A 105,784-nucleotide genomic window follows, 5' to 3' on the forward strand; every position below is an offset into this window, starting at 1 on the left:
AACACCGGTCATCATCTTATGAATATGAAAGTTTTTCATTTGTCGCTGTCCTGCCTTCACTGCAGTTAGGGGCATCCCAATGCCTCAACTTTTAATATTTATCCGTATAGTCCGCAATCAGTTGTTTTTCTGAAGCATACAAGAAAAGCAACTGGGGAGTTTCCCCAGTTACAGAGTGGACTAGTAGCTTACCTTATAACATAGGGAAGTAAGCCTAGGAAACGAGCACGCTTGATGGCATTAGCCAATTCACGCTGTTTTTTCTGACTGACGGCTGTAATTCGTGAAGGAACGATTTTCCCACGTTCCGAAATATAGCGCTGCAACAGTTTGATATCTTTATAATCAATTCTAGGGGCATTAGCACCTGAAAAGGGACATGTCTTGCGACGACGATGAAAGGGACGGCGTGCTGTAGTTTGATTCATATCAGTCATCATTCTACTCCTTCCATGACATCTTCACGTTGACGGCGCACAGAGCGAGGACGCTCTTCATCATGACCATTACGATCAATGCGTGAGAGCATAGCAGACTTCTCTTTTTCATGTTTTTCTACGCGAATAGTCATGTAACGCAAAATATCTTCATTAATTCGCATTTGACGTTCAACTTCAGCAATTGCTGCAGCGGGTGCATCGATATTAACCAATACATAATAGGCTTTACGATTTTTGCGAATACGATAAGCGAGGGGACGAAGACCCCAATTTTCTAAACGCCCAACTTTTCCACCGTGTGCTTCAATGACACCTTTGTAGACACTCAAAAGTTCATCAATTTGTTGCGGTGCAATGTCCTGCCGGGCAAGGAACATATGTTCATAAAGAGCCATTGCTTTGCCTTTCTTCAATTAAATTTTACCGGTTTTAGCGCAAAGCCTCTGCGACTTGTCTTTTTTGGAAATCCAAAGAAGAAAGGACGCGTTTACAATTCGAGACATTCGAGAGCGGAGACACAGGAGGTCGGAAACATTGCGCTTCCTACTGGTTATTTTCCAGTCCTCCGTTCAACCTCCAGCCAAAGTGCCGGTAACGAAAGTTTGATATCTACAGCTTATCTTTAAAAATAGCAAGTTTATGCGTATAAAAAATTGATTTATTGAATCTTGACCTATTCTTTATAGGTTTCATTCTTTTAAAAGATTATGATGCTGACAAGCTATAAACATGAAGGAAAAAAGAATGGGTTTTTTAAATCGAATTGATGTTGCACTTTTTGAAATGTTTGCTGGCAGTCATCAATCTTGGTCAGTTTTAGTTTTATTGGGTATTTTTTGTGCGAAGTTTTTGATTTATATTATTCCATTACATCTTTGTGCGTTATGGTTTTGCGGTGAAGAGAGAGAGAGACGCGTAACACTAAGTATTTGTGTGAGCATTTGTGCAGCTCTTTTTATAGGTTATCTTATTTCTCTTATTTATTTTCATCCACGTCCGTTTGTTGTGGGATTAACAACACCACTAATTAAGCATCGTGCAACCGCTTCTTTTCCGAGTAATCATGCTTTGACTCTTGCATCCTATATGGCGAATCTTTATTTTTATCGATACAAAGTTGCTTCCAAGTTTGCCGCGGTATTTTTATGTTTGATCTGTTGGGGGCGTATCTTTGTTGGTGTACATTATCCTTTTGATGTTTTAGCTGGCACACTTTTAGGCTGTCTTATTAGTTGGGCCGTTATTCACTTTATGGCCCCCTATTTTCCTAAGTTTTTATACCAAATTCCGCCATTAAAGTATAACTTTAAGAGAGATATCCGTTCAAAATAAAGACCTTTGTCTTGATTTGTGCTGATGAATAAGATCAAAAGCAGATAATTTAATCGCATAATTTAGGAGTTGAGGAATGGTGGCAGCTTTTATTTTTCCAGGACAGGGGAGCCAGCTTGTTGGTATGGGCAAAGCGCTCGCAGAGCAATTTGTTGCAGCTCGGATGGTTTTTGAAGAAGTTGATGATGCTTTAGATGAGAAATTATCAAATGTCATTTTTGAAGGGCCAGCAGATGTTTTGACGTTAACAGCAAATGCTCAACCAGCCTTAATGTGTGTATCTATAGCTATTATTCGTGTGATGGAACAATTGGGGCTTGAGATAGAATCAAAGATAAAATTTGTTGCAGGTCATTCTTTGGGAGAATATTCGGCTCTTTGTGCTGCTGGTACATTTAGTCTTCGTGATACAGCAAGGCTCTTGCGTATTCGTGGAAATGCCATGCAGGCTTCTGTTGCTGTTGGTGATGGCTCTATGGCAGCACTTATTGGATTGGATGAGCAAGATGTAGAAGAAATCTGTGAGACTGTTTCTGGAAAAGGAGTATGCCAGATTGCTAATGATAATGGGGGGGGACAAATTGTTATCTCAGGTGAAGCGAAAGCGGTTGAGACAGCGGTAGAGCTTGCATCAAAAAAAGGTGCTAAACGTGCACTTCTTCTTCCTGTTTCTGCGCCTTTCCATTCGTCCTTAATGCAACCTGCTGCTGAGGCCATGAAGAAAGCACTTTTGACTGTTAATAAAAAGGCTCCTATTGTTCCTCTCATTGCCAATGTTTCTGTTACACCAGAAAGTGATCCAGAGCGTATTGCTATGCTTCTTGTTGAACAAGTAACAGGGAGAGTGAGATGGCGTGAAACGATAGAGTGGATCAGTGCTCATGGGGTTGATACACTTTTTGAAGTTGGTTCTGGAAAAGTATTAACAGGTTTAACGCGTCGTATTAATAAGAATGTAAAGGCATTAACAATTGGAACAGCTGAGGAAATAGAAACAGCACTACAGATGCTTGGCGTTTAATCTATAAGGAGTCAAAAAATGTTTAAATTAACAGGTCGTAAAGCTCTTGTGACGGGAGCATCGGGAGGGATTGGTGAGGCAATAGCGCGTTGTTTTCATGCACAAGGGGCCATTGTTGGGCTTCATGGAACACGTGAAGACAAGCTTAAAGAAGTGGCTGCAGATCTGGAAAAAGATGTTTTTGTGTTTTCCGCTAATCTTTCTGAGCGTAAATCTATTAAGCAATTGGCTGAAGCAGCGGAAAGAGAAATGGGTGGTGTTGATATCCTCGTAAACAATGCAGGAATCACCCGAGATGGTCTTTTTATACGCATGCAGGATCAAGATTGGGATGATGTCTTAGCGGTCAATTTAACAGCTGCTTCTACTTTAACACGTGAATTAACACATTCTATGATGCGACGTCGCTATGGACGAGTTATTAACATAACATCTATTGTTGGTGTTGTTGGAAATCCTGGACAAACGAACTATTGTGCTGCAAAAGCAGGGTTAATAGGTTTTTCAAAAGCATTGGCACAAGAAATTGCTTCACGAAACATTACGGTCAATTGTATTGCTCCAGGATTCATTAAATCTGCAATGACCGATAAGCTTAATGAAAAGCAAAAGGAAACTATTATGGCTGCGATTCCAATGAAGCGTATGGGGAGTGGAGAAGAAATAGCTTCTGCTGCTGTTTATTTAGCAAGTGATGAAGCAGCATATGTGACTGGTCAGACACTACACGTCAATGGCGGGATGGCAATGATTTAAGTATTTTTTTCACATTGATTTATAAATTTTATTATTTTAGTAATATCAAACGAAGTAAGAAAATGTATTCTGTTTCCTTAATATAATCAGTTAATCAATTTATGTCGGAATGTCAGATTGGTTCATTTTGTAGGGGATATCCACAGGATGTTTTAAATTGTTGCTAAAATCTTGAGAGTAAATGCATCTATTGCTTGATTAGATGACGCGATATAGTTAACCCAATTATAGGAAAGTAATATAAATTCGAGGATTTCAACATGAGTGATACAGTAGAGCGCGTTAAGAAAATTATCGTGGAGCATCTTGGAGTTAATGCCGATAAGGTAGTAGAAAATGCGAGCTTTATCGATGATCTAGGAGCAGATAGCCTTGATACGGTTGAGCTCGTTATGGCTTTTGAAGAAGAATTTGGTGTGGAAATCCCAGATGAGGCTGCTGAAACGATTTTCACAGTTGGTGATGCAGTAAAGTTTATCAATAAAGCTTCTGCGTGATTATTGAAAGGCAAAAGCATTTTACGCTTTTGCCTTTATTCTTTAGAGCTATTTTAAGAAGTAAGCTTTGAGAGGTGAATCTCAATTCAAGGTTAGAAGTTATGAGACGTGTTGTTGTTACTGGTTTAGGATTGGTATCTCCATTAGCTGGTGATGTCGAATGGAGTTGGAGACGTCTTCTTGAAGGGAAAAGTGGTGTTCGACGCATTACTGAATTTGATGTGTCGGATTTGCCATGCCAAATTGCTGCTCGTATCCCCCTAGGGGATGGAACAGATGGTACCTATAATGCTGATTTGTATATGGATCCCAAGGAACAGCGTAAGGTCGATGCATTTATTGTTTATGCAATGGCTGCTGCTGACCAAGCACTTTCAGATGCTGAGTGGTTTCCTAAAAGTGATGAAGATCAGGTTTCTACGGGTGTATTAATTGGTTCGGGTATTGGTGGTATCGAAGGTATTGTCGAGGCCGGTTATACACTTCGTGATAAAGGTCCAAGGCGTGTTTCTCCTTTTTTTATTCCAGGGCGTTTGATTAATCTTGCTTCTGGTTATGTCTCTATTAAACACGGTTTGCGTGGTCCTAATCATTCGGTTGTGACAGCTTGTTCGACAGGTGCGCATGCAATTGGTGATGCGGCACGTTTGATTGCGTTGGGTGATGCCGATGTAATGGTGGCAGGGGGCACTGAATCTCCGATAAATCGAATCTCTCTTGCTGGTTTTTCTGCTTGTAGAGCTCTTTCTACTTGTCGTAATGATGATCCTGAACGCGCATCACGTCCTTATGATATTGATCGTGATGGTTTTGTGATGGGGGAGGGAGCTGCGATTGTTGTTCTCGAAGAGCTTGAACATGCAAAAAAACGGGGGGCACGTATTTATGCTGAGATTATTGGCTATGGTTTATCTGGCGATGCTTATCATATTACTGCTCCTTCAGAGAGTGGTGAAGGTGCACAGCGTAGTATGATGGCAGCTCTTAAGCGCGCACAAGTGGATGTAAGCGAGCTTGATTATATTAATGCGCATGGAACTTCAACGATGGCTGATACTATAGAGTTGGCAGCTGTTGAATGCGTTTTGGGGCATTATGCACCAAAAGTATCCATGTCATCAACAAAATCATCAGTGGGGCACTTACTTGGAGCAGCCGGAGCTGCTGAAGCTATTTTTTGTGTTTTAGCTATACGAGATAATATAGCTCCAGCGACACTTAATCTTGATAATCCATCTATTGAAACGAAAATTGACCTTGTCCCACATAAACCACGTGAACGGAAAATTGATACGATTCTTTCTAATTCTTTTGGGTTTGGTGGAACCAATGCGTCTTTAGTAATGCGCCGTTTTGAGAAATAATAAACACTTTATATTTGTTCTTCTGTTTCTGATTTTTCTATTTTATTATAAAATTTATAAAAGTTTTAGTGAGAAATGAGAATTATAGTACATAAAAGTTATTGAGGTTGATAATTATGTCCGATGTGAAAAATGGAAAACCATTCAAGGACGTAAATGATTCCTCTTCGAATCGTTTAATAGATAATCATATGTTCGCACAGAAGAGACGGAAGAAATCATTTATTGTACGCAATCCGTTGGTCATTCTCGGTCATTTTTTTCTCATGATGATTGTGATTGTTATTTTAAGCATCGGTATCCCTCTTTATATTGGGAAAAGTATTTTTGAAGGAAGGGGGACGACGGGGGAAGAGCAAGTTGTTCTTATCTCCCCAGGAACAGGAATTCGTGAGATTGCTTCACTGCTTGAAAAACGTGGTCTTATTCGGTCATCTGATGTTTTTGTTTATGGAGTTGGTTACCATCAAAAAACCACACATCTTAAAGCTGGTGAATATTTGATTCCAGCACATGCTTCGATGCAGGACATTATGGATATCCTTGTGAGAGGAAAATCTATTGAATATACGTTTACAGTGCCAGAAGGTTTGACGGTTCAACAAGTTTTTGATCGATTAGCTGTTCATGAAGTTTTGATTGGGGATCTTCCAAAAGTTTTGCCTCCAGAGGGTAGTTTGATGACGGATACAGTCCGTTTTATTCGAGGGACAACGCGTAAAGAAATTATAAACAGATTGCGTGAAGGACAAACAAAATTAATTCATGCTATATGGGCTACGCGCTCACCTGATTTGCCAATAAAATCCATAGATGAATTTGTTATATTGGCATCAATTGTTGAGAAAGAGACAGGAATTGCAGCAGAAAGACCGCAGGTTGCTGCTGTGTTTTATAACCGCCTTGCAAAACATATGCGTCTTCAATCTGATCCAACGGTAATTTATGGTCTCTTTGGTGGAAAAGGGATGCCATCCGGCCGTGCAATTTATCGTTCAGATCTTGAGAGGGAAACACCGTATAATACTTATAAAATTGACGGTTTGCCACCAACGGCTATTGCAAATCCAGGTCGCGATTCTTTGAAAGCGGTGGCACATCCACCCAGCAGTGATGTGCTCTATTTTGTAGCTGATGGTTCGGGAGGGCATGTTTTTTCTAGAACTTTAGAGGAACATAATATGAATGTTCGCAAGTGGCGTGCATTAAAGAAGGCAAAACATTAGCTTTTGAAGAGTATAGAAAACGTATTATGGACGTTTAAAGAACAGTTGAAAAAGTAGAGCAGTATGACGAAGTTCTTTGAGAATAAATTAAGGGCGAGAAAAAGAGATCACCGCCGTGGTTTTTTATTTATTCTCTCTTCACCTTCAGGAGCGGGCAAATCAACTCTTTCTCGATTGCTTTTGAAAGATGGACAGTTAGAACTCTCCATAAGTATGACAACACGTCAAAGACGTCCTAGTGAGGTAGATGGCCTTCATTATCATTTTATTTCAAAGAAAGAGTTTGAACGCAAGCGTGATAGTGATGAATTTATTGAATGGGCAGAAGTTCATGGGAATTATTACGGAACTTTACGTGAAAGCGTTGAAAACGTATTGAGTGCTGGTCGCGACATGTTATTCGATATTGATTATCAAGGGACCGAACAGCTTCAAAAAAAAATGCCAGAGGATACCGTATCTGTTTTCATTCTTCCACCATCAATGAAGGAGCTCACTTCGCGTTTGCATCGTCGAGCAGAAGATAACCAAGATGTTATCAATTTACGATTGAGGAATGCACGAACAGAAATGCAACATTGGCGTTCTTACGATTATGTTGTCATTAATGAAGATTTAGAGCAGTCCCTATCGCTTATTAAATCGATTTATTTAGCCGAAACAGTAAAACGCGAACGCTGCTCCTTTCTTGAATCTTTTATTGATGGGCTTATTGCTGAAGAGATGAATGAATGATCTCATTATTTTGAAAAAGAATAATGAAAAAGTTATGCTTTTTAGATCATCAAATTGGCTAAAGTCACAAATTCAGAAATTGAAAGCGTTTCTGCGCGACGTGTTCCATCAATTCCTGCTTTCTCTAAAAGTATTTCACCCCCGAGAGGTTTAAGGTTTTGACGAAGCATTTTTCGTCTTTGTCCAAAAGCCGTTTTTGTAACAAAGCTTAATTTTTGTGCGGAGCAGGTGAGAGGTTCTGTTCGCGGAATGATATGAACAACAGAAGAAATTATTTTTGGTGCTGGTATGAAGGCTTGAGGAGGTACATCAAAAGCAATTTTAGCCATAGTACGCCATCCGGTTAAAACACTGAGGCGACCATAGTGGGCGGATTGAGGTTTTGCTGTAATACGTTTGGCAACTTCTCGTTGAAACATGAGTGTCATGGATTCATAAAAAGGAGGCCATGGTTCAGCTAACAGCCAATTTAATAAGAGTTGTGTTCCAATATTATAGGGGAGATTTGCAATAATGCGTGGTTTTTCTAAAGATTTTTCAAAAAGCTTTGAGAAATCTTGCTTTAATGCATCATTACAAATAAGGTTTAATTTTTGCGGATAGTGTTTTTTTATCTCTAAGAGAGCAGGTAGAAAGCGTTCATCACGCTCTATTGCTGTTACAATAGCGCCTTTTGCAAGCAAGGCACGGGTCAGACCTCCAGGACCAGGCCCCACTTCAATAATAGGTTTTCCTTCTATATTTCCTGCTTGATGAGCAATTTTAGATGTTAAATTAAGATCGAAAAGAAAATTTTGGCCCAAGGATTTATGAGCTTGCAATCCATATATATCAATTACCTCACGCAGAGGAGGTAGATTATCTATTGGCATGGTATCAAACTATTTTCTGCAAGTTGATTTGCGAGTTTAAGAGCAGCAATAAAACTTTCGGGAGAGGCAATTCCTTTATCAGCAATATCAAAAGCAGTTCCATGATCTGGAGAAGTGCGAATGAAAGGCAGTCCTAAAGTAATATTGACCGTAGTATCAAAGTCTAATGTCTTAACAGGGATAAGGGCTTGATCATGATACATACAAAGAGCAACATCATATGTTTTTCTTGCACTTTCATGGAACATTGTATCAGCAGGCAATGGACCTACAATATTAAGTCCTTTCTCTTTAAGAAATTCAATAGCAGGAGTGATAATTTCAATATCTTCTTTTCCCATTGTACCTTCTTCTCCAGCGTGAGGATTAAGTCCAGCAACAGCGAGACGGGGTGAAGTTATTTTAAATCGTGTTCTTAAATCATGTTCAGTAATAAGTGCTGTTTGAATAATGACATGACGAGAAAGCTGTGAGGGAACTTCCTTGAAGGGAACGTGAACAGTAATTGGTACTGTTTTTAATCGAGGTCCTGATAACATCATAACCGGATGATAACGGTTATTAGAAGTTTTATGCGCTAAATCGGCTAAAAATTCTGTATGACCTAGAAATTTAAATCCAGCCTTATAAAGGTTCTTCTTTGCAATAGGACAAGTAACGAGCGCGCACGCATGGCCACTTTGAACCAATTGGACACCACGTTTAATCGCTTCAATGATTCCAGCAGCATTATTTGGTAAAGGTAAGCCAAGTTGAGTACTTTGTCGGTTTTTTAACGGTATAATGGGAAGAGCAGTTTGGAAGTTTTGGGTAGGATTATTTGTTGAAACAGATTCTATCTCAACATCGATCTTTAAAAAATGAGCACGTGAACGAATAACGTCTGGATCAGCAAGCATAACAAAAGGTGGAACTTGACGCGTAACACGCAAAGCCCACGCTTTGAGTGCTATTTCAGGACCAATACCGGCAGGATCACCACCACTAACAACAAGTGCAGCCATTATGAGCTTTGAATACGCGCTACTTTCCGCAATTCTTCCAAATATTTTTCGCTTAATTTTTCAAGTTCTTGCGGGCTTTTTTGCTTATTATCTTGAATAGAAAATATCAGGCGGGCTACGTAATCATCGGAAACTCTTTTTATTTTGCAGACAGCAACCGCTTCAATTCCGTCAGGTGTTTCCTGAAATTTGGTCATTTTCCCGACAGGTGTTGCAAGGATAGCCTTTTCCCACCCGTTGGGAAGTTGGGGTTCGAGAAACTTTCCTAAGTTGCGAATAGTAACATCCAAGATACCACTCGCTTGTTTTTGAGCGTTCGTACATCCTTGGAAATGGGCGCGAAAATTATTCGCTTCTCTCTGGCGTCTTTCAAAGATTTCTGAACGGAGATGTGCGGGAATGACAAAAACAATTCGCTGTAGTGTATATTCATTGGTTGAAGGTTTTACACCACCATTTTTTAATATTCTACGTACAGCTTCTTGTTCCGTAATCAAGCTTGTTTCAGCTTGATAGCGTGCATTGACAAGACGGCCCCATCCTATTTGCCCACGGATGTAATCCTTAAAGTGTTGTACTGTGATATCATTTTGAGTCAGAATCTGGTTGAGCTGATCAATGGTCATATTATTTTGCGTTGCAAAGTTCTCAAAAGCACTCTCAACTTCATTATTACTCACTTCAATATTACGACGCTTTATTTCAATATTTTTAAGGACTTCATTGATAAGCTCATTTTTAGCTTGCACAGCAAGATTGCCCTGCTTTTGTTGCAACCTGAGAAAAGCAACGCGCCTTTGTATATCGTAATTTGTGATAGGATTGCCATTGACTGTAGCAACAATGACAGTCTGTGCGAAGACCGGAGGAATTAAAAATTCACTTATCAGCACACTGCCTGCACTCAAAGGTGCAATACAAAATAAAGCAAAAATACGCTTTTTCAATTTATTCATGGAAATAGGCCTTCGCATTGTTTATTAATTTTTATCAACAGCCTAAAATATACGCTTTCTTTCATAAAAACAATGATAAGTTAAATTTCCTCTACATTCTCTTTATAAATTGGGGTTTAGCTTATTTTCCAATATCTGCAATTGTGCGCAATGAAAGGGAGAAATTAAAGTTTTGCAAAGGTGTTTTTTTCCCTGGATCATTTATCTGCTGATAACCGAATGTTAGCCCGAAACATTCATCTGTATAACTTAAACTGATTCCCCGCTTTACGAATCTACCAGATACTAAATCATAACCGGCATTGCTGTTGATAGACCAATAGTTAGCCAGTTTAAGACCAGTTTGAAAAAAAATCTCTTGGCGCTCTTGTGGATATTCATAATCTGGTTGGTTTGCGATATAAACATATTGTATCGCCGCTCCAAAATTTTGCCATTTTTGTGATGCTTCAATTTCACTACGATGAATTTTTCCTGTTTTTTTATCAAAACGTCCACGGGCTTCTAGAGAAAAACCGCTTTTATGGTTTGCACCAAACATTGCTACATAGTCTGAACGTTTTGCTTCCAAGCTAGAATGAATGCCTACATTAACAAAATCCCTTTCCGCAAAAGAATTTTTTCCCGCAAGATGAAAGGATTGTCCAATAAGACCGTAAAGAGACCAATTATTATTAAAACTTCCAGAATATCTTAAACCTATATTGGCTCTTGTTCCACCTTCTACGCGATCATAACCAGAGAATTTATCGCGTTGAAAGAGGGTAGTCGCGTCAAAGATGAAACTTTGTGCATCTTCATTGGGGAGTTGTCCTATATATCGTTCATTATTGCGTACAAAAATTTGTGCGGTTGGTTCTATAATATGTGTAGAATTGCCCAATCTCATGAGGAGGGGATAGCGTAATTCTAAACCAGCTGTTGCCATGCCACGAAATGCTGAGTTACGAGGAGTTGGAGAGGAGCTATTTATCATAGGAAGAGTATCATTTTTGTGCGCATTTGTTGTAATGATATCAGCCCGTAAAGAGAGAAGAGGGGTTAAGATGAGCCCATTACGCGTTTTGAAGCGTCTTTTCCATTCGAGTTCATTTGTTAAACGAAAACTATTTCCCGCCATACCAGAAAGTCTAGTAGCGTTGAGAGGAGTTCCGTTCCAGTCGGTAGATCTGAAGTCAGTATGCCGACGATAAATTGATTGCATATTACTATGAAAGGTAAGTATTCCACTATAAATTGATTCATTTGGTGTGAAAGAATAATCAATGCGGGGGAGAACCCATGCTTGCCGAGAGTGTCGCTCATGATCGGGGTCATTTAAGAGCAAATCTTGAACGTTGAAATGGTAAAAACGCATATCAAAGTGGTTTTTTCCTGCAAGACCACTCAAATAAAGCTGAGAAAGTTGTGTAGGATTATTATAGTTCTCAAGTTTATAAGTACGACTAAAATGTCGATCAGACTGTGCGAGAATATCCCATCCATAGGTCCAGTGTGAATTAATATGAAAATCACCCTTTGTTGCTAGCATATAACGGTTTTTACGATGTGCATCAATTGTATCATTATCAAAGCTATGCGGTTTCATTTGGTATATATGTGCAAAGCGAATGTTATAATTGCCTGTTTTAAAACGTTGACGCCATTCACCTTCGGTTAAAAGCCCTTGTTGCGTATAGACAGTAGAAGAAAGTGTAAAATCATAATGGGGGGCAAGATTCCAGAAGTAAGAATTTTTTATGCCTATGCCGAGATAATCGCTATAAAAAAAATGAGGTGCAAGTAAACCGCTAGCACGTTTCACAGTTGGATCATGGAGTTCAAAAGTTGGAAACTGTAGAATTGGTACACCAAAAACTTCAAAACGACTCTTTTCAAATCGAATTTTTTTGGTACGATTATTCCATATGATTTTTCGTGCTTTAATCTTCCACAGCACTTCTCTATCTGGTTTGTAGGAGCAAGGTTCACAGGCTGTGTAGGAGGCATTGTTGAAGGTTGTTATTTGGTTGCTGTTTCGTGTAGCACTTTCTGCCACGAAATGGACATTGTTGGCTGTGTCAATACGTAATGCGTTTACGAATCCTTCACCGAAATCTTTAGTCATATCAATTTGGTTAGAATAAATTTTATTCCCATCTTTTTGAACAATTTCAACATTTCCTTGCGCTATAATCCGCCCTGTTTTTTGATTATAGGTGACTTTTTGGGCAACAATTTTATTGCCATCATATTCGATTCGGACATTACCTTGTGCAGAGACAGTATTTTCATCACGATTGTAAATAAGTTCTTCGGCAAAGAGCGAAAGAGGACTTATGGAATTCGAGATACGATTTTGAGCAAGAGAAGTAAGGTTTTTGGTGTATGCAAAACAGGATAAAGAGAGACCCAAAACAAAAACAAGAACGCTTTTAAAGGCAAGTACACTTAATTGTGTTAAAATCACTCTCTTATTTATTAATACTTTCACTTAGCCATCCTCTTTATGAAGAAGAAAAGAGATTCCCAAAAACAATGCAATAGCAACAGGTGTCCAAGCGGCAATAATGGGTGGAATATATCCAGCATTACCAAAAGCCTGAACGAGTACAGAAATAACATAAAGCATGAATCCGGCTGTTACGCCACCAAGAATCAACGTTCCAGATTGTCCAAAGCGTGTGAAGTTTAAAGATACAGTTGCTGCGATGAGAGTCATTGCCACAAGCAGCGCAGGCAATGCAATCAAAGATTGTAAATACATATCAAAATTATTGGCAGAGTAGCCAAATGAACGTGCAATCATAATTTTTTTTGGTAATTGGTAAAATGGGATAGTCGCGGGATTTATTAAACGTTCAGTTAAAAATTCGGGTTTTAGATTAGTTTTTATTTGAAATGCAGTAAAGTTTTCAGGAGGATGCCCTATTTTATAGATTGTCCCCTCTTTTAACAGCCAAGCACCGTTTGTCAATGTTGCCTTTTTAGCGTTAATCCAATTTTTGACCGTTGCATTATCGTTATATTGTACAAAGGTTGCATCAATAAGAGAAAGTCCTTGGTCAGTAATAGATTTAGCACCAATGGTTGTTTTGCCTGAATTTGTGCGTTGTGTAAACCATGGTATACGTGTGTCATGAAAAGATGTGAGTACATTGTTACTACGCCACTCAGTCATCATTTTTTCTGCTTGAGAAAATCCCCATGCGGCAAGTGGATTAATAAGCAGAATTGAAAATAATCCAAAAAGAAAAGCTCCCAAGCAAGCAGGCATAAGAAATTGCCATGCAGAAACACCAATTGAACGTGTCACAACAAGCTCAAGTTTTCTATTAAGTGAGATCAGCATCACCATTGCAGAAAAGAGTGCAATAAAGGGAACGAGCTGTTGCACAATAAAAGGGATGCGAAAAGCAGAGATAAGAAATGCATTTTTTGCCGTATAATGGGGAAGGTGAGATAGCCGACCGGAATTTTCTGTGAAGTCGATTAAAAAAGCAAGAATAAAAATACTCACAAAGAAATAACAGGTTGTTTTAAGATAACGTATAAAAAAATATCGCCCAAGTGTCCAGCCAATCATGATATTTTATCCGAGGGGTATAGAGATTTTCGATGTTTAAATTTGTTTACCAATTTTTGAAAAGCACTTTGAATAACCTCGTTAAGTTTTGTGGGGATACCAATTTGATGATTTGTTAAGAGCATGAAAAAAATAAGCATACTCATTCCTATGGGTGTAATATAAAGCAGAGGAATGTATGCAAGATCACTCTTTGCTTTTTCGGCGAAAAAATATCCTATCCAATACACCAATAAAGAAATGGTAATCGCAGAGAAGTTTGCAGAGTTACGTGCTTGTCGATATGAGCGTGTATCTCCTGCTGCTGCTAATGCAATGAGTGAAAAAACAATTGGATAGAGCCATTCTGTGAGTCTGCGATGAAATTCAGCTTTATAGTGGAGAGGTTTTCGTTGATAGTAGGGATCTTTCGGGTCAGGATTTCGTAAATAAGAAAGAGGACGGTCTTTTGGGTAAAGTGTGGGTGTTTTATCGTTGGGGATGAATTCACTTAAGTTAAAGGTATACGAGCTGAATTGAACGATTGAAACGCTCTTATTTTGATGATTGGTTCTTTCTATTTCACCATTATTGAGGACTAAAAAATGGCCATTTTTATTGCTTACAATTGACGCATCTGTTGCATAATAAAAAAGATCAGTTTTAAGATCACGCTGGTCGGCGATGAAAAGATGCTTAAGTGTTCCGTTTGGATTTCGTCCACCAATTTCTATGTAAAGGTTATTGGCAAGTTTTTGGAAGCTGCCTTCACTAATGAAAAGATTAATAAGATCAAAATGAGCATTTGCAAGCATTTGTCGCATATTAAGTCTAGCTTGGGGAACAATAAAATTGGCTATAGAAAAGGAAGTACAGGATGCAACAATTGCGAGGAGAAGAATGGGTTTCCAGACAGTATTTTTAGGAAAACCGGAGGCACTGATGATTGCGAGCTCTGAGTCTTGATTCATTGCTGAAAGGGTACTTGTAATCGCAATGACTAATGCAAAGGGAATGACAAGAAAAATAACAGAAGGGACCAATGAGAGTGAAAATTGCAAGACTGTGAGGAGGGTTTGTTTGCTTGTTGTGAGAAAGTTTATTCGTGCAAGAATCTGCACTGTCCAACTGATACTGACTGCTGCAATCATGACAGCACTGAACAGGACAAGAACTCGCTTCAGGATATATAACTCAATAATACGCATAAATTGAATAACATCCTCAGTCTTTAACAAGAGAGTAGAAGAGTAGATATGTACACTGTCTTTGGATGAAAAATATAACCAAATTAAAAAATATTTTTATATATCGCACACTTTCACAAAATAAAGAACATGAGGTCGTTAGCTAACTTCAATCTATTCTACTATATATTATATTCTATTTTTAACTATAGTCCATAGAGAAGCAAGAAAATAAACTCAAATATTTTTTTTATGAATTTAGGAAATGACGAGAGGTCTTTTTCTTGCTGTAAGATAGTTTAAAAAAGTAACATGCATAATCGAAACAAGAGGGATCGTTAGATTTTTAACTTTTTCTTTTTATATGAGAGGTGATAGAAGCTCCTTCAAAAAACGTTGACTTTATTTATAATTTATAAAGAGTGATGAGGACCCAATGGATATTCTGTTTTATCATTTGACGCAGTCAACGCTGGGAGATGTTTTGCCAACGCTTGTAGAGCGTGCATTGGCGCGTTTTTCCAAGATAACCATACAATGTGTGAGTGAAGAGCAACGCGATGCTATAGATATGCGTCTATGGGTTTATGCTGATGAAGCTTTTATTGGACATGGGACTGAGTGTGATCCATATCCAAGTTTTCAGCCTGTATTTCTTACTACAGGACAGGAAAATCCGAATGATTCAAAGATACGCTTTCTCATAGAAGGAGCAGTTTGCTCAAATATTGATACTTATCAACGGCTTGTCGTGATATTTGATGGACAAAACGATCAGCAATTAAATCTTGTTCGTGCACAGTGGAAAAAATATAAAATGGAAAATCATAATTTAACTTATTGGCTCCAGACTGGAGATCGCGGTTGGGAAAAACAGGCTTAATGCGTGTAACCTTTGTTCTTTTGATTTTTATAGGATTGATAGGAATCATAAATCCTGCATTCTTTATTGCGAAAGGATCGGGAGGGGGCGTTGGGTTTTTATTATGATTTTTCTTTTGGGATCATTCAAGATGTGGGCTACAATCAAAAAAAATAAACGGTATGATAATGATTGTCATTGATCGAATTTTGCTCGTTTTATGGGCTGTGATATTAGCCTTTTTTTGCGTTTCGTTGGTAGGGACAACGCATATCCTGTCACGAATTTTCCCTATTGCTTATATTGGCAATATTGCGGATATCTTGTTCTTTTTTCTGAGTGCATTGTTTGCTGGAATATTGTGGTGGAGTATACCTCAACCAATGTCTTTAAATATGAAACTAGCGGTATTTTTGCCGCTAGTTCTCATTTTATTCTTCTTCACTATGTTCTAGTTAGATATTTCATCGTCAGTAAATCCAACGAAGCAAATCAGTGAAATAAAGGAAGAAAGAAGTAAGTAATAACCGATATACGAAGTATCAAAATATTGCACCAGATGTTCTGCAATATAAGGTGCAAGAGATGCTCCTACGATACCAGATAAGTTGAAAGTTATAGAAGAACCAGTGTATCGAATTGCTGTTGGATATGGGGAAGCCAAAACAGCACCAAGAGGACTATAGATCATTCCCATAATTGACAAACCAATGACAGACATTGCAAGAACTCCTACAATTCCAGAATTTAAAAAATAAGGAATTGCAAAAGAATAGAGTCCAGTAATTATTGTGATCCAAATCATCAAAGTTCTACGTCTAATACGATCAGCCAGTTTTCCAGTTATAACAGTAAAAATGCCACAAAAAACAGCTCCTACGATTTCTACTTGAAGAGCCTGATAAAATGACAATTGTAAATAGTTTGTGGAATAACTTAACAAATATGCGGTGACCAAATAAAATAAAACAAATGTTGCCATGCCAGAAAATGTCCCCAGAAATAAAATTCGTGGATATTTTAAAAAGACCTCTACTATAGGAACTTTGACACGCTCTTTACGCTCAAGCGTTTTTTTGAATGCAACTGTTTCGTTAATTGAAAGACGAACCCATAATCCTATAAGCATAAGAACAACTGAACCAATAAAAGGAATACGCCATCCCCATGCTAAAAGTTCATCATGATCAAGGAAGTGCAATAAACCAAAATAAACAATAATAGATGAGAATAAACCGATTGGAACGCCCAATTGAGGAAACATTGCATACCAGCCACGTTTTTCAGGTGGTGCATTTTCTGTTGCGAGCAGAACGGCTCCTCCCCATTCACCTCCTAATCCCATTCCTTGCCCGATACGGCACAAGGTTAAAAAGAAGGGCGCCCACCATCCAGCTGTTTCATAAGTGGGAAGGAAACCAATAATAACTGTCGATAGACCCATTGTGAGAAGAGCAGCAATAAGCGTTGCTTTTCGTCCTATTTTATCTCCAAAATGTCCAAAGACAATAGATCCAAGGGGGCGTGCAAAAAAGGCTGCTCCAAAGATCAGGAAGGATTGTAAAATAGCAAGTTGATCGTTTTGCGTTGGAAAAAATACATGAGGAAATATAAGAGCCGCAGCAGTTGCAAAGACATAAAAATCAAAGAATTCAATTGTTGGGCCAATAAGGCTTGCAAACAAAATTCGTCGAGGAGAATTTTTTTTACTTATGCTTTGTATTTCTGAGTTTATAGACATGAATAGAATGTCCCTTTCAGTATTATGACAAATCAAATTACGAAACTAACTTTTTAAATTATAAAATCGAATCAGCATCGTGTCGATATTATTACGCTTCTCATGTACGAGAACAATGACTATGGTATAATAAGTATGGATGATTATACTGTATTTAACCAAATTCAATGCAATAAAAATATTATTTTAAATGCCATAAAAGATGAAAATATATTTTTATAAACGACGTAATTTTACACAATTTCATTGTGCGGTTTCTTTTACAAGAGACACTATTTTAGCCTGTTTAGGAAGCAATCTGATTTTTCAGATTATTGTTTAGTCTCACAAAGAATATTCAAAAAATCTTTTTACGGATGCAATTAAAACACTTTTTAAGCGTATCGTAAAGCGTTTTCACCGCTTGATTGTGTATAAGTTTAAAAACACACACTGTAGTATTTGGTTGGTTAGAGCTTAGTGTATTGAATGCTTCGTGTATGGCGATTTGCCATCTTGAAAAACATGAGACAGCAAGTGCGGCATGCTGTCTTTTCTGTACACTTTTTCGAAATATGCAATTTTTTTATTAAGATCATGGAGTGTAGAGAATGCAACACAAATTGATGTTGAGTTTTTGGGCATTGATGACCAGTAGTTTTGTTGTAAAAATTGCAAGTGCTGAGGGAGAAACTGCTCCAAAAGAGAGACCATTAACGTCAGTATGTGTAAGCAAGAATCTAGAAGAAACTGGCAAAAATCTCGTCAGTGAAAATTTGATAATTAAGGATGGTCAAGTTGAGACTGTCGTGCAAGGAAAATTTTTAACTGATACTCTTATTGAGGAATATGGGTTGCAAAGTGTTGAGTATGGAGGACAAATAAAAGATACTAAAATCTGTGGTGGTGAACAAATTGTTTTTGGGGAGGGGAGTTCTGCTTATAATACTGAAATTCACGGTAAAGGCGAAACAGTGGGACAACAGAATGTGTATGATGATGGGGTTGCTTTTGTCACAAATGTTATGAGTGGAGGAGAACAAAATCTCAGTACATGGTTTGGAGATAAGGGGGGGGTAGCAGTGGATACAAAGGTTTTTGCAGCTGGGGTGCAAAATGTTTTCACAGGAGGTAAGGCACATACCGTTACTTTGAAAGAGGGAGCTCTTCAAAGAGTCTATGCTGGTGGGTATGTGAAAACTCTGATGATTAAGAGTGGAGCCATTTCATTAGTTTATTCTGGTGCGATATTGGAAGGGGAAGTAAAGGTTAATGGCTCTGGGAAACTTCACCTTTACGCTGGAGATAAGGGGCAGCAAACGAAAATAGAAGAGATTATTTTAAAGGGCAAAGAAGCAAAATTATACTCTATTGCTACGGAAGTTGATGGATCAAGTTCTCTGATTGGGAAATTAAGTGGTGAGGGGAGTGTTATTTATACTGCTACTTCTACGGGTTCCACAGAATTGAACCCATACTATTCTCTCCTTCATGTTGTTGATCTTTCAGGTAATATAGATTTCATTTTTAGAGCCAATTTTGCAGGGGGGTATGGTGATTATCTTTTGATTGAAAAGGGAACAGGTAACCATACAGTAAGTATTATGGACTCTGGTACTGAAATTATCAATTCTTCTTTTTCTTCATTGGATTTAATTACTGATAAAAGTGGAGGCGCTCATTTTACTTTAAAAAACCATTTAGGTGAAAAAGCTGATGCTGTTGATGGTGGAGCTTATATGTATGATCTAAAGCAGAAAGATCATAATGGGGGAAAAATTTGGTATTTGACGATCTTAGAAAAGCCTTCTACGTCCTTAATCATTCCGTCTCATACAGTATTGTCTATCGCTGAAACTTTTAAAAAAGAAGAGGATAAGACAGTTTCAAAAAATGCTATAATCAGTTCTTATACAAATGATTTCAGCGTTAGTGAGGATAAATTCGTTTTGCAGAACTTTCTGCTTAATGATGATCGTACAGTTTATATTTTTGATGATGGAGAGACAGAAGGGACCAAATTTTCCGTTAATAATACGGTTGAGAGAGCTGGAACACTCTATGTCGAAGCAGGTGGTTTTAGTGAGAATACGACAGTTGGGAATGGTGGTTCTGAGGTTATCGCAGAACAAGGAATTTCACAATCTACTATTGTTTATGAAGGCGGACGACAAAGTGTAGAGGGGGGAGGAACAGCAATAGATACGGAAATCTATGGTGGAAACCAATTTGTTTTCGGGGAGGGTGATGTGAATGACGGAGTTGTGAGTAGTACTGCTTATAGCACCACAATTTATGGTCAAGGTAAGACAGTAGGGCAACAGAGTGTATATGATGACGGGGTAGTTTCAGACACAAAAATTATGAGAGGAGGAGTACAAAATCTTGCTAAATGGTTTGCAGATGATGATTTCGCACTAAAGAGTGGTGGTTTAGCAATGAACACCGAAGTTTTTGACGGTGGCATGCAGCGTGTTTTAGCAGGAGGTGAGGCAGACATTGTCACGTTATATGCTGGTGCTGTTCAAGTAGTTTATGCTGGTGGATACGTGAAAAATTTGACAATTAATGGTGGAGCTAATTCGTGGATCTTTTCTGGTGCGATATTAGGAGAGGAAATAACAGTTAATGATTTGGGACAGCTCAATCTTTATGCCGGAGATGATAAATTTCGAACTACAGTAGAAGAGATCACCTTAAGTGGGGAAGAGTCTAAATTATACTCTATTGCCAACATTTCTGACGGAAGGAGTTCTTACATTCAAAATTTGAGTGGTGCAGGGAAGGTTATTTTTGCTTCTGCTGATGCTAATTTATACTACTCTCAACTTTATATTGATAATCTTTCAGGGAGTCTGCATTTTAACTTTAATGTCAGCCTTGCAGAAGGGAAAGGGGATTCCCTCTTTATTAAAAATGGTTCAGGATATCATACAATAAGTGTTCAAGACTCAGGTCTTGAAATTACCGATCCTTCTTCAAAAAGTCTTGATATCATTGTTGATAAAAGCGGAAGAGCGGATTTTACTCTGCAAAGCTTTTCTGGTACAAATGTTAAAGCTCTTGATGGTGGAACCTATACATATGGTTTGAAACAGAGAGAGGGGGATGAAGAAGATGAAAAAATTTGGTATTTGGCTGCAGTTTACATTGACAGTATACCACTGAGGAGGAGAACTCCCAGACATTTAAGCCATAATCAAACGGTTTCTTTTCTTTCAACTATTCCAGCATCAAGACATCAAGCTCTTGGGGTGGGACGTTCTGCAGATCATCATCATTCTTCTGAAGAGCAACAGCAGTCTGTTGTTTCTGCAAATGCTCCGTCTTTTCCTGATCAGATACTATTACGTCCAAGTGGTTCAGATCAACTTCTTCAACAAGTAAGGCATGGGCCCTCAGTTTCTGATTTTTTAACCACTCCCTCTACGGATGCGGTGTTGTCAATGTCTGTTACACCGGCACTTGTTTTTAAGAATGAGTTGCAAACTGTGCGTGCGGGGAGAGGAATTCTAGAGAGAAATAAAAAAACTTCTGCTCTTTGGACATATGCAATCAAAAGTAAAGAGAGCGTTTCCGCAGACCATATAGATTTTAAGCTTGAACAAACGGGGATTGTATTAGGGATCAGCGGTTTAAATGAATTGGCAAATGGAGAGTTTTATATTGGTGGTTTTGGCAGTTATGACAAAGCACGTGTTGTACATGCACGAGGTGGTGTGAGTAACATAAATACCTACGGCATAGGAGCTTATGCAACTTATTTTGATCATAGTGGATGGTATGTGGATAGTGTATTAAAATACAATCACTCTCAAAATACTTTGAATGCTGTTTCAACGAACGGTTTAGCCATTGAAGGGAATTATAACCAGTGGGCGGTAGGAGCGTCCTTTGAAGCAGGTTATCGGATAAAGGTAGCCCAAAGGAGTTGGATGCAACCTTATGCACAATTAATGTGGTTGCAAGTTGAAGGTAAAGAGATCAAGCTTTCCAATGAAATGACGGGTGAAATAAACCCTTTTACGTCCTTGCGCAGTGAGGTTGGGTTATCATTGGGGTATGAATTTTTGGATGGTGTAGAGACTTCATTGATGAGTTATGTTACGGCAGCATGGTTGCGTGAGAATAAAGATGACAATCATACGACGATTAATAAGCAGCATCAATTTGTCACGGATTTGTCAGGGAATGCGGGTAAATTAGGGATAGGTTTAAGCAGTTCCCTCAGTGATAAATTAAAGCTTTATGCAGAAGCGCATTATGTCAAAGGACACAAGACGAAGCAGTCTCTTCAGGGTATTTTGGGAGTGCGCTATAGTTTCTGAGTTTGTGTTTGTTCTTTAATTGGCTTTATCATGTATTTTTTTACCAAGCAGACATGCGATATCTGGACAGTATTTTCAGATAAAAAGACTTGCGGTTGTATGTAGCGTAGGGGATTTTTTGTTTTACTTTTTACTATTTGGAAAAAAATCTGGAGAGATCTTAAAAGACAATGCAGATATTATGTCTTATATTCTCGATAAAATAAAGAATTTACTGGAAAATAGAAAACAATTTTTTATAATATTAATAAAGTGTTAAAGATAATTCTTAAAATTTTAGGTTGAAAATAGATTTTGCAGAGCTAATTACCTTTAATGTCTACTCAGACGTGAAGGGGGAGGAGGTAGCTATGCAATATAAGTGGAAACTGAGTTGTTGGATGCTCATGGTTAGTAGCTGTTTGGGGCAAACAGCAGCTGGGGAAGAGACGCAGTTTTTTTGTAAATCTTCAAACTATGGGGAAAATGAAAAAATATCCTATGATAATGAGGATATGAGAACAGGGGAATGCATAAATATTAAAGCATCTAAAAATGATCGTATTTTAGAGATGAGCGGTGGAGCAGAATCCTTTGAAAAGCTTAGTCGTGGCATGGGGACGAAAATATCAGTAAGCAATGTATGGGGAGAAGATGAGAAAAATGATAGTCAAGCCGGACAGTATGCTGAAAGAAATAATATTATAGTGCAGAAAGATTCGGAGCTCATTTTCATTAATAGTGGGACTGAACTAAGGGGGCATACATTCGATAATGATAGTAAAGGCTACTTTTTAAATGATGATGACACGGATAAACCAGGACGGTCATTTAAGAACACGGTTAGAAATGGTGGAGAAATTCATGTTTCTGCGGGAGGTCTCAGTCAAGAGAACACAATTGAACATGGTGGAACTGAAATTGTTCAGGCTTCAAAAGGAAAACAAGGATTTTCAGAAAATGCTATCGTTAAAGAAGGTGGACAGCAAAGGATTGAGAATGGGGGAAAAGCACAGGGAACAAAAGTCTATGGTGGTGAACAGTTTGTTTTCGGAGAAGGTGATGTTAAAGGGCAAATGAAAGGCAGTAGTGCTTCAGATGTTGTAATTTACGGTCAAGGCGAAACACTAGGGCGGCAAGAAGTATATGATGGGGGAAGCGTTTGGAACACGGAAGTTATGCAAGGAGGTGTACAAGAGGTTGCAAAAAAGACTCAAGGTGCAAAAAACGGTGGTTTTGTGTTTGATACTAAAGTTTTTGGTGGTGGTAAGCAGAATATCTTAGCAGGAGGTAAAGCTATTGGTGTCACTTTAAATGAAACCGCTGCTCAAGAAATATATGCTGATGGAACTGTGAAAAACCTGACAATTAATAATGAAGCAAAATCACGGGTGCATGCGGGAGCAACATTAGAAGGAAAAACGCTTGTAAATCATTCTGGACAGCTTCATCTTTATGCTGGAAATGATCAACACTATACTACAGCAGAAGACATTATTTTAAATGGGAAAGATACAAAACTGTACTCTATCACCGATGAATTTGATGGCAAAAGCTCTCTCATTCAGAAATTAAGTGGTGAGGGCAGTGTTATTTTTGCGTTTACTGGTTCTGATCCGTATTATTCTCAACTTCATGTTAATGATCTTTCAGGAAGTTTACATTTCGCCTTCAATACGACTCTTGCACGTAACCGTGGTGATTATCTCTTCATTGATCATGGAACAGGTAAGCACACAATAAGTGTTGCTGACTCTGGAGTTGAAATCACCGATCCTTTTTCAAATAAGCGTGATTTGATTACAGATCAAAGCGGTGGTGCTGATTTTACTTTGACAGATCTCTCAGGTGAAAAAATTAATGCTATCGATGGTGGCACCTATATGTATGGTTTAAAACAGAGAAAGGATGAAAATGGAAAAGTTTGGTTTTTGTCTGCGGATCGTATCAAGGGACCAGTTCCAGATCCAATAGACCCATTTGCTCCTAATGGATCGTCAACAACTCCTTCAGTTGATGCGATGCTTTCTACAGTAGTAGCTTCTGGACTTATTTTTAACAATGAATTGGACATTGTGCGTACTGGGAGAGGAATTCTGGACCAAAACAGGAAAAATACAGATTTATGGGCTTACGCGCTAAAGAGCAGAGAACGTGTTACGACAGGCCATACAAATTTTAAGCTTGAGCAGACAGGAATAGTTTTGGGTGCTGATCATCTGAACGAATTAACGCATGGAGATTTGTATGTTGGTGGTTTTGGTAGTTATGATAAAGCACGTATTCTTCATGCACGAGGCGGGGATAGCGACGTAAGCAGTTATAGTATTGGAACTTATGCAACTTACTTTGATAATCGCGGTTGGTATATGGATGGTGTTTTAAAATATAATTATTATCGAGATAACCTGAAAGCCATTTCAACGAATGCTTTAGCCATTCAAGGCAATTATAACCAGTGGGCGATAGGAGGGGCATTTGAGATTGGTTGCCGTTTCGAGCCAGCGCAAAATACTTGGATGCAACCTTATATAAAACTAACAGGATTGCAGGTTGAGGGCAAAAAAATCAAGCTTTCCAATGGAATGAGTGGTGATATAAGCCCATTGACTTCATTCCGTAATGAAGTTGGATTAACGGCAGGACATGAATTTATTTTTGGTACAGAAACTTCATTAACGGCTTATATTACGGCAGCTTGGTTGCGTGAGAATATCAATAATAATCGTACAACGATTAATAATCAGCACCAATTTATCACAGACTTGTCTGGAAATGCAGGTAAGTTGGGAATTGGCTTGAACAGTTTTGTCAATGATAAACTAAAGCTTTATGCAGAAGCACATTATCTGAAAGGGCGTAAGATTAAGCAGTCACTTCAAGGTATTTTGGGGTTACGCTATAGTTTTTAAATATGCGCTTTACGTACTGATTAAGCTTAAAATTATATTGTTTCACAACTCAAATGTGCAATATGAATATAACAACTTCTTGAGAGTGTAGAGGCACTGAAGATAAGCTTACGCTCTGTTAAAAACGATATCATTTTTTCATTTATTATTGCAAATATTATAAATTGTGCCCTGTCTAAAAGGGCATAATTTGCATTTTATGAAGTTATACAGTCACAGGCTAGGCTAGGTTTTCGTGATTTTAAATTACAATTTAAAATTGTATAAACAAAATAATACACCTAAAAATTGTATTTAGACATAAATAAAACACATTACGATACAATCTAAAATGATCTACCTGCGTAATTGCGGGATATTTGTCTCATAATTGATAGTGGAGTATGGATAATGCGGCATAAATGCAAATTAAGTTTTTCAGTATTAATGATCAGTAGTTGTCTTGTACAAATTGCAAGTGCGGTCGATAATAAGAATGAGGAGCTAACGAAGATGATGAGTGTGGCGAATGGGGGAAAGGTCCCAAAAGGTTCAGCACTGATTACTATTCTTCCTCCCAGTAATAATGTTACGATTACAGATGGTGGTATAGAGATTGTTGACAATGGTGGATTTTCTATGGGAGCTACTATTGAAAACGGTGGAATGCAAATAGTTACGCGCGAAGGGACCACGATGGAAGCTAAAATCCTTGGTGGTGGGAAGCAGTTGGTTTTTGAAGAGAAACGTCTTGATCTTACAAGTGTGGAAAAGCCAAGCAGTGCTTATCATACTATAGTTTCTGGTAGTAATAATGCTGTGGGGCAACAAAACGTGTATGATGACGCAATAGCTTGGCACACGAAAGTTAAACAAGGAGGGGAACAAAATCTTTACGCAGGACAAAGGAGAAATGGTGGGAAGGCAATGTATGCCGTGGTCTCTGATACTGGTCGGCAACATGTTTTAGCGTTAGGAGAGTCCTATGGTACTACCTTGAAGGATAGTTCTGTTCAAGTTGTGTATCCTGGAGGGGTTGTGGATGGTCTAACGATTAACGATTCTGCCAGCTCGTGGATACATGTTGGTGTAAAGGAAGTTGGCGAAATAGAAGTCAATAATCAAGGACGTCTTTATTTATTGGCTGGTGATCGCATAGACCATATCACAAAAGGGAAAGTTTCTGTAGAGGGAAGAGCTGATGAAACACTATTTTTTGTTGGTGAGCGGAACATTGCAGAAATTCCTCAAATTGATATTGAAAATTTAAGTGGTGAGGGAGGGACTGTCATTTTTACTTCTATTCCATATGATCCACGTCATATTTTACTTCATGTTGAGGAACTTTCAGGAAATTTACATTTTCAGTTTAATATTAGTGCGACTGGTGGTGGTGATTACTTGTTAATTGAGGATGGTAAAGGCAATCACAAAATAAGCATTGCCGATTCTGGTGCTGAAGTCATAGGTTCTCTCACACAAAAGAGTGGGCTTATTAGCGAGATTAATTTGGTTACCGACAGAAGTGAAAACGGGGGCGCTAATTTTGCTCTGGCAAATCAGTCTGATGAAAAAATCGAAACAGTTGATGCTGGAACTTATATGTATCATTTGTGTAAAAGAGACAGAAATGCTGGCTTTAGTGGTGATGCTACAATTTGGTATTTAGGTATGGTTGATAAAAACGCAGAGTGTTCCAGCACTCTTCCTCCACGTACGAATAGGAAATCAAAAGTTACTATTTTTTCAAGGGACTCATCTACGAATACGCAGTCTAGTAAGAATAGTAATGGAAGGCGTTATAAGCAGCCCCCCCAACCAAGACCTCCGCGGCATTTGAGGGAGGCTCAGAGTGTTTCTGTTGCTTCCGCAGATCATCATCATTCTTCTGAAGAGCAACAGCAGTCTGTTGTTTCTGCAAATGCTCCGTCTTTTACTGATCAGATACTGTTACGTCCAAGTGGTTCAGATCAACTTCTTCAACAAGTAAGGCATGGGCCCTCAGTTTCTGATTTTTTAACCACTCCCTCTACGGATGCGGTGTTGTCAATGTCTGTTACACCGGCACTTGTTTATAAAAATGAGTTGCAAACTGTGCGTGCGGGGAGAGGAATTCTAGAGAGAAATAAAAAAACTTCTGCTCTTTGGACATATGCAATCAAAAGTAAAGAGAGCATTTCCGCAGACCATATAGATTTTAAGCTTGAACAAACGGGGATTGTATTAGGGATTGGTGGTTTAAATGAATTGGCAAATGGAGAGTTTTATATTGGTGGTTTTGGCAGTTATGACAAAGCACGTGTTGTACATGCTCGCGGTGGTGTGAGTAACATAAATACCTACGGCATAGGAGCTTATGCAACTTATTTTGATCATAGTGGATGGTATGTCGATAGTGTATTAAAATACAATCACTTTCAAAATACTTTGAATGCTGTTTCAACGAACGGTTTAGCCATTGAAGGGAATTATAACCAATGGGCGGTAGGAGCGTCTTTTGAAGCAGGTTATCGGATAAAGGTAGCCCAAAGGAGTTGGATACAACCTTATGCGCAATTAATGTGGTTGCAAGTTGAAGGTAAAGAGATTGAGCTTTCCAATGAAATGACGGGTGAAATAAACCCTTTTACGTCCTTGTGCAGTGAGGTTGGGTTATCATTGGGGTATGAATTTTTGGATGGTGTAGAGACTTCATTGATGGGTTATGTTACGGCAGCATGGTTGCGTGAGAATAAAGATGATAATCACACAACAATTAATAAGCAGCATCAATTTGTCACGGATTTGTCAGGGAATGCGGGTAAATTAGGGATAGGTTTAAGCAGTTTTCTCAGTGATAAATTAAAGCTTTATGCAGAAGCGCATTATGTCAAAGGACACAAGACGAAGCAGTCCCTCCAGGGTATTTTGGGAGTGCGCTATAGTTTCTGAGTTTGTGTTTGTTCTTTAATTGGCTTTATCATGTATTTTTTACCAACCAGACATGCGATATCTGGACAGTATTTTCAGATAAAAGGACTTGCGGTTGTATGCAGCGTAGGGGATTTTTTATTTTACTTTTTAAGGAGTAGGTTGAGGGGAAAATATTTAGTTTTGTGAAAGGTGGTCCAACCTTTTCAGGAGGAGGCTATGGTCTTGTTATAAAGGGAGGAACAATTGCAAAAATTGCTGTTTTTATGAAAGTTTCCTCTAAAATTAATACACATTATTCTACAGTCACTTGGCAAGAGGCTCTTTGCCCGTTATAGAACGCCACAAGATAATATTGTAAATAGAATATAAGGTGGTCAAATGGCTATAGAACGTACTTTTTCGATGATTAAACCGGATGCAACATGCCGTAATTTGACGGGAGCAATTACAAAAATGCTTGAGGATGCGGGCTTACGTGTTATTGCATCTAAGCGTGTGTGGATGAGCAAGCGTGAAGCTGAAAATTTTTATGCGGTTCATAAGGGACGCCCATTTTTTGGTGAGTTGGTTGAGTTTATGTCTTCTGGTCCAACAATTGTGCAGGTTTTGGAAGGTGAAAATGCAATCGCTAAAAATCGTGAAGTGATGGGAGCTACAAATCCTCTGGAGGCACAAGAAGGAACAATTCGTAAAACACATGCTTTGTCGATTGGTGAAAATTCTGTTCATGGTTCAGATAGCGCTGAAACAGCAAAAACAGAAATTGCTTTTTGGTTTTCTGAAGTAGAAATTGTTGGTTAGTAAAAGCATATATACAATGCAAGGAATCCCGCAACTCCTTGTTCTGGGATTTTTCTTATGGGATTATAAATTTCCTAGCAAGTATCTATAAAGCGCATTATTTTTCATGTGATGACGTGTTTTAAGCCTGCACGAAAATAATCCCATCCTGTCCACAATGTGAGGAGGGCAGCAATCCACAGCATAATAATGCCAAATTCCATTGTATAGGGAATAATTTTGTTGCCAGCAGGCCCTGCCAAAAGAAGGACAATGGCTATCATTTGTACAAAAGTTTTCCATTTTGCAAGACGAGAAACAGGAACACTGACTTTCAATTCAGCCAAATATTCACGTAATCCTGATACAAGAATTTCTCGGCAAAGAATAATAATGGCGGCCCATAAAGTCCACCCAGCGATAGTACTGTCAGCAGCAAGTAAGAGCAGACAGGCAGAGACGAGAAGTTTGTCTGCTATGGGATCGAGCATGCGACCAATATTGGATGTTTGTTCCCAAATGCGGGAAAGATAACCGTCTAGAAAATCAGTAATAGAGGCAATAACAAAGAGAGAAACGGCTATCCAACGTGCAATATCGCTTGATTGTAGTCGTCCTTCTAAAAAAAAGCACGCAACAACCATCGGCACTGCAACAATTCGTGCATAAGTGAGAATATTAGGAAAAGAAAAAGTATGTTTTTTCATAGAGCTATTTTCAATTATTTGTGAAATATAATATATTATTTCATAAATGTAACAAAGCACAGATTATGAAAAAAGTCTTATTTTTCATTAAAATGGTTGTGAATTTTTTGTGCAATCATAAGAGATATGCCTTTAACTCTTATTAAATCTTCGAGTGAAGCACTAGCAACAGCTTTAGCACTTCCAAAGTGATGAAGCAATGCACGCTTTCTTGTTGGACCGATATGTTCTATTTCATCAAGTGGATTTTTAAATACTGCTTTTTTTCGTTTTTCTCTATGCGTTCCAATTGCAAAACGGTGTGCTTCATCGCGTAGACGTTGCAAAAAATAAAGGATAGGGTCACGTGGAGGAAGTGTAAAAGGTGTTTTGCCCTTTATAAAAAAACGTTCACGTCCTGCTCTACGGTCAGCGCCTTTAGCAATCCCAATGACCGTGACAAAATTATCTAATTCTAATTCGGATAATATTGTAAGCACACTGTTTATTTGTCCTTCACCACCATCGATTAATATAAGATCAGGCCAAAGAGGAAAAGAATCATCATTCTGATTTTTTATCTTATTATTTTTATGCGGTAAACCATGCTCTTTAATAAGGCGTGAAAATCTTCGTTTGATGACCTCTTTCATCATACCAAAATCGTCACCGGGTGTGATATCGGTCGAGCGGATGTTAAATTTGCGATATTGATTTTTTATAAATCCTATTTTGCCCGCAACAATCATCGCACCTACTGCATTTGTTCCCATAATATGAGAATTATCGTAGACTTCTATACGACATGGAATATGAGGCAGTTGGAATATTTCAGCAAGACTCTGGAGTAATTTTGTATGTGTAGCTGTTTCTGCGAGCTTGCGTCCAAGGGCTTCATGAGCATTGATATGAGCATGCTTAACGAGGGTTTTACGTTCACCTTGTTTGGGTAAAGAGAGAAGTATTTTACGATTTGCTTTTAGGCTGAATGCTTCTGTAAGAAGTGCCTTTTCTTCGATGGATTCAGATAAAAGAATAAGTTTTGGAAGTGGCTTATTATCATAAAATTGGGCGAGAAAACTTGCTAAAATTTCAGCACTAGAAAAAGAGGGATCTGCTTTAGGAAAATAGGCTCGATTTCCCCAATTTTGCCCCATGCGAAAGAAAAACACTTGAATACAGGTGACTCCTTCCCGTTGAGCAATTGCAAAGACATCTGCTTCTTTTATTGTTTGAGGATTAATACCTTGGTGGCTTTGTATGAGAGAGAGGGATGATAACCGATCACGATAGGCAGCTGCTTGTTCAAAATTAAGGTTTTCCGCGGCTTGATGCATAGCTTGAACCATATCATTTTTAACGGATTGGCTTTTTCCCGAAAGGAAAGCTTTTGCTTCTCTCACCAGCTCTTTATAATCACGATCACTAATTTCATTTGTACAGGGTGCAGAACATCGTTTAATTTGATAAAGTAAACAGGGACGCGTACGGTTTTCAAAAACTGAATCGGTACAGGTGCGTAATAAAAAGGCGCGTTGTAAAGCGTTGATTGTTTGTGTCACTGCACCTGAAGAGGCAAAAGGGCCAAAATAATGGGCTTTTCTTGTTCGGGCACCACGATGTTTATAAAGGGCAGGTGCTCGGTGATCATCAGTAATAATGATATAAGGAAAGCTTTTATCATCACGCAATAAGACATTAAAACGCGGATGCAATCTTTTGATGAGGTTAGCTTCTAACAGGAGTGCTTCTGTTTCTGTGTGGGTAACGACAAATTCCATATGATATGTTGCACGAATCATACGAGCAATACGGTTATTGTGTCCTTGTTCATGGGTATAGTTTGAAACGCGTTTTTTAAGATTACGAGCTTTACCAACATAGAGAACATCACCATTTTCATCAATCATCCGATAAACGCCGGGTTTATGCGGAAGATGTTTGACAAACTCTTGTATGAGTTTGGCACCTTTGAACGGATTTTTGTCATTTCCCTGATTGGTATTATCCCATGGTATGAGAGAGAGAAAAGAGAGATTTTCTCGTTCATTTTTGGAACAAGTTGTTTTGTTTTTCAGGATCATTCAGTTTATCCAGAAATGTTTTTATCCATCAAGTACTCTCATTTTATGTCATGATAGTTATTTTTCTTATAAAGGATGCATTATGACATGAGAGTATTGAATCTTGGAGTTATTATTTTCGTAGGCAACATTGAGAGAGATTTTTAAAGTTTGGCAACTTTAATCTCTTGATAATAATCGGTTATATTAAAACAGGTTTTGTTTAAAAATCGAATTCATGCTGCTGACTATAATGTGCATTGGAGGTTTATAGAGTCAAGAGGACAAAGAAAGCTGACCTAGTATTACAATACTTTTGAGTGACTTAATGCCTATGATTCTCATGAAGAAGATTCTGATTTAGGGTAAATATAGAATGAAAAAATTTAACACAATGAACGTTCTTTTTGAATCCATTTAAGCGTCATTTGTGCGTTTCTATCTTGTCCAAGACGGGCAAGAAGGAAGGGGGTAAGTTTTTTTATTTCTTCTTCAAGAAGATAGGGAGGATTGATAAGAATCATACCACTACCACACATTGTAGGTGGCACGGAGCTTTTTCGAATACGCATTTCGAGTTGTAGAATTTTAGGAATTCCTGTTTGATAAAGTGCGTAAAGAAAATTTTCAATTTCTTTGTCATATTTAACGGGATACCATAAGGCATAAATTCCTCCAGAGAAACGGCGATATGCTTTCATCAATCCCTCAATAAGACGGGAAAATTCACTAGGTTTCTCAAAGGGAGGATCAATAAGGATAAAGCCACGTTTTTCCTTTGGTGGTAAATGCGCATTTAAAGAGAGCCAACCATCCAAATGTAGGATTTTTGTTTGATAATCACCGGCAAATTTCTTTGCTAAAATGCGATAATCTTCATCATGCAATTCAATTGCGGTGAGTCGATCTTGTTTACGCAATAATTGGCGAATAAGAACAGGAGAGCCAGGATAGAAGGTGATTTCTTTTTTTCCGTTATTGAGTGTATCAATAATATTATACCATGGACAAAGGAGTGTTTTTAAATCTTCTGGAATAGGAGCTGAAAAAAAACGTTGAACGCCTTCACGCCATTCTTCCGTTTTTTGTGCTTCTAAAGAGGAAAGATCATAAATGCCAATCCCAGCATGCGTATCTATAACACGAAAGGCTTTTTCTTTGCGTTTGAGATATTCTATAAGGCGGGTGACAATAATGTGTTTAAAGACATCAGCAAAATTGCCAGCATGATATATATGCCGATAATTCATGAGTAAATTCTACCAATATATATGATTGCTTACTAAATTTCCTATTAACATAGAAATAACTTTATATATAAACAAAAAGCCTCTTATAGAGAGCAAAAATATATATCTTCAAAAGAAGGTCAATATTGCGAATTGCGGGTTGTTTATTATAAGTTATAGCAATGCAATTTATATGAACGGGATGAGCAGCTCATATTAAAGTCTTTTCATATCATAGTGATAATATGGTAGAAATGTGTGCAATTATATAGATAATATCATTTTAAAAAGGTAAAATATTGGAATATGCATGGAGTGCTATTGTAGTGTTTGCAGATAGATCAGATGAATCTGCTTTAAGAGAAGAATTTTCAAGTCTTTTGAGTTTAATTTAAAACAATTTATTATTATTTTGCTATAATGCGCTGAGCAAAAAAGAAAATATGCTAAAAATTTAGTATGCAAAAAAGCTATAATTGTCTTTAACCAAAAGAGAAAATATACAAGTAAGATATGGTTCTATTTGGAAAATTCCTTACGGAGTGAGGATAAAAATATGAATTCAAATTTAAAAGCAGTGAGAGAGAGTGATGGGTAATATTTTTTCACCAGCGCATTTAATTGTCATTTTACTGATTATCCTAGTGCTTTTTGGGAGTGGTAAGGTCTCTGAATTAATGGGTGATGTTGCTAAGGGGATTAAGGCTTTCAAAAAGAATATGAAAGAAGAAGAGAACAGTGTTGAGGATAAATCTACAATGGCTGATTATTCCCAAACAATAGAAGGTGAATCTCAACAATCTGAGCCATTATTGGTAAAGCCTGTAGCAGCACGCCGAAAGAGTTCTTCTTCTACTAAGGGAAGAAAGATATCTGTTGCTGAAAAACGTCGTGTAAAATAACAAAAACGTAAACATAATTATACATTATTTTTTAAATGAAAGAGTCGAGTATAAGCGATGTTTGGGATTGATGGGCCAGAATTTCTCGTGATCTTACTTGTTCTCATTGTTGTGGTTGGACCAAAAGATTTACCTAAAATGCTAAAGACAATGGCAAGAGCAATGGCTTATGTACGTTCAAAAGGGAATGAATTTCGTCACCAGTTTGATGATGCAATGAGACAAGCCGAGCTTGATGATTTGCAAAAGACAATAGCGGATATCAAAGATTTCAATCTCAGAAAGGAATTGACAGAGACTTTTAATCCCATTCATGATGCGGTAGAAAACATCCAAAATTTTGATGTAAATGCAAGGCACTATAAATTAGAAAAAAATAAAGAGATCTTGGGATGTGATCAAAATAAAAGCAATGAAAATATAATCATATCCGTTGATCTGCAGCGTTCTGAGAGCATTTCTACAACTTCTAAAGATAAAGAAGATCTGTCATGAAAGTTAAGAGAGATGAAGTTGATGCCAGTATGGCACCACTTATAGAGCATTTGCTTGAACTTCGTCAGAGAATTATTGCTGCTTTGATCGCATTTTTTATAGCTTTTATTATGTGTTTTCTTATCAAAGATTATATTTTAAATTTTTTGATATGGCCTTATCAATGGGCAATGAAAATCTCAGGTGGTAATCCTGAGAGTATTCGTCTTCAATCAACACAAGTATGGGAAACTTTTTTAACGAAGATGAAACTTGCTGCTTTTGGAGCAGTTATTTTATCCTTTCCCTATACAGCTTTTCAGTTTTATAGTTTTATTGCTCCAGGACTTTATAAAAATGAACGTATGGCTTTTTTACCATTTCTCATTGGAGGACCGATTTTATTTTGTATAGGGGGAGCATTTGTTTATATTTTGTTAGCGCCAATAATGCTTTGGTTTAGCCTTTCTCAGCAATTTCTTCCAGACGTTCATTTGAGAATAGAGTTTATCGTCCGTATCTCCGATTATTTGAGTTTTATGACATCGTTTATCCTGATTTTTGGTTTGATTTTTCAATTACCTCTTGTAACCAGTCTTTTAACGAAAATTGGACTTTTAACTTCTTATGGTTTGGTATCTAAACGAAAATGGGCTATCCTTCTCTCTTTTATCATTGCGGCGATAGTAACTCCATCAGATTTTTTTACTATGTTTGCAGTAGCTTTACCAACGATAGCTCTTTATGAGATTTCAATTTTAATTGCGTACTGTATAGAAAAAAGAAAAAAATCCTCTTAAGAAAAGTTTATATTGTGTGATAGGAAATGGATAGCAACAATGCAAATGAGGAATTTTGATGCTGGATATTAAGTGGATTCGTGAACACCCTGAGAAATTAGATAAGGCGCTAGAAAATAGAGGTATTGAGCCGCAAGCTAAAAAAATAATAGAACTTGATCGGGAGCGTCGATCGCATGTTGCTAAAGTACAATTTGCCCAAGAACGTCGCAATGCTGCTTCAAAGGAGATAGGACAGGCATTGGCGGCGGGTGATCAGGAAATGGTTGAACGTGTTAGAGCTGAGGTTGAAGAGATTAAAAATTTTCTTTCTTCTGCTACAGGGGAAGAAAGGCGGTTAACTGAGAACTTAGAAAAGGCTCTTTCAGCACTTCCAAATATTCCATTGGATGATGTTCCAAAAGGTAAAGATGAAAGTGATAATGTTATTATTCGACATTTTGGGGCACCCACGGCATTTGATTTTACACCAAAGGAACATTTTGATCTGGGGCAAAATCTCAAACAGATGGACTTTGAGCGAGCAGGTCGTTTATCAGGGACGCGCTTTACAGTACTTTCAGGAGCATTGGCACGGCTTGAACGTGCATTGGGTCAATTTATGCTTGATATACATGTTGAGGAGCATGGTTATACAGAGGTTTCTGTACCTCTTCTTGTTCGTGATGAGATTGTATATGGAGCAGCTCAGTTGCCGAAATTTGCGGATGATCTTTTTCGCACGACAGACGGTCGATGGCTTATTTCCACAGCAGAAGTGCCATTAACCAATTTGGTGAACAATGAAATTCTTGAGAGATCAGATTTACCATTGCGATTTTCTTCTTTGACTCCTTGTTTTCGCTCAGAGGCGGGTGCAGCAGGTCGTGATACACGCGGTATGTTGCGTCAACATCAGTTTTGGAAAGTAGAAATGGTATCGATTACGACTGAGGAGCAATCTTTAAAAGAGCTGGAACGTATGACAGAATGTGCAGAAGATGTTTTGAAACGTCTTGGTTTGCCTTTTCGTACAGTCGTTCTTTGTACAGGGGATATGGGATTTGCGGCACGTAAAACTTATGATATTGAAGTTTGGCTTCCTGGACAAGGGTGCTATCGTGAAATTTCCAGTTGTTCAGTTTGTGGAGATTTTCAAGGGCGACGCATGAATGCTCGATATCGTAAAGAGGGGAATAAAGCATTGCACTTTGTTCATAGCCTTAATGGTTCTGGTACGGCTATTGGGCGTTGTCTTATCGCTGTTCTTGAGAATTATCAGCAAGCTGATGGATCAATTATTGTTCCCGATGTTTTACAACCCTATATGAAGGACGTGCGTTGTATTACTGCTTAATTTTGTGAAAGGATAAACCGATATGCGTTTATTGCTGAGAGATGATGACATGCAAACGCGAGGTTTTGCCATTTTTGAAGAAATGAGTTCTTCGTACGATAAGGGTATTACCTCATTGGAGATCAAATGACGCTATGGGGCAAAAGGGTATTTTACGATTTCGTGAGGAATTGGCCGGACTTGTGCTGAAAATGCGTAGCAAAGGAATTGATGATGTTCGCTTTTTTGCGGCATTCGAGAAAATTCCACGTCAACAATTTGTTGCTACTCCTTGGGTTAGCAGTGCTTATGATAATAAAGTTATTCCGATTGAGTGTGGTGAATATATTGAGCGTTTGGAAGAGCAACTTTTGATTCTTTCTGCATTATCATTGAAAAAAAAACATCGTGTCTTAGAAATTGGTACAGGATCTGGTTTTTGTACTGCTCTTATGGCATGTCTCAGTGACCGTGTGACAACAATTGATCGCTATAAAACGCTTGTTCATTTGGCGTGCCAAAAATTTCAAACTTTGGGGCTTGAAAATATTATTGTACGGCAACTTGATGGAAGCCAACCCGTTACAGATTCCGGATCATTTGATCGTATTCTTATTTGGCCATCACGTTCTGATGAACCAAAAGAATTTTTAGAACTGTTAGCTGAAAATGGGATTCTTATACAAGCTATAGGACCTCATGAAGGGGTACAAACCGTGACGCGCTATGCAAAAATTGGCAGTCGTTTTGAGTGTTTAAAAATGTTTCAAGTGCGCTATCAACCCTTTATTAAAGGCATTGCGGAAACACTTTAATTTTTGAAATTGAAGATACTGCACGAACTCTCTTACCTTTTTATTTTATGTTAAATTCATTTTGAGCTTATTATAAAGATATTTATGAATAAAATATCTCATTTTAACTCTTAGGTAATATTAAAAAGCTTTAATAGAATGAGTTGAGTATGAATGAGTGAGCAAAACTATGTGTTTAAAAGTTTTGAGTAATGTTTTTTGGCGTAATTTTCAGGGAATAATTTTTTTAGCGATGGTAACGGTTTTTGCGGGGTGTAGTTCCGGTACGCAGCGTTTCGCTAATATTTTCCCTCATCGTACGGAGCCTACTCATTCAAATATATCTACAACTCTGTCTGCAGATCCGCGAATGTTATCGTATGGTGGCATGATACAGAGCTCTGAATTGCCTCCTGTGGAGTCGAGCAGTGATTCATGGGACAACGATAATACTCCGTACAATTCTACACAACAAAGAGGGGAATCTTCTTTTGATAGCCAAATGATAGGGACACCGCCACGCGATCTTGGAACACTTTCTCGTTCACAAATGGATAATTCTCCTATTTTTCGGCGGAATTCTTATATTGTCCAGAGTGGGGATACGCTGTTAAGCATTGCACGGCAAATAGGGGTCAATGTTGAGGCGTTAAAATCAGCAAATGGTATAAGCAATAATTCCATTTATATTGGTCAGGTACTCATGATTCCAAATAGGCGTACAGCAGCAGTCTCGAATACCAAAAATGATGATAGGGCATTCTCAAAAATAGAACCTTCAGTTCAATCTCAAAACACATCTGCCATAAGATACAAGAAGGATTCACCTATAAATAAAACTTCTGCAGCAATTTCATCTTCTGCAAAGATAAACAGGTCGAATGTTGAAAAGAATTCTTCGAAACATATGATGCAATTGAATCATGAAGCTAGTTTGCCAGATGCTATAACGAATACGGAGAGTATTGTTACTCCACAAGCTACAGGAATTTCTAAAATGCGTTGGCCAGTGCGAGGACGTTTATTAAGTCAGTTTGGTCAAAAAAAAGGAACGGCAACTAATCGAGGAATAGATATTGCTGTACCTGAGGGCTCATCGGTAAAGGCGGCGGAAAATGGTGTTGTTATCTATGCGAGTGATGGATTAAAAGAGCTTGGCAATGTTGTTATGATTCGGCATGAAGACAATATTATTACTATTTATGGATGTAACAGTAGGCTTGTTGTTAACAAGGGCCAAAGGATACGCCGTGGTGATGAGATTGCTAAGTCTGGTATTTCAGGAAATGTTAAAACGCCACGTGTCTATTTTGAGGTGCGTAAGAACGCTGTACCTGTTGATCCTACCGAGTATTTAGAAAACTGAGTCATAAGACTATATTTTAGAAATCTTTAACTTATAGCTTAAGCAAAACAGTTGATAGAAGTCGGTTTCATAATGTTTTGCGTATAAGAATTATAGATTTGGGGATGATAATGCGGTACTCTCATGAGAGGGGTGAAAAATCATTTATATCATTTGTTTTTTGATCCGTGAGAATATGCATATTGAGTAATATATATAAAATAAATCTGTTCTTTAGAAGTTTTTTCTCGTTGCTTTCTGTCTCTTAAGAATTTATTGCCTTTCTATAAAGCTGTGATTACATTGTGGTAGTTATTGCTTTGTATAATAGATCCTCTAGAAAAGCTTTTTGTTGAGCTGAACGTTTATTTTAATAAAATGAAAAATACCTGAAGTTTAATCTATAGGAGATAAAAATGCTTATTACCAATGCTTATGCTCAAGTTGCAGGGGGTGTTTCCAATGGTGCCTCACTTGTGAGCTTTGTCCCATTCATTTTAATTTTTGCAATTATGTATTTCTTTATAATCCGCCCACAGCGTGCACAAATGAAAAAGCGTCAGGAAATGCTTAATGCTGTGCGTCGTGGTGATACGGTTATAACGGGTGGTGGTATTATAGGCAAGGTTACGAAGGTTTACGATGAGAGTGGTGAACTAGATGTTGAAATTAGCGATGGTATACATGTTCGTGTTATCCGCTCAACATTAGCGGATGTTCGTGTAAAAGGCGAACCGATTGCAGAAAAAAAATCAAAACTTGTTAAAAAAAAGGCACCACAAAAATCTAAAGCGGCAACAAAGGAAAGAATGAATATCTCTCAAGAGAAAAAAGCGGTGTCAAAGGAAAACTGATCTTAAATGTCATTACATTTATCATGGTCTTTGACAGAACGTTTTTATTGTAATTATCATAATCAATGAACAAACATGATATTTTATTTGTTTTCTGCGGGTGAGTTGAAGTGCTTATATCATTTTGGGAGTAGAGCAGTAAGTTTTTTATTTCTTTAAGTAAGGTCAGTGTTTTTATATAGTAGAAATCTCTTGTTTTGGCGCGAATAGATTGAGAGAAATTTTTTTCAAGATGGGTTTCCTTAAATCAGCGTGGCATTTGATCGTGGTTTGTGGTGAGCTTTCATATGTTTGTTTGTATTGCTAGGGGGGAGAAAGATATTTACATCAATATTGCTGTACAAATTATGATTATAGATCAGCATTTACTATAGGTCCTTTGCTAATTTTAGGGGAAGGAAAAAAATGCGATTGAATTTTTTAAAATAAAGGACGTTTACCTATGTCTCATGCTATTCAAATCCGTGAGGCCCATTTTCCAAGGCGAGCACCTATTGATGCTTATGGAAATGGTGGATTTCGTTTTGCTGATATGTCACATAGAGGTTCTATTATTTGTGTACCATCAGGTATTTATGGTATTGATATGGTAGGGCCTATTCCCACTCAAGAAGATATATCTCGTATTTTAGAAGAATCATCTGAGATTGAAGTTTTGTTAATAGGTACAGGAGTTGAATTATTGCCGTTATCTAAAGAGCTACGGGTGCTTTTATGGGAAAAGCGTATTTCATCAGATACGATGAGTACGGGAGCTGCGGTACGTACATTTAATGTTTTGTTAGCTGAAGATCGTGCAGTTGCTGCGTTGTTGTTTGCAGTAGAATAATGCGTTTAATAAAATTAATACTTATTTTTAAATAGGGAAATTGTGTAGTTATTGATTTTATAGAATTTTCTTAATTCCTACTCTTTTTATATTTTCTTGGATGCAAGGTTATAAAACAGGAGATTGGAACTAACTTTGGTTAATTTTTTGCCAGTTTTAGTACAATGAATGTTTCAAGTCCGATGAAACAAATTATCATGATTTCTTTTAATTCAGGTAAAATAAAGGGAAAGATATCTATTAAGAATTTACTTTTTAGATAAGTGATATCATCTTTTTTTCTTGCCTAAAGTTTGTACTACACATTCCATCTTAAGCCTGTATACAAAATATACCAATCCAGATATATCCATGTTGTATTATGATGCCATTTATCAATAATATTTACCAATGTCTTCTTAAACAAGCATTTCGTTTTTGAGAAGATGTTTTTTTCATCCCTAAAATTAGATTATTTTTCAAAGTTCTCTGTTCACGGACTCATATAAAAAATCTATTAAGTATTTTCAAAAATTTACGAAGGTAAGCCTATTAGATTGCATCTCCATAGTGCAAACATCACATGCGCACATAGCAGAGACTACTGAAGAATCTCATCACAAACATATCTTAACATAATAGGGGGGGTATTGAGAAAAACAAGTTTAATATGGTGAGAAGAAGTTTGGAGGAAAAGCACTAAGGTTTATACTCAAAGAAATAAAGGAAGTTAATCTCTATGGAGTTGGATATCAGTAATCAATAATTGAATATATGGGAACAGGCATAGAGAAAAGAATGGGCTTTTATTGTTAAAAAGAGAGAGAAAATAACTTTTGGAAAATAATTCCTGAAAGATTTAACTTTTTGATGTATCTGTTATGACTAATTTACTCAATAACTCTTTAGCTGGTGCTGTAATAATGTTTTGATAACGACTTTTTTCATCATTAGTCTCAACAAATATACACAGCACGCGCATCGCACTTGAGTTGTCCTAAACAAAAATAAGAAAAAACGTATGAGATGACTAAGTCTTTAAAAAGTATATCTATGTTTTCAAATGTTTGACTTTTGCTCTTGTGGATTTACTTTCTAGCTTTGCCCGTGGATACACTCTAACATTGAAAAGCAAACAGCTTTTTAAAATTGCTTATAAAATATCATACCTGTGAGATTTAATACAATTAAATCCCTCACTTTAAAGTAATTATTTCCTAGTCTTCCATTTCAGGAGGAACGCAGGTACAAATGGCAAACATTCCTTGATTTTATTAATTTTAAAATGGCTACATGATAGCTTCAAGTCAATTTTTTTTAGAAGTAAAAATATTATGGATGTTTGGTGAAGTTAAAAAATACCTAGAAAAGGCGTCTTAATTCGTAATACATTGAGATTGAAAGATACATTTACAAATTTTGTTCTCTTAGCTGTATTTGCTCATCCATTATTTAAAAATATGGATTAAAATGGAATGTTAAGTGCTAAAAAGGGAAGTTAATAGGTGTCATAGAATGGGAGCTTCTCTTCCTTATTGTTTTGATATTTTACGTGCTACAGATCGTGATCGCTATATCTCGGTTCTATTTGCACCTAAAAAAAAGCGCAGAGCATTAGCTGCTCTTTACGCGTTTAATGGAGAAATTGCTCGTATTCGCGAAACTGTCCACGATCCGCTTATTGGTGAAATACGATTACGCTGGTGGTATGATTCTATTGCTGATGATAAAATGCAAAATAGTCAAAATAACCCGATTTTAAGTGATTTGTTTACAGCAATAACTCTTTTTAATTTACCTAAAAAAGCTTTTTTACGTTACTGCGATGCGCAAATTTTAGATCTTTACCATAATCCGATTACAACTCTTCATGATCTCGAATTCTATTGTGGCGAAACAGCAAGTATAATTTTACAGCTCTCTTGTCAGATATTAGATCCGGATGCAACACAAGATTTTACAGATATCTATAAATATGGAGGGATTGCTCAAGGATTAAGTGGTATATTGCGCCTTTTATCATTTATGCAATCACGATATCAATATTATTTACCTACAGATATACTAAAGGCTGTAGGAGTAAATAGGGAGGATTTAGAATCTCATCGTGTCAATGATAAACAAAAATGCCACATTGTTGAAGCCATGGTAGCATTATCGCGAGATCACTATAGCAAGTTTTATGAGGATTTTCGTGCTTTGCCTAAGAATCTGAAACCAGCATTTCTTCCATTGGCAATTATACCAGCATCTCTTCAAAAAGCGGAACGGTTGGGAGCTGAAATTTTCCAAGAAAGTGCAACTTTACTACTAATTCATCGTTATTGGCTCATAACAAGGGCGGCAATAAGTGGTAATTTTCCAAAGCTATTATAGAATTAAGTGTTATCAGAGACATGAGAATGAAAAAATCTATTGATGGTAGCCGCAAGATTATGAATCCAAATCCTTTTTTTCATTTAGGAAACAGTGCTAACGATTTATTATGATAATTGTTTATCACAACAATCTTTGTCGTTTCATTTGGATGGATAACATTTTTATTACACTAAAAAAAATCTCCAAATTACATTTATTATTTTTCTAAAGATCAGAAAATTTGCAAAAAAAGCTTATTATTCGTACAGATATTACTTCTCCCTTGATACTAACGAAAAAGAAATTATCTTGTTTTTTCAATTATAGAAAAAGCTCTGATAATGATTTTATCATCTCAATACCAAAAATCATTCACTCCATTTTTACTGGGGAGTGTTGAAGATTTGATTATAATGAGTGCTATTAATTTGCAAGGGGGTTTCTTTATTAGCAATTTGTAGCATTTCTAGCTTTAGATCTTTTCTTATCATCATATTGATATTGGCACGGATATCAGGTGAAATGGTATGAGGGGTGATATCTTTAGGCATGGTTACGGACTTGATTTGATAAACAATGCGGTTTGTTGCAACAGGACCTTTTATGATGCCATAATGCCCTTTTGGGCCAGAAAATAATGCCCTAACACCCTCAATACCAAGGATTTCAGAGGAATCTTGACGACGTAAGGCTTGTGTTGTTTGTTTTGTAAGACCAAGTGTATGGGCAAGAGCAACAAAACTTTTTCCTTCAGTAAGCTGTTTGAGAGCATTTTGGGCTTTTTCATCAAGAAGACGCTGAATTTCTTCACTTTTCCATTGAGAAAGTGCATCTTGTTTGGCTTCTTCGAGTGTTCTATCGCGAGCAGGAATAATTTTATCAACCCTATACCAGAGATACCCACCTTTTTGAAGAGAAAGAGGATCAAGATCGACTCCTTCATTTGATTGATAAATGGCGTTCAGTAAAATATCTTTTTGGGGTAAATCGGTAAGTATTACACCTTCAATTGTTTTTCCTGTTTTATCAATGGTAATTGTGCGCATAGGCAATTTGTATTGGTCTGCAAGCTCTTTGAGAGAGGCACCTTCAAAACGTGCATTTTCAATTGCCATATACTTGTTACGTATATCATCTACAGCACGATTTTGAGCGAGAGTCTGGCGAATATTTTCTTTTACCTTTTCAAAGGGAAGAGAGACTGAAGGTTCAATATGTGTTACACGAATAATAACGGGACCTTGTAAATCATTGATCACAGCACTGGTTTGCCCTTGTTTGAGTTCAAAAACCTCAGAGGCTAGAGAACTAGGAAGTTCACTTTCTGTTAAAGGCCCTTTTTTTATGTCATTGAGACTTTTGTTTTCACTCTTAACCAGCGCATCAAAACTCAATCCATCGGCTATTTTTTTTGCTGCATGATCAGCAGCTTCGCGTGTAGAGAATCGCAATTCTTCAATCGTACGTTTTTCAGGAGTTATAAAACGCGAGGCATTTTGTGTATAATAAACCCTAGCCTCATCTTCTGAGATATCTTTGTGTTTAACAAGATCAGTCGACGTCATAGATAATAAAGAAACGGTACGATATTCAGGAGCACGAAATTCATTTTTATGAGTTTCAAACCATTTTAGCAATGTTTCTTGATCGGGATCAGGAATTGTTTTCTTTTCTTTGAGGTCAATAACAAGATAATCAGCCATACGAGTTTCTCCTTGATAAAGAGCTAGTGCTTTATAAAAGAGATCGGGTGCTTTCATTCCAGATAGAGAAGCCGAAATGAGCTGGTTACGCTTCTCTTTTTGGGTGTAATAATCAAGAAAATTACTTTCGTTTATCTGTAAATGCTGAAGATAGTTACGAAACAGATTTTGATCAAAGACGCCATTTGTTTGAAACATATTATCAGCACCAAGAATACGAGCAATTGCGTCTTTTGAAAGACTAATTTTCATCTTACGTGCTTGTTCATCAAACAAAACATCTTGTTGTAACTGATTGAAAACAAATGCAGGGATTTTGTATTGCTGCATTTCATGGGGTGTGAACATTCGCCCGAGATGTGATGCAAGTGCTAAACGTGCGCTTTGATCAGCAAGTGCGAGACGATAGCCATCGATAGTTATTGTGGACTTTCCAGAAGTAATAAGGTCTCTTTCACCCTTTGTGTGTAATTGTGGTATTCCCCATAAAAGGATGAAGCATAAGAGCAAAACAGTAAGGAAAATCTTTACAACCCAAGAATTCGCGGCACTTCTTATGACGTCAAGCATTGTTCAATTCCATTTTTTGAAACGAGTTATTATCAAAGTAGTGGGAATTTGCAATAAAGATATGAAAGATGCAAGCTTAAAGACTTGCTTTCATTTTATAATTTGATACCTAAAAGGAAATAATATGTTGGGATAGCTCTTGAGGTGAAAATATGTCTCCAAAGATTCGGCCTTTTATTGCTGGAAATTGGAAAATGAACGGAACAGGTGAATCGCTTGGAGAGTTGCGTGCCATTGCTGCTGGCGTTAGCTCTGATTTAGGGCGTTTGTTTGAAGCGCTTATTTGTATTCCAGCAACACTTTTATCGCGTGCTTCTGATACGCTGGGTGGTGAAAATCTTCTTTTAGGGGGGCAAAATTGCCATTTTGATGAGTATGGCCCTTATACTGGGGATATTTCAGCTTTTATGCTTAAGGAAGCAGGAGCAAGCCATGTTATTATTGGGCATTCAGAGCGTCGCACAGCTTATCAAGAAAGTGATGCGCTTGTTTGTGCTAAAGTGCAAGCAGCATGGCGGGCAGGTCTTGTGGCTCTTGTTTGTATTGGTGAAACATTGGAGGAGCGTAAAAGTAATAAAGTGTTGGATGTGCTTACGCGGCAGCTTGAGGGATCTTTGCCGGATGGGGCAACAGCAGAGAATGTCATTATCGCTTATGAGCCTATATGGGCTATAGGTTCAGGGAATACGGCAACCTCAGCAGATGTAGCAAAAGTGCATAATTTTATTCGTGATGAGATGCGCTCTCGTTTTGGTGATGAAGGAAACAAAATGCGTTTGCTTTATGGTGGATCAGTAAAACCATCCAATGCATTTGAACTTTTAAGTGTTGATCATGTTAATGGTGCTTTGATAGGTGGAGCAAGCTTAAAAGCGATTGACTTTTTAACTATTTGCGATGTTTATCGTAAATTATAACAAAGGAATCTTGGTTTCTCCTTGGATTATATGCTATTTATGTGTAAATACTAAGAAGAGTTATTTAAAGAGCAGGGTTTATGCAGACAGTACTTATTGTTATCGATTTTTTGGTTGTTATCACTTTAGTTGGCGTTATATTAATTCAGCCTTCCGAAGGTGGTGGGCTTGGTGCGAGTAGTGGTTCTGGGTTAATGAGAACGCGTGGATCCAAAAATCCGCTAACACGTTTAACCGCTATTTTAGCATGTTGTTTTTTTGCAGTATCCATTGGCTTTACTGTTGTCGGGAGTATATCGAACTCCAGTTCTGATATTCTCAAGCGTATTCCAGTTAACTCAAAACAAAATTCTACAAGCAAAGAGACTTCAGAAAGTGCGCCATCACCAAATGATAAAGCACAACCTTCTATTCTTGAACAGCTAGGAGGTGTTTCAGATTCTCCTCAGGAGCAAAAACAATCTACGGTTCCTGAAGCTGAAAATCCAGTTCCATCGATTCTTGAAAATCCAGTTCCGGATAACAGCACAAAATAGTCTTTTAAAGAAAAGTATAGATTTAAAAAAGGTGATTTTCACCTTTTTTATTGTTGTAGAAGAAAAATTGTTTCTTTTTGCATTTTTTGCTGGAAAAATCATGAGAAACTGCTTATCACCATAAGCCCATGGCACGTTATATTTTTATTACTGGTGGTGTGGTTTCTTCCCTTGGAAAAGGTGTTGCAGCAGCAGCATTAGCTGCATTATTGCAAGCTCGTGGGTATCGTGTACGGCTTCGCAAACTTGATCCTTATTTGAATGTTGATCCAGGCACAATGTCCCCTTATCAACATGGTGAAGTATTTGTGACCGATGATGGTGCAGAAACTGACCTTGACCTTGGTCATTATGAGCGTTTTACGGGGTGTTCTGCAAATAGCCAAGACAATATCACGACAGGGCGTATTTATCAAAATATCATTGAACGAGAACGACGTGGTGATTATTTGGGAGCAACAGTTCAGGTTATTCCTCATGTTACCGATGAAATTAAGAAATTCATTACTACGGGAAACGAAGAATTTGACTTTGTTTTGTGTGAAATAGGTGGTACGGTTGGTGATATTGAAGCAATGCCTTTTCTAGAAGCAATTCGCCAGCTTCGCAATGAATTATCGAGGAAAAAAGTTCTTTATGTGCATCTTACATTAATGCCTTATATTTCTTCAGCTGGGGAATTAAAAACCAAACCAACACAACATTCCGTGAAAGAATTACAATCAATTGGTATTGCTCCAGATATTTTGCTGGTGCGTGCAGATCGCTCTATTCCAGAAACAGAGCGGAGCAAATTATCACTTTTTTGTAATGTTCGTCCAAGTGCAGTTATTCAGGCATTGGATATGCCAACGATTTATGATGTTCCCATAGCATATCATAAAGAGGGACTAGATACAGAAGTTCTTTCTGCTTTTGAAATGGATCTGATACCTAAACCCCAGATGGATCGTTGGGAAGATATTACACATCGGATTCATCACCCCGAAGGAGAAGTGACAATTGCTGTTGTTGGAAAGTATACGGGATTGAAGGATGCTTACAAATCTCTTACTGAGGCGATTGCACATGGTGGTTTAGCAAATAAAGTGAAGGTTAATATTGCGTGGATTGAAGCAGAGCTTTTTGAAAGAGAAGATCCTACATCTTATTTGCAAAAAGTTCATGGAATTTTAGTTCCTGGTGCTTTTGGAGCACGTGGTGCAGAAGGAAAGATTCGAGCAATTCAATTTGCGCGGGAGCGTAAAGTTCCATTTTTAGGGATTTGTTTTGGGATGCAATTGGCTTGCATAGAAGCTGCACGTAATATTGCACAGATTGAGAATGCCTCATCAAGTGAATTTTGCCAAACAACAAATCCGATTGTGGGTTTGATGACAGAATGGCTCAAAGGGGATATTCTGGAGAAACGTACCCAATGTGGCAATCTTGGCGGCACAATGCGTCTTGGTGCTTTTGCCGCTGAATTAAAAGAGGATAGCCATATTGCCAAAATTTATGGAATGACAAGAATTTCCGAGCGACATCGTCATCGTTATGAGGTCAATATTGATTATAAAGATAAGCTAGAACAATGTGGTTTGATTTTTTCTGGTATGTCTCCCGATGGTATTTTGCCAGAGACAATAGAATATGCTGATCATCCATGGTTCATTGGTGTTCAATATCATCCAGAACTGAAATCACGTCCTTTTGAGCCACATCCACTTTTTTCTTCTTTTATTGAAGCCACTGTAGAACAAAGTAGACTGGTTTAGTTCATATATTATGGGGTTATTTGCTTTTTGAGGGATAAAGTGTCTGAACCGAACGCCGTTGTAAAAGTTGGAAATATTGTATTTTCAAATGAAGCGCCTTTTTCATTGATTGCGGGACCATGTCAGATGGAAAGCAGAGATCATGCTTTTGAAATGGCAGGTCGGATTAAGCAAATTACGGATCACGTTGGTATTGGGTTTGTTTATAAATCCAGTTACGATAAAGCCAATAGAACATCCTTAAGTGCGGCACGTGGTATTGGTTTTGAAAAAGCAATGGCTATTTTTTCTGATCTGAAGAAGGAATTTGGTTGTCCGGTATTGACTGATGTACATACAGAAGAGCAATGCACGGTTGTCGCTTCTACGGTAGATATTTTACAAATACCCGCTTTTTTATGTCGTCAAACAGATCTTTTGATAGCAGCCGCTAAAACGGGGCGTATTATCAATATTAAAAAAGGTCAGTTTTTAGCTCCGTGGGATATGAAGAATGTTTTAAGAAAGGTTACGCAAAGCGGTAATCCGAATGTTATGCTTTGTGAACGGGGCACTTCATTTGGTTATAACCGACTTATTTCTGATATGCGTTCATTACCCATTTTGCGTTCAATGGGGGCTCCTGTTATTTTTGATGCAACCCATTCTGTTCAGGAACCAGGGGGGCAAGGTGATTCATCTGGTGGACAGCGTCAATTTGTTGAAGTTTTGGCGCGTGCAGCTGTTTCTATTGGGGTGGCGGGTATTTTTTTAGAAACGCATCAAGATCCAGATAATGCGCCTTCTGATGGACCTAATATGATTAAAATTGATGATTTACAAAGACTCCTTGAGACTTTAGTGGAATTTGATTATCTGTCAAAAAAAGTGAATCGAATAGAGAGGAATCCACCATTATGGCATTTAAAATGAAACAAGACTTTTATTGGACAAGGAAACGCACATGACAATCATTGTCGATATTATTGGACGTGAAGTGCTTGATAGCCGAGGGAATCCAACGGTAGAAGTTGATGTTCATTTGGAGAATGGAGTTTTTGGACGTGCTCTAGTCCCCTCAGGGGCGTCGACTGGGGCGCATGAAGCTATCGAGCTTCGTGATGGTGGTATGCGCTATCACGGGAAGGGCGTTGAGAAAGCGGTTGCTGCAGTCAATGGTGAAATTCTTGAAGAACTTGGTGGGCGAGATGCAAGAGATCAGATAGCCATTGATCAAGCTATGATTGCCTTGGATGGAACAGCAAACAAAGCACGTCTTGGTGCTAATGCACTTCTCGGTGTTTCATTGGCTGTAGCAAGAGCAGCAGCGAAATCATTATCTTTGCCTTTGTATCGTTATATTGGTGGTACACAAGCACATGTTCTTCCAATCCCAATGATGAATATTATAAATGGTGGTGTTCATGCTGATAACCCTATTGATTTTCAAGAATTTATGATTATTCCTGTTGGTGCATCTACGCTAAAAGAGGCGGTCCGTTATGGTGCGGAAGTTTTTCATACATTGAAAAAACGTTTAAAAGATGCAGGACATAATACCAATGTTGGTGATGAAGGTGGTTTTGCACCTCAATTTAAAAGTGCAGAGCAGGTAATTGATTTTATTATGGAATCTATAATTTCGTGTGGGTATAGACCAGGGGAACAAATTGCTCTTGGTTTAGATTGTGCTTCAACAGAATTTTATAAAAATGGTTCCTATTTTTATAAAGGTGAGGGTAAATGTCGTGATGTTCAGGAACAGGTAGATTATTTAGCACAACTTGTTGAAACTTATCCGATTATTACGATTGAGGATGGAATGGCTGAGGATGATTGGGAAGGTTGGAAGTTACTTACTCATTCAATTGGTCAAAAATGTCAGCTTGTTGGCGATGATTTGTTTGTCACGAATTCAGCGCGTTTGCGTGATGGTATCAAAATGGGAGCGGCCAATTCTATTCTTATTAAAGTAAATCAGATTGGTACGTTGAGTGAGACGCTGGATGCTGTAGAAACAGCGCATAAAGCAGGTTATCGCGCCATTATATCACATCGTTCAGGTGAAACAGAGGATTCTTTCATTGCAGATCTTGCTGTTGCAACGAATTGTGGGCAAATTAAAACAGGTTCGCTTGCACGTTCAGATAGATTAGCAAAATATAATCAACTCATTCGTATTGAAGAAATGCTAGGAAAGCAGGCATGTTATGCGGGTCATTTGCAACGTTGAGAGTTGAGGGCAAGATTTGGGAATATGATATCATTTGGATTATGAAATTTAACTTTTTTATCAAGGGCTTATAAGTAATAATTTTATAGGTGTTAAAAGATGAGGGGTATAATTATTAGTCAGGATCAAGCAACTTATCTTGTCTCGGGTGATGATGGTAAGCGGTATCAGTTTGCAACTTGGGATTGGTTAGGGAAAAATCCACCAAGGGTGGGTGATGCAATTGATTTTGTGTGTGACGGAGATACTGTCAATTCTGTTTTTCCATTGTTGCAACAAGATTCAGATCCTTCAAAACCAATGTTAGCACTCATTTGTTGGTTTACTGGTATATTTGGTGTTCACCGTTTTATGGTTGGTAAAGTGAGAACAGGTGCTTTAATGCTTATTCTGTCTTTAACCATTGCTGGAGTGGTGATTACGGGAATTTGGGCAATTATTGACTTTATCGTTATTGCTGCTGGAAAGTTTGCTGACAAAGATGGGAAGCAAATTACACGTTGGTAAGAGTTTTCTATACAAATAAAAATGAAAAGTTGAATGATATCATTTGCTTTTGTTGTGGTATATAATAAAAAACTGCTCTGACATGTATATTAAGTATTAATTCTTCATAAGAATTATGGACAGTCGAATAAAAACATTGAAAAAGGCTATATTATTTATATGACCTAAAGTGGAACACAAATTGGTTAAGGTGTTCTCTGTGTTGCTGCTTACAGCGGTGGTAAGTTTGTATTGGGGGATTTTAAGCCATTCAATTATTATGTTTATCACGGTGCGTATGGATTATATTCGCGCTGTGAGGCTTATCAACATATTATCAAGTGAGCAAAAATTTCTTTATAAATAATATATGAGTAACAATTTTAGAGGTGGTAAAGATGAAAGGTAAAAATTATTGGTCAGGCTCAAGGGGCTTATCTCGTTTCGGGTGATGATGGTAAGCGTTATCAGTTCGATACTTCGGATTGGTTAGGAAAAAAGCCACCTAAAGTGGGTGAAACCGTTGATTTTGTATGTGAAGGGGATACTATTAAATCAGTTGTCCCTCTTTTGGTGCTACAACCGTCAGAACGATCACAAGTGGTTGCAGCGGTTGTTTGTTGGTTTTTTGGTTTATTGGGAATTCACCGATTTATAGTTGGCAAGATTGGAACGGGTATTTAAATGCTTGTTCTATCTATCTCCATTATTGGGTTGCCTGTGACTTGGATTTGGCAAGTGATTGATCTTATGTTTATTTTAACAGGAAAATTTACTGACAAAAATGGCTATAGAGTCATAAATTAGTAAATGTAGAATATTATGATATGACAAAAGCTAATATGGCGTAGCTTTATTGTTGCAGTGGTATTTTAATCAAATTTTTTGCATGTATGGATTTGGTAATGGGCTATTAATGAAAATCATACATAGTTAGGCAAAATATTAAGAGGATTATGCTCTAAAGACTGTGCTATTTTATGTGGACAAAACAGAAACGCAGATCAATCAAAATGCGCTTTGTACTCCCGCTTATGACAGTGGGAGTTTTAAGCTATTTCAGTTATCATATTTATCATGGTGAATACGGTCTGTATTCGCGCAGTGAAGTTAATCAACAGATTGTGGAATTAGAAGAGGAACTTCATAGAGTGGAATCTGAGCGGATATCTATTGAAAAGCGTATTTCACTTTTACGCAGCGGGCATATTGAAAGAGATATGTTGGATGAGTATATCCGGAAGAATTTAAATTTTTCCAAGCCAAATGAACTGACAATCCTAACCCCTTGTAAATGATGTTAAAAGTTAATGAGAGGTTCCGTGATTTCAGAAAATATTTTAAGACAACTGTCTGTGACAATGTTTGAGCTGATCTGATAATGCTTGTAACTTTTGTTCGTAAAGGTTATTCCTAAATAATCATAAAAGGGAGTTTAGTATGGCAGAAAAGTCTAAAAAAGGTTCTGCATCGGTGGTGCATACTGCATTATCAAACACCACAAAGAGAGCACCAAGAGCGCATTTTACCAAAGAAGAAGAAATTGATGCTTATCGTGAGATGCTTTTAATTCGTCGCTTTGAAGAAAAGGCGGGTCAGCTTTATGGTATGGGGCTTATCGGCGGATTTTGTCATCTCTATATTGGGCAGGAAGCTGTTGTTATTGGAACATTGAAAGCAGCAAAAGAAGGTGATCAGGTTATCACTTCTTACCGTGATCATGGACATATGTTGGCGGTTGGTATGAGTCCACGTGGTGTCATGGCAGAGTTAACGGGGCGTCGAGGGGGCTTTTCCAAGGGGAAAGGAGGCTCGATGCATATGTTTTCTAAAGAAAAGAATTTTTATGGTGGGCATGGTATTGTTGGTGCACAGGTTCCGATTGGCTCTGGTTTAGCATTTTCGAATCAATATCTTGGTAAGGATAATGTGACATTGGTGTATTTTGGTGATGGTGCTGCCAATCAGGGGCAGGTTTACGAAAGTTTTAATATGGCTTCGCTTTGGAAGCTTCCCGTTATTTATGTTATTGAAAATAATCAATATGCTATGGGAACATCCGTTGCGCGTGCTTCGGCAGAGACTGATTTTTCTCGTCGTGGTCTTTCTTTTGAAATTCCAGGCATTGTTGTTGATGGTATGGATGTTCGAGCAGTAAAAGGAGCTGCTGATGAAGCAGTTTCTTGGGCGCGTTCGGGAAAAGGACCGATTATTCTTGATATGCAGACCTATCGCTATCGTGGACACTCTATGTCTGATCCAGCGAAATATCGCTCCAAGGAGGAGGTCCAAAAAGTAAAGGAAGAGCAAGATCCAATTGATCAGGTAAAGAGTCGGATTCTTAAACAAGGTTGGGCGAGCGAAGACGATTTAAAGTCTATTGATAAAGAGGTGCGTGCGATTGTTGCAGATGCAGCAGAGTTCGCGCAAAGTGATCAAGAGCCAGATGCTTCTGAGCTCTATACTGATGTTTTAGTTTGATGTGAAGGAAGCGAGTATGTCTATTGATATTTTGATGCCTGCGCTTTCACCAACGATGGAAGAAGGTAAGTTATCTAAATGGCTCAAGAAAGAGGGCGATAGAGTGAGCTCTGGTGATGTTATTGCTGAAATTGAAACGGATAAGGCAATGATGGAAGTAGAGGCTGTTGATGAAGGCACTCTTGGTAAAATTTGTGTGTCTGAAGGATCTGAAGGTGTAAAGGTTAACACTGTTATTGCAGTATTGTTAGAAGAAGGTGAAAGTGCTGATGATCTTTCACAAACTGCTAATTCCTTAAATTTACATCACAAATCGGAAGCAGAATCTCTCTCTCTTTCTTCAGCTGTTCCAGTCTCTCCTGTTTTAAAAAGCAGCTCTGATTTTGATATTCCAGTGGGGACACAAATGGTTACTATGACGGTACGTGAAGCACTTAATCAGGCTATGGCTGAAGAAATGCGCCGTGATGAGATGGTTTTCCTGTTGGGGGAAGAAGTAGCGCAATATCAGGGTGCTTATAAAGTAAGCCAAGGCTTATTAGAAGAATTTGGTGCACGCCGTGTTATTGATACACCAATTACGGAACATGGTTTTGCAGGATTAGCTGTTGGAGCTGCTTTTGGAGGATTACGTCCTATTGTTGAGTTTATGACATTTAATTTTGCTATGCAGGCAATTGATCAAATCATCAACTCTGCTGCGAAAACACGTTATATGTCTGGTGGACAAATGACTGCTCCTATGGTTTTTCGTGGTCCCAATGGTGCGGCTGCGCGTGTTGGTGCACAGCATTCTCAGTGCTATGCCGCATGGTACAGTCATGTGCCAGGTCTGAAAGTTGTCATGCCTTATAGTGCTGCAGATGCAAAAGGTTTGCTGAAAGCTGCTATTCGTGATGACAATCCTGTTATTTTCCTTGAGAACGAGATTTTATATGGTCATCAATTTGATGTTCCTCAGATGGACGATTTTATTTTACCTATTGGTAAAGCACGTATCCATAAACTTGGACAAGATGTCACGATTGTTGCATGTGGGATTGGAATGCATTATGCCGTTCAAGCATTGCCAGAAATTGAAAAGCTTGGTATTGATGTTGAATTGATTGATTTACGGACCATTCGTCCGATGGATCTTCCAACAATTGTTGCTTCAGTTAAGAAAACAGGACGTTTGGTAACAATTGAAGAGGGGTATCCTCAGTCATCTGTTGGAACTGAAATAGCGACACGTGTTATGCAGCAAGCTTTTGATTATCTTGATGCGCCAGTTGCTACAATTTCTGGAAAAGACGTTCCGATGCCTTATGCTGCTAATCTTGAAAAATTGGCTTTGCCCAATATTGCTGAAATTGTTGAAGCCGTTAAGGCTGTGACTTATAGAGCATAACGGAGGAGAGCACTATGCCTATTAAAATTACAATGCCTGCGCTTTCCCCAACGATGGAAGAAGGGAATTTATCAAAATGGAATGTTACGGTAGGGGATAAAGTTTCCTCTGGTGATGTTATTGCTGAAATTGAGACAGACAAGGCAACAATGGAAGTAGAGGCTGTTGATGAGGGAACAGTTGCTAAGATCGTTGTACCTGCTGGAACGCAAGGCGTTAAAGTTAATAGCTTAATTGTTATTTTAGCTGAAGAAGGCGAAGATTTAACAGAGGCTGCAAAGATTGCAGAGGAAGCTTCTTCCTCTTTTGCAATTAAAGAATTAACAGATGCCAAACAGATAAATTCAAAGACAGAACAGATGTCTGATGTGTCATCAGTACAGAAAGAAATACAGCAAGATAAAAAAGATATACGTCTTTTTGCTTCTCCCTTAGCGCGGCGATTGGCAGCGCAAGTTGGTCTTGATTTATCACTTGTTTCTGGGAGTGGTCCTCATGGGCGCATTATCAAGCGTGATGTAGAAAAAGCCGTGAGTGGTGGTGTTTTAACCGCTTCTTGTTCATCACAAAGTGAACAGCTCGTAGCTATAGGTGCTTCTGACAAACAGATATTGAGTCTTTTCAAAGAAGAAGAATATACATTTACACCCCATAATAATATGCGAAAAACAATCGCTAAACGTTTGGTGGAATCAAAGCAAAGAGTTCCGCATTTTTATGTGACGCTCGATTGTGAACTCGATGCGTTATTGGAGCTTCGTACACAATTGAATGCTGCTGCAAAAATGGTTAAGATGCAGGAAGGATCTAAGCCTGTTTATAAGCTTTCCGTGAATGATATGATTATTAAAGCTGTGGCACTTGCTTTGAAGGCAGTTCCCGATGCTAATGTATCTTGGCTTGAAGATGGAATACTTCGTCACAAACATTGTGATGTTGGGGTAGCTGTTTCTGTTGCAAATGGGTTAATTACTCCCATTATTCGCCATGCAGAGGAGAAATCTTTATCGGTTATTTCTCATGAGATGAAGGATTTTGCAAAGCGTGCACGTGAGCGCAAGTTAAAAATGGAAGAATATCAGGGGGGAACGACAACTGTCTCAAATATGGGAATGTATGGTGTAAAAAGTTTTTCTGCTATTCTTAATCCGCCGCATGCAACGATTTTTGCGATTGGTGCAGGCGAACAACGTGCTGTTGTTAAAAATGGTGCATTGGTTATTGCGACAGTCATGTCGGTTACACTTTCTGCTGATCATCGTGCTATTGATGGTGCGTTAGCAGCAGAACTTGCACAGACTTTTAAGAAGATGATTGAAAATCCATTAGCAATGCTCATTTGAGCTATTTAAAAGCTCTTTATGAAATAATGTGTGGGTATAGTGTTTAATATGATGAAAGCAGACTTAAAGAGTTTGAAGGGCAATGTTATTACACTTTCTAAGTTGGTAGAAGTCATTTATGTGAAGCTTTAAAATGAAAGAAAAAAGAAAGTTTTGTTGTATTACTTTTGGCTTTTCAGTTTAAAGGGGGCATTTTGTGTATATCCATGGAGGAATTACTGTGGTGAATCTTTATGATGTAATTGTGATTGGATCGGGTCCTGGTGGATATGTAACGGCAATTCGTGCGGCGCAATGTGGCTTCAAGACTGCGATTGTTGAACGTGAACATCTCGGTGGGATTTGCTTAAATTGGGGATGTATTCCAACAAAGGCGCTTTTGCGTTCAGCAGAAATGAAGCATTTTTCTGAACATGCGAAAGACTATGGTTTAAAGCTTAATGGTTCAATTGAAGCGAACATCAAAGATGTTGTAGCCCGTTCCCGCGGGGTTTCAGCGCGTTTAAATGCTGGTGTTGGTTTCTTAATGAAAAAAAATAAAATCGACATTATTTGGGGGGAAGCAAAGCTTACGAAGGGGGCGAAAGGAAGTCAACCTGCGGAAATTATGGTTTCTTCATCATCCAAGCCGATTATGCAACCGCAAAATCCAGTACCTAAAGGAACATTAGGAGAGGGGATTTATCAAGCAAAGCATGTCATTATTGCAACTGGTGCGCGTCCTCGTGTCCTTCCTGGTATTGAGCCAGATGGAAAGCGCATTTGGACTTATTTTGAAGCAATGATTCCACAAACGATGCCGAAGTCACTTTTGGTCATGGGGTCTGGGGCAATTGGCATTGAATTTGCTTCTTTTTATCATGATATGGGAGCGAAGGTCACGGTTATTGAAATGATGCCTCACATTATGCCCGCTGAAGATATTGAAATTTCAATCTTTGCGCGTAAACAGTTAGAGAAAAAAGGCCTTCGCATTCTTACGCAAGCAAAAGTAGCCAAGGTTGAAAAAGCTTCTGACTCTCTTACTGCACATATTGAAGTGAATGGTAAAACAGAAACAATAACAGCTGATCGGCTGATCTCGGCTGTTGGGGTTCAGGGTAATGTTGAGAATCTTGGATTAGAAGCATTGGGTATAAAAACCGATCGTGGGTGCATTGTAACCGATGAATGGAGTTGGACGGGGGTAGAGGGTATTTATGCTATTGGTGATGTAGCTGGTCCGCCTATGTTAGCACATAAAGCAGAAGAAGAGGGCGTGATATGCATTGAACATCTTGCGGGTTTTGAGAATACGCATTCGCTTGATAAGAGAAAAATTCCAGGGTGCACATATTGCACGCCACAAGTTGCCTCTGTAGGCTTTTCGGAAGCAGCTGCAAAAGAAGCAGGCTATGATATACGTATTGGTCGCTATTCTTTTTCCGCAAACGGCAAAGCTATTGCTTTGGGTGAAGATCAGGGATTAGTGAAAACTATTTTTGATAAAAAAACCGGACAGCTTCTTGGCGCACATATGGTAGGGGCAGAAGTAACAGAATTGATTCAAGGTTTTGTCATTGCCATGAATCTTGAAACAACCGAAAAAGAATTGATGCATACTGTTTTTCCACATCCGACATTATCGGAAATGATGAAAGAAAGTGTATTGGATGCTTATGGTCAAGTTTTAAATGCTTGATGGCTGGAGTGTATGAAAAATTTTGTCTTTAATTTTTCATTGTCATTCCATATTGATAGGGCAAAGGCTTAAATGGTTACGGTTGTTGATAGAGTTACGAATAGACGCTTGCGTCATCCTGAAAAAGCGCACCGTCCGGATACAAGCATTCAAAAAAAACCGGATTGGATTCGTGTAAAAGCACCAACATCACAGATATATAAAGAAACGCATGGTATTGTGCGTGCTCATAAATTAGTAACCGTATGTGAAGAAGCAGGTTGCCCAAATGTTGGCGAGTGTTGGAGTCAGCGGCATGCTAGTTTCATGATTTTAGGTGAAATATGCACGCGGGCTTGTGCATTTTGCAATGTTGCAACAGGGATTCCGCTTGCTGTTGATGATAATGAGCCAGAGCGTGTAGCAGATGCGGTAGCACAGATGGGACTCAAACATGTTGTCATTACATCAGTTGATCGTGATGATCTTGCTGATGGTGGTGCTGAGCATTTTGCAAAAGTTATTTATGCTATTCGTCGAAAAGCTCAAAAGACAACAATTGAAGTCCTTACCCCTGATTTTCGCCATAAGGATGGAGCTTTAGAAATTGTTGTTGCTGCCAAACCTGATGTTTTTAATCATAATTTAGAGACAGTTCCTTCTAAATATTTAAAGGTTCGTCCAGGAGCGCGTTATTTTCATTCGATTCGGTTATTACAACGCGTTAAAGAACTTGATCCAACAATCTTCACAAAATCAGGAATTATGGTTGGTCTTGGGGAAGAACGAAATGAAATTCTTCAATTGATGGATGATTTGCGCACTGCTGATGTTGACTTTATGACAATTGGACAATATTTGCAGCCTACACGAAAGCATCATCCGGTTATTCGTTTTGTGCCTCCTGAAGAATTTGAGTCTTTTGCTAAAATTGGTAAAGTGAAAGGTTTTTTACATATGGCTTCCAATCCTCTGACGCGTTCATCTCATCATGCTGGTGATGATTTCGCAATTTTGCAAAAAGCGCGTGATGAAAAATTTGCCTTACAGAGATAGTTATGCCAACTTTTACAACACATCGGCAGATTGCCCATAGTGCCAGTGAAATGTTTGATCTTGTTGCAGATGTTGAACATTATCCTGAATTTTTACCAATGTGTGAAGGGTTAATTGTACGTTCTCGTAAGGAATATGAAGAAAAAACATTAATTCTTGCTGATATGATAGTTGGTTATAAAGTTATCCGAGAAATTTTTACGACCCAAGTGTTTCTTCAGCCAAAGAAAAATCTCATAGAGGTGAAATATATTGATGGTCCATTTAAATATCTTGAAAATCGTTGGGCTTTTCATGATATTGAGAAGAGTAATGCATGTCGTGTAGATTTTTTTATTGATTATGAATTTAAAAGCAAAATGCTTGGATTAGTCATGGGATCAATGTTTGATATTGCTGTTCGTAAATTTACCGATGCTTTTGAAATGCGCGCACACCGAATCTATGGACCTCCAATAACATAATTTATTCAGTTTATTTTTGTATGATACGTATCAGATATCATGAGCTGTAATTGTAGTAACATAAAACTAGAAATCAGATGTGAAGAATATCACTGAAGAGCATTCAAGATCATGTTCAAAGCATTTTCAACAGTTGCATAGCGGATAGCATTACGATCGAGATTTCCAAAGTGCTTTTCTGTGTGCAAGGTTTTATGGTTTTGGTACGCAACTGCGAAATGCACAAGTCCTACGGGTTTATCGAGATATGCTCCTCCCGGTCCAGCAATTCCTGTTACAGAAACTGCAATTCCAGCGTGTGAATATTTTAATCCACCCTCAGCCATTGCAAGAGCGACTTCTTTTGAAACAGCACCATAGCTTTTTATAAGTTCAGCACATACGCCAACAAGGCGCGTTTTAGATTCATTTGAATAAACAACAAATCCACAATCGAATACATCTGACGATCCTGCAATACTGGTGAGATTTGCAGCAATGAGCCCTCCTGTACAAGATTCAACAGTTGATAAAAGCAAACCTTTTTGGCGACAAGCTGTAAGGACTTCACATGCTTGCTTTTCACAAAAATATGTCATTTTGGAATTTCTCCTGGATAAAGGACGCTAGCTGTTGCAAAGGCTGCAATGCCTTCACCACGACCAATAAATCCGAGTTTTTCATTTGTTGTGGCTTTGATGGAAATTCGATCAGATGAAATTGTCAGTATCCTCATAAGATTTTCTATCATTGTATGACGATAGAGGCCGATTTTAGGTTCTTCAGCGATCAGTGTAATATCAATATTGGCAATACGTCCACCTGCTTGTTTAACAATATCAAGAGCATGGCGTAGAAAAATTTCTGAAGATGCACTTTTCCATTTGGGATCAGAGGGAGGAAAATGTGTACCTATATCTCCTGCCCCTTGAGTAGCAAGAAGAGCATCTGTGAGTGCATGAAGAGCGACATCAGCATCGGAGTGTCCATTTAATTTTTTATGAAAAGGAATTTCTATACCACATAATGTAAGAGAATCTCCTTCCTCGAAAGAGTGAACATCATAACCATTGCCAGTGCGCAGATCAGGAAATATTTGCATTTTTTTCTGGAGATATAAATGTGCAGTGTCAAAATCTTCGTACCATGTAATTTTCATATTGTTAGGATCTCCAAGGATGGTCCGCATAGGAATTCCAGACCATTCTGCAATTGCAGAATCATCCGTGAATTCTTTTTTGCAAGCTTGCTTTGCTTTTTCATGGGCAGCTAAGATAGATTCAAAGGGAAAACACTGTGGAGTTTGTGCACTATAAAGATGGGTGCGTGGAATTGTTTCTAAAACATAGTGTTCGCTATTTACACGTTTGAGGGTATCAGGGATAGGGAGAACGGGAAGCACACCTTCTTGAAGATTGACAGTGCTGTGTATTTTGTCGAGGAGTTGGTTTGTGATAAAAGGGCGAGCACCATCATGAATATGGACATATTGGGGCTTAAATTCTTTAAGTGCATGAAGCCCACGTAAGGTGGATACTTGACGTGTATCACCTCCTTCAACGATGATGAGGTGTTCTTTAAATTCGATGATAGTTCGCTCACAGATTTTATGGTCTTCTGGATGAATAACGAGGATAATGATTGTAATGGCTGGGTGCTGTACAAAACAACGCACAGTATGACAAATAACAGGCTCTTGTCCTAGAAGCCGGTATTGTTTTGGAATTTTTTGTGGAGCCCCCGCTCTTTCACCGCGTCCCGCGGCTAATATGATTGCTGCAATAGAAATACTTAAATCTCCTTTTATATTATTTTTATTATTTTATGGTCATCAGTTTTAAATTGATTTTGCAATTTTGGTCTGTGTAGATCAGCAAGAGATATCATTGATAATACATCAAAAAAAGCATTTAATGCTTTTTGAAGTGCAATATTTAAACCACAAAAATCTATCTATGGGCAATTAGGTTCTGCAGTATCAAAACATTCTGCCATGGAAAAGTTGTCTTCTGTTACTTTTACAACATCAGCCACCGAAATCTCTGTTGCGGGTTTGGCTAATTTAATTCCACCATTGCGCCCACGTACTGTTTGTATGAAACCTGCTTCAACGAGTGGTTGAAGAATTTTAAATAGAAAAAACTCAGAAACAGCATATGCTTTGGCAATGTCTGGAATACGACTTAAAGATCCTTGATTATTTGCACAGTACATGAGCATTCGGAGCGCATAATTTGTCTGTTTTGTTAACCGCATCTCATCTCCTCTGTAAACTATCACTGAATACACTTTATTTTAAAGATATTTTGAAAATGTAGAAGTTCTTTCCTCATTTACTAATACTAAATTTGTTTTATTTTAAATGTGGCATTGGTATTGTCAACTTTTGTCACAAGAGGTTATATGAGAGTGATGGGATAGGATAATGTAAGCTAATCATGAATACAACATCAGTGACGAAGCTCCAAGATATAAATCAAAACACCTCTAATGATGAATTGTATCGCTTAAGCAAGATGTATATCTTTTTGGGTATTACAATTATTGTGTTGGCTTTGCTAACAGCATCTGTTTCGTTTATTATTCTTATTGGATTAACCCCTGTTATTCCCAGTAGAGCTGTAACCCTGATACTTATAGGGATTAATAGTGTTTGGGTTTTGGGGCTTGTGATCATTGTTTTTTATGAGATGATCCCCATCATTCGTGCGTGGCGCTCAAGGCGAGCAGGTTCTCGCCTTCATGTGCGTCTTATTTCGTTATTTGCACTTGTTGCAACTATGCCGGCTGTTGCAGTTGCTCTTGTATCAGGGCCTGCATTGAATTTAGGACTTGATCGATGGTTTGATACAACAACACGGCAGATTGTAGGTTCTTCTATCAATTTAGCCAATGCCTATGCGGATGAAATGTTGCAAAATTTAAAAAATTTATCCTATGCTATGGCATTTGCACTTGATAACAAAAGGCTTTTAGAGCGTAGCGTCGCTGAATATAGGATACAATTGACGCGTCACGCTAAAGGGCGCAATCTGCGTGGTGCATTTTTGTTAAGTTCTAGCGGAACTGTTTTTATATCGAGTGATCTTGGTGATGAGGATAAATTGCCGATTCCTCCTTCCCATCTTATTGAACGTGCAACCAGCGCAAGACCTTTTTCTTTTCAACCCGGGGTTCATGATTATTTTGGTATTATTTTAAAATTTACGAATATTCCAAACACATTTTTGTATTTGGTACGTGACGTTGATAAAGAAGTTTTGTCTGCTTTGCGTTTAACGGAAGTCAATACAGATCGTTATCGTGATTTAAATGAAAATCGTTTGCTGACGCAAATCGCATTTGGCATGCTTTATTTATGTCTTTTCTTTAGTTTGTTCTTATCAGCTATTTGGACTGGTATCGCTGTTGCTGATCGTTTGGTACGCCCTATCCGTCTTCTCATTAGTGCTGCTGATGATGTTGCTTCTGGAAATATGGAAATTTTTGTACCCGTACGCGCAAAAGATGGGGATATTGGGCAGTTATCGAAAACTTTTAATTATATGGTGAGTGAACTGAAAAGTCGGCGCAATGAGCTGATTGCAGTTCGCGATCAAATTGATGAGAGACGGCGTTTTTCTGAAGCGGTTTTGTCTGGTGTAACAGCGGGTGTGGCGGGCATTGATGATAATGGTGATATTACAATTATCAATCGATCTATTGAGACAATGTTTGATATCCGCTCTGAGCAAGTTATTGGGCACAGTCTTTTATCATTAAGTGCTGAAATTTGGCAGGTTTTTCAGTTTGCACGTTCGCTAGATCGTAAGAATCATCGTGAGCAGGTAACTTTAAGTATTGCAGGACAAGAGCGTGTTTGGAATGTGCAAATTACGATGGAAGAAGATGATGGACAGGGGCAATCGTGGGTTTTGACAATTGATGATATTACAGACCTTGTTGCAGCACAACGTACTTCAGCGTGGGCAGATATTGCACGCCGTATTGCACACGAGATTAAAAATCCGCTTACACCTATTCAGTTATCGGCTGAACGTATTCGTAAACGTTACAACAAAGTTATTACCCAAGATCGAGAGGTTTTTGAGCGATGTATTGATACGATTATTCGACAAGTTGGAGACATTGGGCGTATGGTTGATGAATTTTCTTCTTTTGCCCGTATGCCCAAACCGCAAATGAATGTTTTAGATATACGTGGATTGCTGCGTGAAGCATGTTTCTTGATAGAAGTGACAAGACATGATATTCATTTCGAGCAAGATTTAGGAAATGTCCCACTTGTAGGTGCATTTGATAATCGTCTCATTGTGCAAGCTTTCTGTAATGTTATCAAAAACGCCAGCGAATCTATAGATTCGGTCATGCGAGAGGAAAATATTCGCGGTCATATTCTTGTACGTTCTTATCGACAAAGAGGATGTGTGGTTGTAGATGTTATTGATAACGGTAAAGGGCTTCCTAAAGAGCAAAGGCAAAAAATATTAGAACCTTATATAACAACGCGGGAAAAGGGAACAGGGCTCGGGTTGGCTATTGTGCGTAAAGTTATTGAAGATCATGGTGCTTCTATGGAATTGCATGATGCACCGAAGAGTTTTTATGAGGGCCGTGGTGCGATGATCCGTTTGATATTTCCAGCAGATGGGATTAAGCAGGATAATGTTATAGAGGCTACAGGTCGTAAGATAGGGGAATAGAATGGTATCAGACATCTTAATTGTTGATGATGAAGCAGATATTCGTGAGCTTGTTTCTGGTATTTTGGATGATGAAGGTTATGAAACGCGTGTTGCCTGCAACTCTGACGAAGCCTTAGTACAAATTAGTGAGCGTATTCCAAAGCTTATTTTTTTAGATATTTGGTTACAAGGAAGCCGTCTTGATGGCTTGGCATTGCTTGATGAAATTAAAATGCGATATCCCGCTCTTCCAGTCGTTATGATCTCTGGTCATGGTAATATTGAGACAGCTGTTTCTGCTATAAAACGAGGGGCGTATGATTTTATTGAAAAACCTTTTAAAGCTGATCGACTTGTATTGGTTGCAGAACGAACTCTTGAAAACTCGAATTTAAAACGTGAGCTTTTAGAATTACGAAAGCGTTCAAGTGAGACATTGGAACTTCTCGGAAAATCAACTGCTATAAAACATTTGCACCAAATCATAGAAAAAGTAGCACCAACCAATAGTCGTGTCATGATTACAGGTCCGTCAGGTGCAGGGAAAGAGATGGTTGCACGTGCTATTCATGCACTTTCAACACGTTCGAATGGGCCATTTGTTACAATAAATGCCGCAACGATGACCCCAGAAAGAATGGAAATAGAATTATTTGGCAGCGAAATGGAGGGAGGGGAGCGCAAAATCGGCGCATTAGAGGAAGCTCATGGTGGAATATTATATCTTGACGAAATTGCAGATATGCCACGTGAGACTCAAGGTAAAATTCTTCGGGTATTGACAGGGCAGACATTTGAGAGGGTTGGCGGTACAAAACGTGTCAAGGTGGATGTTCGTATTATTTCCTCGACGGCACAAAATCTTGAAAATCTCATTTCTGATGGACGCTTTAGAGAGGATCTTTTTCACCGTCTTTCCGTTGTTCCTATTACTGTTCCACCACTGTCAGCGCGTCGTGAAGACATTCCGGAACTTGTGCGTCATTTTGTTAAAACAATATCGCAGCAGGTTGGTATTAAGCCCCGTGAAATCAGTGATGATGTGATAGCTATTTTGCAAACGCACGCTTGGCCAGGTAATGTCCGGCAATTGCGCAACAATATTGAGCGTCTTCTCATTCTTGTACGTGATGGTGATGGGCCGATAACAGCAGAGTTTCTCCCTAGTGAAGTGAGTGATTCTTTGCCACGCATTCAAGTGGATGCAGATGAGGGTATCATGGACTTACCGTTGCGTGAAGCACGAGAATTATTTGAAAAGAGGTATTTAATAGCGCAGATTGGGCGTCTGGGTGGAAATATATCACGTACAGCTGAATTTATAGGTATGGAGCGTTCAGCTTTGCACCGTAAGCTTAAAGCACTTGGAGTTTCTTAAGATTATGCGTGTTATTATTTGTGGTGCAGGACAGGTCGGTTATGGGATAGCAGAGCGTCTTGCCGCTGAAAATCACGATGTTACTGTTATTGATATTGAGACGAGATTAATTGAAAAAATCCGCGACACGTTGGATGTAAGAGGTTTTGTTGGTCACGGTTCACGACCTGAAGTTCTTTTAGCTGCCGATGCAGACAAAGCTGATATGTTGATTGCTGTCACTTTATTTGATGAAGTCAATATGGTCGCTTGCCAAGTAGCACACTCATTATTTAACATTCCAACAAAAATAGCACGTATTCGTTCACAATCTTATTTAGAACCACGTTATAAAACACTTTTTGCTAGAGAGAATATTCCCATTGACGTAGTTATTTCGCCTGAAGTTGAAGTTGGGGAAATGGTTTTACGTCGTATTGCGTTACCTGGTGCAATAGATGTTCTTTATTTTTGTAATGATGATGTTGTTGCGTTAGCTTTGGAATGTATGGAAGATTGTCCAGTTATTAATACACCTTTACGTCAATTAACGGAGCTTTTTCCAGATCTTCGCACGACCGTTACCGCTATTAAGCGTGGATCAGAATTATTAGTTGCGCACTCAGAAACACAGTTACGCGTTGGCGATGTGACCTATCTTGTTGTTGCTCGTGATCAGATGCGTCGGGCTGTTGGGCTTTTTGGTCATAAAGAACAAGATGCACACCGCATGATTATTGCAGGAGGTGGTCATATTGGTCTTTATGTTGCTCAGGCTATTGAAAAGCGCCTTCATAAACTAAGATTAAAGATTATAGAATCGCATAGAGAGAGAGCGTTAACAATTGCTGATCAACTCGAAAAAACGACTGTTTTATATGGTAATGTCTTAGATCCAGTGATTCTTCAAGAAGCTGGAATTGATCAGTCTGATTTAATGATTACATTGACCAATCAGGACCAAGTTAACCTCTTAAGTGCTATTATTGCTAAAAGATTGGGATGTAAAGCCAATATGGTCTTGATTAACAATGTTGCTTACCAAGAGTTTAGCCGTGCCGTTGGTGTGGATGCTTATCTTAATCCACATAGTGTTACTATATCGAGAATTTTGCAGCAAATGCGCCGTGGACGTATTCGTGCTGTTCATTCGGTTTTTAATGGGCAGGCAGAAATTATTGAGGCTGAAGTTATGCAAACATCTTCATTAGTTGGGAAGTCATTGTCAGAGCTCAATTTATCAGATGGTTTGAGAATTGGAGCAATTTATCGTAATAAAACAATCATACAGCTTTCGGCAGATACGCGTATTTTATCTGGTGATCGGATAGTCATTTTTGCTCTTTCTGAGTATGTTCGTGATGTTGAGCAGCTCTTCCGTGTCAGTTTAGAATATTTTTGATATATTACGTATATGGATATTGGCACTTTTGGATATAGGGGACAATTAAGGCTGGTTGATAGACTGTGTTTGTCTTCAATGGTTAAAACTGGGCAACGCGTTAAGTTTTTTAGTTATGATAAAATAGAAATTTACCGGTTGGTATTGAACTGCATGAAGCCGAATCAATCCTCCCACATTCGGCAATTTATCGTCTAGATCCTAATTTTTCTGATAGCAAACAGGGCTGCACAATTGTTCAATTTTCGGATTTTTTTCGTGTTATGCTGATGAAATATCGGCAAGGCGTTTGGTTAGATACAGATGTTTATCTCATTAAACCATTTCACCCAAATGCAGATAAAATTTGGCTTGCAAAAGAAAATGCTGTAAGAGTAGGCGTTTCTGCACTTTATTTTCCATCGGATAACCCTATTATAAAAGTGTTTGAAGATTATTGGGTAGGCACAGAAATTGTTCCTAATTGGCTTGGATTTAAACATCGTGTTTGGAAACCATTCTGGTTAAAGAGGAAAAAATGCCGATTTTACCGGGAAGTCTTAGAGTTACGATTTTTGGCAATGATGGTATTTCCCGATTAGCCAAACGATATGGTTTTTTTCGTGAAGCAAAGGAAAAGGAAACTTTTTATTATTGGACGGGGCGAAAAACTGAACATATTTTTGATCCTGCTTTTGGCCTTAAACCACTTTCAGATCCACGTTTAATAGGATTTCATATTCACAAAAAGACAAAGACTACTCAAAGACCTCAGGAGGGAAGCTTTTATCATTGGGCAGAGTCTCACATTCCTGATGAGCACGATTTGTTTTGATAGAGTTATTATGACTATTTTAACCACTGGGATTTTAATCTTGCTTGAAGAGCATTGATAGTGACTTGCGTAAGATATTAGCCTATGGAGAAAGGCATTGAATGCGTAAAGAGCGATTGTTATATGAACGGAAAGTGAAAACATGAGTGATCCAATGAAAACAGCATTAAGCCTTGTGCCTATGGTTATTGAACAGACTAATCGTGGTGAGCGGGCCTATGATATTTTTTCTCGTCTTTTAAAAGAGCGGATTATTTTTATTAATGGTCCTGTTGAAGATAATATGGCGATGCTTGTTTGTGCACAATTGCTTTTCTTGGAAGCCGAAAATCCTAAGAAAGAAATTAGTCTTTATATCAATTCACCTGGTGGTGTAGTGACGTCTGGTATGGCAATTTATGATACTATGCAGTTTATTCGCCCTCCTGTTTCTACACTTTGTATGGGGCAGGCTGCATCTATGGGATCATTACTTTTAACGGCTGGAGCGAAAGGTCACCGTTTTACATTACCAAATGCACGTATTATGGTGCATCAGCCATCTGGTGGTTTTCAAGGTCAGGCTTCGGATATTGAACGGCATGCACAAGATATTATAAAGATGAAACGGCGTTTAAATGAAATTTATGTTCAACATACAGGTCAGGATTATGAGGTTATTGAGAGGACTCTTGACCGTGATCATTTTATGACGGCGGAAGAGGCCAAGCAATTTGGTTTAGTTGATGATGTTATACAATATCGCGCAGAAACTGAAAAAGAAGAAAAAGATTAAGAGTTTTTATAGAAAAAAGAACTACTTTTAAAAAAGAGCTTTGTAAGAATATCGTAAAATATAAGGAAAAATACCTAAAGATATTATGAAATACAGTTTTTATATGTCTTTTAATTTTTGTTATGAAAAACTTCCTTTGAAAAGACGAAGTATTCATATACTGTGGTGAAAGGAAAGAAAAATGAGCAAAATTGGCAATAGTGGGGGCGAATCAAAAAATACTCTCTATTGCTCGTTCTGTGGCAAAAGTCAGCATGAGGTGCGTAAGCTTATCGCAGGGCCTACTGTATTCATTTGTGATGAATGCGTGGAGCTTTGTATGGATATTATTCGTGAAGAAAATAAATCTTCTGGGATTAAGGCACGTGATGGTGTTCCTACTCCACAGGAAATTATAACAGTTCTTGATGATTACGTCATTGGCCAGCAACATGCAAAGCGTGTTCTTTCTGTTGCTGTCCATAATCATTATAAGCGACTTGCGCATCAGTCTAAGAGCAATGATATTGAGTTAGCAAAATCAAATATTCTTCTTGTTGGTCCAACAGGATGTGGTAAAACTTATCTAGCACAAACACTGGCGCGTATTATCGATGTGCCTTTTACGATGGCAGATGCAACCACTTTAACTGAAGCTGGCTATGTCGGTGAAGATGTTGAAAATATTATTTTAAAGCTTCTTCAAGCTGCTGATTATAATGTTGAACGTGCGCAGCGTGGTATTGTTTATATTGATGAGGTTGATAAGATTTCTCGTAAAGCTGAAAATCCTTCTATTACAAGGGATGTTTCGGGGGAGGGTGTTCAGCAAGCATTGTTAAAAATTATGGAAGGAACGATTGCTTCTGTTCCTCCTCAAGGTGGGCGTAAACATCCGCAACAAGAGTTTTTGCAGGTTGACACAACAAATATTTTATTCATTTGTGGGGGAGCTTTTGCTGGTTTAGAACGGATTATTTCAGGGCGTGGTGAGAAAACTTCTATTGGTTTTTCCGCCACAGTTAAAGCACCTGATGAACGTTGTGTTGGTGAAATCTTTCGTGATTTAGAGCCTGAAGATCTTATAAAGTTTGGTTTGATACCAGAGTTTATTGGGCGTCTTCCTATTGTAGCCACCTTAGAGGATTTAGATGTTCATGCCCTTGTTCAAATTTTGTCTCAACCTAAAAATGCGTTGGTGAAGCAATATCAGCGTCTTTTTGAGATGGAAAATGTTGAGTTAGCATTTCATGAAGATGCTTTACGGGTTATTGCTAAAAAGGCGATTGAGCGTAAAACTGGTGCGCGTGGTTTACGTTCTATTATGGAAAAAATACTTCTTGAAACGATGTTTGAACTGCCGTCTCTTGAAGGTGTTCAAAAAGTGGTCATTTCAAGTGATGTGGTTGATGGAAAAGCACGTCCTCTTTACATTTACTCAGAGCGTGTAGAAGATAAAGAAAATGTATCGGCATGATGTTGTGCGATAAGTGGTAATAAACACCATTTGAGGATGGATGTTTCTGAATATTATAGTCATAATGCTTGATTTATATGTTTGCAGTTACCACTTCATGTATTGTGGAAAGTTGAGGTTTTCTGGGGGTGGTTTTGTGTAGGGGATAGATGATAGGCTCCAGAAAGGAGAGTTATGCAATATATTGATGAAAAGACAGATGAAGTAAGAGAGGGGTTTTACGCTGTTTTACCTCTTCGTGATATTGTTGTTTTCCCACATATGATTGTTCCGCTTTTTGTGGGTCGAGAAAAGTCGATTCGTGCTCTTGAAGAAACAATGGCGGTTGATAAACAGATACTTTTAGTCACACAAAAAAATGCTTCTGATGATGATCCAAAAGCAGAAGATATTTATGATATTGGTACGTTTGCCAATATTCTTCAACTTTTAAAGCTTCCTGATGGAACTGTAAAAGTTTTGGTTGAAGGCACTGCACGTGCAAAAATTAGCCAATTTGCTGCGAATGAAGATTATCATCAGGCTTATGCTTTTGCTACAGAAGAGTCTAGAGAGAATGATGTTGAGATTGAAGCTCTTTCAAGGTCGGTAATTTCTTATTTTGAAAATTATGTAAAACTTAATAAAAAAATTTCTCCTGAAGTTGTTAATGCTATTGGACAGATTGATAATCCTTCTAAGCTTGCTGATACTATTGCTTCTCACTTAATGATTAAACTTTCAGAAAAGCAGGAAATATTAGAGCTATTACCTATACGTCGTCGCCTTGAACGCGTTCTTTCTTTCATGGAAGGAGAAATTTCTGTTTTACAGGTTGAAAAGCGTATTCGTTCGCATGTTAAACGGCAAATGGAGAAAAACCAACGAGAATATTATCTCAATGAGCAGATGAAGGCTATTCAGAAAGAGTTGGGGGCGGGTGATGATAGCCGTGATGAGCTCTCTGAATTAGAAGAACGCATCAAGAAGACAAAACTTTCCAAGGAAGCACATGAAAAAGCTGGAGCAGAATTGAGAAAATTACGGAATATGTCCCCTATGTCTGCAGAGGCGACAGTTGTACGTAACTATCTTGATTGGTTATTAGCAATGCCTTGGGGCAAAAAATCGAAGATTAAAAACAATTTAGACTTTGCTGAAAAAATCATGAATAATGAGCATTTTGGGCTTGAAAAAGTCAAGGAGCGCATTGTCGAATATTTAGCAGTACAAAGTCGTGCATCGAAGATAAAAGGGCCTATTATTTGTTTATTGGGGCCTCCTGGTGTTGGGAAAACATCACTAGCGCGCTCTATTGCAAAAGCGACGGGGCGTGAATATGTTCGTATTTCCTTAGGAGGGGTGCGGGATGAAGCAGAAATTCGTGGGCATCGCCGGACATATATTGGCTCTATGCCCGGAAAAATTATTCAGTCTATGAAAAAAGCTAAAAAATCGAATCCGCTTTTTTTACTTGATGAAATTGATAAAATGGGACAAGATTTTCGTGGAGATCCCTCATCAGCTTTATTAGAAGTACTTGATCCTGAACAAAATGGTACATTTATTGATCACTACTTAGAAGTAGAATATGATCTTTCTGATGTCATGTTTATTACCACTGCAAATACGCTTAATATTCCAGGGCCGTTACTGGATAGAATGGAAATTATTCGTATTGCTGGCTATACTGAGTGTGAAAAAATAGAGATTGTTAAGCAGCATCTTTTACCAAAAGCATTGAAAGATCATTGTTTGACTAAAAAAGAATTCAGTGTTTCTGAAGATGCTATAAAGTCGATTATTCAATTTTATACACGTGAAGCGGGGGTTCGTAACCTTGAGCGTGAATTAATGAAAGTTGCGCGTAAATCAGTAACAAGAATTCTTAAAACACACCAAAAATCTATAAAGATTACAAAAGATAATATTGATGATTTCCTAGGTGTTAAACGTTATCACTACAACCAGATTGAAGGAGAAAATCAAATTGGTGTTGTGACAGGCCTTGCGTGGACAGAGGTTGGTGGAGAGCTCTTGACCATTGAAGGCGTTATGATGTCAGGTAAAGGCAAGATGACTGTAACTGGAAATTTACGTGATATCATGAAAGAATCAATTTCAGCTGCAGCATCTTATGTACGTTTTCGGGCTGTTGATTTTGGCATTGAACCTCCGCTTTTTGATAAACGTGATATTCATGTTCATGTTCCAGAGGGTGCTACACCAAAAGATGGGCCATCAGCAGGGATTGCGATGGTAACAGCAATTGTTTCAGTCTTAACAGGGATAGCAGTACATAAAGATATTGCAATGACCGGTGAAATTACTTTACGTGGGCGTGTTTTACCGATTGGAGGATTAAAAGAAAAATTACTGGCTGCTCTTCGAGGAGGAATAAAAAAAGTACTTATTCCTGAAGAGAATGCAAAAGATTTGGTTGATATTCCCGATGATGTCAAAAATAATATGGAAATTATTCCAGTAAACCATGTGAGTGAGGTTCTTAAGCATGCTTTGGTTCATTTTCCTGAACCTATTGAATGGACAGAGCCTTCCACGGTGCCTGTGCCTCTTAGAACGGAGAGTGACAGTGAGGGAATACAGATTGCACACTGATTCATTTATCTCATTTGAAACAGCATTTTTAAAGCAGCAGAAGGTATTTTTGTAGTTGTTTTTCTGTTTATTTTGAAAAAAAGTAAAAAATTCCGTGAATAACTGTGATTATTGCTAAAAAAACAATGTTTTGGATAAAAATAAGGCTTCAGTTTGCTGTACTTTTCAATAAACTGCTCAATAACACGATTAAGTTGTGTTATTCGGTAATATAGGAAAGGAAATGTTCCATGAATAAAAGTGAATTGGTTAGCTCCGTTGCTGAAAAAGCGGGTGTTTCGAAAGCGCAAGCTGGCTCTGTTGTTGACGCTTTTATCGCTTCTGTAACAGAGGCCTTGGCTTCAGGAGGAGATGTTCGTCTTCCAGGTTTTGGTTCTTTTGAAGTTTCTCATCGTGCTGCTACAAAGGGACGTAATCCTTCAACGGGTGCTGAAATTAATATTCCAGCGCGTTCTGTACCTAAATTTTCTGCAGGAAAAAGTCTGAAAGAAGCTGTTAATAAAAAGTAATTTCAATAACTCTAAAAAAACCCGATTTTATTTATAAGCGGGTTTTTTTAGAGGTTTTTTTCCACGTGGATAGTTACAGCATCTACTTACTTTAAGGCTGTTTAGTGCTCTTTAAAAATTTTACAGTTTAGTTTTGTGTTGCAAATTTATGGGCTTGTTAAAAAAGCATCTTTCAATACTTCCAAGCCCATTACACAATGACATCTTCCCATAAAAATAATATTGATGAATAGTATAATGTAAAAGCTATAGGGATCCACTATCTTTATGCTTATCAAGGAGTAAGCGAGTACCGTCATTGTATTTGTTAGTTCCCAATTGCGATAGCTCTTATATTGGAACGATTCATGAGAGGCATTTGGGCTTCGTGCTTCAAGTGTTTTTACTCACATAATAATCCCGTTTGTGATGTGCAAGGGAATGGTTTTAATTCATTGTAATCGGATTAGAAATGTATGAATTTACAGTATCTTGAGCTCTTAATTTAATATGCAAAACGATAGATTATTATGATAATCAATATATTAGAGTGACAATAAGAGCGATCAAAAAGCCGTTCTCGTGGGAGTTTGATATATGTTTAATTGCCTTATTTAAGCTACTATATTTCACATCATTTTTTAAATGATTGGGATATATTTTAATTTTTTTACGGTGGTGCAGGTTTTCTTTACAATAAAGGAATTTTTTAAGATTCTGATAGTGTTTAATAAATAATAGACTGGAGCGTGATGTTTATTAAGTGTGATAGTCAGTATCATAAAAAGACTCTAGAATGATTTTGCATGAAAGTTATTGAGATATGTTGAACAGAGAGTGCGTTTTCATAGAAAAGAGCTGTTTTGTTCTTTATCTGCTAACCATTGAATACAATCATTGAGAGCTCTAGCAGTTAGTGCTTGTTTTTTTGCTAATTTTTTTTCTTTGCTTAGTAAGCGTTTTCCTAAGTGTTTCATAGGCTCGACAGGGGGGAAAAGTCCAAAATTGATATTCATTGGTTGAAAGGATTGTTTTTCTGATTCTTCTACCACAATGTGTCCACTCGTAATATGGTTTAAAAGAGCTCCAAATGCTGTAGTTGATGGTGGTAGGCAAAAGCAGTTATGATGATACTCAGCAGCGGCAAAACGCCCAGCAAGAAGCCCTATTGCAGATGATTCTACATAACCTTCACATCCGGTAATTTGTCCTGCAAAACGCAGCTGAGGTCTTTGTTTCAAACGAAGTGTTTGATCAAGAATGGTGGGAGAATTGAGGTAAGTATTGCGGTGAAGTCCACCAAGGCGTGCAAATTCAGCTTTTTCAAGACCTGGGATCATTCTAAAAATACGAACTTGTTCTCCATATTTCAGTTTTGTTTGAAAACCGACCATATTATAAAGGGTTCCAAGTTTATTGTCTTGGCGTAATTGGACGACGGCATAGGGTTTAACTGTGGGATTATGGGCATTGGTTAATCCCGTGGGTTTCATAGGACCATATCTGAGGGTTTCAAGTCCACGCTCAGCCATAATTTCAATTGGTAGGCATCCATCAAAATAGGGAGTTTTTTCAAAGTCACGGAATTCTGTTTTTTCAGCATTTTTTAATGCTTGAACAAAGGATTCATATTGTTCTTTATTGAGAGGACAATTAAGATAATCCTTTCCTGTTCCTTCTGGTCCGATCTTGTCGTAGCGAGATTGATACCAACAAATATCCATATCAATACTGTCAGTATAGATAATAGGAGCAATAGCATCAAAAAAAGAAAGCGCTTCTGTTCCGGTTATTGCTTGTATTGCTTGAGTCAGTGCTGGTGAGGTAAGGGGACCTGTTGCAATGATAATATGATGCCAATTTTCAGGGAACTCTTGAATTTCCTCACGTTCTATCGTTATAAGAGGATGATTTTCAAGTGCTACTGTAACAGCTTTGGAAAATCCATCGCGGTCAACGGCAAGAGCACTCCCAGCTGGGACTTTGTTAGCATCAGCGGCTTTCATAATGAGGGATTTTGCCAATCGCATTTCGGTATGTAAAAGTCCTACGGCATTTGTTGATGAATCATCAGAACGGAATGAATTTGAACAGACCAGTTCTGCAAGCTTATCGGTTTTATGAGCATCAGATTTCTTATGAGGCCGCATTTCATGTAAAATAACGGGGATTCCTGATTGAGCAATTTGCCAGCATGCTTCACTGCCTGCCAGACCACCACCGATGATATGAATTGGAGTACTGAATGTATTTGACATAACTTACTTTTAGCGGAAGCAGTTCTGTATGGGAAGCATAGATTTTTTTATAATTTTGTAAGAATGACGCATATTTGTTTTTTTTAATATATTTATTTGCTTTTTTTCTCTAATTAATGCTATAGAGACGCCGCTTGTATAAGGTTATTGGTTTGTAAGCTTGAGCGGATGTGGCGAAATTGGTAGACGCACCAGATTTAGGTTCTGGCGGGAGACCGTGGGGGTTCGAGTCCCTCCATCCGCACCAAAGGAATTGTTTGAGCACTAAGAACTTTTATGTGTTTGGAATTCCGCTTCATGGTGATTTAACACTCAAGTGTTAGAATGGTAGTATTATCAGAGTGAGCTTATTCACTCTCCTCAGAAAATAAAGGTTGTTTCATGCAGGTTACCGAGACGCTTAATGAAGGACTGAAGCGCGAAATTAAGATCGTGGTTCCAGCGCGAGATTTAGAAGAAAAGTTAAATGAACGGTTAGATGATACCAAGGGTAAGATTAAGCTTAATGGTTTTCGTCCTGGTAAGGTTCCTGCTGGATATCTACGAAAAATGTACGGTAAGTCTTTTATGGCGGAAATTCTCAATGAGATTGTCAATGATGCACCGCATTCTGTTTTAGCTAATCGCAATGAACGTTCGGCAATGCAGCCGCAAATTGATATAGATGAAGATGAACAAATTCTGGATGGTAAAGCTGATTTTGTTTTTCGTTTAAAATATGAAGTTTTGCCAAAATTTGAAATTAAAGATTTTGAACATATTGAAATTACCCGCGAAGTTGCGGCTATTCCTGAACAAGAGATTGATGATCAAGTAAAGCGTGTCCTTTCTTCCACGCGGAATTATTCACTAAAAGATGGTGTTTCTGAAGAAGGGGATCGTGTTACAATAGATTATCTTGGCAAGCTTGAGGGGGTTCCATTTGAGGGGGGAGCAGATAGTGATGCACAATTAGTTCTTGGGTCAAAACAATTTATTCCTGGTTTTGAGGAACAATTGGTTGGTGTGAAAGCAGGAGATGCCAAAACAATTTCTGTTAAATTTCCTGATAATTACACTGCAGTACATTTGGCTGGTAAGGATGCAGAATTTGATATCACTGTTAAAGCTGTCTCTAAACCGGACGAGCTAAAGATCGATGATGAAGCTGCGCAAAAAGTTGGTTTAGAATCTCTAGATCGCTTGCGTGAAGTTGTTCGTGGACAGATTGAAAGTCAATATGGCTCAATGACACGTCAAAAAATTAAACGTCAAATTCTTGATGCTTTAGATGCTGATTATAATTTTGAGATTCCTGAAGGACTTTTAGCAATTGAATTCGATAATATATGGGCTCAGGTTAATGACGATTTAAAAAAGGCTGGGCGCAGTTTTGAAGATGAAGGTGTTACAGAGGAACAGGCGCGCGAGGAATATCGTGTACTTGCACAGCGTCGTGTTCGTTTAGGTTTGGTACTTTCTGAAATTGGAATGAAGGTTGGTGTTAAAGTAAGTGAGGATGAGCTAAAAGCAGCGGTTTTTGATCAGGTTCGTCAGTATCCTGGACAAGAGAAAGAAATTATGGATTTTTTCCGTAAGACTCCGGAGGCTGTTGCGAATTTACGTGCTCCCATTTTTGAAGAAAAAGTCATTGATCATTTGCTGTCACGGATAAAAGTCACAGATAAAGAAGTGACCGTTGAAGAGCTCATGAAGGAATATGACGAAACAGATTTAACAGAAAAAAAACCGGTAAAGAAAAAATCTGAAACAAAAGAAAAAGGTGCTGAGAAAGTTCCAACGAAAAAGAAAGCGCCTAAAAAAGGTTAATATTTACATTCACAGAAAAAGCCCGATAAAATCGGGCTTTTTTTATGAGAACAATATTCTAAGCTTGCACTCAGAGTGATTTTAGATTAGCCATCAGATGTATTTGGAAATATTGATAGTGGATTGGCAATGGATATCGTTGATACGCGCACTCCTGATTCTAAACGTTTCATTTCTGGCGTTACAGGTGATTGGGAAGTCATCATTGGCATGGAGGTTCATGCACAGATCATATCAAATTCAAAACTTTTTTCAGGGGCGTCAACAAAATTTGGTGCTGAGCCAAATAATAATGTTTCGCTTATTGATGCTGCCATGCCTGGTATGTTGCCTATTATTAATCAAGAATGTGTCTGTCAAGCCGTTCGAACGGGTTTGGGATTAAAGGCAAAGATTAATTTAAAATCTGTTTTTGATCGTAAAAATTATTTTTATCCAGATTTACCGCAGGGATATCAAATTTCTCAATTTCACTATCCAATTGTAGGAGAGGGAAAGATTATTATATCTGTTGGTCCAGATTCGAATGGCCAGTTTGAGGACATTGAAATTGGGATTGAGAGATTACACCTTGAGCAGGATGCTGGAAAGTCGATGCATGATCAACATCCAACAATGTCTTTCGTAGATCTCAATCGTTCTGGTATCGCTCTTATGGAAATTGTTTCCAAACCAGATATGCGTTCATCAGACGAAGCCAAAGCTTATATGACTAAATTGCGTACAATTGTTCGTTATTTGGGGACCTGCGATGGCAATATGGATGAAGGATCTATGCGTGCGGATGTTAATGTGTCAGTTCGTCGTCCTGGTGAGAGTTTTGGAACACGCTGTGAAATTAAAAATGTGAATTCTATTCGTTTCATTGGTCAAGCGATAGAGTATGAGGCGCGTCGTCAGATTGCAATTTTAGAAGATGGCGGTACAATAGACCAAGAAACCCGACTGTTTGATGCCGCTAAAGGTGAAACGCGGTCTATGCGCTCAAAGGAGGAAGCGCATGACTATCGTTATTTTCCTGATCCAGATCTTTTACCGTTGGAATTTGATCAGGCCTTTGTTGATGCTTTGGCGGTGGAATTACCGGAATTGCCGGATGACATAAAAGCACGTTTTGTCAAGGAGATGGGATTGACAGTGTATGATGCTTCTATTCTTGTGACAGAAAAAGCGATTGCTGATTATTTTGAAGAAGTAGCACGGGGGCGTGATGGAAAAATTGTTGCCAATTGGGTGATTAATGATCTTTTGGGTGCTTTAAACAAAGATAATCGTGGGATTGAAGCGACGCCGGTGACACCAAAGCAATTAGGGGGGATTATTGATCTTATCAAAGAAGGAACAATCTCTGGAAAAATTGCCAAAGATCTTTTTGAGATTATTTGGAATGAGGGTGGAGATCCGCGTCAGATTGTAGAAGAGCGCAATATGAAGCAGGTAACGGATACAAAAGCTATTGAGCATGCCGTTGATGAAATTATTGCGAAAAATCCTGAGAAAGTGATGCAGGCAAAACAAAAGCCTGCTTTAGCTGGTTGGTTTGTTGGACAAGTCATGAAAGAGACGGGGGGAAAGGCAAATCCTCAAACTGTTAATGAATTGATTAAGGTAAAACTTGGTTTAGAGGATTAAGTTTTAGAGAATAGAGAAAAGCTCATAGATAGAGTGTTTTGTCGTTAAGGAATATGAATGAGTCTCTCAAATGAAGAGGCAATTGATTTTTACCAGTGAGATTTTGTTTTCATTCATTTAAAATGTTATAACATATTTGTTCCAACAATTGATTTTGTAAATATATTAGAAGAGATGAAAGAGAAGATGGTTCGTTTTTTGAAGCAAATCTTTACGTGGTGGAGTGGGAATACCATAAATACACGCTTTTTTACGTGGTGGAAAGGTAAGCGCATAGGGGAAGATCAGTTTGGGAATATTTATTATGAGGGAGGCATTCATAAAGATGGATACCCACGTCGTTGGGTCATTTATAAAGATTATTCTGAAGCTTCTACTATTCCACCAGGGTGGCATGGCTGGATTCATCATCGCTGTGAGTGTCCACCGACGCAGGAGAATTATAAAGCGTATGAATGGGAAAAGCCTCATGTTGCGAATATGACAGGGACAAGTGAAGCTTATCGACCAAAGGGGGCGATCACTTACAGCGGCAAACCTCCTTGTGTGCATGAAGATTATGATGCATGGTCACCTAAAAAGTAAAATATTTTAATGTATGTGTATTTTTCTTATTTTGTCCTATCTTGTGGTTAGAATTATTTTTTAGATGTGATTAATTTGAAGTGATGAGAGTTTTTTTAGTGTTAGGATTAAGACGCTTTTTTTGTCTTTTATTCATGGCAATAGTTGTGATTATGTCCTCTGCTGGTGGAGTGCAGGCTGAGCGTATTAGCAATGGCATTGCTGTTTTTGCAGGTCTTGACAAAATTACGGGTCGCACTACGCGTTTTGAAGTTTCACTTGGTAAAGTTTATCAATATGGTGCTTTGCAGGTGATGCCGCGGGCATGTTATACAAGTTCTAAGGATGAGCCAACCCGTACAACCGGATTTATTGAAGTCAATGAGGTAACATTAGATAAAAAAATACGGCGTATTTTTACAGGATGGATGTTTGCAGATAGTCCTGGCTTGAATGCTGTAGAGCACCCTATTTATGATGTGTGGTTAAAAGACTGTAAGCAGTCTTAATGAAGGCTATACTACTTTAATAGCCTTATTTTATAAATGATGTATTGAAATCAAGTTTAAATATTAATGAATATTTTCTCACGATGACTTTTAAAACTATAGTGTTTCGATATCGAAGTTAAAGGCTTGTTGATGTTTTTGTATTTCATTGGCAAGTTGCCTATCTTACCTTTATATCGGTTTTTATGAGGGTGCTCGCTATCAAATTGGTAAATTGTAATTGTAAGCTGTTCTTCTATACAAAGAGAGCGTCAATGAATAGAGAGTTTTTTTGATTGAGAAATAACAGATTAACGATGTGGTTATGAATACCGTAAAAGTTTTAGATAACTTAAACGATCCCATTTCATTGAGTATGGTACGGAATTTTGTGGATAATATTCTTCACATCCAGTTCTTTGAAGATATCTTATATTTAAGATACAAGTATTTTTACAAAGAGATATTTAGCCTTTAGGAAAGGGAAACGAAGAAGGTACCAAGTGTAAAAATCCCTTACTATCAAAACAGATGTTTTGCGCAAAGAGCTCTTCTTCAGAGAGTATGAGATTTATTCAATTAGGTTTTTATAATGAAAAATATTGATCATCAATTTAGAAATGCTTCGTTTTTGCCAAAACAACCTAGAGAACCATTGTTGAATGTTCCATTCACTATAGTCGTTTTGATAGCGCTCTGTTTTTGTATTTATTTTGTCCACCAGTATTTTTTTTCTGATCAGCTCTATATTAAAAGTCTTGAATTCTTTTCATTTACCCCCGTGCTATTCAAGGCAGAGCCTTTAACATTTTTTCATACCATGGTGAGTTATTCATTCATGCATGGTAGTGTGAAACATGTCACTCTTAACATGGCTTGGCTTTTGATTTTTGGGACTCCTTTGGTAAGACAGTTTGGGGGAGGGCGCTTTTTGATTTTTTGGGCATTAACAGCAATGATAGCTGCTTTGACTTATTTTGTCTTTCACCAAGAGAGTGTAATATCGCTTGTTGGTGCATCGGGTGCAGTATCTGGAATGATGGGTGCTATTGTGCGTTATGGTTTTCCTCTTGGTTATTGGGGAAAAAATACAGACAATGAAAGACTTTTAAGTTCTTTATTATCTCTCAAACAGGCCCTCTCTTCAAAGGGGGTACTGGTTTACGTCAGCATATGGCTGGGTATTGATTTTATCATAGGCATTTCCTCTTTTCTGCTTGAAGGAGATGCTGTTTCAATAGCGTGGGAGGCTCATATTGGTGGTTTTTTTGCAGGCTTTTTGTTGATTGGTTTTTTTGATATTCCGCAGAAGCAGCTACAGTACAAATAAAATCAAATAATTATGCTTAATGTAAGGGATTGGGCGGTTATTGATTCTATTACGTTTTTTCGCCTCTATCCCTCACTTTTTTGGAGCTTTTTTATTGCTTCAAGAGCAAGTTTTTTACGATCTGCGCTCTTCGTATAAAGAGATGCCATCTCATCATCTGTCCAACCAAAAAGTGCTTTCAATTGTGAAACTGTTGCACCGGAATTAGCGGCGCGTGTTGCTGCTAATTTTCTCAAACCGTGTGCTGATTTTTTAATTCCTGCTTTGGTACAGGCATTATAAAATAAAACCCCAAAGCTTTCTTTGGGTATTTTGTTTCCACGTTTACCACAAATGAATGTTTCATTTCCAATAGGACCAATTTTCAGGGTTTCTGCTAATTCAGGCAAAATGGGTAGAAAAACATTTGTTTGGAATTTACTTTTCTCTGTCTTAAGATGAATGATATTATCTTTGACGTCTTTCCAACCAATGAGAACCGCATCACCACGACGCAACCCCGTGTAAAGAAGAACATCAATCCAGACACGTTCATGTGTACCATGTGACCAATGGTGGTAATATTTCTCAACATCTTCTTCTGTCCAAACAGGAAAGCCGTCTTTGTTTTTTAGAGGAGGTCTTTTTACTCCTAAAGCTGGATTACTTTCCAAAAGACTTTGCTCAATTGCCCAATTAAAAAGACCATTAAGTACTTTCAAAAAATTTCTAGCCATAGCTGGTGTTTCTTTACGCCGTTCAACACCAGCTATGATATGTTTTTTTTCGATTGCTTGATATGGAATATTTCCTATTGAATCGCACACCTTCATAAGGATGTATTGATTTTGTTTCTTTGTAGCTTTAGCAAGGTTATGCCAATTGGAGCTGTTAAAATACTGTTTAAGCAGCCATGCAAATGAACCCTCAACAAGTTTTCCTGTTTTGGATTTAGGGAGTATAAGCCCTTGTAATTCGGCAAGTGCACTCTTGTAATTGTCAACAAACTCTTGTTTTCCATAGGTACCACGTATTCTAATACGTTTCCCATGTCCAATACGCACATACCATATAATTTTACCATGGCGTGTGATTTCTTTGACAAGGTGAGGGGGACGAGGTTTTGGCATGGCAATTTCACATTTTAGAGAGCGCATCTTCGTAATATTCATTCTTTGACAAATCGAATAATTTGTTTGGATGCGCGGCTGCGGTTGGTATTGGGATATCGGATTTAAGATAGATGAGTACTTCACCGGTAGGTTTGATTTCTATTAATTCACATCCTTGTTTTTTAGCTTCTCTTAAAGCGCGTGCAATGTCTGCTTGCGTTATGATAGCGGGGCGTGGTGCCATGTCTGTTCTCCCTTCATTAGATGCAATTTGCCCGTGACGTGAATCACGCATGTGTTGAAAGTTGTTATGAGAGGGTGGGGGTGCACAAGGAGGCTTTAAAAAACGCACCCCCATATGGGATTAAGCAGCTTTTGTTGAGATCTTTTGTATCTCTTGCTCTATCTCTGCTAAAAAGGCTTCAACAGCTTTATTGATCTGTTCAATTTGTTGATCATCACGGTGGATGCGTTTGACTTTCATACGCAAGTGAAAATATTCCCCCGTAAAACGTGGGTCATAACTTACGAAATCACACCACTTTCGTTCTGTACAAGCCATTTGGAATTGCATTTGTGCGTGATATTCTGGTTTGATTTCGTCACCTATACAAAAGCGCATATGGGTTGCGGATCTTGGACATTTGACTTCGATTAAACCGCCTTTTCCAATAAGCCCATCAGGGCTTGCACCAGCCATTTCTATAGTGGGATGAGGGACAAACCCGCATTTTGTTATATCGGCATCATAAATGAAGCCATATTCTCTTAAGGCATCATCTTCATGTTCGATACCCCATCTCATATCTTCAGTTTCATAATAGGGGCTTGTTTCACCTGTTAGACGTTCAGTGATGAGTTTGATTTTGTAGTCCTCATATTTGCTTGTAGGCAAACCTTTTGCTGTCTTACTGAGTATGTTGTAAATGTTTGATGCGGTGACTTTGCCTAGCCTTGCTTGAAACCATTCAGCTGTCCTTTGTTCCATCTCACACCGCCGCTGTCTGTTCTTGTTGTGTTAGTTCCATTTGCTCATTTTTTATATCATTCAAACGATGCAAAATGGCTTGCGCCTTGTCATCAGGGATATCGTCAATCTTTTCAACTTTCGCATAAGAAAGTATCTTCTCTTCTTCTGTTTTTGTTTGTACCATCAGTCTTCTGATTTCATTGATCTGTTCCGGACAAGCTGGTTTTTTAGGCATATTCCCATCTTTATCGTCTTCTTTACTTGCTACATTAAGAAGCATGCCTAAGAGATATCTGCGTGCATAAGTGATAGTAGAACCAAGAGATTGAATGTTATTTTTGCTCCCTTGTCCATCAATTGGAAATGTTCCTTCTGTTGAAATTTCATTGCCTGAAGGATGAGAGAGAGTTATTTCTATGGTAATGTTTTTTTCTGTTTGATTTTTAATACGAGAAAACAAAGCGAAGCGGTGTTTTGCAAGAGTATCCTTTACAGCGTCAATATACTGATCAAGGGTTGCATATGTACTTTTGGTATGGCCATTTTTAGCATTTTTGATGATTTCTTGATATCCCGCTTGCATAGCCGAAAGATCAGAGACAAAACTTTGATAGTTCTGCCGTTTTATTTCTTGATCTCTTAAATCAAGAAGACGCTGTAAGCGATCCATGTCGACGTCACTTTCTAAGGCTTTATTTAAAATGCGTTCCATGACAGTTTGTTCGACGGCTAAATGATGTGTTTCTTTAATTTCTGTTAGGTTAGTGTTTTGTTCACTCATCTTGATTTCCTCCATTGCGCGCAATTCACCCGTTGCGTGAATCACGCTTGTGTTTAAAAGTTGTTTGTGTGGTTAGAAACGGACTATAGAGATACTATAAGATTAGTCGTTCGTATTTTTTCATCTGGTCTTTTCTCCGGTTGAGATGGCGTTATAGTCATCAACGTGTGCGCTACGGTAAACTTCTGCATCACCGTAAACTTTTGCTTCTCCGTAAATTTCTGCCTTATCGTAAACACGTGCTTCATCGTAAACGCGCGCATCATCATAAACTTTTGCACGCCCATGAACATGTGCATTGCCAAAAACTAACGCCTCACCAAAAACCTTGGCATAACCGTAAATCTCTGCATTATGGGAAACGCATGCCTCACCGTAAACCTCTGCATGATCATAAATTTTAGCATCACCATAAATCCTTGCACTATCGCCTACATGTCCGTTTTTAATTTTTGCATTGCCAAAAACTTGTGCCTTATCGGAAACGTATGCATAACCGTAAACCTCTGCATTATGGGAAACGCATGCCTCACCGTAAACGCGTGCACAACCGTAAACCTCTGCCTTACCGTAAACACGTGCTTCATCGAAAATAAGTGCACAATCGTAAACCTCTGCCCTACCGTAAACTTCTGCATCACCGTAAACTTTTGCTTCTCCATAAATTTCTGCACGACCGTAAACGCGCGCTTCATCGTAAACGCGTGCGTTCTCGCAAACATGAGCATTATCGGAAACTTTTGCTTCATCGAAAACAAGTGCATTGCCATAAATACGTGCATCTCCAAAAACACAAGCCTTATACCAAATCCAACAATTGCCCTCATGGGATAAGTTGCCTTCGTGCTCTATAAAACCACCTAAATCACCAACTTTAATATCACCGAAGTTTTTCAATGCACGAATACGGCGGAGCGTTTTGCACCCAATTTCGATTTTTTCATCAGTAAGTTCGTATTTCTTTTCCATGATGATTTCCTTTTAATGCATGCTTTGTCTTTTAAGCTCTTGAGAAAAGCACACCAATTCCTTTTGCTGTGATTTTTGCGCAAGGAATGATTTTTTCTATTCCACTTGCGGTTTGGAGTGTGATAGTTGGACAATCCATAAGTTGCTTTTGGATTTTGTCTTGATAAGGAAGCAAATTTCCACCTGCTGCTCGTCTGTAAACCCAACCTTTTTTCTGTAAGAAGAGAATGAACTGTTTTGGTTGCATCTCAAGAATTTTAGCGGCTTCTGTAAGACCAAAGAGCCCTTCATTGCGTTGCAAGCTTTCAAGAGCCATAGCCTTTGGTTTTAATTCGGCAATCATATTATCTTTTTGTTCATTTTCGCTTTTGAGATAATTTAAGACGCCTAACATGACTTGTGGACTAGAGTAATCAATTTGCGGTGTAACAGCTTGCTGTTCTAATTGTTGCCATCGGTCAATGATCTTTGCACGTAATGTAGTGCTATAACCTGAGATAAGAATTAAGCATTCACGCTTTGGAAGGTAGTAGCAAGGGCGGATTTCCCCTTTTGCATCAACATAAGTACCACTAAAATCAACCGGCTCAAATTTGAGCTCGTTAAATATTTTCGTGATATCCCTCATAACATTCTTATGTTGCTTACCACACAACTCTGCAATTTCAATACTAGACATGGTTTGAACAGCTTCATTCTTGAAAGTACTTTCTTCTGTTTTTACAAGATTATGCATGTTTTACTCCATGTATGGTGCGAGCATTTTCATTGTGCTTAATTTGCTTTCTCAAATGCTTTAAGAACTCTTCAAGGGTCTCAGGATTTGAATAGTCGATTTGCGGCTTTGTTTTTTTTTCGCATTCGAGAAAATATTGACGAACTTGTTTGCCTTTGGGACTAGCTTCACAAATGGCAATATGTTTAGCCATGTCTAAAGTGAGATAGTATTCTATGCTTTTACGACCTACATTGTAGTCTCCTATTTTTTTAGGAAAACTGACAAAGTCAATATTTTCACGAAATTTATATCTTTTAATACGATGTTTAATCCAATAGCTGAATTCAGACTTTATTTCTAAAAAGGTATGCAAGTCACGAGCACTCACAGTTTCAACTTTGTGATGTTTGATTGTATAGTATTGAGTAGGAATAAGGCTTTTCATACAAATTATCCTCCTGCTTAAAATGCGAAAGTTAGCATTTGTTTTAAGATAACTACTTGGTTTCTATGGGGTTCTGCTTCGAGGATTTGTTTTGCTGCGTAAATTTTGAAGTGATGACTATCCGTGTCATTGGGGTCGATTTCAGATTTTTTACAAACCTTGTTTCTCTTGCCTTCTCGTTTTGTATAGACGAAATGTACACCTTCTTTTAGATAAAGTTTTTCGACATGATCATTAAACCAAGTGTCAAAATCTTTTTCCAATTGTAAGTACTTATGCATTGCATGTGCATTGACCATTTTGACATAGCCTGTTTTGTCTTTCACTTCATCCTTAGGGATTAGATACTGTTCTTTCTCTTCATTAGAGTCATGTGTGTTCATAGGTTTATTCCCTTCGACTATTTGATAGGAGGAAAGAGGGGGCGTTATTAAAAACGCCCTGTATAGTGAGGGTAGTTTGGAATAACATCCCAAAGAGTTAAGCGGTGCTGCTCTTCATAAGTGCCGTAAATTTTATCCTGATATCGCTGCTCCTCGATTTCTTCTAAAAAAAAACTGTATGCTGTGCTGTGTAGAATAAAGTCGTGAGGTATTTTTCCATTTAAGCACTGCTCTTCAAATTCTTTAAGATAGAATTCGGCGATATCTTCAGAGATATCTTCACAACGGTTAGTTTTTGGTTCGACGCGGAAGATTTGAACGGCATTATCGGTTTCATCGATAAAGTCGATAATGTCCTTTTCTTCGTAGAAAGGTCCAGATTTTGCAATGCTTTCACTTTCATCATCGCACATCACTAAAAGGATTTCATCTGATTTTATAAAGACAGGTTTGTCCACAACAGCCTCCATATCAAAATATTTAAATACATTTTGAAAAAAACGCCTTGACATAGGTTTTTTTTTTCGGGGTATGGTGTCTGTATTTCATATTTTATGAATGACGTCAATAAAAAAATTCATAAAATATGAAATTTATATTGAGTATAAATTTATTATGGATAAAATAATGTTAGAAAAATTTTGGAATTATGGAGATAAAAAAGTAATGGCTGCTATTATCTTTTGTCTAAAGAGCAGGAATTTTGAAGAATCGTTAAAACAGCTTTCTGAACTTCAGGATTTGCTTGATAATAAAGACGAATAAATTGTTCAGATTCTTTGATTAAGAAAGGCGGGACCTCACCAAAAAAATCAATAATTCTTATGAGTTCAGTTGCTTTTATTAACCTAGGTTTTATTGATTTCTTTTTACCCGTTGTACCTGAATTATTGATCATACTAGTTAAAGTAGATGGTAATACCCCCAAATGCTGGGCTAGCATTTTTTTGCTACCATGTCCATTTTTGGCTAATTGCTCTTTAAGCCATGCTTTTAACTGATCCGATTCCATAGGAATAAGGCTCTTTCATATCAAATGAAAAATCAATAAAAAAAAACTGAATTTTTTTCTTGATAAAATTCAGATAATGTGAAATTTTATTATTATGAAAAAAGAACCTGCGTATACCATAATAAAATATTTAGGCGGTGCTATTAATGTTTCACGCGTTTTACAGAAATGTAAGGGTGCTGTTTATCGCATTACTTATTCCAAAGAAAAAGGTGGTGCTAATGGATTATTTCCTGCGGTTTATCAGGCACAATTACTAAACTATGCACGTGATCATGGCATAGATTTACGTCCAGATGATTTCTTTTATCCTGAACGCTTGCAGAGATTAATGCAAGAGAGCAAAGCTCACACAAAAAAGAGATTTACAAATAGCTCTTCTGTTTACACCCCGCGTTGTGATGAAAACGACGCGCTACAATCATTAGGGGGAGTAAAATGAAAGAAGCGCATAAGAACGATGCTGGGAAGTCACGTGTAGAACTTATACCGCCATCAACACTGATTGAAATCGGTCGTGTTTTAGAATTTGGCGCAAAGAAATATGGAGCAAACAATTGGCGTAATGGCATAGATTGGAGCCGGTTGCACGGTGCTGCTTTGCGTCATTTATTAGCATGGTTTGATGGAGAGAGTAAGGATGTTGAGAGTGGTTTATCACACTTGGCGCATGCGGCTTGTTGCATTCTTTTTTTAATGGAAAGCGAAGCAAAACAGATAGGTCATGACGACCGCCCGAACAGTTAAAGGAGAAACAAAATGGGTTTGAATGAAATTTTATTAATAGCGGTGATTTCAGTCTTGCTTTTAGGCGGGGTCATATTTCGTTTTGCGTTGCATTATCGCAACCAAGTTAAAGCTCTTAAAGAGCGCGTTACCAATCTTAAAGAAGAACTCAAAGAGAGAAAGAGTGAGTTTGCAGAGGAAAGCAAGCAGATAATTGATGAGTGTAATAAGGATATTGAAACACGCGATAAGACCATTACAGAATTAAAACAAGATATTAAGCATGATGGTGAGGTGATTAGATCACGCAACGAGGAGATTTCAAGGCTAAAACAAGAGCTTAAGCAGCATGATGAGGTGATTAAAGCACGCGATAAGACCATTACAGAATTAAAACAAGATATTGAGCATGATGGTGAGGTGCTTCTTTCACGTGACGAAGAAATTGAAAAACTGAAACAAAGAATAGATCAGTATGATGAAGCGCACACACGGAAAAATGGAATTATAAAGACACTAGAAGGAGATGTTAGATCACGTGACAAGGAAATTGAAGTACTGAAACAGCAAATTAAGCAGTGTAACGATACGATTAAACTTGCAGAGGAAATTGATCCAACTAAGAAATATAAACTCACTGGTGAAATCAAGGAATATAAACTCAATGGTGCGAAAGATGATTGTGTTCATATTTTGCATCGGATTCGTGCATTAAAAAACTTTGGAGCTGTAAAAAAAGGTGATTTAGGGGGCTGGATAGCGAAAGAGGGGAACCTTAGTCATGAGGGCGATTGTTGGGTTGGGGGCGAGGCTATGGTTTTTAGCAATGCTCTGGTTTACTGCAATGCTGTAGTTTATGATAAAGCACAGGCTTATGGAAAAGCAACCATTGGTGGTAGTTCCAAGGTTTATGGGAATGCGCATGTGTATGAAAATGCGGAGGTTTGGGGCTCATCACAGGTTTATGGCGATGCCCGAGTTCACGGATATGCTACCGTTGCGAAGGATGCGCAGGTTTATGGCAAAGCACAAGTTTATGGCGAGGCATTAATTTCCGGTTCTGCAAAGATTTATGATAATGCCAAAGTTTACGATAATGCATATGTATATGATAACGCGACTGTTTGTGGTGATGCACGTGTTACTACAGAAAGTATTGGCGGCGGTACTTTAGTACAAGGCAAAGAAGTGTCTGTTGATAATAAAAATCTCTCTTCTGAGAAGAAAAGTAAGTGAGGAGAGAAAGATGAGTTTAGTAGCAATTGTTACGTTTTTTACTACCAATGCGGTTATGTTCTTTTGTGTTATCGCTATGTTCTTTTTTGTTTTGCTGTACCGCAATAGAGAACACGATTTCAAAACAGAACTGAAGGAAAAAGATAGATTAATTGTACAGTTAAATACGTCAATTGAAGAGTTGGAACAGAAAGTACAAGAAAGAAGAGTTATAGCAACCTTTGGAGGTTATGATTCATGAAACAAAACAAACTACTAAACATTTTTATCTTCCCGCCCTAATAGGAGAGAAGATAAGAAAAACCTAATTATCAATCTATAAAACTATCACCGTTGATGATTTAATCCTCGAAAAAAGTTGGGCCAAAAGCGAACTTCAAGTGTGGAATGTGGGTCATATGATGAAGTATGTTCTAAGATAAAGATAGGAATGGATAGCTTATCATAATCTTTTGTTTCTACAGGGCGAATTTTTAATTCCCAACGGAACCTATGTCCGCCATTCACTGTAAATAGATCAATACCTTTTTTAAATACTTCGTTTTGGATGACAGGATTTTTTGCAATAGGATTTATTAAATCGATACATTTTGGAGATGTTTCAAGACGGTCTTTTGAAAAGCTTTGAGAGTATGGATAAAGGGCTGGATATAATGCTTCAACGAATTTGAAAGGGCTATTTTCATCTATTCGTATATAGTTCATTTTCATTGGTCGATCTATGGGGTTTTTGATGGAAAATTCTATGAGAATGCCTTCTGGTGATAAATCTTTAGAGTTAAGATCAAAGATCTCAACTTCCATCTTCGGTCCTAAACCTTGTGCTATGTTTTCTGTCCACAAAGTTTCTAAGGAATTTCTTATCATTTCGGTAAGGTCTTTTTTCAATACACTTTGTTTTTTTAATGCTGCGAGTTCTCTTTTAATGTTAGCCAATTCATTTGCAAAATTTTCTTGCATACTTCTTACACCCTTCTTTCCTTCATTTTGGGAAAAAAACACCCCTATAAAACACGTTTTGTATGGAGCGGGGCGGTGATTAACACGATTCTTTGTTTTGATCTAGGTACAAAAACGGGGTGGGCGATACGTGGTGTGGATGGCCACATTTTCAGTGGCACGGCGAATTTTCAAACGAGCCGTTTTGAAGGGGGAGGGATGCGTTATTTTCGTTTTAATAAATGGCTTACAGAAATGAAGATGACATCGGGGAATATTGACGCGGTGTATTTTGAGGAGGTGAGGCGTCATGTTGGTACGGATGCAGCGCATGTTTACGGTGGTTTTTTAGCAACTTTAACGGCGTGGTGTGAAAACAATCAAATACCCTATGAGGGCATTCCGGTTGGTACAATAAAGAAGGCAGCAACAGGCAAGGGGAATGCGTCGAAAGAAGAGATGATACAGGCGATGCGTGCAAAAGGGCACAATCCCAAAGATGATAATGAAGCGGATGCTTTAGCGATTTTACATTTAATTAAAAGGAAGGAGATTGGGGATGTCCAATAGAAATAAGTTTGTAACAATTAATATAGAGAAGTGGCTTCTTGACCTTGCTGATTTGCCTCCTGCTGAGGGTAACATTTACATGAGGTTGCGATTGAAAATGTTACACACCGGCAAGCCTCTTCCGGATAATTTACGGGCATTGGCAGCATTAGCTAGCTGTTCAGTTAATGAACTTGAGGATGCATTAGATCTTTTATTGGAAACTGGACATATCATCCGTCAAGATGATGGTCATTTGTGGAATCTCGATCTTGAAAAGGAACTTAAAGATAGCAATGAAAAATTAAATAAGTCTTCAGAAAGAGCAAGGAAAGCGGCGGAGGCAAGATGGCATAAGCATAAAGAGGAGGTAAAGGATGTCAACTAAATTAGCATGGGTTCGTTGTTTTCCTTCTGATTGGATATCTGATGCTAGTGGAATGACGTCACATCAAATATCAACTTATATGATGTTGATATTACTTATGTATAAGAAGAGAGAGCCAATTCTTGAGAATGTCTCTATATTAGCACGTATTTCTGGTTGCTCAGTAAAAGCCTTTAATAAAGCGCTAGATTTTTTATTAAGTGATGAGAGGCTAATACGTTTAGAAGATGGTCGATTATGGAGTTTACAAGTTGAAGAAGAGCTTGAATCGCTTAGCCAAGAGCTAGGTCTTTATTCTCTTACTAATGAAGCCAAGGAGGGTAATTATGTCAACTAAGTTGCCATGGACGAGGCTTTTTGCAGACAAGTGGCTACTTGATCTTGCTTGTTTACCCGCAATTGAAGGCAATGTTTATATGCGATTGCGATTGCAAATGTTGCGCACTAGAGAGCCTCTTGTAAATGATGCGCAAATATTATCTCATTTTACGTGTTGTTCAGTAAAAAGATTTCAGAAGGCATTAGATTACTTATTTAGATCTGGACATATTGTTCTTTCAGAAGATGGTCATTTGTGGTGTCCAGATGTTGAAGAAGAATTAAAAAATTCAGACGAAACTTTAAATAAGTTTGCAGAAAGAGCAGCAAAAGCCGCCAATACGAGGAAACATAAAAATCAAGAAGATTCTTTAAGAAAGCCTCAAGATTCTTTAAGAAGTCTTGAAGATTCTTCAAGAGGTCTTCAAGATTCTTCAAGAGGGTACAATAACAATAACATTAACATATATAATAAAAAAACTAACACTATCGTGTTAGCAAAAAAAGAAATCGCTTCTGAAAATTTAGAAACGAACGATTTGGTTGACGAGCCAACTGAGGTTCGTGATTGCGAAAGCCAACCAGAGCAAATCGCAACGGTATCTGAAAACCAACCTCCCATTCACGAGCAAGAGAATGTTTCCCAAAAAGCAAAACGAGCGAAAGCTAATCGCGGTTGTCGATTGCCAGATGATTTCGAACCTGATTACGATTTCGCAATTGCAGAGGGCTTGCCTCCGGAGCGTGTGAAAGTCGAGATGGCCAAATTTCGAGATTATTGGAAAGCCAAGACAGGCAAGGATGCAACCAAGATCGATTGGCAAGCAACGTGGAGAAACTGGGTAAGAAATTCAAAAGATCATAAAGTCAATAAACAAGGTGGTAATTATGGAAAATTCACTCCGAAAACTTTCACAGAACAACTTGCAGAAGGATTTAGCGAACTCAGAAATCATCTCGCATCTAGACAAGATTATCGAGATGATCAGTCCGGGGTATCCATTGATGCTGAAGACTGGGAGTACATTGACGAAACAGGAGGAGGAACAGACCTTAGATGCTTGCAATCGTCTGGAAACCTTGCTTTCTGTGAAAGCTTCAGTTGAGGAGATTGAGAAAGCTTCTTTTCTGCTTTCAAGCATGAGAGTACCTGCGAATACGGATTCCAAAGCCGTCGTTTTATCCTATGGCATGTTGCTGGACCGCATTTCGTCATATGCCTTGAAAAAGGGTGTTGAAGATATCGTAACTGGACAAGCAAATGGGATATCAAAAACATTTATGCCAACTTGCGGAGAGCTATTAGCTTATTGCCAAAGCATAGAAAACACCCTTCTTTCAAAAGCCGGAAGTGTACGGAGAGCAATTGAAAACACGCGTGAAAAGGCAATGAAAGAAAAAACAGCGAAAGAGCATTTTAGACCCCTAACTCTTGTTCACAAGCAAGATCTTGAAAAAGTTTTGAGTGGAATAGGGAGCGTCGTGAAGAACATTGAAGAGATAGCCAAGTAGAGATGATTTTGTGTTTAGATATGCGTTTAAATCGATAAAAATGGATCATACAAAGCGATTTAAAAACTTTTTGATACCAAACCACATAGGGAATTAAAAACGCTTTGTACGATCAAATTTGAGGCAAATAGACCAATTGGTAAAATTAAGGACTAAAAGCATGGGGATTTTAAAAGATTTGTTCTTAAAAAAACGTAAACAGCCAATGAAAAGGTTTGTTGCAACCGCAAGAGGGCATGCGCCATGGGGATTGGGAGTTACAGAGTATTTTTACAACATGTACGAATATGAGGATGGTTCTAGAGAATACGAGGAATTGCAAGGTGGACAATATCACGAGATACCTGATCACGTGGATTATAGCACTAAATCGCAAGTGAGAGGATGGCTTTACGGTGGTGAAATGCCGGATTCTATTTTGAGTTGTAAACCATTCATAGATGAGGTTAATAAAAAAATCAAAAAACGTACAAAGCAAGATGAGTTGATTTGTGAAATTACGAACGATGGCGAGGTATGTTATTCACAAGCTTGTGAGGATATGGACAGGGATCTAGAGAACGCCGTGAAAGCACTGAGACCAAATTTGGGCTGAGTGAGTTTATTGAGCCCAAATTTGGGCCGGCTGAAAAGGGTCAATTCAAATTTGAAGCTACCTCATAACGCTTACTAAAAATTTAGTAAACGAGGGTCTCCCCAAATTTGGGGGCACCTATAAAGCCTTATCTCATAAGCAAAAAATCTAGAGAAAACAATTGATAAAAAACAAAATGAAAAAAATTACAATAATCCCATTGACAGTAAAACACGAATAGGATATTACGAATCACACGCTCAAAAGCACTTTGAAAGCGGGAAAGTGTGATTCTCATATGTAATCTTTTTTCCGCAAATTGTCAAAGAGTTTTTAATTCAGAATATGCGTCTAGCATATGATGAGGGGAATGCCGGGTGTGATTATGCCATACAAGACCCTTTCGAGGGGAAAGCATAACAATGGACTTTCCGCTTTGTCCAAAGCGCCCGGCACTCTTTTAGAGTGTAAAACCATTAATATCGCAAGGTGAAATTATGACTAATTTAATTTACTTAAATCAAAATCAAATTGATAATCAAAACAAAATTAATGACTCAACAGTTCAAACCATGTCTAGTGTTGAAATTGCAGAGTTGTGTGGAAAAAGACATGACCATGTTATGCGTGATGTCAAGAAAATGCTTGAAGAAATTAGCGCCCCCAAATTTGGGGGGGCGGATTTTTTAGGCAGTTATATTGATGAACAAAAGAAACCACGCCCTTGTTATCATCTTCCAAAGCGCGAATGCTTAATTCTTATCTCAGGTTATAGCACCACATTACGTGCAAAGATAATTGACCGGTGGCAACAATTAGAAGAACAGTTAGCAGCGCCGAAAATCGATTACTCTAAACCTGAAGCATTACTTGGTGTCTTGAATCACTTACAAAGTCAAATAGATCAACAAAATAGCATGATTGCAGAATTAGAACCAAAAGCAATGGCTCTTGATCACTTGCAACGTTCAGAAGGTTTATTAGGAATTAGAGAGGCAGCAAAGGATTTAGGAGTAGCACCTAATGACTTAAGTGGTTTCTTAAGAAGAAATAAATGGGTTTATAAAATGGGACCAGATAGCCCATCATTGCCTTATCAAGATAAAATCAACAGAGGACTTATGGATTGTGTACTCACAACCATTAAAACCCTTGATGGGAGAGATAAAATCGTTTCTTCAGTAAAAATCACATCAAAAGGCATGGCTAAACTTGCTAAAGAGATTAAAAAACAAACTATACATTAGTATATAATGATTCATGCCGGGTGTGCTTACACCATACAATACCCTTTCTAGGGAAAAGTGTAAGCAACGGACTTGTGACCGTGGTTTTAGCGCCCGGCGCCCTTATAGGGGCGTCACTCACATTTGAAATGTTGCCCTTTCAAAACAACAATATGTGAAATATTTTTAAAAAAGCATATTGACACTAATAAACCATTATGTTAAACGAATCACAAGTGCCTAAGAAACACTTAGCTATTAGCGGATAGGTTACGATACAACCTTTCCCATGCCTTTAAAATACTGATTGTTTTTTATGCTATTATTAGCATATATTGATTACATCGGGTGTAGCTATGCCATACAATACCCTTCGCGAGGGAAAAGCATAGCGACGGACTAATAGCCGTGTTTCTTAGCACCCGATGCCCCTTATAGGGGTGTTAATAAGAAACTTACTAACTATTAGAAAGGTTTTTTCAATGAAAAATCTAGTTACGATCAACAAAGATGGTATTGCAGTCACAACTTCTCTCAAAATTGCAGAGGGCGTGGGTAATAGCCATGCTACTGTTATTAGATTGGTACGTAAAAATATTAAAGATTTTGAAGACTTTGGAAGGGTTGGATTTGAGATCGTACCCTTTAAAACGAATGGCGGGTGGCAAAAAAGAGAAATCGCAATCCTTAATGAATCACAAGCAACCCTTCTTATGACATATATGCGAAATAATGAAACCGTGCGCGCTTTTAAAAAAGCACTCGTTAAAGCTTTTTATGAATTAAAAAAACAATCAATAGAGCATGATTTGTTTTATAGAGATAAGGTCATCTCTTATGAAAGTTTAAGAACATCTGAGGGTATTGGCAAAATATTAGAATTGATAATGAGACGGTTGTTACATGCAAATGAATTAGAAAAAGAACTTTATCATTACAAATTTATTACAAATGAAGCAAAGAGCCTCTTAACAAAGAGTATTGTGCAAACTGCTTAAATAACAGGCGTTGCGGGGGCGCCTTCTCAAATTTCCATTAAAATGTTAGCAACTATTTAGATTAGGAGTAAAACCTATGACCAATAAAACTTTATCCAAAAAATATGAACTTACAAATGAAATGAAACAAGTTTTCCAACATAAGGATGGAAAAGATGTGCCTATAAAACTTTATCGCATTAAAGCTTTAAGAGATTTCGATGATGTTAAGGCTGGTGATTTAGGCGGCTTTATCGAAAATGAAAGCAACTTATCACATGATGGCAATTGCTGGGTTTATGATGATGCGTGGGTCGGTATTAATGGCGTCGTGTCTGATAATGCAAAACTTCGTAATGAAGCCGTTGTTGCTCTGTATGCTAAAGCATATGGCAATGCTGTCATTAGTGATAACGCTAAAGTTTTTAATCATGATACCCATGTTTATGACAATGCAAAGGTTTATGGTAATGCTAACGTTGCTGGTAAAGTGTTTATGCGTGGGAAGGGGGTGGTTACTGGAAAATGCAGGATTAATGGCAATGCAAAGGTTTATGGTGATTCTAGCATTGCTGGTCAAGTTTGTGACAATGCCATGGTGTATGGAAAAGCCTTTATTGCTTTAGGTGCAAAAATTTATAACAATGCAAAGGCTTGGAATAGTGCAAAGATTTATGGCTCTGTTTATGGCAATGCAAAAGTATCAGGCTCTTCTATTATATTTGAGGGTGCTCATATTTTTGATAATGCAAGGGTTTATGCAAAGGCGGTTGTTGAAAAAGATGTCAAGGTTTATGGCAATGCTGTGATTAATGGCAATCAAACAATATGTGAAGATATTTGTGGTGATGATAAAGCAGCGTAAATAACAGCTGGTCTCTTAAAAAAAAGCCGTGTCATTAACGACGCGGCTTTAATTTTAGAAAAATTTAGTCAAGAAAAGGAGTATAAAAGAAGATACTAAACTACATTTAGTTTCTACATAAAATGTGTAAAATAGGCAAGATCTTTTTTATCAATTTGCATCTTAAAACGCTTTGTGCTAATCTTATTTTGCAACGTAAATGTTGTATTTTGAGCCGTTTTCTAGGTTTGGAATCATACCCCCCTTAAAAATAAAGCCGTGCCAATTAAGTTTGACACGGCTTTATTACGATATACTGTTTTAAATTATTCCATAAGCATCACTATATTTGCACAATCTGTATAAAAATGCAATATCAAAATGCAATTAACAATCGCTTGCTTTCTTTAAAACTTCACTCATTCGTATACGCCAGTCTTTACCTTGCGCCTTAAAAAAAGCAATAACATTAGAGTCAAGTCGTAAAGTAATCGCTTCTTTTGGAGACGCAATTGGAGGGCGTCCTCGTTTGCGACGCTCGTTATCTACATATTTAAAAAAGGAGGCTGGTAAAACTTCTGTAGCTGGTTTTAAACGTGCAAGTTCTTCATCTGTAAGCGGCGGTGAGTCCACCGCTTCCCAATCTTCTTTTGTGTAATAGCGCTTTTCTTTAAAGGTTTTTTTGATAGTCATTGAAAACCTCTCTTTCTTTCTTATTTGCATGACGGAAACTGATAATAGATATCGCTTCGGTGCCAAGTTGTGCAAAAATAACAACCGTGGTTCCATCAGCAAACGTCCAATAGCTTTCATGCGATTTGAATACGTTGCGTCAATAAAGGCGTGTTTCCACTCAAAGTAAATAACATCTGCGAAATCCAGCCCATGTTTATCAATGTTTAAAACTCTTTTAGGTTCATCCCATACTATTTTCATATATTTTATGTACACTAAAAATAATATTTGTCAATAAATTGTTGAAAATATTGAAAAAAATAGAAAATTATGCTATAATTACACACATAAAAAGTGCATATATAATGGATTTGATAAATGCTTAATAAAGTGATTTTAATTGGCTATTTAGGTGCTGATCCAGAAAGCAAAACAATGGCATCTGGTAATGAGGTGGTTAATTTTCGCATGGCAACATCTGAAAGCTATACTGATAAGAGTACCAATCAAAAGGTCAGCAAAACTGAATGGCATTCTGTAGTGGTTTTTAATCCACACTTAGCAAAGATTGCACTTCAATATCTCAATAAAGGCAGCAAAGTCTATATTGAAGGGCAGCTTCAAACCCGCAAATGGCAAGATAAAAATGGACAAGATCGTTACACAACAGAGATCGTCTTGCCTCATTACAAAGGGGATTTGAAGCTTTTAGATGGCAAAAATGATGATAATCAAGAGCAATCATCGCCTTATGACAGAAGCTACCAAAGACCTCTTGATATTCCTCATACCGTTATGAATGACAGCGTTCCTTTTTAAGAAGGCAGTGTTGTGAAAAAAACAAAAAAAAGGGGACGCCCTAAAATGGCGTCCCCTTTTGTATAAAAACATAATAAAATCAATATGTTGAATGTATTTATTTTATTTGAATCCACTTTAGAATCCACACTTTTATGCACGATTCAATTGACCATTTTTTATAAACAATAGCCATCTATAAACAGAGCATAAAAAGCAAATCATGATGCCAATATTATAACGCATGGGAGCATTCAAATAAAATGCAAAGCTGTTATCATCCATAACAGTTCATAAATTTTACAAGACGTTTTTATCATAACATAATTGTATAGACGTAAAGAATGATAAGGATTTTGAAAAATATCGATTGATAGGTTTTTCTAAAAATTTAGAAAACGCTAGATAGCTACTTTGGAGTGATTGGGGTCACCCCAAATTTGGGGGCACCTCTTTAGATAACTATAGCGTCTTTAAATGCAAAGATTTGAAACGTTTTCTTTTGAAAAGGGTTAATCCAAATTTGGATTGAGTGATTAGGTCACCTCAAAAATGAGGGCACCTTCTTTATAAGCAGAGAGAAGTTAGATATATAACATCACTAAATGCCAATGTTTAAAGAGATCTATAGAAAGAGAACGCCCCCAAAATTGGGGTGGTTAATTCACTTAGCTCAAAAATAAGCTTAATACCTTTTAAAAAGGCGTTTTGATAGCATGCTTTCTTTCAAATTGACCGCCTCAAAAATGATGGCACTGTTATGAATAGGTTTGGAACCATCACAAAGCTAATAGGCTTTTTTCATTCAAATGTGATGATCTAAATTCAGAAGCATTCATTTATATTATTTTGGATAAGTTTTTAATAAAGAGAATAGAGCACTTGCGATATTAATACATTTTGTATATACGCATTTATTCATTTGTTAATTTGTATTTTTTAGTTACATTTCTACTCACAAGCCGTGTCATATAAATTGGCACGGCTTTCTTTTTTGCATTTTCTGTCTTTTCTTTTGAGATGGCATTAACCCATAAAAAGCACCCCCGCGTTTGTTGATTATTCATTTGTCTCAATTCTTTCAATAATTTCCATAAGAATATCACTTTTAGAAACTTCCTTATTTTGCGGAACCTCCTTAATCTTACTTTGTCGATTGAGTTTTGCACGCCCACAAACGCGACCCCAGACCTTGACAGTATGAGCAACCTGAGCCTTTTCATAAACAGAGCCATAAATTTCAGCACAGCCACTCACTTTTGCATAGTCATAAACCTTGCCATAGATTCTTGCACGGCTATTAACAACAGCATGACCATAAACATGCGCATAATTAAAAAGACAGGCAGAACCTGAAACCTTGGCATTGCCATAGACCCTTGCATATTCAAAAAGATAACTATTATGAGAAAGATGCGCATTGCCATAAACATGGGCTTCAATTGAAACGCGACTATTGCCATAGACACGAGCCTTGCCATAAACATACCCAGATACAGAGGCATTGTTATAAACAAATGCATTGTCATATATTTGTGCATATTGAGAAATGAAAGCCTGATCACAAATTTGTGCATTGCCATAGACTTGACCACACACTTGAGACTGATGACGTATTTTTGCATTCTCAGAAACACGAGCATGTCCATAAACCCATGCATCATCATAAACCCAACAATTGCCATCATGAGAGAGGTTGATTTCCTTTTCAATAAAGCCCCCAAGGTCACCAGCCTTGACATCATCAAAATCTCTTAAAGCACGAATGCGATAAAGCTTGGTAATTTTTTGTGTCATTTTATCTTTCAATTGTTTCATTTCATTTGTTAATTGGTATTTTTTAGACATAACAAACGCCTCACAATTTCGATTGTGTTAAAATTTGAACGGAAAATTTGAGAGAAAGGGGCGTCCCGCCACACCCTAGATGTTTAAAAAGGCTTTATTACGCAGCCAGATAATTCTTATTTCATTATGGGAAAGCTGCTCTACATAAGCTCTTGTTTTAATATCATCACTTGTCTTTTCTAGAATCATAACAATGCCATGATTGGCATTTTCACAAACATGGAGATGATTTATCACACGGGCATGATCATAAATTCTTGCATTACCATAGACATGAGCATGATCAAAAATGATAGCCTTTCCAAAAACGCATGCCTTTCCATAAACAGAACCAGCGATAACAGAGTTATTATAGACCCTAGCATCTTCAGAAACATGACCAGGGTTTAAAACCAGAGCATCACCATAAACCCAGCAATTGCCATCATGAGAGAGGTTCTTTTCATTTTCGATAAAGCCACCTAGTTGACCCGCCTTGACATCAGAAAAGTTTCTTAAAGCTTTAATGCGATAAAGTGTACGATTAGCAAAGAGACGTATTTCATTAGTGAGTGCAAATTTTTTTTGCATAGCACCATTCCTTTATAAGAAGATTTACTTTTAAAATGAAAGAATTTGGAAAGCAGGCGCCCCCCGCCACGCCCGCGGTGTTATTTACGCAGCGTCTTTTATGGATTGATCATCACCACAAATATCATCACGAATTTTTACACGGCTATTAACCACGGCATTGCCATAAATTTTTACATGATGATCGATATTTGATTTGCCATAAACCTTGGCATTATCATAAATTCTTGCCAAGCAACCAACGCGCGCCGAGCCAGAGACCTTTGCATTTCCATAGACGCTTGCATAATCCTTAATCCACGCATTGCAAAAAACATGAGCATTACCATAAATATGCGCCCACACATAAATGCGTGATTTTCCATAAACATGAGCGTTGCCAAAAACATAGCCACAAACATGTGCACACTCATAAACCCTAGCGTTATCATAAACCTTGGCACCATCGGCAATAGTAGCGTTATTACTCACAACGGCATTGCCATAGACATGACCACAAACCCTAGCGTTATCGTGAATTTTTGCATTTTCATAAACATGAGCTTCATAATCAAAAACCCATGCCTTTCCATTTACAGTAGCATTGCCATAAACCTTGGCATGTCTAAAAACTTTAGATTCTTGATAAATTTTAGCATTCTCATAAAGCTTGGCATTCAAAAAAACCGCGGCATTGTCATAAACCCAGCAATTGCCATCATGAGAAAGGTTCTCTTCATTTTCGATAAAACCACCAAGGTCACCCGCCTTTACATCATCGAAATCCCTTAAAGCCCGAATGCGGTGCAAAGTAATTCCTTCAAAAGTGAAGTTTTCAGTTGTAAATTCATATTTTTTGGATACAGTTATAGTGGACATAGGTTATTCCTATTCTAAATGTTTGATAAAATTTTAATGAAAGTTGGAATGAGAGGCGCCCCCGCCGCGCCTTTCATTTACGTTGTTTTTTTACAGATGGCACATCACAAATGAAATTTCACCATAAGGAGAGAGCCGCTCTGTATAAACATTTTCTCTTGTATTGCCATAGGCATTTTTAGTAACAACAGCCATGCCATAGGCACTTGCATTTTCATAAATATGAACATTACTTATAATTTTTGCACTATCAAAAACCCGCGCGTTATCATACACATGCGCATTGGCAAAAACCTTGGCAAAATCATAAACCTTGGCATTTCCATAAACAAAGCCGCCCACAGAGGCATTGCCATAAACCCTAGCGTTTTCATAAACACGACTAGGTTTTAAAACAGTAGCATCATCACCAACCCAGCAATCACCATCATGAGAGAGGTTGCTTTCATCTTCAATAAAGCCACCAAGGTCACCAGCTTTAATATCACCAAAGTCTTTTAATGCTTTAATACGATAAAGGGTATGATCACCCAATACACGGGTTTCATTTGTAAGTTCATATTTTTTGGATACAATTTTAGATACAGTTGTAGTGGACATAGGTAAGCTCCTATTCTAAATAATGATTAAATTTAAATGAAAGTTAGAGAGGGGCGCCCCCGCCGCACCCGCGCGTTTATTTACGCCGCTTTTTTTATGGATTGATCGTTATCCATAATTTGCTTGCTAGCCTCTTTCGTATTATTGCGAATCCAAGTATTTCCTTTAATTATTGCATTGCCATAAATTTTCACATTTGAAAAAATACAAGCATATCCGGAAATTTTAGCATTATCATAAATTTTTGTGTCATTAAAAACACAAGCATAATAATGAACATGTGCATTATCATAAATATGAGCATCAGGATAAATACGAGCAAAGCCATAAACATGAGCATTGCCATAAATATTGCCAGCCACAACGGCATGTCCATAAACCCTTGCATTTTCATAAATACAAGCAGTACTATTGACGTGAGCATACCCACTTACAATGGCATTATCGTAAACCCTTGCATTGCTATAAACTTTTGCCTTACCATTAACCCAGCAATTACCATCATGGGATAAGTTGCTCTCATCTTGTATAAAACCACCAATATCACCTTTTTTGATATCACCAAAATCTCTTAAAGCACGAATGCGACGAAGTGTTTTAAAACCCACTTCAATTGTTTCACCTGTAAATTCATATTTTTTTGCAGAGATAACGGGGGTGTTTTTTTCTATAGATTTCATAATTAAATCTTTCTAATCGTTAATTGTTTTTAATTGACAACCCTATAAGGGCATCGGGTGCTAAAAACACGGCGATTAGTCCGTTGCTTACACTTTTCCCATAAAGGGTATTGTATGGTGTAAGCACACCCGACAGAATCTTCATATACTAACAAGAGCATAAAAGACAGTCAGTTTTTAAAGACATGGGAGAGGCTGTTTCGTAACCTATCCGCTAATCGCAAGTGGTTTTTAATCACCTGAGTATTTATATAGCAAAATACGTATTTATTGTCAATTATATTTTGCTATTTTTTGTATTTTTTTATGATTATTTTTTATCATATTGTGTATAAATATGCATCATATGCCTATCAATATTTTCTATTTTATTGCGTCTATTTGACTCTATATTACGAAATGGCGTTATTTTCTCTTTTAAACTTCATAACAACTAGAAATGCTGCTTATGATGCGTATTTTTAACTTTATAAAGCATGATTATTTTTATTGAATGCCTTGTGAATATTTTTTGTGAATTTTGTTATCATTTATAAGAGAGGTTTGTAATTTAAACAGCTTTAATAGGCACCGCGCTCTTATAACCAGCGCTTTTCATTCAAATCTATAGTTTTGATTCATTCTCTAGAGAAATCGCATCATGTTCATATAACAAAGGATAATAAGATCATGCGGTTTTTATTTGTTATAAAAAAATCTAAAGATACCTATTGAATTCTTATATCCTTATCAAAATACCTTTTTATGGGCTTTTGTCTCTTTTGTTAGTTTTGTCTGTTGATTTAGCCCCCCCTTCCATTTAAAAAAATTGAGATAAAAATAAAAACATTATATTTCAATGGGTTAGTGTTTTTCAAAATTTTGAAATATCACGTATAAAAGTCATGTGAGTACAATAGACAATTAATGACACGCGTTTTGTCTGCTTTTGTCAATTTTTGTCAGTAAATTTTAACAGACAATTGTTATGATTAGAGTGCATGTTTAAACCATGTTTTATGAGAGGGTATATAATCCTTTAAAGCCTTTCAAAAGACAGCTCGTGATTATGAGGCATGTTATAAAGAGTAACTTATCGATTTGAAGGGGGTTTTGAGTTTTGAAGGTTCGTGTTTTAAAGAAAAAAACACTAAAAAGACAAAAAACATTATATTTCAATATATTAAATCTTATCAATGTTTCAAAAAACAATCTCTATTGATAAATACAACCTATTAATACGCATAATTCTCTTTAAAGAGAGCTTTTGAAAGATATGATGCTATCATTTGAGATTGCGATATAATCTTTTAAAGGCAATATGAAAGTGTTTAAAAGTGCAAGGCTTCTCTTTTTAGAATAGCGCATGGTAAATCATTCCTTTTAAGATTGTATGTAATCAACATAACAAGAGAGTATAGATATAAACTCTACACCCCTTGTAATTAGCATACCCATCATGTGAAATGTGAGCATGCTTTATAAGTCTATTCAGTTTCTCTTAATTCCAATTTTGGAAGGTTCTTAACAATCTTCATAGTTTCTAAACTTACCGTAATAACCCTTTGAAACAACTCCAATGGATAAGCAGGGTTTCCAATGGTCTCAACAGCATAGCAATTGGCATCATTAACAATGCCACTCTTTTTATCAGTCTTTACGCATTGCCGACCCATAACCCATTCAAGAGCAGGTTTACCATTCACGATATACTCATAAGCTTCCTTAGGGATATCTGTTATTGTGATATTACGATTGTAAATAACTGTAGATTTATCCTTTTCCTTACTATTGCCAGCAAATTTCATTTCTGTAACGTAATAAAACTTTTCAGGGTTCTTGATATCTGTAAGTTTAGGGTCACCTTTTTTAAAGGTCACAGGATAAGGCTCTACGCTTTCATAATTAACGTGCAAATTGCCTAATTCACGCCCTGCTGTAACAAACATCCAAAAATCTTCAGCACTCTTTACGCAAGGGATGCGAGGGAGCTCTTTAGAGAGGTTATCAGCATAACGAGCACGGTAATCTTCCGAGTGTAAAATCCCGTAAACATAATAGAAGATATCATCTTTCGTTATGGTTTCATTAGGATAAGCAGCTTCAAAATGTGCTAATCCTTCATCAGTAATGGCATCACGACGTTGCAAACCAGCGGCTTTGGTTTCTTCTGTAGAATTTGCAAATAAGTGTGATTGGTCAGCATTTTTATCTTTTGAAACCGCAACATCTTCATAGAAATATCGTGGAAAGCATTGACCTGTATCTATTGCATGAAGATTAGGCAAATTCTTAGTCATCAAAATAGAGAAACCACTTCTTGCTCCTAAGCCTGTAACTTGTATCACTCTATTATCGCCTGCTTGTTCCACAGGGAATATACGCGGCATTTGATAGATAGCTTCATTGAAAGTGCGATTGTAATAAAGCCATTGTTGCGTAAAAGGTCGATAAAGACTTTGAACTATGCAATCACTTTCAAATTCAGAACATTTGCCTCTTACAAATTCTTTTTTGAGAGTACTACTCCAACTTATTTTTTTTTCATCCGAATTAACAAAATCATTTACAGCGTTTTTACGTATTTTCTGATCAGCAAGTGGATAGGACTCATTAAAACGTTTCACTTCATTATTATAGAATGCAATCGTATTGTGCATATTGTTTTCTACAATCTTACGGCTTGAGTTATATGCCCATGCATCACGATTGGTTGAAACACCAAGAGAATAAATCTCAAAAAGTTTTTTACCATGACCTTTCTTAATACCCATAGCTAAAAATGTTTTAAAACTTTTATCACGTTGATTTATCCAATCACCATGCTCGTCTGGTGTAATCAGTTTCCATTTTTGTTTTTGTGCAAGACCATCAATGCTACCAAAGGACTTGAGTGCGGACAGTTTCTTTTCTGTCGTGAGATTATTGCCAATATCATGATAGTAAATTTTACACTTTCCAGAAACATTGGGATTTTTGATAAATAACGTTACAGCAATACCGGTCATACTACCATTACCAAAAACATTTTCTCCTTCTTGAGCTCTACCACCACTTAACATGTTTTTACGAAGATCTCCTCGTAAATTAAGTACATAAATACTCGTAAATTCTTTGGCTAAAGATTTTCGTAAGCTGTCCATTGTTGGCTTTTCTATATAACCAGAACCAGAAACAAAACCGATTACCCCAGCATTCTCAATACGGTCACTTGCCCAGCGAATTGCTCGTATATAACTATCATAAAGCTTTTGTGTACTAGTTGCTTTTGTCTGAGCAGCATAGGTTTCACGAATACGGTCATCTAAGAGCGGATAAGGGGTATTCTTTGCATTGTCATTTTCGCTTTTTTGCCCCACGGAATAAGGGGGATTACCAATAATAACTTCGATATTCAGCTTTTTCTGATGTTCTAAATACTCACTGTTTTCTTTAAATAATCCTTGCAGCAGGTTTTTCTCTTCAAGCATCTGAAACGTATCAGTTAATCCAATATGCTTAAAGGGAATATAATCTCCTTTCATAAGACCATGATAGGTTGATTCAATGTTAATGGCGGCAATGTAATAAGCAAGCAAGACAATCTCATTGGCATGGATATCATGACGGAATTTATATTCCATATCTTCCGGTTTTATCAGATTAGAGTGTAAAAGCCGCGTGATAAAAGTACCAGTTCCCGTAAAGGGGTCAAGAATAGAAACACCACGGGATCCCAAGCTTTTTCCAAATTCTTTGCGTAGAACATCATCAACGGAATGAATAATAAAATCCACAACCTCAACAGGGGTATAAACAATGCCAAGCCTATCTGTTGTCTTTTTAAATGCCTTGGTAAAAAAACTTTCATAAAGCTTGATAATAAGGTTCTGT

The 105,784-nt window shown here is 37.8% G+C and carries 97 protein-coding genes, 1 tRNA gene and 6 pseudogenes (1 of these 104 running past the window's edge); 66 read left to right on the top strand and 38 right to left on the bottom strand.

Annotation, left to right across the window (positions count from 1 at the left end):
* The 3 genes from J7R12_RS04435 to rpsF form a co-directional block, all read right to left on the bottom strand.
* Positions 1-39 carry the 5' end (the start) of a DUF2232 domain-containing protein gene (locus J7R12_RS04435; RefSeq protein ID WP_126604026.1) on the bottom strand. The gene continues 942 nt to the left of window position 1, outside the view, so the window shows 39 of its 981 coding nt (coding positions 1-39); it begins with the start codon at positions 37-39; its stop codon lies off the left edge, out of view.
* A gap of 149 nt (positions 40-188) precedes the next feature.
* A complete protein-coding gene (gene rpsR, locus J7R12_RS04440; protein WP_126603017.1) occupies positions 189-437 on the bottom strand; it encodes a 30S ribosomal protein S18 in 249 nt (82 codons plus the stop codon).
* Entirely contained in the window at positions 437-835 is a 399-nt protein-coding gene (gene rpsF / locus J7R12_RS04445; RefSeq protein WP_126603019.1) for a 30S ribosomal protein S6, read from the bottom strand. Before rpsF ends, rpsR begins: the two co-directional genes overlap by 1 nt.
* A gap of 349 nt (positions 836-1,184) precedes the next feature.
* On the opposite strand from rpsF, the gene J7R12_RS04450 reads away from it, so the two are divergent.
* The 7 genes from J7R12_RS04450 to gmk all read left to right on the top strand — a co-directional run bounded on the left by J7R12_RS04450 (position 1,185) and on the right by gmk (position 7,371).
* Positions 1,185-1,772, top strand: coding sequence for an undecaprenyl-diphosphatase (locus tag J7R12_RS04450; protein WP_126603021.1), 588 nt, complete (start codon positions 1,185-1,187; stop codon positions 1,770-1,772).
* A 76-nt stretch (positions 1,773-1,848) separates the two neighbouring features.
* Positions 1,849-2,793, top strand: coding sequence for an ACP S-malonyltransferase (fabD, locus tag J7R12_RS04455; RefSeq protein WP_126603023.1), 945 nt, complete (start codon positions 1,849-1,851; stop codon positions 2,791-2,793).
* 18 nt (positions 2,794-2,811) lie between these two features.
* The gene (gene fabG / locus J7R12_RS04460) at positions 2,812-3,549 is read left to right on the top strand and encodes a 3-oxoacyl-[acyl-carrier-protein] reductase (protein WP_126603025.1); all 738 of its coding nucleotides are present in this window, start codon (positions 2,812-2,814) and stop codon (positions 3,547-3,549) included.
* 260 nt (positions 3,550-3,809) lie between these two features.
* Positions 3,810-4,046 (top strand): acyl carrier protein, encoded by a 237-nt coding sequence (locus J7R12_RS04465; protein WP_126603027.1) that lies wholly within the window; start codon positions 3,810-3,812, stop codon positions 4,044-4,046.
* Positions 4,047-4,147: 101 nt separating this feature from the next.
* On the top strand, positions 4,148-5,410 hold the full coding sequence (gene fabF, locus J7R12_RS04470; protein WP_126603030.1) for a beta-ketoacyl-ACP synthase II: 1,263 nt from the start codon (positions 4,148-4,150) through the stop codon (positions 5,408-5,410).
* Between the two features lie 116 nt (positions 5,411-5,526).
* Positions 5,527-6,636 carry an endolytic transglycosylase MltG gene (gene mltG / locus J7R12_RS04475; RefSeq protein WP_126603032.1) on the top strand — a complete coding sequence of 370 codons (1,110 nt, stop codon included), beginning with the start codon at positions 5,527-5,529 and terminating at the stop codon, positions 6,634-6,636.
* 63 nt (positions 6,637-6,699) lie between these two features.
* The gene (gmk, locus tag J7R12_RS04480; protein ID WP_126603034.1) at positions 6,700-7,371 is read left to right on the top strand and encodes a guanylate kinase; all 672 of its coding nucleotides are present in this window, start codon (positions 6,700-6,702) and stop codon (positions 7,369-7,371) included.
* 41 nt (positions 7,372-7,412) lie between these two features.
* Here the strand turns inward: gmk and rsmA are convergent, their stop codons facing one another.
* The 6 genes from rsmA to lptF all read right to left on the bottom strand — a co-directional run bounded on the left by rsmA (position 7,413) and on the right by lptF (position 14,955).
* A complete protein-coding gene (gene rsmA / locus J7R12_RS04485) occupies positions 7,413-8,243 on the bottom strand; it encodes a 16S rRNA (adenine(1518)-N(6)/adenine(1519)-N(6))-dimethyltransferase RsmA (RefSeq protein WP_126603036.1) in 831 nt (276 codons plus the stop codon).
* Positions 8,234-9,247 carry a 4-hydroxythreonine-4-phosphate dehydrogenase PdxA gene (gene pdxA, locus J7R12_RS04490; protein ID WP_126603037.1) on the bottom strand — a complete coding sequence of 338 codons (1,014 nt, stop codon included), beginning with the start codon at positions 9,245-9,247 and terminating at the stop codon, positions 8,234-8,236. Before pdxA ends, rsmA begins: the two co-directional genes overlap by 10 nt.
* Entirely contained in the window at positions 9,247-10,203 is a 957-nt protein-coding gene (locus J7R12_RS04495; RefSeq protein ID WP_126603039.1) for a SurA N-terminal domain-containing protein, read from the bottom strand. Before J7R12_RS04495 ends, pdxA begins: the two co-directional genes overlap by 1 nt.
* Before the next feature lie 121 nt (positions 10,204-10,324).
* Positions 10,325-12,676 (bottom strand): LPS-assembly protein LptD, encoded by a 2,352-nt coding sequence (locus J7R12_RS04500; protein WP_126603041.1) that lies wholly within the window; start codon positions 12,674-12,676, stop codon positions 10,325-10,327.
* On the bottom strand, positions 12,677-13,768 hold the full coding sequence (lptG, locus tag J7R12_RS04505) for an LPS export ABC transporter permease LptG (protein ID WP_126603043.1): 1,092 nt from the start codon (positions 13,766-13,768) through the stop codon (positions 12,677-12,679). It abuts the gene before it with no gap.
* Positions 13,765-14,955: an LPS export ABC transporter permease LptF gene (lptF, locus tag J7R12_RS04510; protein WP_126603045.1), complete on the bottom strand. Its 1,191-nt coding sequence runs from the start codon at positions 14,953-14,955 to the stop codon at positions 13,765-13,767. Before lptF ends, lptG begins: the two co-directional genes overlap by 4 nt.
* 415 nt (positions 14,956-15,370) lie before the next feature.
* Between lptF and J7R12_RS04515 the strand changes: the two genes are divergently transcribed.
* The 3 genes and pseudogenes from J7R12_RS04515 to J7R12_RS08955 all read left to right on the top strand — a co-directional run bounded on the left by J7R12_RS04515 (position 15,371) and on the right by J7R12_RS08955 (position 16,251).
* Complete coding sequence (locus tag J7R12_RS04515; protein WP_126603047.1) at positions 15,371-15,817, top strand: DNA polymerase III subunit chi; 447 nt, start codon at positions 15,371-15,373, stop codon at positions 15,815-15,817.
* Positions 15,817-15,998: pseudogene (locus tag J7R12_RS08950) on the top strand (hypothetical protein). Before J7R12_RS04515 ends, J7R12_RS08950 begins: the two are co-directional and overlap by 1 nt.
* Positions 15,988-16,251, top strand: coding sequence for a hypothetical protein (locus J7R12_RS08955; RefSeq protein ID WP_164713748.1), 264 nt, complete (start codon positions 15,988-15,990; stop codon positions 16,249-16,251). The pseudogene J7R12_RS08950 and the gene J7R12_RS08955 overlap by 11 nt, the downstream one beginning before the upstream one ends.
* Here the strand turns inward: J7R12_RS08955 and J7R12_RS04520 are convergent.
* Positions 16,248-17,537 carry an MFS transporter gene (locus J7R12_RS04520; RefSeq protein WP_126603051.1) on the bottom strand — a complete coding sequence of 430 codons (1,290 nt, stop codon included), beginning with the start codon at positions 17,535-17,537 and terminating at the stop codon, positions 16,248-16,250. The two genes, J7R12_RS08955 and J7R12_RS04520, sit on opposite strands and share 4 nt — an antisense overlap.
* Positions 17,538-18,127: 590 nt before the next feature.
* Between J7R12_RS04520 and bafA (J7R12_RS04525) the strand changes: the two genes are divergently transcribed.
* The 5 genes from bafA (J7R12_RS04525) (at position 18,128) to ndk (ending at position 28,428) form a co-directional block, all read left to right on the top strand.
* Positions 18,128-21,844 (top strand): BafA family autotransporter, encoded by a 3,717-nt coding sequence (gene bafA / locus J7R12_RS04525; RefSeq protein ID WP_126603053.1) that lies wholly within the window; start codon positions 18,128-18,130, stop codon positions 21,842-21,844.
* 350 nt (positions 21,845-22,194) lie between these two features.
* Positions 22,195-24,735, top strand: coding sequence for a BafA family autotransporter (gene bafA, locus J7R12_RS04530; protein WP_126603055.1), 2,541 nt, complete (start codon positions 22,195-22,197; stop codon positions 24,733-24,735).
* 390 nt (positions 24,736-25,125) lie between these two features.
* Positions 25,126-27,645, top strand: a complete 2,520-nt coding sequence (bafA, locus tag J7R12_RS04535) for a BafA family autotransporter (RefSeq protein ID WP_126603057.1) — start codon at positions 25,126-25,128, stop codon at positions 27,643-27,645.
* Between the two features lie 164 nt (positions 27,646-27,809).
* Complete coding sequence (locus J7R12_RS04540; protein WP_164713724.1) at positions 27,810-27,962, top strand: hypothetical protein; 153 nt, start codon at positions 27,810-27,812, stop codon at positions 27,960-27,962.
* A gap of 43 nt (positions 27,963-28,005) precedes the next feature.
* The gene (ndk, locus tag J7R12_RS04545; RefSeq protein WP_126603059.1) at positions 28,006-28,428 is read left to right on the top strand and encodes a nucleoside-diphosphate kinase; all 423 of its coding nucleotides are present in this window, start codon (positions 28,006-28,008) and stop codon (positions 28,426-28,428) included.
* Between the two features lie 104 nt (positions 28,429-28,532).
* Here ndk and pgsA read toward each other — a convergent pair whose 3' ends face one another.
* The 3 genes from pgsA to J7R12_RS04560 form a co-directional block, all read right to left on the bottom strand.
* Positions 28,533-29,114, bottom strand: a complete 582-nt coding sequence (pgsA, locus tag J7R12_RS04550) for a CDP-diacylglycerol--glycerol-3-phosphate 3-phosphatidyltransferase (RefSeq protein ID WP_208439032.1) — start codon at positions 29,112-29,114, stop codon at positions 28,533-28,535.
* A gap of 77 nt (positions 29,115-29,191) precedes the next feature.
* On the bottom strand, positions 29,192-31,177 hold the full coding sequence (gene uvrC / locus J7R12_RS04555) for an excinuclease ABC subunit UvrC (RefSeq protein WP_126603061.1): 1,986 nt from the start codon (positions 31,175-31,177) through the stop codon (positions 29,192-29,194).
* Positions 31,178-31,542: 365 nt separating this feature from the next.
* Positions 31,543-32,406, bottom strand: a complete 864-nt coding sequence (locus J7R12_RS04560; RefSeq protein ID WP_126603063.1) for a 23S rRNA (adenine(2030)-N(6))-methyltransferase RlmJ — start codon at positions 32,404-32,406, stop codon at positions 31,543-31,545.
* Between the two features lie 569 nt (positions 32,407-32,975).
* Between J7R12_RS04560 and tatA the strand changes: the two genes are divergently transcribed.
* From tatA to J7R12_RS04605, 9 genes are all read left to right on the top strand, one after another.
* Positions 32,976-33,287, top strand: a complete 312-nt coding sequence (tatA, locus tag J7R12_RS04565; protein WP_126603065.1) for a twin-arginine translocase TatA/TatE family subunit — start codon at positions 32,976-32,978, stop codon at positions 33,285-33,287.
* A gap of 57 nt (positions 33,288-33,344) precedes the next feature.
* A complete protein-coding gene (tatB, locus tag J7R12_RS04570) occupies positions 33,345-33,782 on the top strand; it encodes a Sec-independent protein translocase protein TatB (protein ID WP_126603067.1) in 438 nt (145 codons plus the stop codon).
* Complete coding sequence (gene tatC / locus J7R12_RS04575) at positions 33,779-34,561, top strand: twin-arginine translocase subunit TatC (RefSeq protein WP_126603069.1); 783 nt, start codon at positions 33,779-33,781, stop codon at positions 34,559-34,561. Before tatB ends, tatC begins: the two co-directional genes overlap by 4 nt.
* A gap of 58 nt (positions 34,562-34,619) precedes the next feature.
* Positions 34,620-35,897, top strand: a complete 1,278-nt coding sequence (gene serS / locus J7R12_RS04580) for a serine--tRNA ligase (protein WP_126603071.1) — start codon at positions 34,620-34,622, stop codon at positions 35,895-35,897.
* Between the two features lie 134 nt (positions 35,898-36,031).
* Entirely contained in the window at positions 36,032-36,691 is a 660-nt protein-coding gene (locus J7R12_RS04585; protein ID WP_126603072.1) for a protein-L-isoaspartate(D-aspartate) O-methyltransferase, read from the top strand.
* A gap of 169 nt (positions 36,692-36,860) precedes the next feature.
* Positions 36,861-38,036, top strand: a complete 1,176-nt coding sequence (locus tag J7R12_RS04590; RefSeq protein WP_126603074.1) for a M23 family metallopeptidase — start codon at positions 36,861-36,863, stop codon at positions 38,034-38,036.
* 395 nt (positions 38,037-38,431) lie between these two features.
* Positions 38,432-38,869, top strand: a complete 438-nt coding sequence (gene yajC / locus J7R12_RS04595; protein WP_126603076.1) for a preprotein translocase subunit YajC — start codon at positions 38,432-38,434, stop codon at positions 38,867-38,869.
* Between the two features lie 442 nt (positions 38,870-39,311).
* The gene (locus J7R12_RS04600; RefSeq protein WP_126603077.1) at positions 39,312-39,698 is read left to right on the top strand and encodes an Mth938-like domain-containing protein; all 387 of its coding nucleotides are present in this window, start codon (positions 39,312-39,314) and stop codon (positions 39,696-39,698) included.
* A 1,494-nt stretch (positions 39,699-41,192) separates the two neighbouring features.
* Complete coding sequence (locus J7R12_RS04605; protein WP_126603079.1) at positions 41,193-42,053, top strand: phytoene/squalene synthase family protein; 861 nt, start codon at positions 41,193-41,195, stop codon at positions 42,051-42,053.
* 365 nt (positions 42,054-42,418) lie between these two features.
* Here J7R12_RS04605 and J7R12_RS04610 read toward each other — a convergent pair whose 3' ends face one another.
* Positions 42,419-44,308: a peptidyl-prolyl cis-trans isomerase gene (locus J7R12_RS04610; protein WP_126603080.1), complete on the bottom strand. Its 1,890-nt coding sequence runs from the start codon at positions 44,306-44,308 to the stop codon at positions 42,419-42,421.
* 152 nt (positions 44,309-44,460) lie between these two features.
* On the opposite strand from J7R12_RS04610, the gene tpiA reads away from it, so the two are divergent.
* The 14 genes and pseudogenes from tpiA to J7R12_RS04680 all read left to right on the top strand — a co-directional run bounded on the left by tpiA (position 44,461) and on the right by J7R12_RS04680 (position 58,610).
* Positions 44,461-45,225: a triose-phosphate isomerase gene (gene tpiA / locus J7R12_RS04615; RefSeq protein WP_126603083.1), complete on the top strand. Its 765-nt coding sequence runs from the start codon at positions 44,461-44,463 to the stop codon at positions 45,223-45,225.
* Between the two features lie 80 nt (positions 45,226-45,305).
* Positions 45,306-45,761, top strand: coding sequence for a preprotein translocase subunit SecG (gene secG / locus J7R12_RS04620; protein ID WP_126603085.1), 456 nt, complete (start codon positions 45,306-45,308; stop codon positions 45,759-45,761).
* 128 nt (positions 45,762-45,889) lie between these two features.
* Complete coding sequence (locus J7R12_RS04625) at positions 45,890-47,518, top strand: CTP synthase (protein ID WP_126603087.1); 1,629 nt, start codon at positions 45,890-45,892, stop codon at positions 47,516-47,518.
* Positions 47,519-47,557: 39 nt separating this feature from the next.
* Positions 47,558-48,430 (top strand): 3-deoxy-8-phosphooctulonate synthase, encoded by an 873-nt coding sequence (gene kdsA, locus J7R12_RS04630; protein ID WP_126603089.1) that lies wholly within the window; start codon positions 47,558-47,560, stop codon positions 48,428-48,430.
* Positions 48,431-48,461: 31 nt separating this feature from the next.
* The gene (eno, locus tag J7R12_RS04635; protein WP_126603091.1) at positions 48,462-49,730 is read left to right on the top strand and encodes a phosphopyruvate hydratase; all 1,269 of its coding nucleotides are present in this window, start codon (positions 48,462-48,464) and stop codon (positions 49,728-49,730) included.
* 99 nt (positions 49,731-49,829) lie between these two features.
* The gene (locus J7R12_RS04640) at positions 49,830-50,237 is read left to right on the top strand and encodes a TM2 domain-containing protein (RefSeq protein WP_126603093.1); all 408 of its coding nucleotides are present in this window, start codon (positions 49,830-49,832) and stop codon (positions 50,235-50,237) included.
* A 390-nt stretch (positions 50,238-50,627) separates the two neighbouring features.
* Positions 50,628-51,023 (top strand): annotated as a pseudogene (locus J7R12_RS04645) (TM2 domain-containing protein).
* A gap of 173 nt (positions 51,024-51,196) precedes the next feature.
* Positions 51,197-51,514 (top strand): FtsB family cell division protein, encoded by a 318-nt coding sequence (locus J7R12_RS04650; protein ID WP_035008896.1) that lies wholly within the window; start codon positions 51,197-51,199, stop codon positions 51,512-51,514.
* Positions 51,515-51,656: 142 nt separating this feature from the next.
* Complete coding sequence (gene pdhA / locus J7R12_RS04655) at positions 51,657-52,697, top strand: pyruvate dehydrogenase (acetyl-transferring) E1 component subunit alpha (RefSeq protein ID WP_126603095.1); 1,041 nt, start codon at positions 51,657-51,659, stop codon at positions 52,695-52,697.
* A gap of 16 nt (positions 52,698-52,713) precedes the next feature.
* Positions 52,714-54,087: a pyruvate dehydrogenase complex E1 component subunit beta gene (locus J7R12_RS04660; RefSeq protein ID WP_126603097.1), complete on the top strand. Its 1,374-nt coding sequence runs from the start codon at positions 52,714-52,716 to the stop codon at positions 54,085-54,087.
* 14 nt (positions 54,088-54,101) lie between these two features.
* On the top strand, positions 54,102-55,430 hold the full coding sequence (locus J7R12_RS04665) for a pyruvate dehydrogenase complex dihydrolipoamide acetyltransferase (protein WP_126603099.1): 1,329 nt from the start codon (positions 54,102-54,104) through the stop codon (positions 55,428-55,430).
* 220 nt (positions 55,431-55,650) lie between these two features.
* Positions 55,651-57,111 (top strand): dihydrolipoyl dehydrogenase, encoded by a 1,461-nt coding sequence (gene lpdA / locus J7R12_RS04670; RefSeq protein WP_126604027.1) that lies wholly within the window; start codon positions 55,651-55,653, stop codon positions 57,109-57,111.
* A gap of 72 nt (positions 57,112-57,183) precedes the next feature.
* Positions 57,184-58,146: a lipoyl synthase gene (gene lipA / locus J7R12_RS04675; protein ID WP_126603101.1), complete on the top strand. Its 963-nt coding sequence runs from the start codon at positions 57,184-57,186 to the stop codon at positions 58,144-58,146.
* A gap of 2 nt (positions 58,147-58,148) precedes the next feature.
* Positions 58,149-58,610: a type II toxin-antitoxin system RatA family toxin gene (locus J7R12_RS04680; RefSeq protein WP_126603103.1), complete on the top strand. Its 462-nt coding sequence runs from the start codon at positions 58,149-58,151 to the stop codon at positions 58,608-58,610.
* 89 nt (positions 58,611-58,699) lie between these two features.
* Here J7R12_RS04680 and J7R12_RS04685 read toward each other — a convergent pair whose 3' ends face one another.
* The 3 genes and pseudogenes from J7R12_RS04685 to rirA form a co-directional block, all read right to left on the bottom strand.
* The gene (locus J7R12_RS04685) at positions 58,700-59,188 is read right to left on the bottom strand and encodes a CinA family protein (RefSeq protein WP_126603105.1); all 489 of its coding nucleotides are present in this window, start codon (positions 59,186-59,188) and stop codon (positions 58,700-58,702) included.
* Positions 59,185-60,378 carry a bifunctional 2-C-methyl-D-erythritol 4-phosphate cytidylyltransferase/2-C-methyl-D-erythritol 2,4-cyclodiphosphate synthase gene (locus J7R12_RS04690; protein WP_197721530.1) on the bottom strand — a complete coding sequence of 398 codons (1,194 nt, stop codon included), beginning with the start codon at positions 60,376-60,378 and terminating at the stop codon, positions 59,185-59,187. Before J7R12_RS04690 ends, J7R12_RS04685 begins: the two co-directional genes overlap by 4 nt.
* A 14-nt stretch (positions 60,379-60,392) precedes the next feature.
* Positions 60,393-60,845: pseudogene (gene rirA, locus J7R12_RS04695) on the bottom strand (iron-responsive transcriptional regulator RirA).
* Between the two features lie 182 nt (positions 60,846-61,027).
* Between rirA and J7R12_RS04700 the strand changes: the two are divergent.
* From J7R12_RS04700 to J7R12_RS04735, 8 genes and pseudogenes are all read left to right on the top strand, one after another.
* Entirely contained in the window at positions 61,028-63,292 is a 2,265-nt protein-coding gene (locus J7R12_RS04700) for a sensor histidine kinase NtrY-like (RefSeq protein WP_126603109.1), read from the top strand.
* Between the two features lies 1 nt (position 63,293).
* A complete protein-coding gene (ntrX, locus tag J7R12_RS04705; protein ID WP_126603111.1) occupies positions 63,294-64,652 on the top strand; it encodes a nitrogen assimilation response regulator NtrX in 1,359 nt (452 codons plus the stop codon).
* A 4-nt stretch (positions 64,653-64,656) separates the two neighbouring features.
* Positions 64,657-66,033, top strand: a complete 1,377-nt coding sequence (gene trkA, locus J7R12_RS04710; RefSeq protein WP_126603113.1) for a Trk system potassium transporter TrkA — start codon at positions 64,657-64,659, stop codon at positions 66,031-66,033.
* 12 nt (positions 66,034-66,045) lie between these two features.
* Positions 66,046-66,847, top strand: a pseudogene (locus tag J7R12_RS04715) (hypothetical protein).
* Positions 66,848-66,989: 142 nt separating this feature from the next.
* A complete protein-coding gene (gene clpP, locus J7R12_RS04720) occupies positions 66,990-67,622 on the top strand; it encodes an ATP-dependent Clp endopeptidase proteolytic subunit ClpP (protein WP_126603115.1) in 633 nt (210 codons plus the stop codon).
* Between the two features lie 181 nt (positions 67,623-67,803).
* A complete protein-coding gene (gene clpX / locus J7R12_RS04725; RefSeq protein WP_126603117.1) occupies positions 67,804-69,078 on the top strand; it encodes an ATP-dependent Clp protease ATP-binding subunit ClpX in 1,275 nt (424 codons plus the stop codon).
* A 174-nt stretch (positions 69,079-69,252) separates the two neighbouring features.
* Entirely contained in the window at positions 69,253-71,676 is a 2,424-nt protein-coding gene (gene lon, locus J7R12_RS04730) for an endopeptidase La (protein ID WP_126603118.1), read from the top strand.
* Between the two features lie 230 nt (positions 71,677-71,906).
* Positions 71,907-72,185 carry an HU family DNA-binding protein gene (locus J7R12_RS04735; protein ID WP_074380782.1) on the top strand — a complete coding sequence of 93 codons (279 nt, stop codon included), beginning with the start codon at positions 71,907-71,909 and terminating at the stop codon, positions 72,183-72,185.
* Positions 72,186-73,009: 824 nt separating this feature from the next.
* Here J7R12_RS04735 and trmFO read toward each other — a convergent pair.
* Complete coding sequence (gene trmFO / locus J7R12_RS04740) at positions 73,010-74,422, bottom strand: methylenetetrahydrofolate--tRNA-(uracil(54)-C(5))-methyltransferase (FADH(2)-oxidizing) TrmFO (RefSeq protein ID WP_126603120.1); 1,413 nt, start codon at positions 74,420-74,422, stop codon at positions 73,010-73,012.
* 164 nt (positions 74,423-74,586) lie between these two features.
* Here trmFO and J7R12_RS04745 point away from each other — a divergent pair.
* The 6 genes from J7R12_RS04745 (at position 74,587) to J7R12_RS04770 (ending at position 80,245) form a co-directional block, all read left to right on the top strand.
* A tRNA-Leu gene (locus J7R12_RS04745) sits at positions 74,587-74,669 on the top strand.
* Between the two features lie 134 nt (positions 74,670-74,803).
* The gene (gene tig, locus J7R12_RS04750) at positions 74,804-76,231 is read left to right on the top strand and encodes a trigger factor (RefSeq protein ID WP_126603122.1); all 1,428 of its coding nucleotides are present in this window, start codon (positions 74,804-74,806) and stop codon (positions 76,229-76,231) included.
* 129 nt (positions 76,232-76,360) lie between these two features.
* A complete protein-coding gene (gene gatB / locus J7R12_RS04755; RefSeq protein ID WP_126603124.1) occupies positions 76,361-77,863 on the top strand; it encodes an Asp-tRNA(Asn)/Glu-tRNA(Gln) amidotransferase subunit GatB in 1,503 nt (500 codons plus the stop codon).
* 186 nt (positions 77,864-78,049) lie between these two features.
* A complete protein-coding gene (locus J7R12_RS04760) occupies positions 78,050-78,448 on the top strand; it encodes an NADH:ubiquinone oxidoreductase subunit NDUFA12 (protein WP_126604028.1) in 399 nt (132 codons plus the stop codon).
* Positions 78,449-78,531: 83 nt separating this feature from the next.
* Positions 78,532-78,936 carry a DUF2155 domain-containing protein gene (locus tag J7R12_RS04765; RefSeq protein ID WP_126603126.1) on the top strand — a complete coding sequence of 135 codons (405 nt, stop codon included), beginning with the start codon at positions 78,532-78,534 and terminating at the stop codon, positions 78,934-78,936.
* A gap of 571 nt (positions 78,937-79,507) precedes the next feature.
* Entirely contained in the window at positions 79,508-80,245 is a 738-nt protein-coding gene (locus J7R12_RS04770; protein ID WP_126603128.1) for a rhomboid family intramembrane serine protease, read from the top strand.
* Positions 80,246-80,310: 65 nt separating this feature from the next.
* Here J7R12_RS04770 and J7R12_RS04775 read toward each other — a convergent pair whose 3' ends face one another.
* The 10 genes and pseudogenes from J7R12_RS04775 to J7R12_RS04820 all read right to left on the bottom strand — a co-directional run bounded on the left by J7R12_RS04775 (position 80,311) and on the right by J7R12_RS04820 (position 86,614).
* Positions 80,311-81,354: a tyrosine-type recombinase/integrase gene (locus J7R12_RS04775; RefSeq protein ID WP_126603130.1), complete on the bottom strand. Its 1,044-nt coding sequence runs from the start codon at positions 81,352-81,354 to the stop codon at positions 80,311-80,313.
* 7 nt (positions 81,355-81,361) lie between these two features.
* Positions 81,362-81,580, bottom strand: coding sequence for a hypothetical protein (locus tag J7R12_RS04780; protein WP_126603132.1), 219 nt, complete (start codon positions 81,578-81,580; stop codon positions 81,362-81,364).
* A 120-nt stretch (positions 81,581-81,700) separates the two neighbouring features.
* Positions 81,701-82,324 carry a lambda exonuclease family protein gene (locus J7R12_RS04785; RefSeq protein WP_126603134.1) on the bottom strand — a complete coding sequence of 208 codons (624 nt, stop codon included), beginning with the start codon at positions 82,322-82,324 and terminating at the stop codon, positions 81,701-81,703.
* Position 82,325: 1 nt separating this feature from the next.
* Positions 82,326-83,087, bottom strand: a complete 762-nt coding sequence (locus tag J7R12_RS04790) for an ERF family protein (RefSeq protein WP_126603136.1) — start codon at positions 83,085-83,087, stop codon at positions 82,326-82,328.
* Between the two features lie 120 nt (positions 83,088-83,207).
* Entirely contained in the window at positions 83,208-84,056 is an 849-nt protein-coding gene (locus J7R12_RS04795; protein WP_126603138.1) for a hypothetical protein, read from the bottom strand.
* Between the two features lie 12 nt (positions 84,057-84,068).
* A pseudogene (locus J7R12_RS04800) lies at positions 84,069-84,792 on the bottom strand (Rha family transcriptional regulator).
* Positions 84,785-85,219 carry an antA/AntB antirepressor family protein gene (locus J7R12_RS04805; RefSeq protein ID WP_126603140.1) on the bottom strand — a complete coding sequence of 145 codons (435 nt, stop codon included), beginning with the start codon at positions 85,217-85,219 and terminating at the stop codon, positions 84,785-84,787. Before J7R12_RS04805 ends, J7R12_RS04800 begins: the two are co-directional and overlap by 8 nt.
* Positions 85,220-85,236: 17 nt before the next feature.
* Positions 85,237-85,602, bottom strand: a complete 366-nt coding sequence (locus J7R12_RS04810; RefSeq protein ID WP_126603142.1) for an antA/AntB antirepressor family protein — start codon at positions 85,600-85,602, stop codon at positions 85,237-85,239.
* A gap of 47 nt (positions 85,603-85,649) precedes the next feature.
* Entirely contained in the window at positions 85,650-86,060 is a 411-nt protein-coding gene (locus J7R12_RS04815; protein ID WP_126603144.1) for a hypothetical protein, read from the bottom strand.
* A gap of 218 nt (positions 86,061-86,278) precedes the next feature.
* On the bottom strand, positions 86,279-86,614 hold the full coding sequence (locus tag J7R12_RS04820; protein ID WP_126603146.1) for an XRE family transcriptional regulator: 336 nt from the start codon (positions 86,612-86,614) through the stop codon (positions 86,279-86,281).
* Between the two features lie 94 nt (positions 86,615-86,708).
* On the opposite strand from J7R12_RS04820, the gene J7R12_RS04825 reads away from it, so the two are divergent.
* From J7R12_RS04825 to J7R12_RS04840, 4 genes are read left to right on the top strand one after another with little or no spacing between them, the layout of a single operon-like run.
* Complete coding sequence (locus J7R12_RS04825) at positions 86,709-87,056, top strand: hypothetical protein (protein ID WP_126603147.1); 348 nt, start codon at positions 86,709-86,711, stop codon at positions 87,054-87,056.
* The gene (locus tag J7R12_RS04830; RefSeq protein ID WP_126603149.1) at positions 87,053-87,361 is read left to right on the top strand and encodes a dATP/dGTP diphosphohydrolase domain-containing protein; all 309 of its coding nucleotides are present in this window, start codon (positions 87,053-87,055) and stop codon (positions 87,359-87,361) included. The genes J7R12_RS04825 and J7R12_RS04830 overlap by 4 nt, the downstream gene beginning before the upstream one ends.
* 12 nt (positions 87,362-87,373) lie before the next feature.
* Positions 87,374-88,576 carry a hypothetical protein gene (locus J7R12_RS04835; RefSeq protein ID WP_126603151.1) on the top strand — a complete coding sequence of 401 codons (1,203 nt, stop codon included), beginning with the start codon at positions 87,374-87,376 and terminating at the stop codon, positions 88,574-88,576.
* Positions 88,577-88,586: 10 nt separating this feature from the next.
* On the top strand, positions 88,587-88,817 hold the full coding sequence (locus tag J7R12_RS04840; protein ID WP_126603153.1) for a hypothetical protein: 231 nt from the start codon (positions 88,587-88,589) through the stop codon (positions 88,815-88,817).
* An 86-nt stretch (positions 88,818-88,903) separates the two neighbouring features.
* On the opposite strand, the gene J7R12_RS04845 is transcribed toward J7R12_RS04840, so the two are convergent.
* On the bottom strand, positions 88,904-89,536 hold the full coding sequence (locus J7R12_RS04845) for a hypothetical protein (RefSeq protein ID WP_126603155.1): 633 nt from the start codon (positions 89,534-89,536) through the stop codon (positions 88,904-88,906).
* A gap of 75 nt (positions 89,537-89,611) precedes the next feature.
* Between J7R12_RS04845 and J7R12_RS04850 the strand changes: the two genes are divergently transcribed.
* The 9 genes from J7R12_RS04850 to J7R12_RS04890 all read left to right on the top strand — a co-directional run bounded on the left by J7R12_RS04850 (position 89,612) and on the right by J7R12_RS04890 (position 95,924).
* Positions 89,612-90,085 carry a crossover junction endodeoxyribonuclease RuvC gene (locus tag J7R12_RS04850; RefSeq protein ID WP_126603157.1) on the top strand — a complete coding sequence of 158 codons (474 nt, stop codon included), beginning with the start codon at positions 89,612-89,614 and terminating at the stop codon, positions 90,083-90,085.
* A complete protein-coding gene (locus J7R12_RS04855; protein WP_126603159.1) occupies positions 90,075-90,452 on the top strand; it encodes a DUF1376 domain-containing protein in 378 nt (125 codons plus the stop codon). Before J7R12_RS04850 ends, J7R12_RS04855 begins: the two co-directional genes overlap by 11 nt.
* Positions 90,442-90,789 carry a DUF1376 domain-containing protein gene (locus J7R12_RS04860; RefSeq protein ID WP_234924832.1) on the top strand — a complete coding sequence of 116 codons (348 nt, stop codon included), beginning with the start codon at positions 90,442-90,444 and terminating at the stop codon, positions 90,787-90,789. The genes J7R12_RS04855 and J7R12_RS04860 overlap by 11 nt, the downstream gene beginning before the upstream one ends.
* A complete protein-coding gene (locus J7R12_RS04865) occupies positions 90,779-91,876 on the top strand; it encodes a DUF1376 domain-containing protein (RefSeq protein ID WP_126603161.1) in 1,098 nt (365 codons plus the stop codon). The genes J7R12_RS04860 and J7R12_RS04865 overlap by 11 nt, the downstream gene beginning before the upstream one ends.
* Positions 91,860-92,282, top strand: a complete 423-nt coding sequence (locus tag J7R12_RS04870) for a hypothetical protein (RefSeq protein ID WP_234924833.1) — start codon at positions 91,860-91,862, stop codon at positions 92,280-92,282. Before J7R12_RS04865 ends, J7R12_RS04870 begins: the two co-directional genes overlap by 17 nt.
* A gap of 160 nt (positions 92,283-92,442) precedes the next feature.
* Positions 92,443-92,877, top strand: a complete 435-nt coding sequence (locus J7R12_RS04875; RefSeq protein ID WP_126603165.1) for a hypothetical protein — start codon at positions 92,443-92,445, stop codon at positions 92,875-92,877.
* 476 nt (positions 92,878-93,353) lie between these two features.
* The gene (locus J7R12_RS04880; RefSeq protein WP_234924834.1) at positions 93,354-94,103 is read left to right on the top strand and encodes a phage antirepressor KilAC domain-containing protein; all 750 of its coding nucleotides are present in this window, start codon (positions 93,354-93,356) and stop codon (positions 94,101-94,103) included.
* Positions 94,104-94,564: 461 nt separating this feature from the next.
* Positions 94,565-95,080 carry a Rha family transcriptional regulator gene (locus tag J7R12_RS04885; RefSeq protein WP_126603167.1) on the top strand — a complete coding sequence of 172 codons (516 nt, stop codon included), beginning with the start codon at positions 94,565-94,567 and terminating at the stop codon, positions 95,078-95,080.
* A 76-nt stretch (positions 95,081-95,156) separates the two neighbouring features.
* Positions 95,157-95,924, top strand: coding sequence for a bactofilin family protein (locus J7R12_RS04890; RefSeq protein ID WP_126603169.1), 768 nt, complete (start codon positions 95,157-95,159; stop codon positions 95,922-95,924).
* 366 nt (positions 95,925-96,290) lie between these two features.
* Here J7R12_RS04890 and J7R12_RS04895 read toward each other — a convergent pair whose 3' ends face one another.
* Together J7R12_RS04895 and J7R12_RS08960 are read right to left on the bottom strand one after the other, a co-directional pair.
* Positions 96,291-96,596 carry a BrnA antitoxin family protein gene (locus J7R12_RS04895; protein WP_126603171.1) on the bottom strand — a complete coding sequence of 102 codons (306 nt, stop codon included), beginning with the start codon at positions 96,594-96,596 and terminating at the stop codon, positions 96,291-96,293.
* Positions 96,574-96,839: pseudogene (locus J7R12_RS08960) on the bottom strand (BrnT family toxin). Before J7R12_RS08960 ends, J7R12_RS04895 begins: the two are co-directional and overlap by 23 nt.
* A 117-nt stretch (positions 96,840-96,956) precedes the next feature.
* On the opposite strand from J7R12_RS08960, the gene ssb reads away from it, so the two are divergent.
* The gene (gene ssb, locus J7R12_RS04900) at positions 96,957-97,397 is read left to right on the top strand and encodes a single-stranded DNA-binding protein (protein WP_126603173.1); all 441 of its coding nucleotides are present in this window, start codon (positions 96,957-96,959) and stop codon (positions 97,395-97,397) included.
* An 893-nt stretch (positions 97,398-98,290) separates the two neighbouring features.
* Here ssb and J7R12_RS04905 read toward each other — a convergent pair.
* The 7 genes from J7R12_RS04905 to J7R12_RS04935 all read right to left on the bottom strand — a co-directional run.
* The gene (locus tag J7R12_RS04905; RefSeq protein ID WP_164713727.1) at positions 98,291-98,443 is read right to left on the bottom strand and encodes a hypothetical protein; all 153 of its coding nucleotides are present in this window, start codon (positions 98,441-98,443) and stop codon (positions 98,291-98,293) included.
* Positions 98,436-99,224 carry a hypothetical protein gene (locus J7R12_RS04910; RefSeq protein WP_126603175.1) on the bottom strand — a complete coding sequence of 263 codons (789 nt, stop codon included), beginning with the start codon at positions 99,222-99,224 and terminating at the stop codon, positions 98,436-98,438. The genes J7R12_RS04905 and J7R12_RS04910 overlap by 8 nt, the downstream gene beginning before the upstream one ends.
* Before the next feature lie 75 nt (positions 99,225-99,299).
* Positions 99,300-99,794, bottom strand: coding sequence for a hypothetical protein (locus tag J7R12_RS04915; protein ID WP_126603177.1), 495 nt, complete (start codon positions 99,792-99,794; stop codon positions 99,300-99,302).
* Positions 99,795-99,878: 84 nt separating this feature from the next.
* A complete protein-coding gene (locus tag J7R12_RS04920) occupies positions 99,879-100,652 on the bottom strand; it encodes an LbetaH domain-containing protein (protein WP_126603179.1) in 774 nt (257 codons plus the stop codon).
* 90 nt (positions 100,653-100,742) lie between these two features.
* Entirely contained in the window at positions 100,743-101,252 is a 510-nt protein-coding gene (locus J7R12_RS04925; RefSeq protein WP_126603180.1) for a hypothetical protein, read from the bottom strand.
* Positions 101,253-101,332: 80 nt separating this feature from the next.
* Positions 101,333-101,932, bottom strand: coding sequence for an LbetaH domain-containing protein (locus tag J7R12_RS04930; RefSeq protein WP_126603182.1), 600 nt, complete (start codon positions 101,930-101,932; stop codon positions 101,333-101,335).
* A gap of 1,466 nt (positions 101,933-103,398) precedes the next feature.
* Positions 103,399-105,784: type ISP restriction/modification enzyme (locus tag J7R12_RS04935; RefSeq protein WP_208439033.1), on the bottom strand; the 2,386-nt coding region annotated here is incomplete at its 5' end.

This window comes from Bartonella vinsonii subsp. vinsonii (genome assembly GCF_902825235.1).
Lineage (GTDB): Bacteria > Pseudomonadota > Alphaproteobacteria > Rhizobiales > Rhizobiaceae > Bartonella > Bartonella vinsonii.

What these genes read in the sequence shown, in the direction of transcription:
- rpsR (WP_126603017.1), bottom strand. Translation starts at nt 437, where the DNA reads ATGACTGATATGAATCAAACTACAGCACGCCGTCCCTTTCATCGTCGT.
- rpsF (WP_126603019.1), bottom strand. Translation starts at nt 835, where the DNA reads ATGGCTCTTTATGAACATATGTTCCTTGCCCGGCAGGACATTGCACCG.
- J7R12_RS04450 (WP_126603021.1), top strand. Translation starts at nt 1,185, where the DNA reads ATGGGTTTTTTAAATCGAATTGATGTTGCACTTTTTGAAATGTTTGCT.
- fabD (WP_126603023.1), top strand. Translation starts at nt 1,849, where the DNA reads ATGGTGGCAGCTTTTATTTTTCCAGGACAGGGGAGCCAGCTTGTTGGT.
- fabG (WP_126603025.1), top strand. Translation starts at nt 2,812, where the DNA reads ATGTTTAAATTAACAGGTCGTAAAGCTCTTGTGACGGGAGCATCGGGA.
- J7R12_RS04465 (WP_126603027.1), top strand. Translation starts at nt 3,810, where the DNA reads ATGAGTGATACAGTAGAGCGCGTTAAGAAAATTATCGTGGAGCATCTT.
- fabF (WP_126603030.1), top strand. Translation starts at nt 4,148, where the DNA reads ATGAGACGTGTTGTTGTTACTGGTTTAGGATTGGTATCTCCATTAGCT.
- mltG (WP_126603032.1), top strand. Translation starts at nt 5,527, where the DNA reads ATGTCCGATGTGAAAAATGGAAAACCATTCAAGGACGTAAATGATTCC.
- gmk (WP_126603034.1), top strand. Translation starts at nt 6,700, where the DNA reads ATGACGAAGTTCTTTGAGAATAAATTAAGGGCGAGAAAAAGAGATCAC.
- rsmA (WP_126603036.1), bottom strand. Translation starts at nt 8,243, where the DNA reads ATGCCAATAGATAATCTACCTCCTCTGCGTGAGGTAATTGATATATAT.
- pdxA (WP_126603037.1), bottom strand. Translation starts at nt 9,247, where the DNA reads ATGGCTGCACTTGTTGTTAGTGGTGGTGATCCTGCCGGTATTGGTCCT.
- J7R12_RS04495 (WP_126603039.1), bottom strand. Translation starts at nt 10,203, where the DNA reads ATGAATAAATTGAAAAAGCGTATTTTTGCTTTATTTTGTATTGCACCT.
- lptG (WP_126603043.1), bottom strand. Translation starts at nt 13,768, where the DNA reads ATGATTGGCTGGACACTTGGGCGATATTTTTTTATACGTTATCTTAAA.
- lptF (WP_126603045.1), bottom strand. Translation starts at nt 14,955, where the DNA reads ATGCGTATTATTGAGTTATATATCCTGAAGCGAGTTCTTGTCCTGTTC.
- J7R12_RS04515 (WP_126603047.1), top strand. Translation starts at nt 15,371, where the DNA reads ATGGATATTCTGTTTTATCATTTGACGCAGTCAACGCTGGGAGATGTT.
- J7R12_RS04520 (WP_126603051.1), bottom strand. Translation starts at nt 17,537, where the DNA reads ATGTCTATAAACTCAGAAATACAAAGCATAAGTAAAAAAAATTCTCCT.
- bafA (WP_126603053.1), top strand. Translation starts at nt 18,128, where the DNA reads ATGCAACACAAATTGATGTTGAGTTTTTGGGCATTGATGACCAGTAGT.
- bafA (WP_126603055.1), top strand. Translation starts at nt 22,195, where the DNA reads ATGCAATATAAGTGGAAACTGAGTTGTTGGATGCTCATGGTTAGTAGC.
- bafA (WP_126603057.1), top strand. Translation starts at nt 25,126, where the DNA reads ATGCGGCATAAATGCAAATTAAGTTTTTCAGTATTAATGATCAGTAGT.
- ndk (WP_126603059.1), top strand. Translation starts at nt 28,006, where the DNA reads ATGGCTATAGAACGTACTTTTTCGATGATTAAACCGGATGCAACATGC.
- pgsA (WP_208439032.1), bottom strand. Translation starts at nt 29,114, where the DNA reads ATGAAAAAACATACTTTTTCTTTTCCTAATATTCTCACTTATGCACGA.
- uvrC (WP_126603061.1), bottom strand. Translation starts at nt 31,177, where the DNA reads ATGATCCTGAAAAACAAAACAACTTGTTCCAAAAATGAACGAGAAAAT.
- J7R12_RS04560 (WP_126603063.1), bottom strand. Translation starts at nt 32,406, where the DNA reads ATGAATTATCGGCATATATATCATGCTGGCAATTTTGCTGATGTCTTT.
- tatA (WP_126603065.1), top strand. Translation starts at nt 32,976, where the DNA reads ATGGGTAATATTTTTTCACCAGCGCATTTAATTGTCATTTTACTGATT.
- tatB (WP_126603067.1), top strand. Translation starts at nt 33,345, where the DNA reads ATGTTTGGGATTGATGGGCCAGAATTTCTCGTGATCTTACTTGTTCTC.
- tatC (WP_126603069.1), top strand. Translation starts at nt 33,779, where the DNA reads ATGAAAGTTAAGAGAGATGAAGTTGATGCCAGTATGGCACCACTTATA.
- serS (WP_126603071.1), top strand. Translation starts at nt 34,620, where the DNA reads ATGCTGGATATTAAGTGGATTCGTGAACACCCTGAGAAATTAGATAAG.
- J7R12_RS04585 (WP_126603072.1), top strand. Translation starts at nt 36,032, where the DNA reads ATGGGGCAAAAGGGTATTTTACGATTTCGTGAGGAATTGGCCGGACTT.
- J7R12_RS04590 (WP_126603074.1), top strand. Translation starts at nt 36,861, where the DNA reads ATGTGTTTAAAAGTTTTGAGTAATGTTTTTTGGCGTAATTTTCAGGGA.
- yajC (WP_126603076.1), top strand. Translation starts at nt 38,432, where the DNA reads ATGCTTATTACCAATGCTTATGCTCAAGTTGCAGGGGGTGTTTCCAAT.
- J7R12_RS04600 (WP_126603077.1), top strand. Translation starts at nt 39,312, where the DNA reads ATGTCTCATGCTATTCAAATCCGTGAGGCCCATTTTCCAAGGCGAGCA.
- J7R12_RS04605 (WP_126603079.1), top strand. Translation starts at nt 41,193, where the DNA reads ATGGGAGCTTCTCTTCCTTATTGTTTTGATATTTTACGTGCTACAGAT.
- J7R12_RS04610 (WP_126603080.1), bottom strand. Translation starts at nt 44,308, where the DNA reads ATGCTTGACGTCATAAGAAGTGCCGCGAATTCTTGGGTTGTAAAGATT.
- tpiA (WP_126603083.1), top strand. Translation starts at nt 44,461, where the DNA reads ATGTCTCCAAAGATTCGGCCTTTTATTGCTGGAAATTGGAAAATGAAC.
- secG (WP_126603085.1), top strand. Translation starts at nt 45,306, where the DNA reads ATGCAGACAGTACTTATTGTTATCGATTTTTTGGTTGTTATCACTTTA.
- J7R12_RS04625 (WP_126603087.1), top strand. Translation starts at nt 45,890, where the DNA reads ATGGCACGTTATATTTTTATTACTGGTGGTGTGGTTTCTTCCCTTGGA.
- eno (WP_126603091.1), top strand. Translation starts at nt 48,462, where the DNA reads ATGACAATCATTGTCGATATTATTGGACGTGAAGTGCTTGATAGCCGA.
- J7R12_RS04640 (WP_126603093.1), top strand. Translation starts at nt 49,830, where the DNA reads ATGAGGGGTATAATTATTAGTCAGGATCAAGCAACTTATCTTGTCTCG.
- J7R12_RS04650 (WP_035008896.1), top strand. Translation starts at nt 51,197, where the DNA reads ATGTGGACAAAACAGAAACGCAGATCAATCAAAATGCGCTTTGTACTC.
- pdhA (WP_126603095.1), top strand. Translation starts at nt 51,657, where the DNA reads ATGGCAGAAAAGTCTAAAAAAGGTTCTGCATCGGTGGTGCATACTGCA.
- J7R12_RS04660 (WP_126603097.1), top strand. Translation starts at nt 52,714, where the DNA reads ATGTCTATTGATATTTTGATGCCTGCGCTTTCACCAACGATGGAAGAA.
- J7R12_RS04665 (WP_126603099.1), top strand. Translation starts at nt 54,102, where the DNA reads ATGCCTATTAAAATTACAATGCCTGCGCTTTCCCCAACGATGGAAGAA.
- lipA (WP_126603101.1), top strand. Translation starts at nt 57,184, where the DNA reads ATGGTTACGGTTGTTGATAGAGTTACGAATAGACGCTTGCGTCATCCT.
- J7R12_RS04680 (WP_126603103.1), top strand. Translation starts at nt 58,149, where the DNA reads ATGCCAACTTTTACAACACATCGGCAGATTGCCCATAGTGCCAGTGAA.
- J7R12_RS04685 (WP_126603105.1), bottom strand. Translation starts at nt 59,188, where the DNA reads ATGACATATTTTTGTGAAAAGCAAGCATGTGAAGTCCTTACAGCTTGT.
- J7R12_RS04700 (WP_126603109.1), top strand. Translation starts at nt 61,028, where the DNA reads ATGAATACAACATCAGTGACGAAGCTCCAAGATATAAATCAAAACACC.
- ntrX (WP_126603111.1), top strand. Translation starts at nt 63,294, where the DNA reads ATGGTATCAGACATCTTAATTGTTGATGATGAAGCAGATATTCGTGAG.
- trkA (WP_126603113.1), top strand. Translation starts at nt 64,657, where the DNA reads ATGCGTGTTATTATTTGTGGTGCAGGACAGGTCGGTTATGGGATAGCA.
- clpP (WP_126603115.1), top strand. Translation starts at nt 66,990, where the DNA reads ATGAGTGATCCAATGAAAACAGCATTAAGCCTTGTGCCTATGGTTATT.
- clpX (WP_126603117.1), top strand. Translation starts at nt 67,804, where the DNA reads ATGAGCAAAATTGGCAATAGTGGGGGCGAATCAAAAAATACTCTCTAT.
- lon (WP_126603118.1), top strand. Translation starts at nt 69,253, where the DNA reads ATGCAATATATTGATGAAAAGACAGATGAAGTAAGAGAGGGGTTTTAC.
- J7R12_RS04735 (WP_074380782.1), top strand. Translation starts at nt 71,907, where the DNA reads ATGAATAAAAGTGAATTGGTTAGCTCCGTTGCTGAAAAAGCGGGTGTT.
- trmFO (WP_126603120.1), bottom strand. Translation starts at nt 74,422, where the DNA reads ATGTCAAATACATTCAGTACTCCAATTCATATCATCGGTGGTGGTCTG.
- tig (WP_126603122.1), top strand. Translation starts at nt 74,804, where the DNA reads ATGCAGGTTACCGAGACGCTTAATGAAGGACTGAAGCGCGAAATTAAG.
- gatB (WP_126603124.1), top strand. Translation starts at nt 76,361, where the DNA reads ATGGATATCGTTGATACGCGCACTCCTGATTCTAAACGTTTCATTTCT.
- J7R12_RS04760 (WP_126604028.1), top strand. Translation starts at nt 78,050, where the DNA reads ATGGTTCGTTTTTTGAAGCAAATCTTTACGTGGTGGAGTGGGAATACC.
- J7R12_RS04765 (WP_126603126.1), top strand. Translation starts at nt 78,532, where the DNA reads ATGAGAGTTTTTTTAGTGTTAGGATTAAGACGCTTTTTTTGTCTTTTA.
- J7R12_RS04770 (WP_126603128.1), top strand. Translation starts at nt 79,508, where the DNA reads ATGAAAAATATTGATCATCAATTTAGAAATGCTTCGTTTTTGCCAAAA.
- J7R12_RS04775 (WP_126603130.1), bottom strand. Translation starts at nt 81,354, where the DNA reads ATGCCAAAACCTCGTCCCCCTCACCTTGTCAAAGAAATCACACGCCAT.
- J7R12_RS04780 (WP_126603132.1), bottom strand. Translation starts at nt 81,580, where the DNA reads ATGGCACCACGCCCCGCTATCATAACGCAAGCAGACATTGCACGCGCT.
- J7R12_RS04785 (WP_126603134.1), bottom strand. Translation starts at nt 82,324, where the DNA reads ATGGAACAAAGGACAGCTGAATGGTTTCAAGCAAGGCTAGGCAAAGTC.
- J7R12_RS04790 (WP_126603136.1), bottom strand. Translation starts at nt 83,087, where the DNA reads ATGAGTGAACAAAACACTAACCTAACAGAAATTAAAGAAACACATCAT.
- J7R12_RS04795 (WP_126603138.1), bottom strand. Translation starts at nt 84,056, where the DNA reads ATGGAAAAGAAATACGAACTTACTGATGAAAAAATCGAAATTGGGTGC.
- J7R12_RS04805 (WP_126603140.1), bottom strand. Translation starts at nt 85,219, where the DNA reads ATGAAAAGCCTTATTCCTACTCAATACTATACAATCAAACATCACAAA.
- J7R12_RS04810 (WP_126603142.1), bottom strand. Translation starts at nt 85,602, where the DNA reads ATGAACACACATGACTCTAATGAAGAGAAAGAACAGTATCTAATCCCT.
- J7R12_RS04820 (WP_126603146.1), bottom strand. Translation starts at nt 86,614, where the DNA reads ATGGAATCGGATCAGTTAAAAGCATGGCTTAAAGAGCAATTAGCCAAA.
- J7R12_RS04825 (WP_126603147.1), top strand. Translation starts at nt 86,709, where the DNA reads ATGAAAAAAGAACCTGCGTATACCATAATAAAATATTTAGGCGGTGCT.
- J7R12_RS04830 (WP_126603149.1), top strand. Translation starts at nt 87,053, where the DNA reads ATGAAAGAAGCGCATAAGAACGATGCTGGGAAGTCACGTGTAGAACTT.
- J7R12_RS04835 (WP_126603151.1), top strand. Translation starts at nt 87,374, where the DNA reads ATGGGTTTGAATGAAATTTTATTAATAGCGGTGATTTCAGTCTTGCTT.
- J7R12_RS04840 (WP_126603153.1), top strand. Translation starts at nt 88,587, where the DNA reads ATGAGTTTAGTAGCAATTGTTACGTTTTTTACTACCAATGCGGTTATG.
- J7R12_RS04845 (WP_126603155.1), bottom strand. Translation starts at nt 89,536, where the DNA reads ATGCAAGAAAATTTTGCAAATGAATTGGCTAACATTAAAAGAGAACTC.
- J7R12_RS04855 (WP_126603159.1), top strand. Translation starts at nt 90,075, where the DNA reads ATGTCCAATAGAAATAAGTTTGTAACAATTAATATAGAGAAGTGGCTT.
- J7R12_RS04860 (WP_234924832.1), top strand. Translation starts at nt 90,442, where the DNA reads ATGTCAACTAAATTAGCATGGGTTCGTTGTTTTCCTTCTGATTGGATA.
- J7R12_RS04865 (WP_126603161.1), top strand. Translation starts at nt 90,779, where the DNA reads ATGTCAACTAAGTTGCCATGGACGAGGCTTTTTGCAGACAAGTGGCTA.
- J7R12_RS04875 (WP_126603165.1), top strand. Translation starts at nt 92,443, where the DNA reads ATGGGGATTTTAAAAGATTTGTTCTTAAAAAAACGTAAACAGCCAATG.
- J7R12_RS04880 (WP_234924834.1), top strand. Translation starts at nt 93,354, where the DNA reads ATGACTAATTTAATTTACTTAAATCAAAATCAAATTGATAATCAAAAC.
- J7R12_RS04885 (WP_126603167.1), top strand. Translation starts at nt 94,565, where the DNA reads ATGAAAAATCTAGTTACGATCAACAAAGATGGTATTGCAGTCACAACT.
- J7R12_RS04890 (WP_126603169.1), top strand. Translation starts at nt 95,157, where the DNA reads ATGACCAATAAAACTTTATCCAAAAAATATGAACTTACAAATGAAATG.
- J7R12_RS04895 (WP_126603171.1), bottom strand. Translation starts at nt 96,596, where the DNA reads ATGACTATCAAAAAAACCTTTAAAGAAAAGCGCTATTACACAAAAGAA.
- ssb (WP_126603173.1), top strand. Translation starts at nt 96,957, where the DNA reads ATGCTTAATAAAGTGATTTTAATTGGCTATTTAGGTGCTGATCCAGAA.
- J7R12_RS04905 (WP_164713727.1), bottom strand. Translation starts at nt 98,443, where the DNA reads ATGAATAATCAACAAACGCGGGGGTGCTTTTTATGGGTTAATGCCATC.
- J7R12_RS04910 (WP_126603175.1), bottom strand. Translation starts at nt 99,224, where the DNA reads ATGTCTAAAAAATACCAATTAACAAATGAAATGAAACAATTGAAAGAT.
- J7R12_RS04915 (WP_126603177.1), bottom strand. Translation starts at nt 99,794, where the DNA reads ATGCAAAAAAAATTTGCACTCACTAATGAAATACGTCTCTTTGCTAAT.
- J7R12_RS04920 (WP_126603179.1), bottom strand. Translation starts at nt 100,652, where the DNA reads ATGTCCACTATAACTGTATCCAAAAAATATGAATTTACAACTGAAAAC.
- J7R12_RS04925 (WP_126603180.1), bottom strand. Translation starts at nt 101,252, where the DNA reads ATGTCCACTACAACTGTATCTAAAATTGTATCCAAAAAATATGAACTT.
- J7R12_RS04930 (WP_126603182.1), bottom strand. Translation starts at nt 101,932, where the DNA reads ATGAAATCTATAGAAAAAAACACCCCCGTTATCTCTGCAAAAAAATAT.